This window comes from Type-E symbiont of Plautia stali (assembly GCF_059731115.1).
In genome coordinates this window covers 1,497,782-1,611,675 of sequence record NZ_AP035906.1, presented here as the reverse complement: position 1 = coordinate 1,611,675, position 113,894 = coordinate 1,497,782, and the positions used below count along the sequence as shown (strand labels likewise).

At 53.0% G+C, this 113,894-nt stretch carries 109 protein-coding genes and 5 tRNA genes (2 of these 114 running past the window's edge); 40 read left to right on the top strand and 74 right to left on the bottom strand.

The window, feature by feature from the left end; genetic code table 11:
- The 20 genes from AC6I8L_RS07340 to AC6I8L_RS07245 all read right to left on the bottom strand — a co-directional run.
- Positions 1-251, bottom strand: the 5' end (the start) of a protein-coding gene (locus tag AC6I8L_RS07340; RefSeq protein WP_034820202.1) for a 3-ketoacyl-ACP reductase FabG2. It extends 481 nt beyond the left edge of the window; the window shows 251 of its 732 coding nt (coding positions 1-251); its start codon is at positions 249-251; the stop codon falls past the left edge of the window.
- Positions 248-721 (bottom strand): hotdog family protein, encoded by a 474-nt coding sequence (locus AC6I8L_RS07335; protein ID WP_034820205.1) that lies wholly within the window; start codon positions 719-721, stop codon positions 248-250. Before AC6I8L_RS07335 ends, AC6I8L_RS07340 begins: the two co-directional genes overlap by 4 nt.
- The gene (locus AC6I8L_RS07330) at positions 714-1,871 is read right to left on the bottom strand and encodes a beta-ketoacyl-[acyl-carrier-protein] synthase family protein (protein ID WP_058959613.1); all 1,158 of its coding nucleotides are present in this window, start codon (positions 1,869-1,871) and stop codon (positions 714-716) included. The genes AC6I8L_RS07335 and AC6I8L_RS07330 overlap by 8 nt, the downstream gene beginning before the upstream one ends.
- Positions 1,868-2,443 carry a DUF3261 domain-containing protein gene (locus tag AC6I8L_RS07325; protein WP_034820211.1) on the bottom strand — a complete coding sequence of 192 codons (576 nt, stop codon included), beginning with the start codon at positions 2,441-2,443 and terminating at the stop codon, positions 1,868-1,870. The genes AC6I8L_RS07330 and AC6I8L_RS07325 overlap by 4 nt, the downstream gene beginning before the upstream one ends.
- Positions 2,440-4,761 carry an MMPL family transporter gene (locus AC6I8L_RS07320; protein ID WP_058959614.1) on the bottom strand — a complete coding sequence of 774 codons (2,322 nt, stop codon included), beginning with the start codon at positions 4,759-4,761 and terminating at the stop codon, positions 2,440-2,442. Before AC6I8L_RS07320 ends, AC6I8L_RS07325 begins: the two co-directional genes overlap by 4 nt.
- Entirely contained in the window at positions 4,727-5,317 is a 591-nt protein-coding gene (locus AC6I8L_RS07315; protein ID WP_201785663.1) for an outer membrane lipoprotein carrier protein LolA, read from the bottom strand. The genes AC6I8L_RS07320 and AC6I8L_RS07315 overlap by 35 nt, the downstream gene beginning before the upstream one ends.
- 17 nt (positions 5,318-5,334) lie before the next feature.
- Positions 5,335-5,751 carry an acyl-CoA thioesterase gene (locus tag AC6I8L_RS07310; protein WP_058959616.1) on the bottom strand — a complete coding sequence of 139 codons (417 nt, stop codon included), beginning with the start codon at positions 5,749-5,751 and terminating at the stop codon, positions 5,335-5,337.
- Positions 5,744-7,381, bottom strand: coding sequence for a glycosyltransferase family 2 protein (locus AC6I8L_RS07305; protein ID WP_498014472.1), 1,638 nt, complete (start codon positions 7,379-7,381; stop codon positions 5,744-5,746). The genes AC6I8L_RS07310 and AC6I8L_RS07305 overlap by 8 nt, the downstream gene beginning before the upstream one ends.
- A 50-nt stretch (positions 7,382-7,431) precedes the next feature.
- Positions 7,432-7,779, bottom strand: a complete 348-nt coding sequence (locus tag AC6I8L_RS07300; protein WP_058959618.1) for an ApeI family dehydratase — start codon at positions 7,777-7,779, stop codon at positions 7,432-7,434.
- A complete protein-coding gene (locus AC6I8L_RS07295) occupies positions 7,766-9,094 on the bottom strand; it encodes an AMP-binding protein (protein ID WP_058959619.1) in 1,329 nt (442 codons plus the stop codon). The genes AC6I8L_RS07300 and AC6I8L_RS07295 overlap by 14 nt, the downstream gene beginning before the upstream one ends.
- The gene (locus tag AC6I8L_RS07290; RefSeq protein ID WP_153012269.1) at positions 9,091-9,651 is read right to left on the bottom strand and encodes a COG4648 family protein; all 561 of its coding nucleotides are present in this window, start codon (positions 9,649-9,651) and stop codon (positions 9,091-9,093) included. Before AC6I8L_RS07290 ends, AC6I8L_RS07295 begins: the two co-directional genes overlap by 4 nt.
- A gap of 8 nt (positions 9,652-9,659) precedes the next feature.
- Positions 9,660-9,914, bottom strand: coding sequence for an acyl carrier protein (locus AC6I8L_RS07285; RefSeq protein WP_058959621.1), 255 nt, complete (start codon positions 9,912-9,914; stop codon positions 9,660-9,662).
- Between the two features lie 11 nt (positions 9,915-9,925).
- Positions 9,926-10,183 (bottom strand): phosphopantetheine-binding protein, encoded by a 258-nt coding sequence (locus AC6I8L_RS07280; protein ID WP_034820252.1) that lies wholly within the window; start codon positions 10,181-10,183, stop codon positions 9,926-9,928.
- 3 nt (positions 10,184-10,186) lie between these two features.
- The gene (locus AC6I8L_RS07275; protein ID WP_058959622.1) at positions 10,187-10,987 is read right to left on the bottom strand and encodes a lysophospholipid acyltransferase family protein; all 801 of its coding nucleotides are present in this window, start codon (positions 10,985-10,987) and stop codon (positions 10,187-10,189) included.
- The gene (locus AC6I8L_RS07270) at positions 10,977-11,708 is read right to left on the bottom strand and encodes a beta-ketoacyl synthase chain length factor (protein ID WP_058959623.1); all 732 of its coding nucleotides are present in this window, start codon (positions 11,706-11,708) and stop codon (positions 10,977-10,979) included. The genes AC6I8L_RS07275 and AC6I8L_RS07270 overlap by 11 nt, the downstream gene beginning before the upstream one ends.
- 197 nt (positions 11,709-11,905) lie before the next feature.
- Positions 11,906-12,298: a hypothetical protein gene (locus tag AC6I8L_RS07265; protein WP_097119582.1), complete on the bottom strand. Its 393-nt coding sequence runs from the start codon at positions 12,296-12,298 to the stop codon at positions 11,906-11,908.
- Positions 12,299-12,529: 231 nt separating this feature from the next.
- Positions 12,530-13,900 carry an efflux transporter outer membrane subunit gene (locus AC6I8L_RS07260; protein ID WP_058959624.1) on the bottom strand — a complete coding sequence of 457 codons (1,371 nt, stop codon included), beginning with the start codon at positions 13,898-13,900 and terminating at the stop codon, positions 12,530-12,532.
- A complete protein-coding gene (locus tag AC6I8L_RS07255) occupies positions 13,897-14,985 on the bottom strand; it encodes an HlyD family secretion protein (protein WP_058959625.1) in 1,089 nt (362 codons plus the stop codon). The genes AC6I8L_RS07260 and AC6I8L_RS07255 overlap by 4 nt, the downstream gene beginning before the upstream one ends.
- Positions 14,982-16,661 carry an MFS transporter gene (locus tag AC6I8L_RS07250; protein WP_034820282.1) on the bottom strand — a complete coding sequence of 560 codons (1,680 nt, stop codon included), beginning with the start codon at positions 16,659-16,661 and terminating at the stop codon, positions 14,982-14,984. Before AC6I8L_RS07250 ends, AC6I8L_RS07255 begins: the two co-directional genes overlap by 4 nt.
- Before the next feature lie 2 nt (positions 16,662-16,663).
- Positions 16,664-17,095 carry a MarR family winged helix-turn-helix transcriptional regulator gene (locus tag AC6I8L_RS07245; RefSeq protein ID WP_058959626.1) on the bottom strand — a complete coding sequence of 144 codons (432 nt, stop codon included), beginning with the start codon at positions 17,093-17,095 and terminating at the stop codon, positions 16,664-16,666.
- A gap of 485 nt (positions 17,096-17,580) precedes the next feature.
- Between AC6I8L_RS07245 and AC6I8L_RS07240 the strand changes: the two genes are divergently transcribed.
- The 3 genes from AC6I8L_RS07240 (at position 17,581) to AC6I8L_RS07230 (ending at position 19,816) form a co-directional block, all read left to right on the top strand.
- Positions 17,581-17,838 carry a biofilm/acid-resistance regulator YmgB/AriR gene (locus AC6I8L_RS07240; RefSeq protein WP_058959627.1) on the top strand — a complete coding sequence of 86 codons (258 nt, stop codon included), beginning with the start codon at positions 17,581-17,583 and terminating at the stop codon, positions 17,836-17,838.
- Positions 17,839-17,989: 151 nt separating this feature from the next.
- Positions 17,990-19,486 carry a SulP family inorganic anion transporter gene (locus AC6I8L_RS07235; protein WP_058959628.1) on the top strand — a complete coding sequence of 499 codons (1,497 nt, stop codon included), beginning with the start codon at positions 17,990-17,992 and terminating at the stop codon, positions 19,484-19,486.
- Between the two features lie 159 nt (positions 19,487-19,645).
- Complete coding sequence (locus AC6I8L_RS07230) at positions 19,646-19,816, top strand: hypothetical protein (RefSeq protein WP_167347096.1); 171 nt, start codon at positions 19,646-19,648, stop codon at positions 19,814-19,816.
- Positions 19,817-20,045: 229 nt separating this feature from the next.
- Here the strand turns inward: AC6I8L_RS07230 and AC6I8L_RS07225 are convergent.
- From AC6I8L_RS07225 to uvrY, 6 genes are all read right to left on the bottom strand, one after another.
- Positions 20,046-20,131 (bottom strand) — tRNA-Leu (locus AC6I8L_RS07225).
- A gap of 11 nt (positions 20,132-20,142) precedes the next feature.
- Positions 20,143-20,216 (bottom strand) — tRNA-Cys (locus AC6I8L_RS07220).
- A 42-nt stretch (positions 20,217-20,258) separates the two neighbouring features.
- A tRNA-Gly gene (locus tag AC6I8L_RS07215) sits at positions 20,259-20,334 on the bottom strand.
- Between the two features lie 141 nt (positions 20,335-20,475).
- Positions 20,476-21,024, bottom strand: a complete 549-nt coding sequence (gene pgsA, locus AC6I8L_RS07210) for a CDP-diacylglycerol--glycerol-3-phosphate 3-phosphatidyltransferase (RefSeq protein ID WP_034820295.1) — start codon at positions 21,022-21,024, stop codon at positions 20,476-20,478.
- Between the two features lie 68 nt (positions 21,025-21,092).
- On the bottom strand, positions 21,093-22,925 hold the full coding sequence (gene uvrC, locus AC6I8L_RS07205) for an excinuclease ABC subunit UvrC (protein WP_058959629.1): 1,833 nt from the start codon (positions 22,923-22,925) through the stop codon (positions 21,093-21,095).
- Entirely contained in the window at positions 22,918-23,577 is a 660-nt protein-coding gene (gene uvrY, locus AC6I8L_RS07200) for a UvrY/SirA/GacA family response regulator transcription factor (RefSeq protein ID WP_034820300.1), read from the bottom strand. The genes uvrC and uvrY overlap by 8 nt, the downstream gene beginning before the upstream one ends.
- 429 nt (positions 23,578-24,006) lie before the next feature.
- On the opposite strand from uvrY, the gene AC6I8L_RS07195 reads away from it, so the two are divergent.
- Entirely contained in the window at positions 24,007-24,234 is a 228-nt protein-coding gene (locus AC6I8L_RS07195; protein WP_034820303.1) for a DUF2594 family protein, read from the top strand.
- A gap of 31 nt (positions 24,235-24,265) precedes the next feature.
- Here the strand turns inward: AC6I8L_RS07195 and AC6I8L_RS07190 are convergent, their stop codons facing one another.
- Positions 24,266-24,877 carry an acyl-homoserine-lactone synthase gene (locus AC6I8L_RS07190; protein WP_034820307.1) on the bottom strand — a complete coding sequence of 204 codons (612 nt, stop codon included), beginning with the start codon at positions 24,875-24,877 and terminating at the stop codon, positions 24,266-24,268.
- A 122-nt stretch (positions 24,878-24,999) separates the two neighbouring features.
- Positions 25,000-25,722 carry an autoinducer binding domain-containing protein gene (locus tag AC6I8L_RS07185; protein WP_058959630.1) on the bottom strand — a complete coding sequence of 241 codons (723 nt, stop codon included), beginning with the start codon at positions 25,720-25,722 and terminating at the stop codon, positions 25,000-25,002.
- 551 nt (positions 25,723-26,273) lie between these two features.
- Here AC6I8L_RS07185 and AC6I8L_RS07180 point away from each other — a divergent pair.
- The gene (locus AC6I8L_RS07180) at positions 26,274-26,948 is read left to right on the top strand and encodes a DUF4396 domain-containing protein (protein ID WP_034820313.1); all 675 of its coding nucleotides are present in this window, start codon (positions 26,274-26,276) and stop codon (positions 26,946-26,948) included.
- On the opposite strand, the gene AC6I8L_RS07175 is transcribed toward AC6I8L_RS07180, so the two are convergent.
- Complete coding sequence (locus tag AC6I8L_RS07175; protein WP_058959631.1) at positions 26,949-27,647, bottom strand: extensin-like domain-containing protein; 699 nt, start codon at positions 27,645-27,647, stop codon at positions 26,949-26,951. It abuts the gene before it with no gap.
- Between the two features lie 284 nt (positions 27,648-27,931).
- Between AC6I8L_RS07175 and cycA the strand changes: the two genes are divergently transcribed.
- Positions 27,932-29,323: a D-serine/D-alanine/glycine transporter gene (gene cycA / locus AC6I8L_RS07170; RefSeq protein ID WP_058959632.1), complete on the top strand. Its 1,392-nt coding sequence runs from the start codon at positions 27,932-27,934 to the stop codon at positions 29,321-29,323.
- A gap of 41 nt (positions 29,324-29,364) precedes the next feature.
- Here the strand turns inward: cycA and AC6I8L_RS07165 are convergent, their stop codons facing one another.
- Together AC6I8L_RS07165 and rutR are read right to left on the bottom strand one after the other, a co-directional pair.
- Positions 29,365-30,339, bottom strand: a complete 975-nt coding sequence (locus AC6I8L_RS07165) for a metal-dependent hydrolase (protein ID WP_058959633.1) — start codon at positions 30,337-30,339, stop codon at positions 29,365-29,367.
- 23 nt (positions 30,340-30,362) lie between these two features.
- Entirely contained in the window at positions 30,363-30,998 is a 636-nt protein-coding gene (gene rutR, locus AC6I8L_RS07160) for an HTH-type transcriptional regulator RutR (protein ID WP_034820328.1), read from the bottom strand.
- Positions 30,999-31,306: 308 nt separating this feature from the next.
- Here rutR and rutA point away from each other — a divergent pair, with 308 nt between their 5' ends.
- From rutA to rutG, 6 genes are read left to right on the top strand one after another with little or no spacing between them, the layout of a single operon-like run.
- Complete coding sequence (gene rutA, locus AC6I8L_RS07155) at positions 31,307-32,398, top strand: pyrimidine utilization protein A (protein WP_058959634.1); 1,092 nt, start codon at positions 31,307-31,309, stop codon at positions 32,396-32,398.
- Positions 32,398-33,108 carry a pyrimidine utilization protein B gene (rutB, locus tag AC6I8L_RS07150; RefSeq protein ID WP_058959635.1) on the top strand — a complete coding sequence of 237 codons (711 nt, stop codon included), beginning with the start codon at positions 32,398-32,400 and terminating at the stop codon, positions 33,106-33,108. Before rutA ends, rutB begins: the two co-directional genes overlap by 1 nt.
- 44 nt (positions 33,109-33,152) lie before the next feature.
- The gene (rutC, locus tag AC6I8L_RS07145) at positions 33,153-33,548 is read left to right on the top strand and encodes a pyrimidine utilization protein C (protein WP_058959636.1); all 396 of its coding nucleotides are present in this window, start codon (positions 33,153-33,155) and stop codon (positions 33,546-33,548) included.
- Positions 33,548-34,351, top strand: coding sequence for a pyrimidine utilization protein D (rutD, locus tag AC6I8L_RS07140; protein ID WP_058959637.1), 804 nt, complete (start codon positions 33,548-33,550; stop codon positions 34,349-34,351). Before rutC ends, rutD begins: the two co-directional genes overlap by 1 nt.
- Positions 34,352-34,367: 16 nt before the next feature.
- A complete protein-coding gene (gene rutF, locus AC6I8L_RS07135) occupies positions 34,368-34,889 on the top strand; it encodes an NADH-dependent FMN reductase RutF (RefSeq protein ID WP_058959638.1) in 522 nt (173 codons plus the stop codon).
- Positions 34,890-34,934: 45 nt separating this feature from the next.
- On the top strand, positions 34,935-36,260 hold the full coding sequence (rutG, locus tag AC6I8L_RS07130; RefSeq protein WP_058959639.1) for a pyrimidine utilization transport protein G: 1,326 nt from the start codon (positions 34,935-34,937) through the stop codon (positions 36,258-36,260).
- Here rutG and AC6I8L_RS07125 read toward each other — a convergent pair.
- A complete protein-coding gene (locus AC6I8L_RS07125) occupies positions 36,257-37,171 on the bottom strand; it encodes a DMT family transporter (protein WP_058959675.1) in 915 nt (304 codons plus the stop codon). The genes rutG and AC6I8L_RS07125 overlap by 4 nt on opposite strands.
- 111 nt (positions 37,172-37,282) lie before the next feature.
- Positions 37,283-37,447, bottom strand: coding sequence for a con-10 family general stress protein (locus AC6I8L_RS07120; protein ID WP_071845623.1), 165 nt, complete (start codon positions 37,445-37,447; stop codon positions 37,283-37,285).
- A 629-nt stretch (positions 37,448-38,076) separates the two neighbouring features.
- Here AC6I8L_RS07120 and AC6I8L_RS07115 point away from each other — a divergent pair.
- Positions 38,077-38,316 carry a hypothetical protein gene (locus AC6I8L_RS07115; protein ID WP_058959641.1) on the top strand — a complete coding sequence of 80 codons (240 nt, stop codon included), beginning with the start codon at positions 38,077-38,079 and terminating at the stop codon, positions 38,314-38,316.
- Between the two features lie 131 nt (positions 38,317-38,447).
- On the top strand, positions 38,448-38,954 hold the full coding sequence (locus AC6I8L_RS07110) for a hypothetical protein (RefSeq protein WP_058959642.1): 507 nt from the start codon (positions 38,448-38,450) through the stop codon (positions 38,952-38,954).
- 57 nt (positions 38,955-39,011) lie between these two features.
- On the opposite strand, the gene AC6I8L_RS07105 is transcribed toward AC6I8L_RS07110, so the two are convergent.
- From AC6I8L_RS07105 to AC6I8L_RS07065, 9 genes are all read right to left on the bottom strand, one after another.
- A complete protein-coding gene (locus AC6I8L_RS07105) occupies positions 39,012-39,206 on the bottom strand; it encodes a hypothetical protein (protein ID WP_058959643.1) in 195 nt (64 codons plus the stop codon).
- A 172-nt stretch (positions 39,207-39,378) separates the two neighbouring features.
- A complete protein-coding gene (locus AC6I8L_RS07100) occupies positions 39,379-41,583 on the bottom strand; it encodes a hypothetical protein (RefSeq protein ID WP_058959644.1) in 2,205 nt (734 codons plus the stop codon).
- 65 nt (positions 41,584-41,648) lie between these two features.
- Positions 41,649-42,530 carry a hypothetical protein gene (locus AC6I8L_RS07095; protein WP_153012270.1) on the bottom strand — a complete coding sequence of 294 codons (882 nt, stop codon included), beginning with the start codon at positions 42,528-42,530 and terminating at the stop codon, positions 41,649-41,651.
- A gap of 12 nt (positions 42,531-42,542) precedes the next feature.
- Complete coding sequence (locus AC6I8L_RS07090; protein WP_058959646.1) at positions 42,543-42,827, bottom strand: hypothetical protein; 285 nt, start codon at positions 42,825-42,827, stop codon at positions 42,543-42,545.
- A complete protein-coding gene (locus tag AC6I8L_RS07085) occupies positions 42,827-43,090 on the bottom strand; it encodes a hypothetical protein (RefSeq protein ID WP_058959647.1) in 264 nt (87 codons plus the stop codon). Before AC6I8L_RS07085 ends, AC6I8L_RS07090 begins: the two co-directional genes overlap by 1 nt.
- A 717-nt stretch (positions 43,091-43,807) precedes the next feature.
- On the bottom strand, positions 43,808-44,362 hold the full coding sequence (locus tag AC6I8L_RS07080) for a recombinase family protein (protein WP_058959649.1): 555 nt from the start codon (positions 44,360-44,362) through the stop codon (positions 43,808-43,810).
- 288 nt (positions 44,363-44,650) lie between these two features.
- Complete coding sequence (locus AC6I8L_RS07075) at positions 44,651-45,085, bottom strand: hypothetical protein (RefSeq protein ID WP_058959650.1); 435 nt, start codon at positions 45,083-45,085, stop codon at positions 44,651-44,653.
- Positions 45,086-45,542: 457 nt separating this feature from the next.
- Positions 45,543-46,631, bottom strand: coding sequence for a DUF2116 family Zn-ribbon domain-containing protein (locus AC6I8L_RS07070; protein WP_058959652.1), 1,089 nt, complete (start codon positions 46,629-46,631; stop codon positions 45,543-45,545).
- A gap of 1,074 nt (positions 46,632-47,705) precedes the next feature.
- Positions 47,706-49,538 carry a recombinase family protein gene (locus tag AC6I8L_RS07065; RefSeq protein WP_058959654.1) on the bottom strand — a complete coding sequence of 611 codons (1,833 nt, stop codon included), beginning with the start codon at positions 49,536-49,538 and terminating at the stop codon, positions 47,706-47,708.
- 65 nt (positions 49,539-49,603) lie between these two features.
- On the opposite strand from AC6I8L_RS07065, the gene wrbA reads away from it, so the two are divergent.
- Genes wrbA through AC6I8L_RS07050 form a run of 3 tightly spaced genes read left to right on the top strand, consistent with a single transcriptional unit; the run spans position 49,604 to position 51,887 of the window.
- A complete protein-coding gene (gene wrbA / locus AC6I8L_RS07060) occupies positions 49,604-50,209 on the top strand; it encodes an NAD(P)H:quinone oxidoreductase (protein ID WP_058959676.1) in 606 nt (201 codons plus the stop codon).
- Positions 50,210-50,229: 20 nt separating this feature from the next.
- Complete coding sequence (locus tag AC6I8L_RS07055) at positions 50,230-50,460, top strand: YccJ family protein (RefSeq protein WP_038647733.1); 231 nt, start codon at positions 50,230-50,232, stop codon at positions 50,458-50,460.
- A 53-nt stretch (positions 50,461-50,513) separates the two neighbouring features.
- The gene (locus tag AC6I8L_RS07050) at positions 50,514-51,887 is read left to right on the top strand and encodes an NAD-dependent succinate-semialdehyde dehydrogenase (protein WP_058959655.1); all 1,374 of its coding nucleotides are present in this window, start codon (positions 50,514-50,516) and stop codon (positions 51,885-51,887) included.
- A gap of 48 nt (positions 51,888-51,935) precedes the next feature.
- On the opposite strand, the gene agp is transcribed toward AC6I8L_RS07050, so the two are convergent.
- From agp to AC6I8L_RS07035, 3 genes are all read right to left on the bottom strand, one after another.
- The gene (gene agp, locus AC6I8L_RS07045; RefSeq protein WP_201785662.1) at positions 51,936-53,558 is read right to left on the bottom strand and encodes a bifunctional glucose-1-phosphatase/inositol phosphatase; all 1,623 of its coding nucleotides are present in this window, start codon (positions 53,556-53,558) and stop codon (positions 51,936-51,938) included.
- A 256-nt stretch (positions 53,559-53,814) separates the two neighbouring features.
- A tRNA-Ser gene (locus AC6I8L_RS07040) sits at positions 53,815-53,902 on the bottom strand.
- A gap of 35 nt (positions 53,903-53,937) precedes the next feature.
- Positions 53,938-54,025, bottom strand: a tRNA-Ser gene (locus tag AC6I8L_RS07035).
- 224 nt (positions 54,026-54,249) lie between these two features.
- Here AC6I8L_RS07035 and yccA point away from each other — a divergent pair.
- Positions 54,250-54,906 carry an FtsH protease modulator YccA gene (gene yccA / locus AC6I8L_RS07030; protein WP_034820380.1) on the top strand — a complete coding sequence of 219 codons (657 nt, stop codon included), beginning with the start codon at positions 54,250-54,252 and terminating at the stop codon, positions 54,904-54,906.
- A 100-nt stretch (positions 54,907-55,006) separates the two neighbouring features.
- Positions 55,007-55,333 (top strand): sulfurtransferase TusE, encoded by a 327-nt coding sequence (gene tusE / locus AC6I8L_RS07025; RefSeq protein ID WP_038647738.1) that lies wholly within the window; start codon positions 55,007-55,009, stop codon positions 55,331-55,333.
- On the opposite strand, the gene yccX is transcribed toward tusE, so the two are convergent.
- On the bottom strand, positions 55,334-55,612 hold the full coding sequence (gene yccX / locus AC6I8L_RS07020) for an acylphosphatase (RefSeq protein ID WP_058959657.1): 279 nt from the start codon (positions 55,610-55,612) through the stop codon (positions 55,334-55,336).
- Positions 55,613-55,694: 82 nt separating this feature from the next.
- Here yccX and rlmI point away from each other — a divergent pair, with 82 nt between their 5' ends.
- Positions 55,695-56,885 carry a 23S rRNA (cytosine(1962)-C(5))-methyltransferase RlmI gene (rlmI, locus tag AC6I8L_RS07015; protein WP_058959658.1) on the top strand — a complete coding sequence of 397 codons (1,191 nt, stop codon included), beginning with the start codon at positions 55,695-55,697 and terminating at the stop codon, positions 56,883-56,885.
- A 58-nt stretch (positions 56,886-56,943) separates the two neighbouring features.
- A complete protein-coding gene (gene hspQ, locus AC6I8L_RS07010) occupies positions 56,944-57,261 on the top strand; it encodes a heat shock protein HspQ (RefSeq protein ID WP_034820407.1) in 318 nt (105 codons plus the stop codon).
- Positions 57,262-57,293: 32 nt separating this feature from the next.
- Here the strand turns inward: hspQ and AC6I8L_RS07005 are convergent, their stop codons facing one another.
- Positions 57,294-57,716 carry a CoA-binding protein gene (locus AC6I8L_RS07005; RefSeq protein ID WP_034820410.1) on the bottom strand — a complete coding sequence of 141 codons (423 nt, stop codon included), beginning with the start codon at positions 57,714-57,716 and terminating at the stop codon, positions 57,294-57,296.
- 175 nt (positions 57,717-57,891) lie between these two features.
- On the opposite strand from AC6I8L_RS07005, the gene AC6I8L_RS07000 reads away from it, so the two are divergent.
- Together AC6I8L_RS07000 and AC6I8L_RS06995 are read left to right on the top strand one after the other, a co-directional pair.
- Entirely contained in the window at positions 57,892-58,518 is a 627-nt protein-coding gene (locus tag AC6I8L_RS07000; RefSeq protein WP_058959659.1) for a YccT family protein, read from the top strand.
- A gap of 67 nt (positions 58,519-58,585) precedes the next feature.
- Complete coding sequence (locus AC6I8L_RS06995; protein WP_034820416.1) at positions 58,586-59,047, top strand: methylglyoxal synthase; 462 nt, start codon at positions 58,586-58,588, stop codon at positions 59,045-59,047.
- A gap of 3 nt (positions 59,048-59,050) precedes the next feature.
- Here AC6I8L_RS06995 and helD read toward each other — a convergent pair whose 3' ends face one another.
- A complete protein-coding gene (gene helD / locus AC6I8L_RS06990; RefSeq protein WP_058959660.1) occupies positions 59,051-61,105 on the bottom strand; it encodes a DNA helicase IV in 2,055 nt (684 codons plus the stop codon).
- Positions 61,106-61,228: 123 nt separating this feature from the next.
- Between helD and AC6I8L_RS06985 the strand changes: the two genes are divergently transcribed.
- Complete coding sequence (locus AC6I8L_RS06985; RefSeq protein WP_034820431.1) at positions 61,229-61,672, top strand: YccF domain-containing protein; 444 nt, start codon at positions 61,229-61,231, stop codon at positions 61,670-61,672.
- 12 nt (positions 61,673-61,684) lie between these two features.
- Positions 61,685-63,823: a YccS family putative transporter gene (gene yccS, locus AC6I8L_RS06980; RefSeq protein WP_058959661.1), complete on the top strand. Its 2,139-nt coding sequence runs from the start codon at positions 61,685-61,687 to the stop codon at positions 63,821-63,823.
- 1 nt (position 63,824) lies between these two features.
- On the opposite strand, the gene AC6I8L_RS06975 is transcribed toward yccS, so the two are convergent.
- Positions 63,825-64,448 (bottom strand): TfoX/Sxy family DNA transformation protein, encoded by a 624-nt coding sequence (locus AC6I8L_RS06975; protein WP_038647753.1) that lies wholly within the window; start codon positions 64,446-64,448, stop codon positions 63,825-63,827.
- A gap of 221 nt (positions 64,449-64,669) precedes the next feature.
- Between AC6I8L_RS06975 and sulA the strand changes: the two genes are divergently transcribed.
- Together sulA and ompA are read left to right on the top strand one after the other, a co-directional pair.
- A complete protein-coding gene (gene sulA / locus AC6I8L_RS06970; RefSeq protein WP_034820439.1) occupies positions 64,670-65,161 on the top strand; it encodes an SOS-induced cell division inhibitor SulA in 492 nt (163 codons plus the stop codon).
- Between the two features lie 349 nt (positions 65,162-65,510).
- Positions 65,511-66,584, top strand: a complete 1,074-nt coding sequence (gene ompA, locus AC6I8L_RS06965) for a porin OmpA (RefSeq protein WP_058959662.1) — start codon at positions 65,511-65,513, stop codon at positions 66,582-66,584.
- 91 nt (positions 66,585-66,675) lie between these two features.
- Here ompA and matP read toward each other — a convergent pair whose 3' ends face one another.
- Positions 66,676-67,143, bottom strand: coding sequence for a macrodomain Ter protein MatP (gene matP, locus AC6I8L_RS06960; RefSeq protein WP_141399037.1), 468 nt, complete (start codon positions 67,141-67,143; stop codon positions 66,676-66,678).
- A gap of 53 nt (positions 67,144-67,196) precedes the next feature.
- Here matP and AC6I8L_RS06955 point away from each other — a divergent pair, with 53 nt between their 5' ends.
- Together AC6I8L_RS06955 and fabA are read left to right on the top strand one after the other, a co-directional pair.
- Entirely contained in the window at positions 67,197-69,059 is a 1,863-nt protein-coding gene (locus AC6I8L_RS06955) for an AAA family ATPase (RefSeq protein ID WP_045831668.1), read from the top strand.
- Positions 69,060-69,126: 67 nt separating this feature from the next.
- On the top strand, positions 69,127-69,645 hold the full coding sequence (fabA, locus tag AC6I8L_RS06950) for a bifunctional 3-hydroxydecanoyl-ACP dehydratase/trans-2-decenoyl-ACP isomerase (protein WP_034820448.1): 519 nt from the start codon (positions 69,127-69,129) through the stop codon (positions 69,643-69,645).
- Positions 69,646-69,711: 66 nt separating this feature from the next.
- On the opposite strand, the gene rmf is transcribed toward fabA, so the two are convergent.
- The 6 genes from rmf to rlmKL form a co-directional block, all read right to left on the bottom strand.
- Positions 69,712-69,879: a ribosome modulation factor gene (rmf, locus tag AC6I8L_RS06945; RefSeq protein WP_007887362.1), complete on the bottom strand. Its 168-nt coding sequence runs from the start codon at positions 69,877-69,879 to the stop codon at positions 69,712-69,714.
- A gap of 269 nt (positions 69,880-70,148) precedes the next feature.
- Positions 70,149-70,715 (bottom strand): membrane integrity-associated transporter subunit PqiC, encoded by a 567-nt coding sequence (gene pqiC / locus AC6I8L_RS06940; protein WP_058959663.1) that lies wholly within the window; start codon positions 70,713-70,715, stop codon positions 70,149-70,151.
- On the bottom strand, positions 70,715-72,355 hold the full coding sequence (gene pqiB, locus AC6I8L_RS06935) for an intermembrane transport protein PqiB (RefSeq protein ID WP_058959664.1): 1,641 nt from the start codon (positions 72,353-72,355) through the stop codon (positions 70,715-70,717). The genes pqiC and pqiB overlap by 1 nt, the downstream gene beginning before the upstream one ends.
- Positions 72,327-73,610 carry a membrane integrity-associated transporter subunit PqiA gene (gene pqiA, locus AC6I8L_RS06930; protein WP_058959665.1) on the bottom strand — a complete coding sequence of 428 codons (1,284 nt, stop codon included), beginning with the start codon at positions 73,608-73,610 and terminating at the stop codon, positions 72,327-72,329. The genes pqiB and pqiA overlap by 29 nt, the downstream gene beginning before the upstream one ends.
- Positions 73,611-73,626: 16 nt before the next feature.
- Positions 73,627-75,540, bottom strand: a complete 1,914-nt coding sequence (locus AC6I8L_RS06925) for an ABC transporter ATP-binding protein (RefSeq protein ID WP_034820460.1) — start codon at positions 75,538-75,540, stop codon at positions 73,627-73,629.
- Positions 75,541-75,545: 5 nt separating this feature from the next.
- A complete protein-coding gene (gene rlmKL / locus AC6I8L_RS06920) occupies positions 75,546-77,663 on the bottom strand; it encodes a bifunctional 23S rRNA (guanine(2069)-N(7))-methyltransferase RlmK/23S rRNA (guanine(2445)-N(2))-methyltransferase RlmL (protein ID WP_058959666.1) in 2,118 nt (705 codons plus the stop codon).
- 97 nt (positions 77,664-77,760) lie between these two features.
- Here rlmKL and AC6I8L_RS06915 point away from each other — a divergent pair, with 97 nt between their 5' ends.
- Complete coding sequence (locus tag AC6I8L_RS06915) at positions 77,761-78,870, top strand: YcbX family protein (protein WP_058959667.1); 1,110 nt, start codon at positions 77,761-77,763, stop codon at positions 78,868-78,870.
- 4 nt (positions 78,871-78,874) lie between these two features.
- Here AC6I8L_RS06915 and AC6I8L_RS06910 read toward each other — a convergent pair whose 3' ends face one another.
- From AC6I8L_RS06910 to AC6I8L_RS06890, 5 genes are all read right to left on the bottom strand, one after another.
- On the bottom strand, positions 78,875-79,417 hold the full coding sequence (locus tag AC6I8L_RS06910; RefSeq protein WP_034820471.1) for a cell division protein ZapC: 543 nt from the start codon (positions 79,415-79,417) through the stop codon (positions 78,875-78,877).
- A 149-nt stretch (positions 79,418-79,566) separates the two neighbouring features.
- Entirely contained in the window at positions 79,567-80,577 is a 1,011-nt protein-coding gene (pyrD, locus tag AC6I8L_RS06905) for a quinone-dependent dihydroorotate dehydrogenase (protein WP_479398222.1), read from the bottom strand.
- Between the two features lie 117 nt (positions 80,578-80,694).
- On the bottom strand, positions 80,695-81,696 hold the full coding sequence (locus AC6I8L_RS06900) for a glycosyltransferase family 2 protein (protein WP_236699718.1): 1,002 nt from the start codon (positions 81,694-81,696) through the stop codon (positions 80,695-80,697).
- A gap of 2 nt (positions 81,697-81,698) precedes the next feature.
- Complete coding sequence (locus AC6I8L_RS06895; RefSeq protein WP_034820480.1) at positions 81,699-83,216, bottom strand: lipopolysaccharide biosynthesis protein; 1,518 nt, start codon at positions 83,214-83,216, stop codon at positions 81,699-81,701.
- A gap of 94 nt (positions 83,217-83,310) precedes the next feature.
- A complete protein-coding gene (locus AC6I8L_RS06890; protein WP_058959669.1) occupies positions 83,311-84,117 on the bottom strand; it encodes a hypothetical protein in 807 nt (268 codons plus the stop codon).
- Positions 84,118-84,862: 745 nt separating this feature from the next.
- On the opposite strand from AC6I8L_RS06890, the gene ssuE reads away from it, so the two are divergent.
- Genes ssuE through ssuB form a run of 5 tightly spaced genes read left to right on the top strand, consistent with a single transcriptional unit; the run spans position 84,863 to position 89,128 of the window.
- Positions 84,863-85,414, top strand: coding sequence for an NADPH-dependent FMN reductase (gene ssuE, locus AC6I8L_RS06885; RefSeq protein WP_058959670.1), 552 nt, complete (start codon positions 84,863-84,865; stop codon positions 85,412-85,414).
- A gap of 10 nt (positions 85,415-85,424) precedes the next feature.
- The gene (locus tag AC6I8L_RS06880) at positions 85,425-86,384 is read left to right on the top strand and encodes a sulfonate ABC transporter substrate-binding protein (RefSeq protein WP_072226499.1); all 960 of its coding nucleotides are present in this window, start codon (positions 85,425-85,427) and stop codon (positions 86,382-86,384) included.
- A gap of 11 nt (positions 86,385-86,395) precedes the next feature.
- Entirely contained in the window at positions 86,396-87,541 is a 1,146-nt protein-coding gene (gene ssuD, locus AC6I8L_RS06875) for an FMNH2-dependent alkanesulfonate monooxygenase (protein ID WP_058959671.1), read from the top strand.
- A 10-nt stretch (positions 87,542-87,551) separates the two neighbouring features.
- Positions 87,552-88,340 (top strand): aliphatic sulfonate ABC transporter permease SsuC, encoded by a 789-nt coding sequence (gene ssuC, locus AC6I8L_RS06870; protein WP_034820490.1) that lies wholly within the window; start codon positions 87,552-87,554, stop codon positions 88,338-88,340.
- Complete coding sequence (gene ssuB, locus AC6I8L_RS06865; RefSeq protein WP_058959672.1) at positions 88,337-89,128, top strand: aliphatic sulfonates ABC transporter ATP-binding protein; 792 nt, start codon at positions 88,337-88,339, stop codon at positions 89,126-89,128. The genes ssuC and ssuB overlap by 4 nt, the downstream gene beginning before the upstream one ends.
- A gap of 126 nt (positions 89,129-89,254) precedes the next feature.
- Here the strand turns inward: ssuB and pepN are convergent, their stop codons facing one another.
- Positions 89,255-91,870, bottom strand: coding sequence for an aminopeptidase N (pepN, locus tag AC6I8L_RS06860; protein WP_058959673.1), 2,616 nt, complete (start codon positions 91,868-91,870; stop codon positions 89,255-89,257).
- Between the two features lie 244 nt (positions 91,871-92,114).
- On the opposite strand from pepN, the gene pncB reads away from it, so the two are divergent.
- The 4 genes from pncB to AC6I8L_RS06840 all read left to right on the top strand — a co-directional run bounded on the left by pncB (position 92,115) and on the right by AC6I8L_RS06840 (position 97,653).
- Positions 92,115-93,320 (top strand): nicotinate phosphoribosyltransferase, encoded by a 1,206-nt coding sequence (gene pncB, locus AC6I8L_RS06855; protein WP_058959678.1) that lies wholly within the window; start codon positions 92,115-92,117, stop codon positions 93,318-93,320.
- A gap of 149 nt (positions 93,321-93,469) precedes the next feature.
- Positions 93,470-94,870, top strand: a complete 1,401-nt coding sequence (gene asnS, locus AC6I8L_RS06850) for an asparagine--tRNA ligase (RefSeq protein WP_034820510.1) — start codon at positions 93,470-93,472, stop codon at positions 94,868-94,870.
- Between the two features lie 300 nt (positions 94,871-95,170).
- The gene (ompF, locus tag AC6I8L_RS06845; RefSeq protein ID WP_058959674.1) at positions 95,171-96,262 is read left to right on the top strand and encodes a porin OmpF; all 1,092 of its coding nucleotides are present in this window, start codon (positions 95,171-95,173) and stop codon (positions 96,260-96,262) included.
- Positions 96,263-96,462: 200 nt separating this feature from the next.
- A complete protein-coding gene (locus tag AC6I8L_RS06840) occupies positions 96,463-97,653 on the top strand; it encodes an amino acid aminotransferase (RefSeq protein WP_034820516.1) in 1,191 nt (396 codons plus the stop codon).
- A gap of 49 nt (positions 97,654-97,702) precedes the next feature.
- Here the strand turns inward: AC6I8L_RS06840 and AC6I8L_RS06835 are convergent, their stop codons facing one another.
- From AC6I8L_RS06835 to cmoM, 8 genes are all read right to left on the bottom strand, one after another.
- Positions 97,703-99,031 carry an IS4 family transposase gene (locus AC6I8L_RS06835; protein WP_058962542.1) on the bottom strand — a complete coding sequence of 443 codons (1,329 nt, stop codon included), beginning with the start codon at positions 99,029-99,031 and terminating at the stop codon, positions 97,703-97,705.
- 100 nt (positions 99,032-99,131) lie between these two features.
- Positions 99,132-99,761, bottom strand: a complete 630-nt coding sequence (locus AC6I8L_RS06830) for an MBL fold metallo-hydrolase (RefSeq protein WP_058961771.1) — start codon at positions 99,759-99,761, stop codon at positions 99,132-99,134.
- 36 nt (positions 99,762-99,797) lie between these two features.
- Positions 99,798-100,349, bottom strand: coding sequence for a peptidoglycan L,D-endopeptidase MepK (gene mepK, locus AC6I8L_RS06825; protein WP_039328994.1), 552 nt, complete (start codon positions 100,347-100,349; stop codon positions 99,798-99,800).
- A 188-nt stretch (positions 100,350-100,537) separates the two neighbouring features.
- Entirely contained in the window at positions 100,538-102,328 is a 1,791-nt protein-coding gene (gene ldtD, locus AC6I8L_RS06820) for a L,D-transpeptidase (protein ID WP_370662141.1), read from the bottom strand.
- A 180-nt stretch (positions 102,329-102,508) separates the two neighbouring features.
- Positions 102,509-106,975: a chromosome partition protein MukB gene (mukB, locus tag AC6I8L_RS06815; RefSeq protein WP_058961773.1), complete on the bottom strand. Its 4,467-nt coding sequence runs from the start codon at positions 106,973-106,975 to the stop codon at positions 102,509-102,511.
- Positions 106,972-107,706, bottom strand: coding sequence for a chromosome partition protein MukE (gene mukE / locus AC6I8L_RS06810; protein WP_058961774.1), 735 nt, complete (start codon positions 107,704-107,706; stop codon positions 106,972-106,974). The genes mukB and mukE overlap by 4 nt, the downstream gene beginning before the upstream one ends.
- Positions 107,687-109,009 (bottom strand): chromosome partition protein MukF, encoded by a 1,323-nt coding sequence (gene mukF / locus AC6I8L_RS06805; protein WP_058961775.1) that lies wholly within the window; start codon positions 109,007-109,009, stop codon positions 107,687-107,689. Before mukF ends, mukE begins: the two co-directional genes overlap by 20 nt.
- A gap of 11 nt (positions 109,010-109,020) precedes the next feature.
- Positions 109,021-109,794 (bottom strand): tRNA uridine 5-oxyacetic acid(34) methyltransferase CmoM, encoded by a 774-nt coding sequence (gene cmoM, locus AC6I8L_RS06800; protein WP_038647801.1) that lies wholly within the window; start codon positions 109,792-109,794, stop codon positions 109,021-109,023.
- 124 nt (positions 109,795-109,918) lie between these two features.
- Here cmoM and elyC point away from each other — a divergent pair, with 124 nt between their 5' ends.
- A complete protein-coding gene (gene elyC, locus AC6I8L_RS06795; protein ID WP_058961776.1) occupies positions 109,919-110,704 on the top strand; it encodes an envelope biogenesis factor ElyC in 786 nt (261 codons plus the stop codon).
- Here the strand turns inward: elyC and AC6I8L_RS06790 are convergent.
- From AC6I8L_RS06790 to AC6I8L_RS06775, 4 genes are all read right to left on the bottom strand, one after another.
- On the bottom strand, positions 110,684-111,577 hold the full coding sequence (locus AC6I8L_RS06790) for a YcbJ family phosphotransferase (RefSeq protein ID WP_058961777.1): 894 nt from the start codon (positions 111,575-111,577) through the stop codon (positions 110,684-110,686). The two genes, elyC and AC6I8L_RS06790, sit on opposite strands and share 21 nt — an antisense overlap.
- Before the next feature lie 110 nt (positions 111,578-111,687).
- Positions 111,688-112,437, bottom strand: a complete 750-nt coding sequence (gene kdsB, locus AC6I8L_RS06785) for a 3-deoxy-manno-octulosonate cytidylyltransferase (RefSeq protein WP_034820546.1) — start codon at positions 112,435-112,437, stop codon at positions 111,688-111,690.
- On the bottom strand, positions 112,434-112,616 hold the full coding sequence (locus AC6I8L_RS06780; RefSeq protein ID WP_058961778.1) for a Trm112 family protein: 183 nt from the start codon (positions 112,614-112,616) through the stop codon (positions 112,434-112,436). Before AC6I8L_RS06780 ends, kdsB begins: the two co-directional genes overlap by 4 nt.
- 94 nt (positions 112,617-112,710) lie before the next feature.
- A protein-coding gene (locus AC6I8L_RS06775; RefSeq protein WP_058961779.1) for a winged helix-turn-helix domain-containing protein crosses the window boundary here: on the bottom strand, positions 112,711-113,894 show its 3' portion. It continues 34 nt past the right edge of the window; 1,184 of the gene's 1,218 nt are visible here — the last part of the coding sequence; the start codon falls outside the window, past its right edge — the gene reads right to left on this strand; its stop codon occupies positions 112,711-112,713.

Below are 113,894 nucleotides of genomic sequence, written 5' to 3'. Positions count from 1 at the left end.
ACGCCGTAATAGGCGCCGTGTTCGGCGATATCGTTTTCAATTGCCGTGCGTGTGGCTTCGCGATCGGCCACGTCAAACTGCAGAGTGCGCCCCACTCCGCCCGCATTCGTGATGTCCGCCAGCGTCTGTTGTGCACCCGCTGCATCACGGTGGTAATGCACCACCACGTTGAAACCATCCTGCGCCAGGCGAAGCGCAATGGCGCGGCCAATCCCTTTACTGGCGCCGGTCACTAATACGCTGCGCGTCATGGCTGCATCCCTTGTTGTAATTGATTAAGTTCCTGTTCATCCGGCTGATAGGTATTCAGCCGACCGCTGGCAAGGACCGCGTCCTGACTGCGGATCTCACCTTCAAAGCTACCGAGCTTGTCGTCACGCATCAGCAGATGCATCTCCACCCGCAGCGTGCTGTCTGCGGCAAAGGTGGCAGCAGCGGCACGATAGCCGCGTCCCCCCAGTAACATGCCGGGGCGGATATTCCGATCGCCGCGCTGTCGGGCATGAAAGCCAGACCAGACGCCAACGGTCTGCGCCATGATCTCGACGCCAAACCACGCGGGCAGCTCGCCCTGCGCATTAAGAAACGGCGCGAGTACGCCCTGGTGGTTGATGGTCACTTCACACACCACACGCTCATCGCTGACCTGAATCACGCGATCCAGCAGCAGCATCGGTGCACGGTGCGGCAGATAGTCGCCCACCGGCAGAAAATCAGTCATCAGGCTTTCCTACAATCAGGCAGGTGTTGTTCCCGCCAAAGGCAAAAGAGTTTGAGGCGATGATGGGACGCGCCAGCGGCTGTGGCAAAGTCAGCAGTCCGCAAACCGGCAGCGTGCTATCCAGGGTAGTGGCGCTAAAATCCTGCGCCGGTAACGCCAGATTCTGCTGCACGATGAGTGCCGCCAGCGCCGCCTCGGTCGCACCCGCCGCGCCGAGCGTGTGGCCCGTCAGGTGCTTAGTGGAGCTACAAGGCACGCTATCGCCAAACAAACGATGAATCACGTCCGACTCGACCTGATCGTTGAGCGGTGTCGCGGTGCCGTGCAGATTAATGTAGCCGATATCCTGCGGCTGCAATTGGGCCTGCTTCAGCGCCATCTTCATCGCTTGCTCGGCGCCAATGCCTTCTGGATGCGGAGCCGACATATGCCAGGCGTCTGATGACTCACCCGCACCAAGCAGCGCCAGCGACTGCGGCTCACGCGTCAGCAGCAGCAGCGCCCCCGCTTCACCGATAGAAATACCGTCACGTTCTGCGCTGAACGGTGCGCACTGGCGTTCGGATAACGAATCCAGGCTGGCAAAACCGTTTATTGGCATGCGGCTCAATGAATCCGCACCGCCCACCAGCGCCACATCCACCAGACCGGCCTCAATCAAGCGCTGTCCACTGATCAACGCGCGTGCACTGGAGGAACAGGCAGTAGAAATCGTGTACGCCGGGCCGTCCAGTTCAAGGTAGTGCGCCAGGAAACGCGACGGATCGCCCAACTCCTGCATGCGGTAATCGTAACCCGGTAAGCCTCTGTCAACCTGACGATCACCTTCGTCCACGCCCGAGGTGCTAGTGCCCAGCACCACCGCGACACGTTCACGACCAAAGCGGGCAATCGCCGCATCCACAGCCGGACGGATCTGCGCCAGCGCCGCCAGCAGCAGCTGATTATTGCGCGTGTTATGCGCGGCGAGTGCGGCGGGCACAGCTGGCAGTTCGCCCGGCACCTCGCCCAGCCAGCAGGTTTTACCTTGCTGCAACCAGCCTTCGCGCGGCTGCATGCCGGGTGCGTGGCCTGAGGTTAACTGCGCGGCAATCTGCTCCAGTGAGTTGCCAAGCGCATTCACCATGCCAAACGCCGAAATGTAGATCATGAAGATGCGTCCAGATGCTGAATTTGAATTTGATAACCGAAGGCGCGCTGGTCGATGCTGATCGGTTCACGTACGGTTCCCCGTTGCAGATAGCGAATCAACGTCACCACGTTACCGGCAGGATCGCGCAACTCACGACGATCACCCTCGTCGACCAGTTGCCAGCCTGGCGGCAACTGCGGCTGCCATGCGCTGAGCGGCCAGTGGCTCAGCATCACATCCGCCAGCACCTGGCTGGCTGGCGGCATTTCTGGCAGCGCCATCATCTGCTGCGTATGAATCCCGTTTTTATCATAGGTCACACGGAACAAGCGAATGCCCAGCGAGGACAAACCCGCCAGGCTGATTTGCTGTGAATCGGCGCTTAACAGCACCAGCAGTGACTGGGTTTTACCTTTGGCGTGGCCGGTCAGCAGTTGCTGCTGCTGAAACGCGGGTGAAATGCCCGGCGCAGGCAAAGTCACGCGCACGCCCGGTTTCAGCCACGCGGTGGGCCGATTGGATGCGCTGTCATGCTGCGCACAACCGCTTAACAGCAGGCTCAGCATCAACAACAAAGCACCTGTTTTCATCGTTGCTTCCTTTTCCCTGGTGCCAGCGCCAGCGGCGCTAACAAGAATGCACAAAAGATCCCGCTGCACAGCACGGTGCCAAAACCACTGATCGCCGTTGTGCTGCTGAACACCAGCATGCCCAACGTCAGCAGAGTCGTCATCATCGCCAGCGTAACCGCCAGCATCGAGGTCAGCGGCGTCCCGCGTGGATTACTGAAGAACAGCGTGTAATTGATGCCAATACCGAGTACCAGAATCAGCGCCAGCAAGGCAAATAAGTTCAGGCTGGCGCCAATCCAGCCTAATGTTGCCAGCGCTGCCGCCAGCGACAACCAGGAAGGCAAGGCGCTGCGTAAACCCGCTTGCAGGCCAAGGCGCACGATGTAACTGACGGTGATCAGCAACAACGCCAGCGCCAACAGGCCACTCAGCAGCGTACGCCAAAAGCGGAACAGCTCATCGTAACTGGCTTTGCGATCGACCCAGCTCACCCCCGCCTGCTGCGTAGCTAAATCCAATAACGCCGCACTGTTTTTCACGCCATTGACCGGCACCAGCACGCTGCTGCGTCCATCCGGCAGCGACAACCACAGCAAACGCCAGCCCTCGCTAAGCGGACTTGCCAGCCAGTCATCGGCATTGACTGGCATCGCAGCAAGATCGGCATTGGCTAATGTGATGCCCGCCTGTTTTAACCGCGTCAGGATATTCGGCGCAGCCTGCTGCAACAGCTGCAGATCCTGCTGTTGCTGATCCAGCGAATTAAGCGGCAATACGCGATAACCCGCCATCCAGCCCTGCTGCTGCGCCAGTTGTAGCTTGGGTGTCAGTGCGCTGAGACGTTGCAATGCCTGCTGCTCGTTATCCCCCCACACCACGAACCAGGTTTGGTCGGCCTGTTGTCCCGTCAGCTGTGCCAGTTGCCGATCCTGTGCCAGTAATTTAGCCGGAGCGCTCTGCAGATGAGCAATATCGTCATCGACGCGCAGCTGAATCATGCCGCTCAATGCATAGATCGCCACCAGTAGCGGCAATCCAACTTTTAACAGCGTGTTGCGACGCCATGCCGCTAACCAGCGCGCCAGCCACACCATACCGGGAATCGGTCGCACCGGCAGGCCGCGCACCAGCCATGGATAAAAACAGATCACCGTCAGGCAAGATGCACTTAACCCGCTGGCGGCGAACACCGCCAGTTGGCGCAAACCGGGGAACGGTGCCAGCAGCATCAGCAACCAGGCAATCGCCGTGGTGCCCAGTGCCAGCAGTAACGTGGCGCGCACTTTATGCAGGCTTTGCCACGGCGTGTTTTGTTCGCCGTGTACCATGCGTTCCGTCAGATAGTACAAGGTATAATCGGCAGAGATGCCGACAATGCTGAGGCTCATCACTAAAGTCGTGAGATGCAGCTCACTAAAACAGATCAAGGTCAGCACCGTACCCGCCATCGCGCCTATCGCCACCGAGAGCGCACACAGCGCCAGCGGTCGCAGCGAGCGGAACACCAGCCACACCAGCAGCAGCAAGCCGGCCAGTGTGACGCTGCCGAGCGTCTCGACATCATGCTGCGCGCGCTGGCTGGCATCATCGCTAAACAGCACTGTGCCACGCGTTAACAGCTGCGCATCTGGCCAGCGCGTTCTTAACTGCTGTTCAAGCTGGTTGAGGGCGGTCACCAACTGATGACTTTGCTGAATGCTAAAGGCATTTCTCGCCAGTTCACCGTGCAGGAAATACCAGCGGCGCTGCTGGGCGTCATTCACGGTTAACCAGCCATTATGCAGTACCATTTTGCTGGCATTCTGCTGCAGTGCCAGCTGCGCGCCACGCACCAGCATCAGCGGATCGTTTTGAATTTCTTTACTGCTCACACCGGCAAACGCTGAGAACAGTTGCGCCAGAATCCAGTCGGCTTGTGCTGTACCGCCGTTTTGCAGACGGGCGCGCGTCAACGGATCGATCAGGCCATTGCGATGCTGGAAAGCGTAAGTGCCCCAACGCTGCATCTGGTCATCATCCAGCGCACCGCTCACCTGTTTCAGCATCGGCAGCGCCTGCAGCTGCGCTTGCCACCACTTTGCCGCTTCATCGCCGTGATCGTTATCGGCGCTCACCAGCCACACCAGCTGACGATCCAGCCGCTGCATAAACCCTTGCTGAATCTCTGCCGGCGCTTGCCCCAGATTTTGTTGCGGCAGTAAAGCCAGCACGCTGCTGTTCAGCTGGCTGCGCGGCAACAGGATGGCCAGTGCCACCGCCAATGCCAGGCAAACCGCCAGCCACAGCAGCGCAGCGGTTTTCTCACTGCGCTGGGGCAAAACGCGCTCGCTCTTCATCAGTCAATTGTTTCGGCTCGGTGCGGGTATCACTTAAGGTGATGGCGGTTTTATCGCCCTGCTTATCATCCAGCGTAATGCTGTTAAGGAAGGTTGCTCCTTGCAGATCGATGCGGTTGAAAATTTTGTTCAGCGGTGCCGCCTTAGGCGTCAGGCTGAGCTGCCACTGGTCATTCCCTTTATCATGGAAATCGAGTTCGAAATTCTCACGCAGCACCTTTTCGTCGGCCTGGAACAAGGCGCGCAGCAGATGGTTGAACTGGAACATCTGCGGGTTACTGTCGGCGGTGATCACCTGCGGCGGCTGACCGCTCATGCTCTGCACCATGCGTTTATCATCGAGAATCAAGGTCATCACAAACGGCGTGGCCTGATGCCACCACAAACCTTGTTGCTGGGCGATTAATAACTGGCCACGCGACACCAGCGGCTGCGACATACCAGAAATGGTACGCACCTGCTCGAAGTTGGCGCGGATCACCGGCTGGCTGGCAAAACGCTGCTGCAGCTGATCCAACGTGATGGCCTGTGCGCTGGCACACAGCAACGTCAGCATCAGACAAAGAGTTCTGATCACGGTTTGACTCCCAGGCGTTCAAATAAAATATCGGGTGAAACGAAATTCATTTCCTGACTTGCCGCATCGACCGCCACCTGCAGCGTGTGTGCTTTGGTGGTGATCTGGCCCGCGGCATTGCGGATCACATAATCGATACGCAGGCGGTTTTCGTATTCGGTTATGCGGGCTTCCACGCGGATCACCTCTTCACAGCGTAACGGCTGGCGATATTTGACACGCGTATCTACCACTGGCCAGACAAAACCGCTGGCGGTCATCTCACCGTAGCTGTAGTTGATGCTGCGCAGCAGCGCTTCACGCGCCACTTCAAAAAAGCGGAAATAGTTGCCGTGCCACACCACGCCCATCGGGTCGCAGTCGTGGAACGACACGGTTAATTCAACCTCAGCGCGCCAGATATGTTCACTCATCGCGGCTCTTCTCCTCTGGTAACGTCCAGAAATCGTAAAAGTTAAACCAGTCCAGCGGCGCCATCAGCGCATGCTGCTGCAGTCGTTCGGCATAGCGATCCACCGTGGCCTGCAGCGCCGCCTGTCGTTGGGCTCGCGGCAGCAGGATCGGATCGGCAAAGGGTTCACAATGCACGCGCAGTCTGCCATGTTCCCGTAAGGCAAACATCAACAGCACCGGACAGCGTAAGGCGGCGGCCAGGACAAAAGGCCCCTGCGGAAACGGTGCCGGACGGCCCATAAATGCGCTCCACACCACGCGGCGTTCGCCCCCGCGCTGACGATGCACGGCGGTACGATCGCCGACAATCGCCACCCATTCCCCGGCATCCAGTTTTTGCTGCAGCAGGATGGCGGTATCCGGGCCGATATCGGTGACCGGCATCAGATTCACCCCGGCCTGCGGTGCAATGCTCTCCAGCACCTCGCGAAAGCGCTGGGCGTTATCGGTAAACACCAGCGCATTGATCACCAGCCCACTGACCTGCTTTGCCATCGCGCGGCAGGCTTCGATATCACCCAGATGCGACGCGAGGATCAAATGTCCTTTGCCCTCCGCAGCACGGATGACCGCTTCGGCACCCGGCGCAAAATCAATATCGCGTCCCCACTGCACCTCTCCGCGCCAGCTGGCGACTTTGTCCAGCATGCTGTAACCAAAGCGCAGAAAGTGGCGATAGCTATTGATCGGCGTCGGCAGGGCAATCTGCTGTTTACTGGCTTCTGCCTGCACCCGCGTCAGCCATTGCTGAGAGGCGGCACGCGCCTCACGTCCGCTCAACCAGTAAACCGCCACCACCGGCCATAGCAACAGCACAAACGGCAGCCGCCCGGCGCGACGATACAACCACAGCATAAAACGCAACCCGCTCTGACCCCGACGCTCTGGCGTGGCGGCCCAGTGCTGCGCCGTTTTACCCCGGCTCAGTAACTGTGGGATGCGCGGCACCATGCCAAAGAACAGGCGCGTGTGCATCCATGAGATACGCAGGTTGTCGTGCAAGGCATCAAAATGTGACAGGCCACTTTCCGGATAGGTGACGCGCGTGCTGATAAAGCGGCTCGGCGTGCCCTGCCAGTAGAGTCGCACCATTATTTCGGTGTCGAAATCCATGCGCTGGCCAATCGGGTGGCGATCGCAGAGTGCCAATGAAGGTCGCAGCGGGTAGACGCGGAAACCGCACATGCTGTCTTTTAGCGAGAAGGAGAGCGTTTCAATCCACACCCAAAAATGGGTGATGTAACGGCCATACAAGCGGGATTTCGGAATGGAATCATCGTAAACAGGCTGGCCGGAGATCAGGCAATCGGGATGGCTTTCCGCTTCCGCCAGCATGCGCGGCGTGTCTTCCACCTGATGCTGACCATCCGCGTCGAGTTGTAGCGCGTGGCTGTATCCTGCTGCGGCGGCCCGGCGCATCCCGGCGATCACCGCCGCACCTTTGCCCTGATTAACCGGTAAGGTGAGGATATCCAGCTGTGGAGCCTCAAGGTCAGCGATCTGCTGCTGAGTCTGCGTATCACTGCCGTCATCGACGATAATCACCGGCAGATTAAAGGGAGCCAGCCGCGCCAGCACCGAGGCCAGCATGGCGCCGTGGTTGTAACAGGGAATCAGAACACAGGGTTTGAAAGGCGCATTCAGCACAGGCGAATCTTCCCGCTGCTGGCAATCTCAGTGCTGTCCGCGTAAATCAGGCTGTAGCTGAAGCTCAGCAGTGATTTGTCTTCCTGCCAGCTCAGCTGCAGCTCTAGCTCCGCATCAGGCGGCACCGGCTGCTGAAACTTGATGTTCTCAATTGAACGGAAGTGTTTACCGATGGCCAGGCGTGACAGGCCGTAATGTAAAGCCCAGTCGAGCTGCGCCACGCCGGGTAAAATCGGTAAGGTCGGGAAGTGGCCGCGGAACCAAAACAGATCCGCGGCAGCATGCAGGCGCAGCGTCAGTGTTGCGCCCTGCTGCAGGGCGTTGAGTTCAACCGGCAACATCAAACAGTTCCTCAATTTGGGGCCAGGCGCGTTTGCTTTGCGCCGTAACCGGAATCGCGTTGACCACGCGCCAGTAGCGCGGCATGGCAACCGGCTCCAGCCAGGGTTGCAGCGCGATTTTCCATTGTTTCTTACGTTGGGTCAGCGTTGCGGCATCCAGCGTGTCCGGCAAAGCCAGCACCACGCCAATCGCCTGGCGTCCGTGACGCTGAATCGCCAGAGCGGCCGCGTCTTCTACGCCGGGTAAGGCCAGCAGTCTTCGCTCGATCTCACTGAGTGAAACGCGCTTATCTTCAATCTTCACCACCCGATCCTGACGGCCCGCCAGCTGAAACGTGCCGGAGGGCTGTTGTACAATCCGATCGTCGAGCGGCCAACCCTCAGTGGTTTCCAGCAACGCCGAAAACACCCGCCATTCAGCAGATGCCTGCCGCTCCAGCCTGACCTGAGGAAAACAGTGCCACGGGGCGTTTTCTTCCTGCGCACAGCGCCAGCCGATCACGCCGGTTTCGGTGCTGCCGTAAATCTCATCCACCGCACACTCAAAGGCGCGCTGAGCGTGCTGTGCATCAGCCCAGGGCAAAGCCCCGCCAGCCGAAACAATCAGCGCACATGATGGTGCATCCAGGGCAGGATCCAGGCGACGCAAAAAAGCCGGGCTACTGATAAAGGCATAGCGACGATCGCGACGCTGATCGGCGAGCTGTTCACCGTAAAAAATTTGCTGAGCGGCAAGTGGCAAGCTCAGCGCCATCGGCAACACAATGCGAAACGTCAGGCCATACAGATGTTGATGGCTCACTGACGCAATCACGTGGCATTGCTGCAGACGATCGGCCCATAACGCTGCCAGCCACTGCGCTTCAAGATCGAGTGCACGCAGTGATTTCACCACGCGACGCGGCGTGCCGGTGGAACCGGAGGTGAATAGCACCAGTTCGGCATCTTCGGCGATGGCAGGCAGTTCGCCCAGCGCCAGTGCACCGTCCCAGCGCAACTGTGGCAGGGACACCGCCAGCGGCATATCGCTGATCACGCCATCCAATTGTTCTGCCATCTCTTCCAGCTGCGCGGCCCGACAATGTCCGGGGATCACCGGGGTTTTACCGGCGTGCCATAACGCCAGCAGCGCCGCCGTGAAGTGATAACTGTTATCGAAGCACAACGCCCAGTGCTGACCCGGCTGGCTTTGGAGTTTTTCCATTAACGCCAGCACCTGCTGACGCATCTCCGATAACCAATGCTGTTGCTGCCCTTGCCAGGCCAGGACACGATCCGGCGCTTCGAGCCAGTCGCGGATACTCACCACCTTCATGCCTTGTTCCTCATACGCTGACGCAGCAGCCATTCGCCGCCCATCAGCGCGCCCATCAGCAGATAGCTGATGCACCCATTCCAGAGTGTCCACAGCGAGAGATCATTGAGCAGGCAAGTGGCCAACGCCACGCTGCCGTTAAAAATGAAAAAACCACACCATACCTGTGTCACGCGCCGCGTATAGCGCACGGCCCGCGCGGGCAAATCCGCTTCACGCAGCCGCGCTAAACGCTCGACCAGCGGCATCGGGCTCCACAAAGATGTGCCAAACAGCAGCAGCATCAGCCCATTCACGACTACCGGATACCACAGCAACAAATGCTGACTGCGCAACAGCATGCTGGCGAGGCACAGTAAGGTCCCCACCAGCGCCAGCGACAGCATCACCCGCCCCATCGCGCCCTGCGCATGACGTAACTGCCAGATGCGCCAGCCAAACAGCAGGGCTAACACAGCAATCACGCCGCGCCATTGCGGATGGGTGACGGCAAGCCACACCAGAAACGGCCAGGCCAGCAGGGCCAGACCATTTAACAGGCGCAGAAATGCTGTCATGCCGGGAATCAGGCTTCGTCGCGCATCAGTTGAACGACAGCGTCCACCACATCCTGCACGGTGCGAACGGCACGGAAGGCTTCGGGTTTGATTTTACGGCCGGTACGTTTTTGCAGGTGCACCACCATGTCGACCGCATCAATGCTGTCGAGTTCGAGATCTTCATACAAACGGGCATCCGGGCGGATATCATCGGCATCAATTTCAAACAGCGAGGTGAGCAGCGAGGCCACTTCCTGGTAAATTTCGTCTTTATTCATCATCTTGACTGTTCTCAGGCTTGCTGTTGTTCAACAAACGCGGCCAGCGTGGCCACGGAAAAAAAGTGCGCGCGTAAGGTTTCGCTTTCTGCGGAAAGCTGTACGCCGAAGCGATTTTTCACCGCCAGTCCCAGCTCAAGGGCATCGATTGAATCAAGTCCCAACCCTTCGCCAAACAAGGGTGCGTCGGTTTCTATATCGTCCGGGCTGATATCTTCCAGATTCAGCGTGTCGATAATCATCAGTTTGATGTCGTCAATCAGTGCTTGCATAACTTACTTTGTCTCTTCAGGGACCAGTGCCTGTTGCAAGTGACGCGTCAGGCGACGCGCGGCGAGCGGCTGCGCATCTTCTTCGGCTTCACTGAACGCCTGGCTATCAATACGCGATTTTACGCGTACAGTAAAAACGGGTTTAACCAGCGGAATCTGATACCAGCGACTTTGCTTATCGAGCATACGCTGGGTGCAGCTGATATGTACCACGCGCAGATCGCATCCGGCACGCACCGCGATATTGGCGGCACCGCGTTGCAGCTTTAACGGTTCACCATAACGGGTACGCGTCCCTTCAGGAAAAATCAGGATGGTATCGCCGCGCGCTAAACGCTGCTGGCTATCGGGCAGCAAGGTATCGGCTTCGCTGTTAATCAGGTAATCGGCAGATTTGATGACGCCATTAAAAAAAATGTTGTGCTGCAGTTCGGCTTTGACCAGACAATCCATCTCCGGAAGCACCGAAGCAATCATCACATAATCAATTAACGAAGGATGATTGGCGACGATCAGACAGCCGCGATCCTGGCGCAGTAGCTCGGCACCAATGATCTGATAATCGTAAACACCGACAAAGCGACAAAAGCGCAGGAAACAGCGGAAGCTCCAGGCAATGCTGCTGCGTGCAATCTGACGACGACGCAGGCCATCGCGCTGAATCAGCAACAGCAGGTTAAACCAGGTCACAGACAGCAGCAGACCGCCCACGCTGAACAGCGTAAAACTCACGGCAGTCATCACCAGTCGCCAGTAAAAGTTGCAGCCAGCACGCCAGCGCAGGGCTAACGAATTATCCGCCATGATGACGCTCCCAGTGCCACAGGTGACGTTCACCGGCAATCGTCATTCGTTCGTCACCTTGCAACATCGCCTGCAGGAATTGCAGACTTTGCGGCAAAGTCTCGGCTGCGGGGCGCGCGGGCTCTGCTGTGCAGCGCCACTCATTACCAGATTGCAGCAACAAAGCCACCGCGTAAGGGGCGTTTAAGCGGTCAATTTCGGGTAGCCACGGCTGATAATAGGCAGGTACTACGCCGTCAAAATCCACCAGCAGCACCTGCGCGTAGCCCGCCTGATGCAAAGCCGCGACCTCAAGCAAACCCTGTTGAAAACTGTCCATGCCCGCTGAAATTGACGAAGAAACCAGCGGCTGTCGCGCCGCAATGGTTAAGCTACCCACCGCAGAGTTGTGTACGGACATGGCAAAATCGGTCGGAGAGAGCGCCTGCTGATCTTTTAACGCCGTGAGTATGCGCAGATTACGTTCCAGCTCACCGTGGCGGCTGGTAAACACAATGGCATCCACCGTTTGACGTGCCAGTAGCGCCAGCCCGCTCTCCACAGCCGCACGGCTGCCCGCACTCAGGCGGCGTGCAGTCATCATCGGCAAAAATTGGGGTTTGGCGATCGGTAGGGTGGCGTCCAACGCGGTTTGCTGTCCGGCCCAGTGCTGCCACTCATCGGCAGTGCTGTGACCTGGTGCAATCGCGTGCCAGTCAACCAGGGTGTAAGCGAGTTTCATACCTGTATTCTTTCTTCAGCCTCAGGGATGGTCAGATTTTCGCTGTGCGGCATCCCTTCCCTGCTTGCGTTCGAGTCCGTCATCCGTCTCATGCGAATGTCGCCGATTAACAAGGCGGGCACGTGGCCCGCCTGTTTTCTCTTTCGGCAGCGTTAGCGCTTTCTTTAAAACATTATGTCAGCGATCACGCATGGCGCTTATTTTACGGCCTGAACCGCAAGACGCGTCTGAATACCCTGGTTCAGATTCTGAATCCAGCGGTTGTAGTTACGATGGATCTGGCCACTGCCCGCTTTCAGATTGGTACTGCTCACGTAATCAATGCGGTAGCTGTTTGCAGCATAAGTGATGCGAATGTCGGCCGTATGACCGCGCTCGGACAGCTTACCGTTCATCACGCCCGGGCCTGCCGGGGAAATCACCCAGTGGTTGGCCGCACCGGCTTCAACAATGGCGCGCTGCATTTGACTATCCGTGTAGCTTTGCCCAACGGTCTGGCTCACGTTCTGAATGGGCGCGGTGCGCGGTGCGCAACCCGTCATTAATGCCGCTGTCACGATTAAGGCAAGCGCCGCTTTTTTATTCATCATTTCCTTTGTTTCCCCTGTCGTAGCCAATCACCACAAATGGCGACCGTGTGCGTAATTGAACTTGCACTGATCCGTTCAGACTTTGTAAAGCGCGCGAATAATACCACTATATGTAAAGACAAGTAAAAAAAAGCACGAATGACTTAAGCAGCGCCTCATTTCATGGCAAAAGCAGAAATTGCCGGGTTTACAGCGTAAAATCTGCCGCAAAACCGGCTTGAGGCATGATGTTTAGCCCTGCCAGCCGCCGCCGAGCGATCGGTAAAGATCGATTTGTGCGAGCAACAGAGTGTTTTTCACTGAGACAATATTGAGCTGAGTGTTAAACAAGGTGCGCTGCGCGTCCAGTTCATCCAGATAAGAGGCATAACCGTTCTGATAACGATTACGTGCGATGCGGTATGCTTCTGTCACATAGCCTTCTTGCTTCTGCAATTCCGTCAGCTGTTCCTCACTGCGGCGAATGGCATCCAACGCGTTATCCACATCTGAAAAGGCACCGCGTACCACTTTCTCATAGCCATAAAGCGCTTGGTTACGTGCGGCCATCGCCACATCCACCTGCGCCGTCAGTGCTTCGCGGTTTAATAGTGGTGCGAGAATGCTACCGCCAATGCTCCACAGGCGGAAGGGATTGTCGAGTAACTGATGCAGTTGAAAACTTTGCAGCGTGCCGGTCGCCGTCAGATTAAGTGAAGGCAATAAATCGGCCTGCGCCGAAGCCAGCGAGGCATCCGCGGCAATCAACTGACGCTGTGCCTGCACGATATCCGGGCGGCGGTTGAGCAGCTGAGACGGCAACAACGCCGGCAGCGTCTGCGGTTTGATATGGTCGAAGTTGCGGGTACGGGCAATCTCGCGCGGATTCATGCCCACCAGCACGCTGAGTGCATTCTCTTGTTGTTCGATTTGATGCCGTAACTGCGGCACCTGCGCTTTGGCGGTCTGATATTCCGAAGCCGCCTGCATCCACTCCAGTCGTGAGGTATAGCCGGTTTCAAACTGGCGCTGCGCCAGATTTAACGAGTTTTCACGCGTGGCCAGCGTCGCTTCGGTGACACGCAATTGTTCGTCCAGCGCGCACAGACTGAGGTAACCGGAGGCCACCGAACTGGCAACCGTTAATTCAGCCGCTGAAGCTGCAGCACGCTGGGCATCCAGAGACGCTTGCGAAGCAAGAATGCTGTTGCTGCGACTGCCCCAGAGGTCTACGTCATAGTTTGCCTGCAACAGTCCCTGGAAGACGGCATTCTCATACGGTTGCCCGGTTACTGCCGACAATGCGCGCTGATGTGTGGCGGCAACCCCGGCGGATAGCGTGGGGAAATTATCCCCCTGCGCAGCACGCAATTGCGCGCGGTACTGATCGACCCGTGAACGGGCAATCAGGATATCGCTGTTATGTTGCAATGCCTGATTGACTAAATGATTAAGGTTATCGTCGCCAAAGCGTTGCCACCACTGTGCTTCGGGAGCTGCCGACGGGCCAACCTGCTGGCGCCAACTGTCTGGGATCGGTAAGGATGATGGGGCCTTTTCCACTTCTGTCGCGCAGCCGCTGACCATCAACGTCATCAGCGAGGCGAGGATTAACCGCTTCATGGCACATCCTTGTGCGGCTCTGCTGCAGTATCAATATTGACTTCAACCGACATGCCGGGACGCAATTCTTCAGTATCGCCGAGGATTTGAATACGTACCGGAATACGCTGTGCGATCTTCACAAAGTTACCGGTGGCATTGTCCGGTGAAATTGCACTGAATTCCGAACCGGCAGCGGGGGAAATAAATTCAACCCGGCCGTCAAAACGCTTGCCGTCCAGTGCATCAACCCGAATCGTCACGGGTAATCCTGGACGCACACGTGCCAGCTGTGTTTCTTTCAGATTGGCGATCACCCATTTGTTATCCGGCACCACTGATGTCAGGCGCGTGCCCGCCGTGACATAGGTCCCTTTACGCACCGACAATTGTCCCAGCTGTCCGCTGTCGGGCGCGATAATACGTGTATTGGCCAGATCGATATTGGCCAGTTCCAGCGCGGCTTTGGCACTGGCTACATCGCCTTCCAGGGAACCGCGATTCACGATGACCGTTTGTAAACTCTGCTGCGATACCGCAACCTGCGCATCTGCCTGGCGAAGTTGCGCTTGCGCCTGCGCGTTAGCGGCACGCGCTGCGTCACGTTCACGCACGGAGAGCGACCCATCGGCCGCCAGATTTTCTACACGCTTCAGGTCAAGGCTGCTTTTCAGCGCCTGGGCTTTGGCATTCTCCAGCGCAGCTTTATTGCTGAGAATATTGGCTTCCGCACTGCGGCGTTGCTGTTGGTTATTGTTTTGCGCAGCGATTTTCATATCCAGCTGCGCTTGCGCCTGATGCACGCGCTGGCGATAGATACGATCGTCAATGGTCATCAGTAACTGCCCTTTGGTGACCGGTTGTAAATCCACCACATTCACGTCGGTCAGATAGCCGCTGACCTGTGGGCTGATAAAGGTGACCTGCCCGCGCACATAGGCGTTCTCCGTTGACTGAATCGTGCTGGTAAACGGCCACAGCTGCCAGGCGTATAAAATCACCAATACGCCAACGATCACGATGCCGCTGCCGAAAGCGATGGAAAGAATGCGTCGGCGGTTGGCGCGTTCGCGCTCCGCAGCCTGAATATCGTCCTGTTGGCTCATGAATTCTCCGTCGGGTTTGAAGCTTGCTGACGCTGTTCCGTCAAATTATGGCGTGCCTGACGCCAGTTGATATAACGCAGCCGCGTCAATCGCCACAGCACCCACATCAGGGTGATCAGCGCCATCGCGGCAGTCAATAAATAGGTGTCGTTGTAGGCCAGCACGTTAGCCTGGAGTGTGGCCACAGCTTGTAACTGGCTGCTGCTCTGCGCGCTGAGCAGAACGTTGTCGGGCAACTGGCTGCTAAACAGTGAACTGTATTGGCTGAGGCGCTCGATGACATTGGGATCGAGCTGTGACAGCTGATCGCCCAGCAGGCTGGAGTGATACTTCTCCCGCCACGTCTGGAAGGTGCCGAGTATAGCCGAGCCAATCAGCCCGCCCAGATTTTGGCTCATGCCAAACAGCACCACAAAACTCACCAGATTTTTCGGCTGCGTCACCACACCGCCAATCCCTAACAGCATCGCGGGCGCGAGGAAGAACGCGCTGCTAAAGCCGAGTAAAAACTGACTGACATACAAATTGTTGCCGCGTGTCACTGGGCTGGATTGTGCATCCATGTACGAGGCGATGATCATCACCACCAGCGAGGTGACGATCGGCCAACTGAGATGCGTCGGTTTGATGGTCAATGCACTGGCGATCATGCCAAAAATCACCCCAGCGATAATCGCTAAAGCCAGGCCACGCATCTGGTCATTCAGCAACCCAAGCTGTTGCAGGAAGCCCACCGCGCCGGTGTTTTGCTCGGCCAACACAATACGCATCATGATCATCACAATGCCCAGTCGTACAATCATGCCGTTGCTTAACCATCGGGTGTTAATCAGCGGATTCGCGCGGTTATGTTCCACCACCACTGCCGCAACAATCAGCACCAACGAAAGGGCTAATGAAATACCCAACCACGGCGTGGTAAACCACCACTCGATGCGGCCCAGCGATAGCACGCCGCACAGCAGTGCCATGCCGGGTGCCAGCAGGATAAAGGTGACAAAATCCATCTTTTCAAAGGCCTTGATACGATCGCCCGGCGGCAACTTCACCACCAAAACACAACCGAGCGCTATCATCGCCAGCCCTAACTCAAACAGATAAAGACCGCGCCACTCTTCCAGCTGGAGCAATTCGGTAGAGAACAAACGGGCGAGCGGGATCGCCAACTGCGATGCGGTAATGCCGATCACCAGGGCTTTGAGTCGGTGTTTCGCCGGCCAGGCCTGAATTTGGTAATAGATACCAAGGGAGCTTAGCGCCGCGCCCACCATCCCGTGAGCGGTGCGCACAATAATGGCGGAACTGAGATCGTTGGCCAGGATATGGAAGAACGCCACGATGACGTAAAGCACGAGAAAAGCTTCGGTAAACAGCCGCAGGCCAAACTGCTGACGAAATTTAACCAGCAGCAGGTTGATGGAAATGTTGCCCATCACGTAGACAGCCGGCAGCCAGGCAATCTCATTGCTGTAAGCGCCAAAGGTGCCCTGAAGATTGGTAAGATTGGCCGTCACCAGCGCATTACTGAGCGCGCCGGTGATGGAGATCAGCAGTCCAATAATGCCAAACGCCACGCGCTTTGAGGGCGAGTGGATTGGGGTGGAAGGTGAACCCGGCAGCATCGGTTTTTCATGAGGCAGCCATTCACGTTGTGCATAAGGATTGCGTTTTGCCACGATTAGATACTTCCCAGTCGAGCCAGCAGCTGTTGCAAAACCTTCTCGGTCACTGCCAGCGCTTCAGGATCGATGTCTGCCAGCAACTGTGCGCGCAAGCTGTCTGCCTGGGTTTTCACTTCAGCAAATGCGACGCCGCCCTGCTCGGTCAACACCAGCAGGCGTTTACGGCGATCCTCTTTCGGCTGCACGCGCGCCAGTAACTGCTGTTTTACCAGTCGATCTACCAGTGGCACCACGCTCGCTTCTTCTAATCCCAACAGTTGGGCCAGCGCTTTCTGGGTCGGCGGCTCCGTGGCCGTGGCCACTGTGGCGATGGCCATCCAACTGCTCATACTTAAGCCACTCTCTTTAAGGCGACGATCGACTGCCAGCCGCCATGCATGTGCCGTAAGATGTAATAAACGCGAAAAAGGTTGCGGATAGTCACTCAAAACGTAGTAGCCTAATGATTAGAGACCTAACTAAACAAGTGCGTTATTATAAACAAAGTGTCAGCCTGATGAAAAGTTTGCTTACATTAGCACTGTAGTTCGCGCGCCTCAGCCCTTCCACTCTGTTCTCAAATAGATGCGGCTTGCCACAAAGCCTATCCATGTACAGCTATTTTGTATAAGTTTCGTGTAAATCAAATCATTTAAATCGCTGATAAATAACAATAAGCACAAATTCCTCAAAAATATCATTGTACAAGTTAGGGTTCATTGTATAAGTTTACTTCCCGTGAGCCAGCGACTGGCTCCGTAACGAATGATGCACTTTGCGTCGCCTCTGAAGGTGTTTTTGGATTTCCACCTTCAGAGGTGTCTTTTTTGCGTTGGTTGATGAGTTTGGGTCTTACGCGCCTGTCCGCGCGTAAGTTTTTCATCATGGAACTGAAGGCCAGGTTGCCATCAGACCGATCTGAAGGGCTTCATACATGCAAAACACCGCCACCAGCAGTGACGCTATCGCTGACTACTTTAAACTCGCCGGTAACAGCGACAGCACCGAGATGGAAGTTTTCGGGCAGATCATCGCTGAAATCCTGCAAGCCGGAATGCCGGTCACCAATAAAGCCATCATCGCTTCGCTGATTAATCGCCTTGAGATGGAAAGTGATGTGATCCAACTGGATATTTATCGTCATCTTCTCGAACTGGTGGTTAACAAAACACCTGACGATCTCTCGGTGTAATATCGGATTCCAGGGACGGAATCACTCTCTTCTTCGCTCTCCCGCTAGCTTCATCCCTCAATGCCCGCTAACATCACCCGCGTTTAGTGTCCAACTGGTTGATGCCATGCCGTGACGGTATGCGCAAAATAATTAAAGAGCCTGCACATTTATGAGCCCATCTACAGAACACGCCCCTGCGGCGAACGATATTACCGTGGGCAGCGTTTTACGCTCGCCTGCGCTGCTTACCCGTGAGTGTCTGGCTGGGGTGATTACCGCTCTGGCACTGATCCCCGAAGTGATCTCCTTCTCTGTTATTGCGGGTGTCGATCCCAAAGTGAGTCTGGTTGCCTCGGTGGTGCTGTGTCTGACCTTGTCGATTTTAGGTGGCCGCCCAGCCATGGTCACGGCAGCAGCGGGATCGGTGGCACTGGTGATTGGACCAATGGTCCACGCGCATGGGGTTGAATACATTCTTCCTGCGGTCATTCTCGGCGGTATCATTCAGATTATTTTTGGTCTTGCCGGGCTGTCCCGCATGATGCGCTATATTCCGCGTTCAGTGATGCTGGGCTTTGTGAATGCGTTGGGCATTCTGATTTTCTTCGCGCAGGTTCCCCACGTCTGGGGGCAATCGGGATTGGTATGGGTGCTGTTTGCCGTGACCCTGGCGATTGTGCTGCTGTTACCCAAAATCCTGAAAAGCGTCCCGTCACCGCTGGTCGCCATTGTCGTCGTCACCGGGGTGGCATTGTTGCTGGGTTATCGCGTGCCTAACGTTGGCGATGAAGGGCCAATGAGTTCAGGCTTGCCCGGATTTACCACGCTGCTGGTGCCGTTTAATTTACAGACGTTACAGATTGTCTGGCCTACCGCGCTGAGTATCGCCTTCGTGGGTTTGATGGAATCTCTGCTCACCGCCAAACTGGTGGACGATATTACCGATACGCCTTCAGGTAAGCGCCGCGAGTCCTGGGCACTCGGCGTCGGTAATATTTTGGCCGGTTTTTATGGCGGTATCGCTGGCTGTGCCATGATCGGTCAGACCATTGTTAACGTTGAGCTGGGCAAAGCACGCACGCGCATCTCAACCATTGCGGCGGGTATTGTGCTGTTGCTGCTGGTCACCGGACTGAGCCAGATCATGGCGCAGATTCCTATGGTGGTCCTCGCGGCCATCATGATGGTGGTCGCGGTGAAAACTGTTAACTGGCACAGCCTGCAACCCGCCACGCTAAAACGTATGCCGTGGTCAGAAACCTCGGTGATGGCCCTGACGGTTGTGGTCACCGTTTGGACTGGCAACCTGGCGCTGGGCGTTTTGATTGGCGTGATCCTCGCCATGATGCTGTTTGCACGCCGTATTGCCCATGTTATCCATGCTGAACGCCAGTTAAGCGATAACGGTGAACAGGTCTATTACACGGTGCGCGGCCCGCTGTTCTTTGGCAGCAGCAATGATTTATTCGAACATTTCGATTACGGACACGATCCAAAAGTTGTCACCATTGACCTGACGCATGCACAAATCTGGGATGCATCCAGCGTCGCGGCACTGGATGCCATTGAATACCGCTATCAACGTCACGGTGCGACAGTCACCGTCATCGGGCTGGATAACCGCAGTAGCGATTTCCGCGATCGCCTGAGCGGTAATTTGGGGTGATGATTTCAATGAAGTGAGTTTGAGTCACTTCGTCCAGATTGATTTTTCTCTAAGCTGTCATCTCCAACGAGATGGCAGCTTTTTTATGGGCTTTCGTCAGCGATATATCGACTACGCTTAGGAAGCAACGCTCGGTTGCCCAAATAAAGGACGTGATTAATGAAGAGTTTATTCGGTGGAATGCTGATTATTACTTGTCTGGTCTCGCTGATGGGTTGCCAGCAATCCGACAGGCCAATTGGGCCTGATGGTCGTCCGAATGTGCCCACAGAGCAACCTGTTCCGGGCGGCCCGATGAGTAAAGGCCCCGTAGGGCAACCGCAAGCTTGAGACTTATCGCGCCCAAAGCAGATGAGCAGATGAGCAGATGAGCAGATGAGCAGATGAGCAGATGAGCAGATGAGCAGATGAGCAATTGTAACGGGCAGTTGATATCGAGGATAGATATTAGGAATTGAAATTATGAAGTAAATTGCAGGCACAAAAAAACCGCCCTTGGGCGGTCACGACATTACTGCATATTGCTTTGATTTTATTTGGTTTTAGCGACTACTAAATATGGTACCCGGGGCGGGACTTGAACCCGCACAGCCATAAGCCGAGGGATTTTAAATCCCTTGTGTCTACCGATTTCACCACCCGGGCAGGGTGTAAATTGGAGGCGCGTCCCGGAGTCGAACCGAGGTAGACGGATTTGCAATCCGTTGCATGGCCACTCTGCCAACGCGCCTTTATTCTGATGTGTCATCCGTTAACAACGGAGGACTAAATTTGGAGCGGGAAACGAGACTCGAACTCGCGACCCCGACCTTGGCAAGGTCGTGCTCTACCAACTGAGCTATTCCCGCAATTCACCGAACTCGCTGATTTTATTCAGCTTCTTGCAGACTCGCTGCCGTTCGATGCGATGCATTCTACTTATCTGACGCAATGAGTCAATAGAATTATCCACACAGCGCGTCCGTTTGCTGCTTTTTAAATCGCATCGATCAGCTATCGAGCAAATCACCGCGTGCGGCGCTCAAATACTGGAACATTGACCAGAAGGTCAGCACCGCGGCGATATACAGCGCCACCACGCCCACTCCCACTACGGTTGCGTCTGGACGCCACAGCAAGGCGAACAGTGAGAACATCTGCGCCGTGGTTTTCACTTTGCCAATCCAGGAAACAGCCACGCTGCTGCGCTTACCAATCTCCGCCATCCACTCACGTAAGGCTGAGATAATAATTTCGCGCGCAATCATGGTCGCTGCCGGTAAGGTAATCCACCAGGCGTGGAAATACTCGGCGACCAGTACCAACGCAATGGCCACCATCACTTTGTCTGCCACAGGATCCAGGAAAGCGCCAAAACGCGTAGTTTGCTTCCAGCGCCGGGCAAGAAAACCATCAAACCAGTCAGTCACGGCGGCAACGACAAAGATCAATGCAGTGGCAAAAGGTGCCCATTGAAAAGGCAGATAAAATGCCAGCACAAAGAATGGAATCAGTACAACTCGAAACAGGGTAAGACACGTCGGAATGTTAAATTGCATATGCCAGTAACTGTCTGGTGTGAGTAGAATTTAACGTATGTTCCTACATTGCCCCCCCTGTTTCAATGCTAGTGTTTCAGCGAGTAGTAGATTTTTTCCGCCAGCGCGAAGGAAATCCCCGGCACTTTAGCAATCTCATCCACGCTGGCATTCATCAGGGGTTGCAGGCCCCCCATGTACTTAAGCAGCTGTTGACGCCGTTTTGGCCCTACCCCTTCAATGCTTTCCAGCGCGCTGGTGTTCTTCACTTTGGCGCGTTTTTTCCGATGCCCCGAAATTGCATGATTGTGAGAGTCATCACGAATATGTTGAATCACATGCAGTGCAGGCGAGTCTGGCGGCAAGGAAACGCCCTCACCTTCCGCTTCAAAGAACAGCGTTTCCAGGCCCGCTTTACGGTCAGTGCCTTTTGCCACGCCCAGCAGAATGGGATGATCTTTATCCCAGGGCACATCCAGCTCTGCAAACACCTGTTTCGCCTGTGCCAGCTGGCCTTTACCGCCATCGATGATGATCACATCAGGGATTTTGTCCTCCTCCAGCGCTTTACCATAACGACGGCGTAATACCTGGTTCATCGCGGCGTAATCGTCGCCGGGCGTGATGCCTTCAATGTTATAGCGGCGGTAATCCGAACGCAGCGGTCCATCGCGGTTAAAGACCACACACGAAGCTATCGTCTGCTCACCCATGGTGTGACTGATGTCGAAACACTCCATGCGATTGATGCTGTCGAGTTCGAGAAAGACGGCCAGCGCCGCTAGTCGCTGCTGAATAGTGGAGTGCTGAGACAGTTTAGTGGTCAAAGCGGTGGCCGCATTGGTGCGCGCCAGTTTAAGGTAGCGAGCCCGATCGCCGCGCGGTTTGCTTTGAATATTGACCTTGCGGCCGGCCAATTCACTCAAGGAATCGGCCAGCAACTCACGTTCGGGCAGACTGAAGTCCAGCAGAATATCAGCTGGCAAAGTGCGTGCTTCGCTCCCCTGCAGATAAAACTGGCCGACAAAGGTTTGCACCACTTCGGTGAGATCGGTATCAGCAGGCACTTTCGGGAAATAACTGCGGCTACCCAGCACTTTGCCCTGCCGAATAAACAGCACGTGCAGACAAGCCATACCGGCGTCGAATGCCACCCCTATCACATCAAGGTCATCCCCCTGATTGGAGACAAACTGCTTCTCAGTGACACGTCGTACCGCCTGAATCTGATCGCGCAGACGCGCCGCTTCTTCGAAGCGCAATCCATAGCTGGCCTCTTCCATGCGTTTGACCAGCTGGTTGATGACTTGATCATCTTTGCCGGCGAGAAACAGCCGCACGTAATCGGTTTGCTGCGCATACTCATCTTCGCTGACCAAACCCGCTACACACGGCCCAAGGCAACGGCCAATCTGATATTGCAAACAGGGGCGAGAGCGGTTGCGATAAACACTGTTTTCACACTGTCGAATCGGGAACACTTTCTGCAACAGCGCCAGGGTTTCACGCACCGCATAGCCATTAGGGAAAGGCCCAAAGTATTCCCCTTTCGCGTGTTTGGCACCACGATGCATCGCCAGTCGCGGATGCGCGTCTGCACTCAGAAATATATAGGGATAGGATTTATCATCACGCAGCAGCACGTTATAGCGAGGCTGATAGAGCTTGATGTAATTGTGTTCAAGCAGCAACGCTTCGGTTTCGGTATGCGTCACCGTCACGTCGATGTTTTGGATGTTACTGACCAGGACTTCGGTTTTTCGGCTGCCCACCTGAGTGCGGAAATAACTGGTCAGGCGCTTTTTGAGGTCTTTCGCTTTACCGACATAGATCACCGTGCCTGTCGCGTCATACATGCGGTAGACGCCGGGCTGACTGGTCACGGTGCTCAGAAAGGCTTTGGAATTGAAAACGTCACTCACTACTGATTAACGGCTCCGCATTATAGAGACCATGTCGAATGGCCAGATGCGTTAACTCTACGTCGCCACTGATGTTCAACTTACTGAACATACGATAACGGTAACTGTTAACGGTTTTCGGGCTGAGATTAAGCTGCTCGGAAATTTCCGTCACCTTTTGCCCTCGGGTGATCATCAGCATAATCTGCAATTCCCTTTCCGACAAACAGCTAAAGGGCGATTCGGCTTTTTGCGGCTCGATTTGGCTAAGCGCCATTTGCTGCGCAATATCTGATGCGATATAGCGCTGGCCTGAGTGCACCGAACGAATCGCACTCACCACTTCCTGCGGGGCTGCACCTTTGCTCAGATAACCCGCCGCACCGGCTTGCATTACTTTTGCCGGCAGCGGATTTTCGGTATGGATGGTCAGCATAATAATGCGGATGTCAGGATTGAAGCGCACAATTTTTCGCGTGGCTTCCAGACCGCCGATGCCCGGCATATTCATGTCCATCAGCACCACGTCGACCGGATTGCTGCGGCACCATTTCACCGCGTCTTCACCACAAGCCACTTCCCCGGCAATTACCAATCCCTTCATATCTTCCAGTATGCGGCGAATACCGGCGCGTACCAGTTCATGGTCATCAACAAGAAGCAGACTGATCAACGGGACGTACTCCGCAGGTTAGTGAGGGGAAAAATATATTTCAGGAGGGCCATCTTACCGGGTTTGCCGGGGAAAAAACATCTGGCTACGCAGATAAATCTCAAATGAAATGATACACATCAAATTGAGCTCAATCCCAGATATCTTTTGAGTGAAACGCTTAGCATGCAAGAATTAAAATGTGAAATTGTGACTAATATCATTATGTTATAATTTATGCTCATTTCATTGACCGCTGGGCTTTGCTTAATAAAAATAACTTCAACGCCTGATTTTTCCTGCCTGTTAATAACGCAAACATCCATTTAATGTTGGTTTAATCTCCACCGCTTCGCCTGGGATAAATTCCTCATTCAACCATATGATATACTCTGTTTTTTACACACAGATATTGTGTCTACATTCAGTAACACCACCAAGGAGTCAAAGATGAGTGATGAAGACTTTTCAACATCGCGGGATACCCAGGCATTGGCCGATGAAGTCGCTTGCCTGAAAATGATGGTGACGCTGATTCTGAAAGGGATGGGTCAGGCGGATGCCGGTAAGGTGATCATTAACATGGAGCGCTATGTGCAAAGCGCGTTAGCGGATAAGCCGCAGGCGGAAGTGTTCAGCAACACCATTCGTCAGATTAAAACCGCCTACCGTCAGTAAGCGGTGAAGCCCCGCGCGATGCGCGGGGTGGTCAACTGTGTGACTGCCAGTTCACTGAAACACCCAGTGACGGCAGCACCTCTTCCGGACTAAACCGGCGTGTGCCACGATACTTGTCCGCCAGTGCCGGCTGATGAACCGGAATACGAATGGCAAACAGATTATCCTCAGATTGAATCAACCCGGGTGATAAAGGTTCGTACACGACGTGGTGCTGCTCAAACATTTTTTCCAGCATCGGCGTTGCTGAACTGATCAGGTACTCCATACCGCTGAGTTCCGCCAACTGCACCGCATGCCACAAAATCGTCAGTGGCAGTTCTGCATCCACCTCAAGGCGTGCTGAAAAGCGTGACATTTCCCAGACTTTTTCCTGATCGAACGGCAGCACCATGCCTTCAGGCACTTCTGGTTCATGCCAGGGCAACAAACGTGCACAGCCGCAAATCCCCTGGCGCGCATTCCAGGCGATCATCCAGGTGACATCGGAGCGATCAAAGCGATCATACTCCTGTCCGGGCGTACTTAAGCGCGGCGGGATAGACCAACCTTCACCCCGCGCAAAAACGCTATAGCGATACGTTCCTAATTCTGCCAACAGAGAGGACGGCATATCCTTAAGCTGTGTTTGAATTACTTTCATCATGCGCCCCTGACATCCCCATGTTTGCAATGATTTCTTTGCGCCAGCCTGGCAAAGTTCCGGCGCAGGGTAGACAACTGACTAAAGAGTGGGAACTACTAAAATTAGTAGTTGCCTTTTTGCTATATCAGGCCAATTGCCGCCGCATAACACGCAATCTGCGTTTTATTGGAAACATTAAAACGCTTTTGCATATTCTTTTGGTGAAAATTCACCGTATGTTCTGAAATCGCTAAAATCAGTGAAATTTCCGCAGAAGTTTTTCCTTCCGCCGTCCATTTCAAAATTTCCAGTTCGCGTTGGCTAAAATCATTAGATAAAACCGCCATTGAACTATCATTTAGCCGCTCCAGCACGCGCAAACTCAGTTCCGCCAGAAGGTGCAGTTTCACCTCTAGCTGAACGCGTAAGTGTTGAGTCTGACTGTGAAGCGATGATGCTATAGATAATATACCAATGGCACGATTTGGCGCCATTGCCGAACAAGAAAAGCCGCTGTTGAGCCCTGCCGCATTCGCTTCAGCCCATAAATTACCGGCACCGGTAAATAAATCCCGCGTCCATTCCACGCCTCGTCCCGGCCGCTGACAAAGCAACAGCACCGGATCGACAGCATAATAATTTTCGCTTTCATAGCGCTTAACCCAGCTTTCCGGGTAAGTACTGAACAAAAACACGCGCGGCCGGGTAAAAGGCACGGGATGTTGAACCAGGAAAGCGAATGAATCGAAACCCATCGCTTCAATGTGTTGTTGTAATAGCGTTTTTACTTGAATCACTTCCGTCAGCGCCTGAAATTCATTTTCAGTTTCGCCACGCCAGACGAAATAATTATCGGTCGTCATTATTGCCTCAGCGTTGTTTCACGCTTTAACTTGTTATTCGTTCTGATAAACACAAAAAATAAATTAACTAGAGAAAAAATATTGATTGAAATGAGAGCAGCCCGCGGGGTAACAATCATAACCATCCTGATGTCAATGCGTTACCATTATGGGGAACTGAAAGCAGATACATTTTGCCAACAGCTTCACAACTTTAATCCTCTTTCCTGATTAGAATAGGATTTTTCCGAAGGAGTTTCAATCACCCTATTCATCGAAAATCATCATTAGATTGATAAATTTTTAGCATCGTCATTAACTAAAATCACTCACTTTGAAAGCGGTTACTAAGAGTAATAGCGGTATTTGTGGAACGAAGGCTATTCGGTTCATTCTTAATCCCAGTGATTTCTGTGGTGAGCGGTATAACGTGATTTCCGTCACCCTCTTTTCCAGCTACGCTTAGAGGATGTGCGGGGGATGACGCTGCGGACTTTTCAGGGGAAGACGTTGCGCCCTCAACCATACTGGCGCATTGTCATGCGTATTCGAGCATCATAACGGGGCTGACTATGATGAACCAACTGGCATTACCTTTCCTTGTACTGGGCGGTTGTACAGCGCTGATGATCTTAAAAGATCTTTTCCGTCACCCGCATCCGGTGGCCATCATGAATATCATCTGGCCACTGACCGGCCTCTATATGCCGTTCATCGGATGGTTAGCCTGGTGGTATCTGGGCCGTAAACCTTCACGTCAGGTAAAACTTGCGCTGCTGGTTCCACAAAAAATTCAGAGTAATGCCAGCTGGCAAACAATATTTATTTCCACCTCATTATCTGCCGCGGCCTGTATATTTGGCGACATAATGACCCTACCAATAATCACCTTGCTAAATCAGTTCGCCATTATGCCAACGCTCTGGATGCAGGCAATTATTTGCTTGATAGTTTCTCTGGTGGTGGGTTTATTTTTCCAGTTCCTGGCTATCCGCCAACGTGAAAAACGTTCATTTGGCCGGGCGTTATTATTAGCATTTAAAACCGAAACGTTTCCCCTGCTGATTTATCAATTAGGTATTTTTATCTTTATGGCACTGGCACTAAAATTTGTTCTCAACCAACAAATCAATCCATTGCTGGTGGCTTTCTGGTTTATGTTACAACTGGCCATGATCATCGGTTTTCTATTCTCCTGGCCCGCTAATCATTTCCTGATAAAACGAGGGCTTAATCCCGCCGTCTGACTAACGACAGTATCCGGCGCCGCGCATGCCCAGGTGAAAATGTCCGGCATGCGCGGCGTTGTAATCCGGTCCTAACGCATTACCAAAGGTCGCACAGCCGTTGTGCCATAAAGCGCGAAGCCCTGCTGCCGCATCCTCAGGTTGATGCCAGTTTTTTGCCACCTGCAGCCAGCGTCCATCTGCAAGCTGAAACCCAGTCACATCCCATGCATCTGCTGTTGCATGCTCGCTTAAACGCCCCTGCTGGCGATGATAGATATTTCGACAGGCGTAACTGCCGACGTGGGTGATTCGCCGAATCGGGCTGTTGATACCTGCCTGCTGAAGGGCGTGAGTGCTGTTGAGGACAAACATTGTGCTGCTCACCGCCATCGGGCAACTGGCAAGAAAGCTGCTGCTCAATGTCACTTCACCAAAACCACTCACGCGCAAAGGCTGTTCAATAGGGCAATCACCTTGCAGTGCTGGCACGGCGCGAAATTGTACCCACCCCTGCTGACTGGCTCGATGCATCACCGCCATACAGGCCGCAGGATCGTGACTCAGGCGCTGCAATTTGTAGCGCATCATCCATCCTGGAGGGTCAGTCACCGACAGCGGTGTAAATGGATTCCACTGCGGCGGCAAATGCGTTTTCAGCCACGGCAAACTCCACCAGCCACATAATGCCAACAGAGCAATCGCTAATAATGCGCGCATCACACCTCACGTTTACTCATAAAAAGAAGACGTAAGTGTAGGTGGCAAAATGGAGAGATAACGCAGAAAAGGCTTAATTGCTGAAGATTTACGCAAATTCACCGTGGATTATGCCATGTAAATATTTGCTGACAGAGTAAACCCCGCAAAAGGTCACAATTGTAAAAAAACAATTACCGAGAGTTGCAACCTTTCCACTATCTTATGCCACTTGCCCTATCAAACGGCACGTTATCTAACAGCCTGTAGAGCTGAAACAACATCAAAACAGGAAAGATATATTTATGGTTGATCAATCCAAAGAGGCGCTTATCGAGGCCGAGCAGCCCGATAAGCTCCAGCGTAATCTGCATAACCGCCATATCCAACTGATTGCCATCGGTGGCGCGATCGGCACCGGGTTGTTTATGGGCTCAGGTAAAACTATCAGCCTGGCCGGCCCCTCGATCATTTTCGTTTATATGATCATCGGCTTTATGCTGTTCTTCGTGATGCGCGCAATGGGCGAATTGCTGCTCTCTAATCTCGAATATAAATCCTTCAGCGATTTTGCCGCCGATTTACTCGGCCCGTGGGCGGGGTATTTTACCGGCTGGACTTACTGGTTCTGTTGGGTGGTGACGGGCATTGCCGATGTGGTGGCCATTAGTGCCTATTTCCAACTCTGGTTCCCCGACTTCTCCATCTGGATGAGTGCACTGCTGTGTATATTTGTGTTCCTGGCACTCAATATTGCGACGGTGAAATTGTTTGGTGAGATGGAGTTCTGGTTCGCGATTATTAAAATCGTGGCGATTGTTGCCCTGATCGTGACTGGCATCGTGCTGGTGAGCATGCATTATCCTTCGCCCAGCGGCAGCGCGGCAGCCCTGAGCAATATCTGGGATCACGGTGGTATGTTCCCGAAAGGATTGAGCGGCTTCTTTGCTGGCTTCCAGATTGCGGTGTTTGCCTTCGTCGGCATTGAGTTAGTCGGCACGGCCGCAGCGGAAACCAAAGATCCGCACAAGGTGCTGCCACGTGCGATTAACGCTATTCCGGTGCGTATCATTATGTTTTACGTTCTGGCACTGCTGGTGATTATGGCGGTGACGCCGTGGAATCAGGTCATGCCGGACCGCAGCCCCTTCGTTGAGATGTTTGTGTTGATCGGATTACCCGCCGCCGCCAGCATCGTTAACTTCGTGGTGCTGACTTCTGCTGCATCATCCGCCAACAGTGGCATTTTCTCCACCAGCCGTATGTTGTACGGTTTGGCAGAACAAGGCGTGGCACACAAAGCATTTGGCCGCCTGTCGGCACGCGCGGTTCCCACCACCGGGCTGTTTTTCTCCTGCTTCTGCCTGCTGTGCGGCGTTGCGCTGATTTACCTGATCCCCGATGTGATGACGGTATTTACCATGGTCACCACGGTATCGGCGATTCTGTTTATGTTCGTCTGGACCATCATCCTGTGCAGCTACCTGGCTTACCGCAAACAGCATCCGCAACGTCACGCTGAGTCGAAGTTCAAGATGCCTCTGGGCAAGCTGATGTGCTGGGTGTGCATGGCGTTCTTCGCCTTTGTGATTGTCCTGCTGACCTTGCAGGATGATACTCGTCAGGCGTTAATGGTCACGCCGCTGTGGTTCGTCATTCTCACCATGGGCTGGTTGTTACGTCGTCGTAAAGCCTGATAACCCTGCCAACAAAAAGCCCCGAAAATTCGGGGCTTTTTTTATAACCTTTCGCGTAGTTTATGCCATGCCTGTACCAGTGAAGGCCGCACCGAAGGCTCTCTTTCTGGTGCCGGTTCGGGAACATGTGCCGATCCCAGATTGAAGGTGAAGGTGTAATTGGGCGCTTCTCCCATCCTTAAATCCGAAATCAAGGTCTCTTCACCCTGCTGGCGCATGGCGTAAAAGCCATGGCTGAACCACGCCACTCGCTCGGCATACCAGTCGCCTTTAAACGCATCGAACAATTGCGGGTGGCGCGGATGCCAATGAATTTCCAGTGCTCGATCGGGTGACAACAGTGACCAATAGGCCTCACCGTAACGATCGGGGGTCATAATCACTGTTCGCCACACCAGGGTATTAAATGCCGTTGGCGTCACCAGCACCTGCTGCGGCTTGATGGATTGATCAGTTAAATCACGATCGATATGCTGCGTCGCCACGCCCTGCACCACCATGCTCCAGCCAAGATACAGCGTACTGATCAGCAAACCCGCCTGATTCCAGCGCAGTCCGACTCCATCACGCCGCCATAGCGCCACCCCCAGCGCGATCAGCAACGGCAAGGTATACAACGGGTCGATGATGTACATGCTGCCAATCGCGTAGGGGAAATCGGTAAACGGCAACCCCAGCTGCGTGCCGTACACCGTTGTCAGATCAAGCAACGGATGCGTGATCAGGGCCAGCCAAATTGCCAGACACCAGCCGCGCCAGTGGGAGCGACTGCGTGTTGCACCTGCGATCAGCCAGGCCAGCAGAGGCGCAACTAGCGTGAGCCATATCAGCGCATGACTCTCAGTTCGATGCAGCGTCATATTGCGAATCGCATCGCCATGATCGATAAATACATCCAGATCGGGCAAGGTGCCGGCAATCGCACCCACCAGCGCCGATTGCCATAGCGGCACGCGCTTGCCCATCACCGCGACGGTGACCGCCGCGCCCAACGTCAGTTGTGATAGCGAATCCATGCACTCTCCTGGCTAAAGCGGGATCAACGCACGCGGATCCCTTCAATAATCATGCGCTGTACATTCTCCAGCGTTTGCTCGAAAAATTCCGGGTCACTCAGGGTCTGGCCGGTGATCGCCTCAACCTGTGACGCAAAATCCGCGTAATGTTGCGTGGTGGCCCACAGCAGGAAAAACAGATGCTGCGGCTGTACCCCGGCTAACCGCCCTTCCGCAATCCACTGCTCGATGATCGCCGCCTTCTCATCCACCAGCGCTTTTAAATCCCCGGCCAGTTCACCTTTGAGTAACGGCGCACCCTGGAGCATCTCCAGACAGAACAAGCGCGAGGCTTGCGGGTGATCGCGCGACACCTCCAGCTTAAGACGGATATATTTCCGAATGGCGGTCAGTGGGTCCTGATCGTGGCGCAGTGCGCGCAGTGGAGCCAGCCAGACATCAAGGATCTCCTTCAGAACCGCGATATACAGCACCTCTTTTGAGGGATAGTAGTAAAGCAAATTGGTCTTGGAGACATCGGCACGCTCTGCCACTTTATCGAGACTGGTACCGTGAATTCCGAACTGCGAGAAGAAGCTTAACGCCGCTTCCAGTATCGCAGCCCGTTTTGCGGCAACGGCACGTGAACGTCGGCCCGGTTGTTTTTCATCGCTTTTCACACTGTTACCTCTTCAATCCTGCCTGTTCGCATCATAACAAAGCCCCTCTTTCCTGCCTAATCGCTCTCCCTGCACCTTTTTTGACCACCGCGCGCATGAAAAACGTGCAAAAAGTTTTGACCAAACGGTCTGATTTAGACCAACCACTCCACTTTCATCCTTCCATGGTTTTTAACACATTGTTGTACAAGGTATTTAAAAATGTGGCACAGGCTTTGCAGTTTTGTGACTGAGCGCCGCTCGCAGGATGCGTGCAGGAAGCAGTGCAGCGCGTACAGCAATGCCCGTTCAATGCAGAGAGGTTTCACATGAAAATTGGCGTATTTATCCCGATTGGCAATAATGGCTGGCTCATCTCCACCCATGCGCCGCAGTACAAACCGACTTTTGAACTGAATAAAGAGATTGTGCTGAAGGCCGAGCATTATCACTTCGACTTTGCGCTCTCGATGATCAAACTGCGCGGCTTCGGGGGTAAAACCGAATTCTGGGATCACAATCTCGAATCCTTCACATTGATGGCGGGGCTCGCGGCGGTAACCTCAAGAATTGAAATCTATGCCACGGCAGCCACTCTGACGCTGCCCCCAGCAATTGTGGCGCGCATGGCCGCCACCATCGATTCGATTTCCAATGGTCGTTTCGGTGTCAATCTGGTCACCGGCTGGCAGAAACCCGAATACGAACAGATGGGATTGTGGCCGGGTGATGAATACTTCTCCAGCCGTTACCAATACCTCACCGAGTACGTCACCGTGCTGCGCGATTTATGGGGCACCGGTCAGAGTGACTTCAAGGGTGAATTTTTCACCATGAACGACTGCCGCGTGAGCCCGCAACCGCAGAAACCGATGAAGGTGATCTGCGCCGGTCAGAGCGATGCCGGCATGGCGTTCTCCGCGCAGCATGCCGATTACAACTTCTGTTTCGGTAAAGGGGTCAACACGCCTACCGCCTTCGCCCCGACCGCCAGCCGCATGAAAGTCGCAGCAGATAAAGCCGGACGGGATGTCGGTTCCTACGTGCTGTTTATGATCATTGCTGCCGAAAGCGACGAAGCCGCACGCGCCAAATGGGAGCATTACAAAGCGGGTGCTGATGAAGAAGCGCTTGCCTGGCTCACCACCCAAAGTCAGCAGGATACCAAGTCCGGCAGCGACACCAACGTGCGTCAGATGGCCGATCCCACATCAGCCGTGAACATCAATATGGGCACCTTAGTGGGTTCATACGCCAATGTGGCACGAATGTTGGATGAAGTCGCTGAGGTTGACGGCACACAGGGCGTGCTTCTGACCTTCGATGACTTCTTGCAAGGTATTGAAGATTTCGGTGAGCGTATCCAGCCATTAATGCAGTGTCGTCAAAACGTTATCACTTCGCAGAAGGAGGTTGCCTGATGAGTACCGTGACTTGCGCCCATACGTCGAGTTTGTCCAATATCACCCTGCCCGCCCGACCAGAAGCGATTGCACTGCCGCCGACGCAAAGCGCCTTGATCGTCGTCGATATGCAGAATGCCTATGCCACCGAAGGGGGTTATCTGGATCTTGCTGGCTTTGATGTCTCCGCCACAAAACCAGTGATCGCCAAAATTCATCAGGCGGTAACCGCGGCGCGCGCCGCTGGCATGCAGATTATCTGGTTCCAGAACGGCTGGGATGACCAGTACGTTGAAGCGGGTGATGCCGGCTCGCCTAACTTCCATAAATCGAATGCACTGAAAACCATGCGTAAGCACCCGGAGTTACAGGGCACGCTGCTGTCGAAAGGCGGCTGGGATTATGCGCTGGTGGATGAACTGGTGCCGCAGGCAGGAGACATCGTGCTGCCCAAACCGCGCTACAGTGGCTTCTTCAATACGCCACTCGATAGCATGCTGCGCAGCCGCGGTATCCGCCACTTGGTGTTCACCGGCATTGCCACCAACGTGTGCGTTGAGTCGACACTGCGCGATGGCTTCTTCCTCGAATATTTTGGCGTGGTGCTGGAAGACGCCACTTATCAGGCCGGACCGGCATTTGCCCAACAAGCGGCGATTTTCAACATCGAAACCTTCTTTGGCTGGGTTAGCGACACGGACACTTTTTGTGAAGCTCTGAAAGCTTAGGGTCCATCTCACCTGCAAAACCATAACGATAAGGAACTGCGACGATGCCTAAAAGTGTGATTATTCCTGCCGGCAGCGGCACCCCGATTGCGCCCTTTGTGCCAGGAACCCTGGCCGATGGCGTGGTGTACGTGTCAGGCACGCTACCGTTCGATGCCAGTAACAATGTCGTCCACGTCGGCGATGCCGCGGCACAAACCCGACACGTACTGGAAACCATCAAAAAGGTGATCGAGACCGCCGGTGGCAGCATGAGTGACGTCACTTTCAACTCTATTTTCCTCACCGACTGGAGCCATTACGCCGCGATTAACCAGGTCTACGCCGAGTATTTCCCCGGCGACAAACCCGCGCGCTTTTGCATTCAGTGTGGATTGGTTAAACCAGATGCGCTGATTGAAATTGCCAGCGTCGCGCACATCGGGCCGCAGGAGGCGTAATGCACCTTGAGATTCATGGTTTAACCGCTGCCGACGCGCCAACACTGGTGCTGTCGTCCGGCCTGGGTGGCGTGGCGGGCTTTTGGCAACCCCAGCTGGCGGCGCTCGCTCCCCATTATCGCGTGGTGACTTACGATCAGCGCGGTACCGGTCGCAGTGCCGATACGCTGCCTGAAGGCTACAGCATGGCGATGATGGCCGCCGAACTGGCTGAGCTACTGGCGCAGCATGACATTCACCATTACGACATTATTGGCCACGCACTGGGTGGCCTGATTGGCCTGCAGCTGGCGCTGGATTATCCCGATCGTGTCGGCCGCGTCGTGGTGATTAATGGCTGGCTCTCGTTGGATCCTCACACGCAACGCTGCTTCCAGGTGCGGCAGGATCTCCTGCTCAACGTAGGCGTTGAAGCCTTCGTGCGAGCGCAGCCACTGTTCCTCTATCCGGCTGAATGGCTGGCGCGCCATCAGGCGCGCATCACCGCTGAAGATGCCCATCACGTGACCCATTTTCAGGGCATGGAAAATCTGCTGCGCCGCTTGCATGCATTAATGAACAGTGATTTCCGTACGCATGCGGCGCGGATTCATCAGCCTGTGTTAGCCATTTGTAGCCAGGACGATCTGCTGGTGCCGTGGAGCTGCTCTCCACAACTGGCCCAGGCGCTGCCGAATGGCAGTCTGATTGAGATGCCGTGGGGCGGGCATGCGATGAGCGTGACCGATGCCGATAAGTTTAACGCTCTGCTGCTGGGGTGGCTGGCCGAAACGGCTGCACCTGCACAGCGCGCCGCCAGTTGAACAGAGGAGTGAAACCATGAGTGTGCTTGAACTGCCGCTGGTACCGAATGTAGATCGCGATGCTTTCCGCCATGCCATGGCACGACTGGGGGCGGCGGTCAATATTATCACCACCGACGGTCCGGCTGGTCGCGCCGGATTCACCGCATCTGCTGTCTGCAGCGTGACGGATACGCCGCCCACTTTGCTGGTGTGTCTGAATCGTTCGGCCTCAGTCTGGCCGACCTTTCGGGACAATGGCTATCTGTGCGTCAACACCCTGGCGGCCGGTCATGAAGATCTTTCGACACTGTTTGGCGGGAAGACGCCGATGGAACAGCGTTTTGCTGCGGCTAACTGGCACACGCTGGCCAGCGGTTCACCGCTGCTGGAGGGTGCCACCGTGTCGTTCGATTGCAAAATCACCCAGGTGGTCAGTGTTGGCACACACGACGTTTTGATGTGTGAAGCACTTGCGCTGGTACGTAACGATGATTCCCATGGCCTGGCGTGGTTTGACCGTGGATATCATCACCTTTTACGGCAGGACGCCCGCTAACGCCGCTCTGCGCGGCCCGGTTCCACCGATATCCTGGAGAAAACGATGGCGAATTCCTGGTTCCCCCGCTGGCAGAAAAAGTCAGCCATGACCGAAGATGGGCTGATTGCACCGGATGAAACCCTGCCGTTCGGGCAGACGTTTGTCATGGGCCTGCAGCATGCTGTAGCAATGTTTGGCGCGACGGTGCTAATGCCGTTGTTGATGGGACTCGACCCCAACCTGGCGATTCTGGTTTCCGGTATCGGCACGCTGCTGTTCTTTGTGGTCACTGGCGGACGCGTGCCGAGTTATCTTGGATCCAGCGCCGCCTTTGTCGGGGTGATTATCGCGGTGACCGGATTCAACGGCCAGGGGTTGAACCCCAATCTGGCCCTCGCGCTGGGCGGAGTCATCGCGTGTGGCGCACTCTATACACTGATTGGCTTGATCGTAATGAAAGTCGGCACGGGCTGGATTGAGCGCCTGATGCCACCCGTCGTCACCGGTGCGGTGGTGATGGCGATTGGCCTGAATCTGGCTCCGATCGCCGTGCACGGTGTATCTGCATCGATGTTTGACAGCTGGATGGCGGTGATGACGGTGTTATGCATTGGCGTGGTTGCAGTCTTCACACGCGGTTTGGTTCAGCGCTTGCTGATTCTGGTTGGCCTGATTGTCGCCTGGGCGATCTACGCCTTGCTCACCAATGTGTTTGGCCTCGGTAAGCCAGTCGATTTCAGCGGTGTCGCCAGTGCGCCCTGGTTTGGTTTACCGCACACCACCGCACCGGTGTTTGATATGCAGGCGATAGTGATGATTGCCCCTGTGGCCATCATTCTGGTGGCTGAAAACCTGGGGCATATTAAAGCCGTCGCCGGTATGACGGGACGCAATCTGGATCCCTGGATGGGACGTGCGTTTGTCGGGGATGGCCTCGCCACCATGCTGTCAGGTTCAATGGGAGGCAGCGGCGTGACAACTTACGCAGAGAATATCGGCGTAATGGCGGTGACCAAAGTCTATTCGACACTGGCGTTTGTCGCGGCAGCAGTGATTGCGCTGATACTCGGCTTTTCACCGAAGTTTGGTGCCTTGATCCATACCATTCCCGGCCCGGTGATTGGCGGTGCCTCTATTGTCGTATTCGGCTTGATTGCCGTGGCAGGTGCGCGGATCTGGGTGCAAAACAACGTTGATTTCAGTCAGAACGGCAATTTGATCATGGTGGCCACCACGTTAGTGCTGGGTGCTGGTGATTTTGCTTTAAAGATCGGCAGTTTTACCATTGGTGGGATTGGCACCGCGACTTTCGGTGCCATCATTCTTAACGCCATTCTTAAACGTCGGGGCGCCGCGCTGGCAGGCCAGGCGGCACGACAACATCCTTAAGGCTCCAGCGGTGCCTGCTCAGGCACCGCTTTCTTGCGGCGAAGTCGTAACTCGCTGACGATGACCCCACAGACGATCAGCGCACCACCCAACAGGGCTGCGGCCGGTAAACGTTCACCTGCAATCCGTCCTACTACCCCTGCCCAGACCGGTTCACCCGCGTAAATCACTGTGGCACGTGTCGGTGACACGCTGCGCTGTGCCCAGTTCATTGTCACCTGAATCAGTGCACTGGCCGCACCCAGACCCAGCGCACTCAACAGCAATGGCGTAGAGATCGTTGGGACTGACTCGCCGTTAGGGATCATAAAGACAAAGGCACAGGCCGATGCGACCATCAGCTGAATCAGCGTCACTCGGCGCACATCAACCTGACCCGCAAAACGACTGATAAGAATAATTTCAGCTGCGATCGCCAGCGTGCTGAGTAGTGTCGCTATCTCACCCGCGTTCAACGTCAGGCTACCGTCTTGTGGCCCGGCCACCAGCACTAAACCGGTAAACGCCAGCATAATGCCAAGCCATGCCATTAACCCTGGCGGACGGCGCAGAAACACCCATTGCAGTAACGGTACCACCGGCACATACAGCGCGGTCAGAAACGCCGACTGGCTGCTGGAGATGGTTTGCATCCCCCAGGTTTGTAAGCCGTAGCCACCCGCAATCGACACGCCAATCAGCGCACCGGCTTTCACTTCGAGCCATGTCATATGTTTCAGGTAGCGACGAAAAAAGAAGGCCAGCAATAACGATGCAGTGGCAAAGCGCAGCCCCACAAAGAAAAAGGGACCGGAATGTGCCATCGCCCGGTGCACCACCAAAAAGGTGCCACCCCAAACCATGGTAATGAAGATGAGAACGAGTTCCTGACGCGTAATACGCAGGCTGAGACGGGAGTTAGAAGCAGACATAACGCACCAAAATAATCGATTGGCGATCATTTTTGCCTGGTCAGGAGGGGAAAAGCAATCTTTGTTACCGCCGGGCGAACCCGGCGGAGGGGGGAATCAAACACAATCACATTATTTCTTGCTGCGACTGCGTCCCCCTTTTTCACCTGCTTCGGAAGCGCGTTGCGGGTCATTCCTGAAATTACCGCCGCTATTTTTTCCGCCTTTACGACCGGCTTCCGCGGCTCTCTCGCGGTCTTCCGCGAAATTGCCTGATCCTCCACGATGTTGTGCCATCATTTCCTCCAGGGATTGAGCATCTGTGGTTAGGCCTTTTCATCCAATGTGGTGAAAAGCAAGGCGGCGGAGTATTCGCGCCACCTGATAAAAGGATAGCCAGGCCAGTCTGATATTCGGCTAATATTCATACTTTGAAACATATAATTCACTTATTTTTCCATCATAAACCAGATTAACATCCAGCTTACAAGCGGTTAGCCCGGTAAAAAGCGCAGCGCTAGACGTATCCATTTTTCCTCCCTTCCGGCACCTTACGCAGTCTCTTCTATACTTCTGAATACTCATCACCCTCAGCAGGATAGAAAACCATGGCAAAAGTTTTGGTCAAATAAACTCTATTACAATGCATCTGCATGAAATCGAGTGAGACATCTTGATGAAGTTTTTGACCCTCTGTTTTTAATGAATAATTGGGTGACAAATGAATAAGTACATGTTTTAGGCATAGTGTTGTTGGTGGCTGGCAATGCTAACGCTGCACAGTTGAAGGATAAATACCGGGACAAGAACAACGATCTCATCTGCGTGTATGATAGCCACGGTCACAGTATCGCGGTTAATGTAGGGTTCAATGGGCACTGTAGCTTCAGTGTGTCGGATAATGAACTTTAGAAGGATTTAATCAGATGGTAAAAGACCAACTGCTGGCGTTGGCAGAGACAGTTGCAGATCATAGGGTACATGTGGTTAGAGAGATGTTTATTACTCACATCCCGGAAGGCTCAACCGTGTTCGTATGTGGTGAATGGGTGACTTGGTCGAGTGGTAAAATTGAGCGAACCAAATGCCACGTCACCGTGTATGGTGCTGATGGTGAACTTTGTAGAAAAATCATTGAAGGGGGTAAGCTGCTGGTTAAAATTTAGATTTAGAAACTGGTTGGTTTGTGCTTTCCAGTACAGTAACCAAATGCAAAAGCATATTAACCTGGGTACTCTCCTATTTATGGTGACTGTTGTATTAACGCACCAGATAATTAGATTATGGACTACAAAACATGAAAAACATTTGGGCATGGATTTTAGCTGTTTCACCATTATTATTCTTTTTACCGTTTGACTGGATGATTATTCTTATTGTCTATTGGGCAGTGGTGATTGTTGCTGCATATATGGATAGGAAAGAAGTTGTTAAACAAGGTTGGATGGCACCTTCAATGCTGGGTGTAATCGTCCCCGCTATCTACCTCAGAAGGCGCGCCGTGCTGACTGATAGCCATATGCTACAGGTGGTTGTATGGACTCTTATCATCTTTGCTTCATACTTTTGGGCAGACCACCAGATTAACCAAGGCTACTTGGAAAAAGCAGCGTGTGGGACAGTTACTGAGATAATGGAGAATAACAATAACACTGCAAAATGTGTGAAAGTGACTATTACTGAGAAGGTCACAGATAACTTTTCGAAAGGAAGAGCGATACTTGATAATGGCCGTGAATTGAATATTGCTATCAAGACTCAAGATAATGGAAGTTATTATGTAACCATCCCGCCACAATTTTAATAAAATAAAAAGCCCCGCTGGTTATTTCAACCACGGGGTTTTATCGCTTAAATAGTGTTATTCACCAAGCATCTGTTTACCTTTGATTAAAAAATACTCTCTTAATTCTTCAGTGTCGAACAGATGCATGTGTGATCTTCGTGTTACCTCATCAAGATTCCATATGGTCGGGTCTTTAGACATATCCAATAGCATTGAATCAACCTCATCTTTGCTGCTGTAACTATAGGATTGTGTTTGTTCTGGCTGCATTTTTTTTGCTCCATCTACTGTTTACATTACAACCAATATTGAGGCTTTCACCTTACCATTACAAGTAAAAAGCACTATCATGTTGTGAATATATCTCTTATATATTAGATGCTTATCCGAAAACGGATAAATCGAAACCCCGAACAGCTTTTACCGAACGGGGTTAACATGGTTAGTTGCTTCGGAGAAGAGATGAAGGGTTCCATCCAGCATTCTGTCCAGCACCCTGCCAGCTTCCCTCTAATCCCTGAGCGCTCATCATTTGTACTTCATGTTGCTGCTGTACAACATCGAGCGCAACTCGCTGCATAGAGCCATCAGGCATAGTCACATTGATCTTGCCATTGGACACGACTTCAATTTTCAGAGGTGCGAAAGTAATTGGCTTAGGAGGTAAAGCTGGTGGACTGGCAATCGCACCTGATAAAGAAGGAAAACCGCCAGCATTGGGCATTGGTGACTTCTTAATCATATCAATCATGTTGTCTGCCCATGTCCAGACACGGTCAACAGGACTGTCTTTCAGAGCGTTACCACCATGTGTGGTTTCAGTGCCATCCTTACCACCCCATCCCCATTTATCATGAGCAAACTTTTCGAACTGCGGGATAAACTTATCAAACAACAGGTCTCCAAGTTCTTTGCCCATCACCACAGCAGCCGCGATTCCGAAAGTGCGTCCAGCCGCTCCCATCATTTCACCTGCTGAGCCTAATCCAGCCATCTTGCCAAGTTTGCCTGCTCCAGCAATCGCAAGTTTACCAGCGATAATCACAAGCAACGTATCGAACCATTCGTTAAAAATTCCAGATAACTTGGTCAAATTCAGTTGGGCAGACTTGTCGAGACCAGAATAGAAATCATCCCAATGTTTTGAAGCGAGAACCGCATAGCCTGTAAGATTTGATGCTGCTGAGTTGGCATTCTCTGCCACGTCAGAAAGTCTGTCTGCAAGGAATCCTACTGACACTGCTACAGGTTTAAGCGTTGAGCCGAGGTTATCCGCTGATTCTGTCAGAGTAGCGAACAGACGCACCATAGGACGTTCCATCGAGTCAAAGAAGTCTCGTTTAGCAAACTGGAGTGATCCCGCAAGTCTGCCCTGTGCAGCGATGATATTATTCTGGGCCAGTTGCTTCTGCTGCTCTGTCGGAGTCATCACCTTGAGACTGTCAGAGACAAACGCGCTGCCTGGTACGGTTTTGTAATATTCTTTTAGCTGGCTGCTGTTAGTAAATCCATGAAGTTTCTGAAGCCCCCGAATCAGTGCAGGACTGGCATTTACGACTTGGAGGAAGTCCTGGCCCATGAGGTGAGCACTTGTCGCAATCTGCTGAAAAGCGTAATTCAAGCGACCTACAGCATCTGGAGACATGCCCGTTGTGTGCGCAAATACGGATTCATTCTCAAAAAGCTGAGAAATCTGGTCGTTGCTGAAAGAGTCTGGCATGGTCATGCGCATCTGCGCTTGTTGCTCTCTGGTTTGGAGAGGGTCAAGGCCATATGCGCGTGAGGTTTGGTCAGCTTTAATCGTCATGCGGGTGTTTTCAGCCTCATCACCATAAGCAACTACGCCCATCGTGTGAGCCTGCTGAAATTTTCCGCCAACGGTTATACTTTCCTGCAAAAAGTTCATTGCTTTGTTTAGGGCGAAGAAGCCAGCCAGAAGCCCTGTAGCGGAGTCTGTGAGACGCGATAACCCATTCCCAGCGTTAGATGCTTCGAGTGCTTGTAGGCGCTGCTGAGAGCGTAGAATGCTTGCCTGACGTTGGCCTTGGGCAAACTCATAATTGAGACTTCGTAGACCATTTCTAAAACCACGAATATCACCAGCAGCGGTGGATTCCATTCTCAAGCGTTCAAGGCGAGAACGGTACTGTGCAGCACGATCAGCATCACGTAAGGTCAAATTTCCGTAAAAACCAGAGGTCAACTGGCGCTGGTGGAGGTCTTCAATCACCTGACGAGGGTTTCTCTGCTGGCGAGGTTGTCCTGGGCGCTGTAATGGCGGTAGAGGTGGGATGGCAGAGCCACGGATACGATAAGCATCACGGATTGAGCGCCCCACTTCCCTTGCTGCGGCCTGCCCTTCTCTCTGGAAACGGGTGAACATACCACTGTCAGCATTACGAATATTGAAACCGCTGGATAATGATCTCTGGATATTGCGCCCTGCCAAGGCTGCGCGTTTCTCGATAGCTCGGAAGGTTGGTTCCATCTTCTGTGAACGGTTTGCTGAAAAGACTTTGTCGAGGCGCTTTTCAATTCTGGTGGCTATAGGCATAACCTGCTTTTCGACACGGTTTAGGCCAGCAAGGACTTTCTCTGAGAATCCAAGTTCAATGACGAACTGATCCACGGTTTGATGGTTGGACATTTATGAGCCTTAAAAATAGAAAAAGCCCACGAAATGTCGTGAGCTTCTAAGAGGGGTCTTGATTGTTATTTGCGTAGCGCACGTTTCACCGAGTCACTGATTAGTTCTTCAAACGAAGGGATTGATGCCAGGGCATCGCGTGCTGCTTTCTTAGTATCAGTCAGTTTCACAGCAGCCTGTTTACGCTTGGTAATCAGGCGTTCAAGATCACGCTGATATTCTGTCTGGCTAAGGGCTTTCGCTTCTGATGCGTCTGCATATGACATCAGATTTGGTACATTCTTAGGGATCAGGAAGACACGAGACGCGCCACCTGTAGTTGTACGCTGTGCTGCGAGCTTGTAACCATCAACGTTGAATGCGCCAGACTCAAGCATATGTTTAAAATGCTGTGCGCCTGCTGAGTAAAGGATCTTAACATCGGGATGTTTACCTTCGAATGCCCAATTATTCTCGATAAGGCTCCGGTAGCGTAATTCGTCGGCTTCAAATTCAGTGACACGATCACAGCATTCAACGTGCTCTGAAGATAGCTTGCGAATTAATGGTGTGTAGTAACGTTCAATTGCCAAGCGCTGTTCAGATGGAAACAATGAGTCAAAATCTTGCTTTTTACCGTCTTTTTCATTTTCTCGCTGGTCACGTTGGGATTGATTGAACGCCTCCGCTTCCTGTTGGAAACGGTCTGCGAGATCATCAACTGTTTCCAACTGATTAATTGGAACTTGTTTTAGCCTGCCTGTTATGTCGTCCCACTCTGAGCGATACACGCCAGTAGAGGATACAGGGGTTGGATTAAGCTGTGCGATTAATGCCTTCCCATTAGCTTCTCTCTCACGAGCTTTGAGCTGGTCTGATTTTTGAGGTGTGCCAAGTTCATCAGCAGTGTCAGATGTACGGTATGTTTGTTGCTGTTCTTCGTCAGGAAGGATGTCAAAGGTGTTCATTTGCAGGGACTCTTATTGTAAAGGTGATTGTGAAGCGGGTAGATAATTCACGGGCATGTCACGATATTTGTCGATGATATTGTTAAGGGATGTTCTTGCCTTGGTGTAGGTTTCTCTTGCTGCTTCTTCCGCAAGATGAATGTCTAAACCCATCATCAAAAATGCATCGGTAAAATTTGAGATGTGCTCGTTGGCTCTACTGTAAAACTGTATGAGGTCGTGTGCAGATAGGTTTTCCATATCGAGAATGAAACCTTCAGAAAGATCACTCTCATTACGCCATTGGATAATGTTCATTATCGTGTCCCTCGTTCTGCATTCGCGGCTCTTTCAGCAGCAGTGTTAATTTCCATCTGAAATTCAGGGCTGTTCATTTCTTTCAGCAATGCCTCATGTCGTTCTTGCGCAGTTGGCTTTTTGGTCGGTTGGAAATATTCAGCGGGAATGGTTTCTTTCGAGGGGTTTTTGATTTCTTTGAGTATTAGAGGGTTAACACTTTCAGAGAGGTATTTCCTACGTGCTTTTACCCTTAAACCTTGTTCATCAATTTGATTGTTCATTTGGTCACCTCTTGCTGGTGGAGTGATTCAATATGCCATATAGCAAGAACGCCAAAGGTTAAGACGAGTGTGGATAGCATTTGCAGGGATTCCATGTTTAGTTGAAAAAGTGCCTGCCCTAATCACAGTAGGAACAGGCTATTTATATCAATGAGATATGAATTCAGGATTGACACGAGATAGTACGCATCGCAAAGACCACCAACACACACCTGTGAATCCCTGCAAGGAAACAGGGGGAGTGGTTTTGCACCTGAGTCTGGAGACGCTGGAGAGGGGCGCTGAGACTTTCAGGATTTGAGGCCGACCGAACAAGAAGGCTTTGCGGATACGAACTGGAGAATAGGCGGTGGCACAGAACACCGCGCTATGGCTCTCTTGATAGAGTTTGGAGGAGATTTGTGATCTACAAGTACATGTTACAGGAATGTTAACAAAAGGTCAAGTTTTATTTGTTGACAGTTGGATTTATTTGTGATTTTTAATTTTTTTCTTAACGCGAGTGGTCTCAATTGCTGGTGGTCATCGGGGTTGGTGGGAAATATCTTTGAAGTGGCTATACAGGTGCTAAGGGCTGTGGAGAATGAGAACGCTTTTCTGGCAAAATTTCAAAATATGATGGACTTTCCTGTCCAGATAGGGAAATAAGGCCGGTGGTCAGACTCTGTTTATAGTGCAATCAAACTCCAACCACAGATAGCCACCTTATAAGAACATTCATACGAGTTCTTTCTTGATGCGGAAAAATGTCGCCCTGCTAACACCTGCAAGTTTACAGATTTCCTGACTTGTGTAGCTGCCTTTGGCAAGGTATCCAGCAACCGTCTTGCGAAGTTCTTCATCTTTAGGACGACCTTTAAAGACACCGCCCTTCTCTTTGGCGATTTCAATACCTTCCTGTTGACGCTGTCTGATGAATGAACGTTCCAACTCACCTACTGCACCGAGCATGGTCACATAGAACTTGCTGGTGGGTGTGTCATCAAAAGTCATATTGTTGTCAATGAATATAACTTTGATGCCCTGTGAAGTAAGGTGATCGAGGATTTCGAGTAAATCACGTGTATTACGAGCTAACCTGTCCACGCTTTTTATCTTGACCGTGTCACCAGAGCGCACCTTCTGGAACAATGCCTGTAACTGTGGACGATCAGCATTTTTACCACTGCATTTGTCGATAAGAATTTCATCCACCAGACCTTTCAGAGCCTCAATCTGGCGTGACTCATTCTGATCCTTACTGCTTACCCTTACATATCCGAACGTTTTCATGTTTAGTCTCACGGAGTCTCAATTAAGTGACTTTGATAATACAGTATCATATAAGTTAAAACAATTCATTTATGAGACTAAAAAGGAGGATATTTCAGAGGTCTCGATGCTGTCTACTCAAATGAGACTCAAGTGTGAACAGTGTTCAGCAGACTTTGACCAGTACAGATTTACGGAAAAGTGACCCACTTTGAGTTACTGGATAGAGGTTATCTATATGTATGAAAGGAGGTTTTTTAGGTAACTGATCAGATACTGCTGAACCTACTTATAGTGCTTTTTCATATATCAAGCTGCTGATTGTGCTTCTTTCACTGTTGTAAAGAACACGGCTTGAACAGGCTTCGGGGCATGGGTCATAAACGTTGGTTTAGCTGGGGTCACAGTTTCTGATGAGGTTGAGGCTTGTTCTTTCAATTGCTTGTTCACCTTGGACTGATCGTGTCTGCGTTGTGCGTTTCGATCAGCGTTGAATTTGCCCATCACCGCGAGTTGGTCTTTTAACTGAACATCATCAGGTGTAAGTGAGAACAACTTGAGTAATAAGGGGTCACGATAGAACACAGCAGCCTGGAACAAGTCGATGTCTGCTGGATTGATGCAGGTGCGGAGTAAAGCGGGTGCAGTGGCTGAATTATCAGCGGGTTGAATATTGGATTTTTCGGACATTATGCATTTTTCCAAATGAGGTGGATAGCTGGGTAATCCTACGGTGATGACCATTAACGTCTCCGCAGAAAAACAACCAGATTTATTATAATTAAATCAATGAGTTACCTTATATCCAGCAGTTTTAGGCACAGGACGGTAAACATTGCTGTTGGCGCAATATCAAATAAGAAGTGTTGGACAAAATGTGGTGACATTAGATTAAACCCTGTTTACGGCTGAGGCACAGAATCCGGTTAACATTACTTTGTGAGGTGTGGAGGGCTGAGGCGATCTGCTTATGTTTCAGACCCTGAGAACGGAGTGCGATTACCTTTTCAGGAATGTCTTTCTGAGGACTTGTCACTGGTAAGCCAGCCATTTTACGTACAAGGATTGATTCGTGGATGTTCAGTCCAGACTGTTTGGCTGCTGCTGATGCTGTCTGTCCAGACTGGATAAGAGCCAGAAAACTGATCACCTCTGGCGTCGGTGAAAGTGAAAGATTGTACATTTCTGAGAATGCCTTGTTTTAGAAGAATGAATATGTAGATGATGTGCGGATCACTTTTCGTAGTTTGATATCGTATGTGCAGCCTGGTTTAGCATTCCAGAACTTAGCGATCTGGCGCTGTTGTTCGGAGTCTGGTGCATCAAGGAATTTGTAGATTTCGGCTACCTCTGCATGTGTTGGATTAATTACAGGGTGAAATTTCCCTTCTGTATCACGCCATGCTTTTGGGCTTTGGTTTTGTGAGAGTTTCTCGGTATTTCTGAGCATTGTTAGTGCCTCGTTGTGTTTATGGACGATTGCGAGTGATAGTGCTTCTTCTGCAATTTCGTCATAGTGTTCAATGGATTTAGCAAGCACTGATGTGTGCTGTGCTCTAAGGTGCGGGTATAGAGAGATCTGGCGTTTCAGTTCTCTGATCAGTAGCTGGCGCTTGGTCACACGTTCATTTTCAGGGACTTCGACTGGAAGTTTTGGTTTCAGCCCATGCTTGATAAGTAATGTGGAGAAGTCCTGTTCAGAGAGTTTGGCAATGTGGCTGAATGAATATTTGCAGCCTCGACGCTGTAAAGAGAGAAACTGATCAAGGCGTTTCGGTTTACGTAAACCAGAGATTTTCAGTAATTCTCTGCCGTGATATTTGATCAGCTTCTTCCATGCTTCGTCAGGTGTGTTTACGAAGAATGATGAGTTATGCCAATCGCGGTCTGAAACACGATGCCCAATATTCAGCAGGGAGACTGAGCCTTGTTGCTGGTTGAGCTGGGCAGGCCATAGACCGAGATTAGCTGGTGAGATGCTTCCACGGTCTTTTGCTGAGACATAATGTGAAATGTGAACAGCCGATGAGTATTGCCAGCAGAGGTGTTTGGAAGAGTTGACCAGTTCTGAAAGAGCCTGAAGATCGACACCCTGAAGAATTGCGATTGTACCTGAGCGAATAGCGTTTCTGAGGATGAACTGGACAAGGGGTGTGTGTCGTAGGTACTGATGAGTGTCTGTCTGTTGCTTCTGGCGCTTTGCTTTCATCTTGCATGATTCAGAGCAATGTATAGCGCGACCTGTAAAGAGAGTACCGCAGACAGGACACTTTTTATGATGAAGTGTCATTCATGTCATTTTCCTGAATTTCAAAAGTATTTTTATTGGTCTTACTTTAAGTATGCCAGAGTTTACAAAATTGTCAATATAATTGTTGACAACAATATTTATTGATGATATAGGCGAGTGGTTTCAGCAGAGTGATTGACAGAATCTCGGCAGCAGAAATTATGATGTTTTTACGCGAAAAGTGACCCACTTTAAAGGGTGAGAATCCTTCGCAGACCTTGGTGCATAAGGGTTTGTCGCGTAGTGGTCAGGTTCTTTGCTGAACCTACTATATGGTGCTTTTTAAGAGTTTGGGAGAGATGCGAATGGTTAGCTTAGTTCGGAAAGGTAACTCATCGACGGGTGTGCACATGCTTCAGAAGTACGGTGAAGGTTACAGGATAAGATGCTCACCTGACACGTTGAAACGAGCAACATCGGTTGAGGTTAAACCAGAGTATCGTCACCTATTCGCTGGGGAGAATGAGATCTATCACTCGGTGCTTTTCAATGACATAGAAACGGGCAAGCGAGAACTGTTGAAATTTGTCTTTGAGGTATGTGGTGTACGTTGTACGGTTTGACCAGTTTTGGGAAGGGTAATGTTTACTCTGCAACTTGCTTCGCTGTATAAGTTGCTGGGTCGCAATCCAGATTGCTCCGTCTGTACAGAAATCTGTAAAGAATACTGTTAAGAGGGGAACTCTTAAGGTGAAACCCCATTGAATGATCTTCACATGGTGTCAAGAAAACGTCAATTTTTATCAGTATTTTTCATTATTACTCAAAATAAATCAGCAACTCTAATATTGAAAGGTGGGAACTAATGGGACATCTGAGCAGTTACAGCAAAGCAGAACTACGTTTACAGAATGGTTGTGGAAAAGTGATCGGGGGTATTACCACGGCAAGGTGTGGCGACTATCAACCAGATAGGGAAATGTGGATGTGTGATGGTTGTCATAAGCGCTGGGTAGAAGCTGTCAAAGAGATGCACGAGAAAGAGCAGCAGAAATGATTATTGCGGGGGTATGCTCCCCGCTTTCAACTCACCACCATTCTTACAGGGTAACTTTGTATGCGCCTTAAAGCGTTTTAATCATCCTTGTTTGGATAGTCTGATTCTACTTCAGGCCATTCAGACATATCAGGGAAACTGTCAACTTCTTGTGGTTTGGCGGCATTCACTGTTATCCCACCAGACACACCAGCAAGCATATTCCACTCAGCGATACGTTCATCATCGGTGGCAATCTGGAACTGCCATGTTGCGTCATACTCTTTCAGATATTCGAAATGGCAGATTACGCTGCCGTTATATAGATGAATGTCACAGGTTTGGCGGGATCCATAGATGGTTATTTTCCTGACAAGCTTCAAAATTACTGACTGCGCTTGCGCACGGTCAGCTTTCGAATTCAGGAGATCCAGATTACCGAGGTTGTTAGAATTCAGCACATCGGCTTTCAGATATTCGGATTTGATGTCCTTTTCAATCTGATTGAGTTCCTTCTTCACTTTCCCCATCTGTTTCAACACATCTGGCGGTACACCAACAGCAGCCAGCGATACGATGGTTTGAGTCAGGTTGGTAATCACCTTCTCTTTCTCTGCCTTCAACGTTTCGAGCCTGCTCAGCGTGACATGATCCGTTGTGTTGCCAGAAATTGTTTTAAGATAGGCGAACAAACCTCTGCACAGATTGATATCAAACGCCTTTCGGGAAGCTGTGCGACATTCTGTACCCTGAATTGCGTCTGAGCGTCTACCTGCGCCACGGGAACGAACAGGTGAAGGACTTGCATTAGGGTCTCTCTGTCTACGCTCAACAAAGCTATTACAGCGGTAAACGCCATAGTAAAGAGGTGCACGCATCGCTGATGGTGTCATTGTCAGACCACAGTCACCACACGTCAGTAGAGTGCGGAAGATGTTAAGGTAAATTGGGCTGTCAGTTGTTGAACATTTACCCCGAGGTTTACCTTGTGACATGTCCTGGACAGTGCGAAAGGTCAGCATATCAATTATTGCAGGATAATAATCTTTGATTGCTGGTCTGGATGGAGTCTCTGGCTTAGTTCCAATCACCGTCTCCGATTGAAGCAGGTATTTCACGCTCTCTCTTGACCAATCTCCAGCATACGCATCTTTGCCTTCAGCCTGTAATTGGAGAATCTTCTTCCTACGGTCAGAACGGATCATCCTGTGGTTGATGGTTGGTGTCCGTGCTTCATTCAGTCGGATGGCGATGCGGTAGAAACTATCACCCTGCATTCGGTAGTTAAAAATCATCCTGACGATTTCAGCTTTCGCTTCATCAACGATAAACACGCCGTCAGCCAATCTGAGCCAGCCAGGTGTCACGAACTTCATCGGTTTGCCGTCCAATTGGTGGAGTTGATACTTCCCTTCCGCCACAGCAAGACCACGCTCCGATTTCTTTAATGATTCTTCGAAAGCCACGAAGGATTTCATCAGCACCATCATCAGGTGTGACATGTTGCGGCTGAGTGATGTTGAATCGTACTCTGCGCCATCCTGTAATGTAACGATGGTGATCCCTGCATCAACTATCTCGCCAATATCGGCAAAAGCTCTGAAAGGTTCTGCCCGACTCAATCGGTCAAACGCCTCAACACAAAGTTTGCTGCCACGAGGAATTTTACCATTACGAATATCATCGAATAATCGTTTGAGTTCGCCTGTGGAACGGTTTAAGGATTGCTCTATCCATTCACCATCAGCCACCTGGACAGGCTTCTTTTTAAAACCTGACATACCTTTGTCGATATAGATAAATTGTGGCTGTGCGTGGTCGTCAGGATGACTGGCGAGGTATTGTGCCACCATATCACGCTGCCTACGTAGACTGTCACCACTGGACTGTTCAGTGCTCGACCACCTCATGTATTGCACGATCATTGCCATAAAATTCGCTACCTCTCTGCGTCTACTATACTCGTGAAACGGTCAAAACTGAAAGAGACAGAATGATGCGAAATGTACGTATACTTGTGCTTTATTACTCAATGTATGGACATATCGAAACCATGGCGCAAGCCGTGGCTGAAGGCGCAAAGAGTGTGAGCGGTGCGGAAGTCACCATTCTTCGTGTACCGGAAAGCATGGATGCGGAGAGATTTGCGCAGGTGGGCGGCAAGGTGAATCAGCCAGCGGCTGAAGCAAAACCTGAAGATTTAACCCAATACGACGCCATCATCGTGGGTACGCCAACCCGCTTTGGCAATATGGCCGGTCAGATGCGTAATTTCTGGGATCGCACCGGCGGATTATGGGCCTCAGGCGCGCTGTACGGCAAACTCGCCAGTGTATTCGCCTCTACCGGCACCGGTGGCGGTCAGGAACAAACCATCACCTCCGTTTGGACCACCCTCGCCCATCACGGCATGGTTATCGTGCCTATCGGTTATGGCACCAAAGAACTTTTCGATATTTCTCAGGTTCGGGGCGGTACGCCTTATGGCGCCACCACGATTGCTGGCGGTGATGGCTCACGCCAACCGTCAGCAGAAGAACTGGGAATTGCCCGCTATCAGGGCCAATACGTCGCCGGACTGGCGGTAAAACTGCAAGGATAAATCCACAACAGGAGACCTTTATGGCCACAGAACAGTCGAAAGCTCACCACGTGGGCGAATGGGCCACGCTGCGCCACACCTCACCTGAAATTGCTGAAGCCATTTTTGAGGTGGCGAATTATGACGAACGACTCGCGGAAGAAATCTGGCGTCAGCAAGGTAGCGACGATGTGCTGCTCCGCGCTTTTGATAAGACCGATCAGGACGTTCTGACGTGGGACGACAAAACAGTCGAGCGTAAAAACGTTTAACACGCAGGCGGGCATGTCCCGCCTTTGTCATTTTTTCTGCCAAGGAGCCCTTTATGTCAGCCTACCAAAGCATCAACCCGGCCAATAATCAGTTGCTGAAATCCTGGCCTAATCACGATGACACCTATATGCAGCAGGCACTCAGCGCGGCTGACGAACTCTACCACTCTACGTGGTGTAAAGGCGATATGCAGCCACGTCTGCAGGTGCTGCACCGACTGGCCGATTTAATTGATCAGCGCGTTGACGAATTAGCTGAGATTGCCAGTCGTGAGATGGGCAAGTTAATCGGGCAGAGCCGGGGGGAAGTAAAAATCTGCGCGCAGATCGCTCGGTACTATGCCGAACATGCGGCTCACTTATTGCAGGCACAACCTTATCCCAGCACGGTGGGCGATGCCTGGCTTGAGTATCACCCGATTGGCGTAGTGGTCGCCGTCGAGCCCTGGAACTTCCCATATTACCAGCTGATGCGCGTGCTGGCGCCGAATCTGGCACTGGGAAATCCGGTGCTAGCGAAACATGCCAACATTGTGCCGCACTGTGCGGATGTCTTCGAAAAACTGGTTGAAGAAGCGGGTGCGCCAAAGGGGGCGTGGACCAATCTGTTTGTCTCGAATCAACAGGTCGCCGATCTGATTGCCGATCCGCGCGTGCAAGGTGTCGCGCTGACGGGCTCTGAACGTGCCGGTAGCGCCGTGGCGGAACAAGCAGGTAAACATCTAAAAAAATCCACGCTGGAGCTAGGCGGCAATGATGTATTCGTGGTGCTGGACGATGCCGATATCGACGAAGCCGTGCGCCAGGGCGCGCAGGCGCGATTAAGTAACTGTGGTCAGGTATGTACCGCAGCGAAGCGCTTTATCCTGCACGAAAAAATCGCGACGGAGTTTATGGCAAAGTTTAGCGCGGCCCTGCAATCAGCTAAACCGGGGGATCCACTGGATGAAAGCACCACGCTGGGTCCGCTTTCATCGAAAGAGGCTCGCGACCGTTTAGTGAAACAGGTTGAGGATGCGGTTAAGCAGGGTGCGCATGTTGAAGTGGGCGGAAAAGTGATAGAAGGCGTGGGTTGTTATTATCAGCCGACGATACTGACTGGCCTCACACCGCAAAATCCCGCCTATTACCAGGAGTTCTTTGGACCGGTGGCACAGGTTTATGTGGTGGCTGACGATCGCACCGCCATTGCACTGGCCAATGATTCGCACTACGGTCTGGGCGGTTCAGTGTGGACGCGCGATATTTTGCGTGGGCGCAACATGGCATCGCAGATCGAGACCGGTATGGTGTTTATCAACTCTCAGAGCGATACCGCCGCGGAGTTGCCGTTTGGTGGCGTGAAACGCTCAGGCTATGGACGGGAGTTGTCCGATCTTGGCCTGAAGGAGTTTGCGAATCAAAAACTGGTGGTCGTCGCCGGTTAACGGAAATAAAAAACCCCGTCGCGACGGGGTTTTTTCATTACAGCGACGTTAGTTGCTGGCAGGAGCGGCTTTTGCTGCCTCACCTTCCGGCTTGGCTGGCGTCGCATCTGACTGCGCTTTCTGCGCTGCGGCGGCATCGGCTTTCGCTTTGTCATCCGCCGCTTTCTGTGCGGTGGTTTTCTCAGCTTTCGCTTTATCCTCTGCGGCTTTTTGGGCAGCCGCTTTGTCAGCCTTCACTTTCTCTTCAGCGGCTTTAGCATCAGCCGCTTTCTGCGCAGCTGCTTTGTCCGCTGCGGCTTTGTCGGCGGCCGCTTTATCTGCAGCGGCTTGATCCGCTTTCGTTTTAGCGTCGTCATTGGCGGCAGGAGGCGCTGGTTGTGCCGCTGGCTGTGCTGCTGGAGCCGGAGCAGCCGGCTGCAGCGGGGTACCCTGCAGTGCAGTATTCAACGCGGTAGCAAACTGATCCCAGCTGCAGTAGCCGTTGGCATCGGCATCACAGCCTGCCAGTTGCAGCGTGACACGCTTCGGCGGGTTTTTCAGGCTCAGCACATCAGCATTGCGCAGTTGCTCTGCGGTCTGATAAACGTATTCCACTTTCAGCAGATCTTTGTTGTTTTTAGCATCGTGCCAGCGCTCAAACACCACCTGGCCACCGATGGGCGTTTTCTCATCGTTACCCGGCAGCTCGTATGGCTTAACCTGCAATGCGCTCAGCAGCGAGGCAATATTCGAATCATGCCCCACCATCACTGTGACTTTCGGTGCGTTCGCTTTGTCCTGGTCCACTAGCTGGCTGCGGATGTAATCCACCAGCGGTGCGGCCACTTCACGCGCGACATCGGGAGAAGTGAACAGCGCATCCTGATAACCATTTTTGATTGCCGCGAGGGATTTCCACTGCTCAGGGGTTTTAATCTGGCCCCAGGCCACCTGATCGGCCGGGAAACCTTCGTAATATTGCAGCGTGAAGGCATCAACCAGCGAATTGCCGATTTTCAACGGTCCATTCACGTTAGGCTCTTTGCCATTTTCTGCGCTGAAGGTGTTGTCACCGCCGCTCAGATCACACTGTTTTTTGCCGTTACAGGCCGGTGCCGATTTGTAATCAACAATTTTTTCTAACTGCTGGAAAGCCGGTTTCAGCGCCAGCTTCTCATTCGCAGCCGTCATCGCCGCCAGCGCTTTCTTATTGAATTCGTCGCTGCCGTCCGTGATCACCGGATTAAAGATAGGATCCATGGTGCCCATCGCATCCTGATGCGTCACGGAAATATCACAACCCGGGAAAGCGCCAGTAATGAAGTATTGCGCGGTGGCGACCGTACGTTGCAGGCTGTTGGCATAGACAAAGATGTTGCTGCTGTCCGGGCAGGTGCCGCTTTCCACCAGACCCTGTTGTGCCAGCCACTGACGGGTATAGTTACCCATGTAGACTTCCAGCACGCCGCCTTTGGTGGTTAACTCGCCGCCGGGCACATCCCACTGCGGCCAATTCTTCTTGGTGGATTGTTCCAGCACGCTGCCGTTGTTGGCTAACGGTGCACGCAGATTGTGACGGCTCAGCATCAGCACTTGCTGTAACTGCATATCTCCATCTGCCGCGTAAGCAGACATACCGATCGGGAGCGCAGCGATAACTGACAACGCGCAAAGACTCAGTTTCTTGATCATTGTGCCTATTCCATAATTCATCAGTGAAACACTCTGGCATTCAAACGATTAGCTCGCCATTGAGCGAATTACCGCACAGTGTAACCCAGCTTGCCTCGGAAAATCGCCAGATGTTTACAAAAACCGTGAATGGAATATAGCAGTAAACGCGCGTGCCGTCGGTTAACGGCAGCAGATTGAAAAGCAACGGGATGTTTTTCGGAATTCCGGAACGCAGAAAAGCAAAAAGCCCGCATTTCTGCGGGCTTCTTTAATATGGCGGAGGAACAGAGATTCGAACTCTGGGATGGTTTCCCATCGACGGTTTTCAAGACCGTTGCCTTAAGCCACTCGGCCATCCCTCCGGAAATCTTTTTGTCACTTCACTCTGCAAGAGTGATGGCGGAGGAGGAGAGATTCGAACTCTCGGATGGTTTCCCATCGACGGTTTTCAAGACCGTTGCCTTAAGCCACTCGGCCACCCCTCCGCAATGAGGCGCACTATAAACATCCCCCCGAACGATGTAAAGCGCGGATTGAATCGTTCGCCTGAAAAACAGCCAAAATCCATTTTTTCGCTGTCAAAATCACCATTCTGCTCAGTGAAACAGCAATTTATCGCGTAAAGATGGGTAAAACGACTTTGCTGTCTGGTAGCCGTTGCGTATCCTCAGGCCATATTTGGTGTTCTCTCTCTATAATGGAGCGCATGATGGATAGAATAATTAGCTCGTCACAGCAGCAATCGCTGATCAGCACCCACAAAGTGCTGCGCAATACCTACTTCTTACTTGGCCTGACGCTGGCGTTCTCCGCGGTCACTGCCACGCTCAGCACCGTTTTTGCTCTGCCCTCTCCCGGATTAATTTTGATGCTGGTCGGTTTTTACGGTCTGATGTTCCTGACCTACCGTCTGGCGAATAGCCCGGCTGGTATTCTGGCGGCCTTCGCCTTTACTGGTTTCCTCGGTTATTGCCTTGGCCCAATCCTAAGTTCCTTCCTTGCTGCAGGCATGGGTGATGTGATTGCCATGGCGCTGGGCGGTACGGCGCTGGTGTTCTTCTGCTGTTCGGCCTACGTCCTGACCACGCGTCGTGACATGTCCTTCCTTGGCGGCATGATGATGGCTGGCTTCGTGGTGCTGCTGGTTGCGGTCGTGGCGAATATTTTCCTGCAATTGCCAGCGCTGCATCTGGCGATCAGTGCGCTGTTTATCCTGTTCTCAGCGGGTGCGATTCTGTGGGAAACCAGTAACATCATTCATGGCGGCGAAACCAACTATATCCGCGCCACCGTGAGCTTGTATGTGTCGCTGTATAACATCTTTGTCAGCCTGCTGAGCCTGTTAGGCTTCGCCAGCAAAGATTAAGCTACAGACGTAAATGTCCAAAACCCCGCTTCGGCGGGGTTTTTGCTTTTTAGCCGTTGGCGAACTTACAATACGCCGATTGATGCTGTGAGGAATGACTGTGATTTTTGCCGGTAAAGAGATCGCCACCGATGCGGAAGGCTACTTAAAAAATAGTGCGGACTGGAGCGAAGCACTCGCTGCGGTGATTGCTGAGAATGAAGCCATTGTGATGAGTGAGGCTCACTGGGAAGTGGTGCACTTTGTGCGCGCCTTCTATCAGGAGTTCAATACTTCCCCTGCGGTGCGCATGCTGGTGAAAGCCATGGCGCAGAAGTATGGCGAGGAAAAAGGCAATAGCCGTTACCTGTTCCGACTGTTCCCTGAAGGTCCGGCAAAACAAGCCACTAAAATTGCCGGTCTGCCAAAACCTGCCAAGTGTCTGTAATCAGCCAGTGGTAAATCGCGTGGGCATCGGCGTGGGTTGATGAGGTTCCACCAGCACCTTATCGACCCGTGCACTGGTTGGCCCGCCTGCTTTTAGCCAGGCGATTAACGCCTCCACTTTTTGTTCATCGCCAGCGGCCAGCACTTCAACACTGCCGTCGCGCAGGTTGTGCGCATAACCGGTAACGCCCAGTTTATTGGCCTGTGACTGGGTGTAATAACGAAAGCCTACCCCTTGCACTATACCGTGCACCCAGATTTTGTAGCACGTGTTCGCCATGGCTATCTCCCCATTGTGCGTTGCAATTTGCCGCCATCCACCGGAAAATGGCGCCTCATTTTTTCAGGTAAGCATAGCAAACATGACCGTTCGATTGATTCTCGCAAAGGGACGTGAAAAATCCCTGCTCCGCCGCCATCCGTGGGTGTTCTCAGGTGCCGTTGCCCGTATGGAAGGTAAAGCCCAGTCTGGTGAAACTATTGATGTCTGCGACAGCAATGGTAAATGGCTGGCCCGTGCCGCTTATTCTCCACAGTCACAAATTCGCGCGCGCGTCTGGAGCTGGCAGCAGGATGAGTCAATCGACATCGCCTTCTTTGTCCGCGCTTTTGAAAAAGCGCAGCAGTGGCGCAAATGGTTGGCGCAACGTGATGGCCTTGATAGCTATCGCCTGATTGCCGGTGAGTCGGATGGCATGCCTGGCGTGACCATTGACCGTTTCGGCAACTTTATGGTGCTGCAGCTACTGTCCGCCGGTGCTGAATATCAACGCCCGGCGATTCTCTCTGCCTTACAGCAGTGCTTCCCAACTTGCGCGATTTACGATCGTTCTGATGTTACCGTGCGCAAAAAAGAAGGACTGGAACTGACACAAGGCCCAGTCACTGGTGAACTGCCGCCGCCGTTACTGCCGATTACCGAACATGGCATGAAATTGCTGGTCGATATTCAGGGTGGCCATAAAACCGGTTACTACCTTGATCAACGTGACAGCCGTTTTGCCACGCGCCGCTACGCTGAAAACGCTCGCGTGCTGAACTGCTTCTCTTACACCGGCGGATTTGCCGTGTCGGCTCTGATGGGTGGCTGCCGCGAAGTGATTAGCGTGGATACGTCACAGGATGCGCTGGATGTGGCGAAACAGAACGTTGAGCTCAATGGCCTTGATCTGTCTCGTGCACAGTTCGTGCGTGATGATGTGTTCAAACTGCTGCGTCGCTACCGTGACAGCGGCGAAAAGTTTGACGTGATCGTGATGGATCCGCCGAAATTTGTTGAGAACAAGAATCAGCTGATGGGCGCCTGCCGCGGATATAAGGATATTAATATGCTGGCGATGCAGTTGCTCAACCCTAACGGTATTCTGCTGACGTTCTCTTGCTCAGGACTGATGGCCACCGATCTTTTCCAGAAAATTATCGCCGATGCCGCAGTGGATGCGGGTCGTGATGTACAATTTGTAGAGCAGTTCCGTCAGGCAGCCGATCACCCAGTGATCGCCAGCTATCCTGAAGGTCTTTATCTGAAAGGTTTTGCCTGCCGCGTGCTGTGACTTGAAAATCTGTACCCTGCCTCCATATTAGAGACAGGGCACAGTTTTGGGAGGCACCATGATTACCAGTAAATTTGGCATTGGACAGCAGGTCCGTCACCGTCTCTCCGGGGTGCTCGGCGTTATTGTGGATGTCGATCCGGAGTTTTCGCTCGATGAACCCGAGCAAGATGATGTAGCCGCCAGTGAAACGCTGCGCGCCGCACCCTGGTATCACGTAGTGATGGAAGATGAAGAAGGCGAACAGGTGCACACCTATGTTGCTGAAATTCAGCTCGCCGGTGAAACGTCGTATGAGCATCCTGAGCAACCTTCGATGGATGAACTTGCTGCTTCCATCCGGCAGCAGTTGCAGGCACCTAGCCTGCGCCATTAATGACAACGGCGACCTCGGTCGCCGTTTCAGCTTTACGACGCGATGGGCGGAATACCCAGACGCGGAATTTCAATCTTAGGACAACGATCCATCACCACCGTCATGCCCGCATCGCGCGCTAGCACTGCCGCCTGCTCATTGATCACGCCCAATTGCAGCCACAGTGTATCGGCACCAATGGCAATCGCTTCCTGCGCCACACCCCACGCGGCCTCAGCATTGCGAAACACATCTACCATATCCACTTTACCCGGAATTTCTGCCAGCGTGGCGTAAGCGGTCTGCCCCAGCAACTGCTGCCCCGCCAGTTTTGGACTCACCGGAATAACCTCATAACCCTGATCAAGCAAAAACTTCATCACACCATAGCTTGGGCGATCGGCGCGATCGCTCGCCCCTACCAATGCAATGCGTTTGGTGCGGCTCAATACATCACGAATCGTTTGATCATTCATTTTTTTCTCCTTGTTCGTTCGCCTGAGTGTAGTTGCCATTGCGTGACACAGTGCAAGCCCCTCAGATAAAAACTTTGCGCCTCAGCACGAATAAATATGTGAAAATGTAAATTTAATGCCATAATGTAATAATTTGCTACACATCACCCTTAATCCCCATCCTCCGGGAGTTGAAATGAAGCTGTCTTTGGCTGTTACGAGTTTACTCGTGTTACTCGTATCGGCATCCTGCCATGCCATCACCCTCAAACTCGATCCTGAAATCGACTTGCTGGTGCTCGATGGTCGCAAAATCTCAGGCTCGTTGCTGAAAGGCGCGGATAGCCTGGAGCTGGAGCGTGGGCAGCATCAATTCCTGTTTCGCGTTGAAAAACCTTGTGCGGATGCCACGCATTTTCAGTCGGTGCCGATGATCGTCACGTTCAATGCCAGCGCCACCTCAGTCGCGATTCGTTTACCCGTTCTGGCCAACCGACGAGAACGCAGCACGTTCGATAAGGCGCTAAATTTCCAGCTCGTTGATGAACGAGGGAATGAAATCACCAGCCTGCGCGATCGCTTACCACAGGGTAGCGATAGCGATCTGGAAAAGGCCATGCTGAATTATAACCGTACTGCCCAGGCGGCATCGGTTCCTCGCTTTGCACTGCAATCGGTGAGTGCGCCGGATGCCCAGATGAGTCTCGATTTTGCCTGGCAGGATGCGGGAGAGTTACCTTATCTGCAACAGTGGTTTCAGCGCTTTGATGCTGCTACACGCCTGAAATTTATCAGTTGGATGAAAACCTTACGCGCAAGTTGATAGTGTTGAAATGTCAGGGGTACACTCATGCCTTAAAATTAATGCATGAGAAGAAACAGGAAGCCCTATGGAGCAGACCGTTCGTACCCTTAACGTTCAGAAACACATTGCCCTCGTTGCCCACGATCACTGTAAAGCGACGCTACTGGAGTGGGTTAAAGCCAACCAGAGCGCGCTGCAACCGCATGTGCTCTATGCCACCGGCACCACAGGTAATCTGATTAATCGCCACACCGGTTTAGACGTCAACGCCATGCTAAGCGGCCCGATGGGTGGCGATCAGCAAGTGGGTGCTTTGATCTCCGAAGGGAAAATCGATGTGCTGTTCTTCTTTTGGGATCCGTTAAATGCGGTGCCGCACGATCCCGATGTCAAAGCCCTGTTACGTCTGGCCACCGTGTGGAATATCCCGGTGGCGACCAATCGCGCCACCGCGGATTTCATTATTCAGGCACCGATGTTTGCCCAGCAGTTTGAGATCCAAATCCCCGATTATCAGCGCTATCTTGCCGACCGCCTGAAAGCGTAATGTTCAGGCCTTTCGACTTTGCGGCACGCCCAATTCGCGGAAGTGTTCGACAAAAACGGAAGGCCGATCTTTATCAAACAGCATCCACACTTGCTGACGTGCGCGGGTAATCGCCACATAGGCCAACCGTCGCTCTTCAGCGTCAGGGAAATCTTCCGGCTGGGGTAATAACCCCTCTTCCATAATCGATTCACGCGCCTCAGCGGGGAAGCCATCACGCCCCTCATGCAGGCCCAGCATAATGACAAAATCTGCCTGCTGCCCTTTGCTGGCATGAATGGTCATAAAATCGATCTGCAATTTCGGCCAGCGCGTTTTGGCTTTATCGAGGATGGCAGGACGCAAATGGTGATAGCGCGCCAGCAACAGCACACGCTCTTCCGGTTTCGCATAGCCACTTAATTTATCCAGCAACGGTTCCAGTTGCTCCTGCGGCAGCAGCGTGACTGACTTCTTATTCCCCTTGCTCAGACTGTTGAGCGGCTTGCGCAGCTGATGTGGATTCTGCTGCACAAAGCGGTTGGCAATCTCACCGATGCGATCGTTGAAACGATAGGTGGTGTCCAGCACACAGCGATCGCCGTCACCAAAGTAGTGGTGGAAAGCCGTGGTCAGACTCATCTCGGCGCCGCTGAAACGGTATATTGCCTGCCAGTCATCGCCCACTGCGAACAAACTGGTGCGCTTATTCTGCTGACGTAACGCAGTCAATAAAGCGGCACGCTGTGGCGAGATATCCTGAAACTCATCCACGAGAATATGCTTCCACGGACTGATAAAGCGCCCTTTTTCGAGAATGGCAATCGCCTGATGGATCAGTCCGGAGAAATCGACTGCCCCCTCCTCTTTCAACGCACTTTTCCAGGCTTTTAATAGCGGCGCCATCAGTTTGACGCGTTTACTGAAATTATCGCGGAAATCTTCTGGTACATCGGCAATCATCGCCGCCTGCGCACCGCCGTGCATGCGCATCAGTCCCAGCCAGCGCTCCATGCGTGAGGCCAGCCGTTGCGCCAACTTGTCATCCTGCCAGAATGGGCCTTCAGCGACCTCCCACTCCAGTTCCTCCTGCAACCATTGACGCCAACCGCTCGCCTGCGCTTTTTTACTGTTGCACTGTTCGCGCCAGGTGTCGATCAGCAGTTGCCGCCGCGCCTTGCTGTCACTTTCAAGCTTGCTGATCACCGGCTGCTTATTGCTGCCTTCGCGGATGATGTGCAATGCCAGCGCGTGAAACGTTCGCGCCTGAATCGCACTCTCACCTAAGCGTTGCTGAATACGATCGTTCATCTCTTCGGCCGCCTGGCGACCAAATGCCAGCAGCAGAATCTGCTCCGGCTGTGACAGCTTGCGTTTCAGCAACCAACCGGCACGTGCCACCAGCACCGAGGTTTTACCACTTCCCGCACCGGCCAGCACCAGTAAGGCGTCTTCACCGTTGACCACCGCTTCGCACTGGGAAGCATTAAGCGGTGTAGTTTCGACAGTGGAGAAAAATTCGTGGTAGTCCTTGATGACCTTCGTCGTCCATTCACGGTTGCGCTGGCGAATGGCGGTTTCACCTTGTTCTAACCACTGCTGGCAAAACTGCCAGCGCGCACGGCAATTATCAAACTCATTCAGGCGCGAAAGTGGCAGCGGTAAGGCGGAAAATTGGCGTTGAATGCTCTCCTTTACCGTAGCCAGTTCGCTACGCTTTAACCAGCGATCCTGTTGCGTGAAGGCGATAATCTCCTGTTCCAAAGCCATCAGGACTTGTGCACTGACTTCGCTCATTTCCTGGCTCCACTGCTGCCAGGCATGCTGCAAGTAATGGAAAAAACGCTGCGTCTCCTGCCATTCCGTGCCGTGCAGGCGTACAACCTTATCTTCTGGCAAGTGAAATTCCAGCTCTCCCCAAACCATGCCGCGTTTACAGGCAATGCTGATTAATTGATTGAACGGGATAAGATATTCGTGACGATCGCCACTGACTTCCACGCCAGCGGCCAGCAGACGCACCCGATTATAGGGATGCTGAGCCAGACGTTTGCCCATTGATGTTGCTTTCAGTTCCATGTCCGCACCGTCTTGTGGAATTCGATTATCGCGCAGTTTACCTGTCAGACTCTTGGCGCTCCAGCCTTAAAACAGGCTAAACTGGGCGACACATATTGCGGATTGCAAAAGGAAAATCGTGTTATGCGCACCGTATTGAATATTCTTAACTTCGTTTTGGGTGGCGTGTTCACCACGCTAAGCTGGCTGTTTGCCACGCTTGTCAGCATTGTGCTTATCTTTACCCTGCCTTTAACGCGATCTTGCTGGGAAATCACTAAACTTTCACTTCTGCCCTTTGGTAATGAAGCGGTGCATGTCGATGTGCTGCGACCTGACAGTAAAAGCCATGTACTGAATGCTGGCGGAACCTTCCTCAACATTTTCTGGCTGGTGTTTTTCGGCTGGTGGCTGTGTCTGATGCATATTTCTGCTGGCATCATCCAATGCCTGACCATCATCGGTATCCCCGTCGGTATCGCTAACTTTAAAATTGCCGCTATCGCACTTTGGCCCGTAGGCCGCCGTGTGGTCTCGGTGGAAGAGGCTCAGGCCGCGCGTGAAGCGAATGCGCGTCGTCGATACTAAGGCGGACAATTGATGCTTCTGAACGCGATGCCGGGATGGCGACGTTATCTGTTCAATAGCAGCCTGCGTTATTTATTGCGCATTTTCTTCGCGCTGGCAGGGTGTGCCGCCGTTCCGTGGTGGCTGCAGCAAATAGAGTGGACCATTCCTTTGACGCTCGGCGTGGTGGCGGCCGCGCTGGCCGATCTGGATGACCGATGGACTGGTCGCCTGCGCAATCTGATGATTACGCTGGTCTGCTTCTGCATCGCTTCGGTATCGGTTGAGTTGCTGTTTCCCTATCCGTGGGCCTTTGCCATCGGTTTGGCGCTCTCGAGTTGGGGCTTCATTTTGCTTGGCGCTTTGGGGCAGCGCTATGCCACTATCGCTTTTGGTGCGCTGCTCATTGCGGTTTATACCATGTTGGGAATTGGCTTATTCCCTCAATGGTGGATGCAGCCCGCCCTGCTATTGATTGGTGCGCTGTGGTACAACCTGCTGACATTTATCGGACATTTGATTTTCCCGGTACGGCCGGTACAGGAGCAACTGGCGGCCAGCTTTTCTCAGTTGGCGAGTTATCTGGAAGCCAAGGCAAATCTGTTCGATCCAGATGCAGGTGAACAGGATGATGCCAGTACCATTGCCACGGCGATGGTGAACAGCCAGTTGGTGGCGCAACTTAATCAGACGAAAACCACCATTCAGAGTCGCTTGCGCGGCGACCGTGGATCGCGCAGCACACGTCGCAGTTTGCACTACTATTTCGTTGCGCAGGATATTCATGAACGCGCCAGCTCATCCCATCTGCAATATCACCTGCTGCGCGATAACTGGCGCTATAACGAAGTGCTGTTTCGCTTCCAGCGCCTGTTGAATATGCAAGCTCAAGCCTGTCGCAAGCTGGCTGAGAGCATCCTGCTACGCCAGGCATGGCACCATGACAGCAGTTTTGAGCGCACCTTCTCCCGGCTGGAAACGGCTTTGGAACGATTACAACAGAATGACCCGCAGGATTCGCACATCCGCGCGCTATTTTGGCTGCTGCGAAATTTGCGTGCGATTGATGCGCAACTGGCCTCGATTGAGTCTGAACAAGCGCTGGCAGAACCGCCTTCCTCAGCCGATAACCATCTTTCGCGTGAAGGGCTGAGTGGATGGGCGGATATCCGGTTACGGCTAAGCCGTCATCTGACTCCAGGTTCGGCATTATTCCGCCATGCTGTTCGCATGTCCCTCGTGCTTTGCGTTGGCTACGCTTTTATTCAGATTACCGGTCTTCATCGCGGCTACTGGATTTTGCTCACCAGCCTGTTTGTCTGCCAGCCTAACTACAATGCCACGCGCCGCCGGCTTGCCTTACGTATTGGTGGAACACTAGCGGGCATCGCTATTGGCTTACCGGTACTATGGTTAGTGCCCTCTATTGAAGGGCAACTGATTCTCATCGTGCTCAGTGGCGTACTGTTTTTTGCCTTTCGTCAGATTCAGTATGCGCAAGCCACACTATTCATCACCTTGCTGGTACTGCTCTGCTTTAACCTGCTGGGCGAAGGATTTGAGGTGGCGTTGCCGCGCATTGTTGACACCCTGTTGGGTTGCGGTCTGGCCTGGCTGGCAGTGGCATTTGTCTGGCCCGATTGGCGTTTTCGCAAAATTAGCGCCGTGGCGGAGCGTACGCTGAATGCCAATTGTCGTTATCTCGATGCCATCCTTGAGCAATATCATCAGGGTAAAGATAACCGTCTGGCTTATCGTGTGGCGCGTCGTGATGCTCACAATGCCGATGCGGAATTAGCATCGGTGGTCTCGAACATGAGTAGCGAACTTAAGCTTCAGCAACCGCTGCGTGAAAACGCGTTCCGGTTACTGTGTCTGAATCACTCTTTCCTGAGCTACATCTCAGCGCTGGGCGCACATCGCGAACGGCTTTCTGATCCCGCATTGCTCAAAGTTTTAGACGATGCAGTGTGTTTTGTTGAAGATGTGCTGCAGATTGAACGCGTTAACGACAAGCAGGCAGTAGCCATGCAGCAGCAGGTGATGCAGCAGTTAAGTGATATCAAAAACAGTTCGGACGTGCAGGCGCCGCTGGTGATGCAGCAGTTGGGTTTACTGATTGCCCTGCTGCCAGAAATTGCCCGCCTGCGCCGCACATTATCCAGTCATTAATTTAACGTTGCTCCACCGCATTTTTGGGGTGGAGCGTTTTGACATACCACGCGTAGAGCTCATCTCTAATCGCTGCAGGCAATGCGGCCTGGTGATGTCCGGAAATCGCCCCTTCCAATGCCATTAACGTTTTCAGCCCGATATGTTTGTTAACGGCACGCAGTTTGAGCCAGCTCTGGCGCGATCCCATTTCATGCAGCACTTTCACTGAACTGATGCCAACTTTATGCAGCATCATCTCCATGCGCAGGCTAAGGTTAGGCAGATCCTTTAGCCGTAAGGTCACTGTCCGGTTTGCTAACTCATGCTGTGCTGCGTGCAGCGCACTGGCCGACAACCGCAAGAGTTGCTCAGGATCCTGCCAAAGCTTCGCATCCACCTTGAAGTAATTCAGTTGCACTGGTATGCCGCGTTTGCGATAGACCAGCGGTTCAAGAGCACGTTGGGTGTGGTAAGTCTGCAATGCCTCACTGGCACGCAGGTAAAGCGCGTCTTCATTGATATACGCAAAAATGACCTTTTCTACTGTCAGAGCATAGCCACCAAATTGCGTTCGGGATTCGATCTTTCCCAGCGGCGCCAGCTGTGTTTTGGATTGTTTAACGAGTGGATTGTTGGTTTTCATTACAGCTCCTTTCCGTGAATTCTCATTCGAGAAAATTCCTTAAAATCCTGGGTTTTCATCTGGTTAGAAGATAGAAAAAACCCATTAGCTGTTCAATGAATAAAAGCATTTGCTGTGTGCGATGTGCACAATTTGCGAGGTGTTTTCAGAAATTGAGGTTGATCTTTATCCAGGAAGACATTACTGTACATCCATACAGTTCATTACTGAGTGATTAAAACATGCGTACTCAATTCTCTGGCCTTGCTGATCGTTCTCAACGTTTTGCTTCTTCAAGCCTGACGCAGCCTTCTCTGGGTGGAATTACTGAACTACGTTACAGCGAACAACCTGGCATGATGCAGTTACTGCTGTTGCCGGTGTTAAAGCAACTCAGCGAACAGTCCCGCTGGCAGCTGTGGTTAACACCTGCGCATAAGCTGAATCGTAACTGGATGCAGCAGTCAGGATTACCGCTTGAGAAAAGTATGCATATCACCGAATCTGAACGACTCACGACAGTGGAAAGTATGGTGAAGGCTCTGCGCACGGGAAATTATAGTGTGGTTTTGGCCTGGATTCCGTACGAATTGAATGATGAAGAGCGGTTTGAACTCGAAATGGCAGCGGCAGAAGGTGAAGCACTGGGTTTAATTATGCGTCCGCAAGGTCACGATCGCGTCTTGTCCAGACAACCAAATACGCCAAAAATTCCGTCGGATTTGTTTCATTAAGTAAAACCAGGAATTTTCTCACGCTTTTTTTTCTTAAGGATGCTGCTAAGCCACTGATTCTTTTCCCGCCAGCTTTGACAATGGTTTAGCCGCATTTTCTCAATTCGCTGGCGAAGATTTTGCCATGTGATTTGTTAAAATGTGTGTATAAATCCCTGTTTTTTTGCTGGCTGGCCTCACATCATACTTGTAACTTTCCAATCTCGTTGTAGACTTTATCTCGCCAGGGTGCTCAATAACCTCCGTTTTTTCGGTAGAGTCAAAAGCGAGCGTTTAGACCCGGCGAAGGATTAACACAAAGAGCAACCTTTTTGCTCATTGCCTATTTGGATGATAACGAGGCGCAAAAATGAAAAAGACAGCTATCGCAATTGCAGTGGCACTGGCTGGCTTCGCTACCGTAGCGCAGGCCGCTCCTAAAGATAACACCTGGTATACCGGTGCTAAACTGGGCTGGTCTCAGTATCACGATACTGGTTACTACGGTAACGGTTACGCGAACAACGACGGTCCAACTCACGAATCTCAGCTTGGTGCTGGTGCATTCCTGGGCTACCAGGCTAACCCATACCTGGGCTTCGAGCTGGGCTACGACTGGTTAGGCCGCATGCCTAACAAAGGCGACCAAGTTAACGGCGCATTCAAAGCACAAGGCGTTCAGCTGGCAGCTAAACTGAGCTACCCAATCACTGAAGACTTTGATGTGTACACCCGTCTGGGCGGCATGGTATGGCGTGCAGACTCTAAGCAAGCCAACCTGAACACTGGCGACCGTATCAGCAACCACGACACCGGCGTTTCTCCGCTGGCTGCTGTTGGTGTTGAATACGCACTGACCAAAAACTGGGCAACTCGCCTGGACTACCAGTGGGTTAACAACATCGGTGACGCAGGTACCGTTGGTGCGCGTCCAGACAACAGCATGCTGAGCGTCGGCGTTTCTTACCGTTTCGGTCAGGATGAAGCAGCAGCACCAGTTGTTGCTCCAGCACCTGCTCCAGCGCCAGTTGTTGAAACCAAGCGTTTCACTCTGAAGTCTGACGTACTGTTCAACTTCAACAAAGCGACTCTGAAACCAGAAGGCCAGCAGGCTCTGGATCAGCTGTACAGCCAGCTGAGCTCAATGGATCCTAAAGACGGTTCTGTTGTAGTACTGGGCTTCACTGACCGTATCGGTTCAGAGCAGTACAACCAGAAACTGTCTGAAAAACGCGCTCAGTCTGTAGTTGATTACCTGGTCTCTAAAGGTATCCCTTCTAACAAGATCTCTGCACGCGGTATGGGCAAATCTAACCCAGTGACTGGCAACACCTGTGACAGCGTGAAAGGCCGTAATGCCCTGATCGACTGCCTGGCGCCAGACCGTCGCGTTGAAATCGACGTGAAAGGTATCAAAGACGTTGTAACTCAGCCACAGGCTTAAGTTATCACGCAATAAAAAACCCCGCTCTTGCGGGGTTTTTTTTATCTCTTTTCAACTGGCTAACAACACCATCATAGTGCACACATCAGCGCTATTCGTTCTCTGATCCGCCTTTACCCAGAATCGCCTGAAGATCCTGCTTAAGCGTTGACATCTGGCTGGCATACTTCTCTTTGCGCTCGGCATCTTCAATTAACTGCACAATGGTTTCTGATAGCGTATTACTGCGACGCTGCGCCAATCCTGCCAGACGCTGCCACACCAGATATTCCAGATCGATCGACTTCTTACGCGTATGCTGATGTTCCGCATTAAAGTGCCGCTTACGGCGCGCACGAATAGTCTGCTTCAGACGGTTCTCGAGATCGGGGTGAATGTGCTGAGCTATCCATTCCGCTACCTCTACTGGACTATTTTCCATCGCCAGTAAGGCATCCACTGCAGCCTGCGCGGCGCTAAGCTCAAGATGACGGGTGATCAATTCACCCTCCCGATGCTTTTTCACCAGGTATTTCCACTTCCATCCACTTTCAAGATTTTCGAGTTGCTGGTATTTCATCGGAATCTCATCGTGATCACGTAACAAACTAAGAATAACAGCTTTTTTCCCGGATGCAGCAAGGAAAAACATGTAGCGGTCATCACATTTCGGGCTGGAACTCCGCAGTGCTTAACAAGGTTGATTCCTGTATAATCGCGCTTTTCCTAAATCTGACTAATGCGAATATTTTGACCAGCACTCAAATTACGTGGCAAGCCCTGCAGCCGGATAGCATCCGCTACCAATCCATTTTCTCAAACGTCTCACTGGAAGATAGCGATAGTCTTGCCGCGGTTCAGCCGCGTCTGCTGAATGCGCTGGCGCATTTGCATCATCAAACCTTAGGTTTTCCTCTGTTGCTATTACGCAGTCAGGAAAACAGCGATTACCTCGCGTGCATCGCCGAAGCCGCACAGCGCTTCCAGCCCGAAGAGATCGCGCTGTATGGCGGTGACTATCATGTCATGGGTGACACGGTCAGCCTGATGCCGCCCAGCGATGCTAACCGGCCATTCACCAGTCAGGGCGGTGTTCACTTTGCCGACTGGATTGAAGCAGAACAACTGTTTGGTTGTGTGCGTCAGTACAAAGATCGTATTCAGCCCGAGCCGGGGTTGATTCATCAAGCCAATGGCGGCACTTTAATCCTTTCCGTGAATACGCTACTGGCTCAGCCACTGCTATGGCTGCGTCTGCGTAAGTGCATCGAGCAAGGCCGCTTTGACTGGTATTCGCAGGACGAACGCCAACCGTTGCCCGTGGCCATCCCTTCCCTGCCGCTGCAACTGCGCCTGGTACTTTGTGGCGATCGTGATGCGTTAGCCAGCTTCCAGGAATTGGATGCAGAAGTGCATGAAATGGCACTGTACAGCGAGTTCGAAGAGAACCTGCAGATCACCGATGAAGAGGACATGACTTTCTGGTGCCAGTGGACGCTCACGCAAGCTGAACAAGCCGGTCTGGATCAGCCTGCAGCCGATTTCTGGCCGCTCTTGATCAATGAGGCGGTTCGTTTTACGGGTGATCAAGAAACCCTGCCGCTCTGCCCGCGCTGGTTACGCCGTCAGCTGCAGGAAACCGCGCTGCACGGTGACGTCATCAATGCTGAAGCATTAAAAGAAGCACTGGAAGCGCGCGAATGGCGTGAAAGCTACCTGGCTGACCGCATGCGTGACGAAATTCTGCTCAATCAGATTATGATTGAAACTGAAGGTGAAGTGGTGGGACAGATTAACGGTCTCTCGGTGGTGGAGTTTCCAGGTCATCCGCGTCCGTGGGGCGAGCCGTCACGTATCACCTGTGTTGTTCATCCAGGTGATGGTGAATTCACTGACGTTGAGCGTAAAGCCGAGCTGGGCGGTAATATTCATGCGAAAGGCATGATGATTATGCAAGCTTATCTGATCGCTGAACTTGAACTCGAGCAACAGCTGCCCTTCTCAGCCTCGTTAGTGTTTGAACAGTCCTATTCCGAAGTGGATGGCGATAGCGCTTCACTGGCCGAACTCTGCGCGCTGATTAGCGCACTGGCCAATCAGCCACTAAGCCAGCATATTGCGGTGACGGGTTCCGTGGACCAATTTGGTAATGTGCAGCCTGTTGGCGGCCTGAATGAAAAAATCGAGGGCTTCTTCAACATTTGCCAGTCACGCGAGCTGACAGGTAAACAAGGCGTTATTTTGCCAGCCAGCAATGTGCGCCATTTGAGCCTAAGCGAAGCTGTGGTCGATGCGGTGAAGCAAGAGCAATTCCACATCTGGGCAATCGAAAGCGTGGATGAAGCGCTACCCTTATTAACCGGTATCGCATGGCAAAGTGAGAGCGGCGAGTCACTGCTCAATACCATTCAGGAACGTATTGCACAGTTGAACCAGCAGGAAATTCGTCATCGTCCGTGGCCATTCCGCTGGCTCAACTGGTTCAACCACAGCTGATTGATTTGCCCAGCGTACAACTGTTCGCTAATATTCGGGCTTCACTAAAAGAAGGCATATTGAGAACATGGTAGATAAACGCGAATCCTATAGCAAAGAAGACCTGGTTGCCTCAGGTCGCGGCGAACTGTTTGGCGAAAATGGACCGCCGCTTCCCTCTGATAACATGTTGATGATGGACCGCGTGGTCATGATGACCGAAGACGGCGGTAAATTTGACAAAGGTTTTGTGGAAGCCGAACTGGATATCCGCCCTGACCTGTGGTTCTTCGATTGCCACTTTAAAGGCGATCCGGTCATGCCTGGCTGCCTCGGCCTTGACGCCATGTGGCAGTTGGTTGGTTTCTACCTCGGCTGGTTAGGCGCTGAAGGTAAAGGCCGCGCACTGGGTGTGGGCGAAGTGAAATTCACCGGTCAGGTACTGCCAACCGCGAAGAAAGTCACTTATAAAATTCACTTCAAGCGCGTGATCAACCGCAAGCTGGTGATGGGCGTGGCTGATGGTGAAGTCTTCGTTGACGGTAATCTGATTTATACCGCGACAGATTTAAAAGTAGGCCTGTTTAAGGACACTTCTGCCTTCTAATTCCCCAAACGAAAACCTCCGCATTCAGCGGAGGTTTCTTCCTTCATTTATGGACATCCGACAGTGCTAGGCCACCGCCGACCTGTCCTCCATGGCTTGACGCCAACCTCCCAACCAGTAAGACCGCGCATCGATCATTTGATAGGGGCATATCTCTTTTGAGCGGCCAGTAATACCCGCTTGATAGCCTCGTGAATGTGCACGTTCCAGGCGGTCTCTTTTCTGTCTCTTCATGCCTCGATTCCCTCATTTCAGGTCTGGTGGATTCTGGGTGGAAAGAAAGAGTGGCGATATAATGTTCAACCACAGTAATGTTCTAACCCCAAGCAGAAGAAAGATCAATGCGCAAAATTCACGCCAATGTCATCATTTTGACGTTAAAACGACATCTATAATTGTCAATTACGTGTATATCTGGCTGATAAGACGATAAAAAAAGCCCCTGATTTGATGTCCGTCACACAACGGCAAATCAGAGACTTAGCATAAGCATCGAACAAATCTTAATTTAGCGAAATGACACTTTTTGCGATTTGTTGTGCCGTTTGCTGCCAGCCGATAGCCAGAGTACGCACCAGCGCATCATAGCCATCTTCGTTTTGCGGCAGAGTCAGATTAAAGCCATGTTTGATTAAGCGCCCTTGATGTTGCAGGAGCCATTCTCCGCTCACCACAACCTGGCCATCATAGCGCCCCTGGAAACCGGTCACATTCACCGTCAAAGTATCGTGGCTCTCACCCAACGGAGCACTGGCAACAATTCGGCCCGGCAGCGCTTTGCTGAGGTTGCTGATCAATGTCTGTTGTAGTTGTTGATCCAGCGGACTGGCCCACAAGTTATTGGCAGCAATCACATACTTTACATCGCTGGTCTGATACACCAAACCGTTCCCTGCCATAAAGTCCGGCACCGACACTTGCTCGACCCAAATCATTGGCAGGTTGCCGCTGGATGCGCTGTCTACACGCGCGACGTTGCTGCCCGCAGGCAGCTGATAATAGGTGTTTTCGATGGTGCTGCTACAACCTGCCAGGAGCAGCATCGCACCAATAATCAGCCCTTTTTTCACTATTTCGCCCTCTTTGGCTGGGGATCCTGGCCCGGTTTGGCTTCAAACACCAATGCATTGCTCTTGGTATTGAGCGTTTTCAGCACCGGTTGCAATTCGCGCAGCACCTGGTCAAGTCGCTGCATGTCTCCTACCAGTTTGTTATAAGCCGGTGAACCCGGCTGCAAGCCTTTCATGCTACGATTCAACTCGCGCAGCGTCTGCTGCATATCTTCTGGCAGCGTTTTCATCGCCGGACTGGCAGTGATGTGATTGAGGTTATCCAGAGTTTTCTGCAGCTGCTGCATCGTACGCTGGCTCTCTTTCAGGGTGCCTGTCGCTTCGGTAATCATCGGATTTAATGGCAGACCGTTGATCTTATCCAGCGCTGCCGTCAGCTTCTGCTGGATCTGACTCAATCCACCACTGACCGTTGGAATCACCTCCAGTCCCGCAATCTCATTTGGACCTTTATACGCCGGTGCGTTGTCATAGAAGTCCAGATCGATGTACAGCGCACCCGACAACAGGTTACCGGTTTTCAGCGTGGCGCGCAGACCTCGCTTCTTGCCATCCTGCAGATGCTGCTCAAGGTTGAAATCTCCGCCCAGACGGCTGATAAAGCGATCCGGTTCGATGCGAATCAATATCGGAACACGATAATCGTTATTCAACGCCTGATTAACACCTGGAATGGTGTAAGGCACTTGCGAGACAGTCCCCAGACGAATGCCGCGGAACTCAACCGGCGCGCCTACCTGCAAGCCACGAATCGAATCGGTAAAGAACAGCAGGAAATCGGTGTGGGTGGTATACAACGAATCCTGGATGCTGCGCTGATCGTCAAACAGATGGTATTCCGCTTTATTCTCGGCGATCTGCCCCAGCTCCGCGCCATCTGGCACATCAAAACTTACGCCACCGCTAAACAACGTAGTCAGTGAACCCATTTCCACCCGCATGCCGGAGGCAGACATGTCGACGGCGATGCCGCTGTCTTTCCAGAAACGGACATTGGTCGTGATCAGACGATCGTAAGGGGCGGCGATGAACAGTTGATAGGTCATCATGCGTTTATCGGTATCAAAGGTGCTGGATTCAACCGTACCCACGCGATAGCCACGGAACAGCACCGGATCGCCCGCATTTAGCTGTCCGGCCTTTTTACTGTCGAGTGTGATGCGAATGCCTTTGGCATCCGGCGGTGCCAGAGGTGGTGCATCCAGCAGTTGATAGTGCTCAGGTTGATCGCCCTTCGCACCTGGCTGCAATTCAATATAGGCACCCGAGAGTAATGTGCCAAGACCGGTAATCCCTTCTCGCCCGATCTGCGGTTTCACCACCCAGAATACGCTGTCGCCATGCAACAGTTTTTCCATACCAGAATTGAGGCGTGCTTTGATCTCCACATGGTGCAGGTCGTCAGTCAATACCGCACTTTCCACCACGCCAACATTGACACTGCGGCTCTTAATGGTGGTTTTTCCGGCCTCAATACCTTCAGCGCTTTCGGTGATCAATGTCACCTCCGGGCCCTGATGGCTGAAATGATAAAATAAGATCCAGCCACCAATGAATAGCGTGACGATGGGTACAATCCAGACCGGTGACCAGCGTTTAATCTGGTCGACCTTAGCAGTCCCGTGATGGTTGTCCGTCAAGACACGGCTCCTTTCGTTCAGTTTCCCGTAATCGATCCCAAATCAGGCGCGGATCAAACGTCATCGCTGCAAACATGGTAAGAATCACCACCATGGCAAACAGTAGCGCGCCTGGCGCAGGGTAAACACTCATCAGCTGCCCCATCCGCACCAGCGCGGATAACACAGCGATGACAAACACATCAATCATTGACCAACGGCCAACAAATTCCACCACCTCATACACCACGTGCATCTTCTCATCATCACGCCGGCCACGACCACTGGCGTGCCAGCAAAGCCAGGCAATCGCCAGCATCTTGAGTGAAGGCACCATGATGCTGGCGATAAAGATCACCAGCGCCACTGGCCAGGATCCATCGCTCCACAGCAGAATCACCCCGGCCATAATGTTCGAGGGATACTGCGAGCCAAGCGTCTCGGTGACCATAATCGGCATGATGTTTGAGGGAATGTAGAGCATCACCGAGGTGATCAAGAGTGCCAGCGTCCACTGCAAGCTGTGCTTACGTCGCGGTGCAGCGACCACGCCACAGCGAGGACACTCAGCCTGCCCGACAGATAAGATAGCGGTACAGCAAGGACAACTGCGCAATCCCTGCTTCAACCCACTGATTCCGGCTTGCGGCACCATCGGCAATGCCGGGAGTGGACCCATGCTCTGCCACACCCATCGCCGATCTACACACTGAAATGCGCGCAGCTGTAATACACAGAATAGACACCACGGCCAGAAACTGCTGCCAAGGCCAATTTCGCCGTAGGCCATCAGCTTCACAAAGCTCACCAGCACGCCTGCCATAAAGATCTCGGCCATGCCCCAACTGCGCAGCTGGAATAAAATACGCGCCAGCCCAAGGCGCAGAATGTGCGGCATACGCACGCGATTCACCAACAGCAGAATGGTGATCATGCAGAACGCGGGAATCCCCTGTACAAACAGCAGAAACAGTGTCGCCAGGCTGCGGTAATCTTCACGATCCATCACCGCGGGAATTTCGAGCAGCGAGATTTGGCTGCTCAGCCCGGCCACATGCATATTGATAAAGGGAAATAGATTCGCCAGCACCAGCATAAACAGTGCCGCGAAAGCGTACCCGGTAGGACGTTTTCGCGGCTCATGCCAGTTAGCGGTCAGCGTGGTATGACAACGTGGGCAGCGCGCGCGACTGCCCACCGGCACGGCAGGCAATTTTACGGTTAAATCACACTGTGGACAGAGCATCCACTGGTGCGCCTGATCCGTTGCACACATACTGACTTCCTCTGTGTTACGCGCCGTTTTTCAGCGCTTCCAACTCTTCCCAGCGCTCAAACGCCACTTCCAGCTCTTTTTCCGTCTGCGCTAACGCATCCAGAACCGGTTGAGTTTTGTCGTGCGGCTGGCTGAAAAAGTCCGGATGGCTCATTTTCGCCTGCAGTTCGCCGATACGTGTTTCCAGTTGCTCCAGTTTTTGCGGCAGCTGTTCCAGTTCACGCGTCAGGTTATAGCTGAGTTTGTTCGCGCTACGTTTTGGCTCCTGATTTTTCTCTGCCGCTTTGGGCGCAGCGGATGCGGTTTTCACCGTAGCGGACTTGGTTTGCTTATAGGCGCTACGCTGTAACTGCGCATCGTGATAGCCGCCGACAAAGGCACCAATCTCACCGTTGCCTTCAAAGATCCAGCATTCGGTCACGGTGTTATCGACGAATTGACGATCGTGGCTCACCAGCATCACGGTGCCCTGATAACCATCCACCAGCTCTTCCAGCAGCTCCAGCGTTTCCACGTCAAGGTCGTTGGTCGGTTCATCGAGAATCAACAGGTTGCTAGGTTTCAGGAACAAACGCGCTAACAGCAGGCGGTTACGCTCACCACCGGATAACGCACGCACTGGAGTCATCGCACGCTTCGGATGGAACAGGAAGTCCTGCAGATAGCCCAGCACATGGCGCGGCTTACCGTTGACCATCACTTCCTGTTTACCTTCCGCGAGGTTATCCATCACGGTACGATCCGGATCCAGTTCAGCACGGTGCTGGTCGAAGTACGCGATCTCCAGCTTAGTCCCGCAGTGTACGCGACCACTGTCCGCTTTTAACTCATCCAGCATCAGACGCAGTAAGGTGGTTTTACCACAGCCGTTCGGGCCAATCAGGGCGATCTTATCGCCGCGCTGCACCTGAGTGGAGAAATCGCGCACCAGCGTTTTGCCATCCACGCTGTAATTGACGTTTTCCATCTCAAATACAATCTTACCTGAGCGAGCGGCTTCGCCGACCTGCATGTTGGCTTTGCCCATCACATCACGGCGTTCTGAACGTTCACGACGCAGCGCTTTTAATGCGCGCACGCGGCCTTCATTACGGGTACGGCGCGCTTTGATGCCCTGGCGAATCCAGACTTCTTCCTGCGCCAGCTTGCGGTCAAACTCCGCGTTCTGCATCTCTTCGACGCGCAGTGCTTCTTCTTTACCCAGCAGGAATTGATCGTAATCGCCCGGCCAGGAAACCAGTTTACCGCGGTCGAGATCGACAATACGCGTCGCCATATTGCGGATAAACGAACGGTCGTGCGAGATAAACACGATGCTGCCGGTAAAGGTCTTAAGGAAGGTTTCCAGCCAGTTGATAGTTTCAATATCGAGGTGGTTAGTCGGTTCATCGAGCATCAGCACACGTGGATTGCTCACCAGCGCACGGCCCAGCGCGGCTTTACGCAGCCAGCCACCGGAGAGTGAGGAAAGCTCAGTGTCAGCTTCCAGACCAATCTGCTGCAATACGTCATTGATACGGCTATCGAGCTGCCACAAATTCTGATGATCCAGAATGGTTTGCAGACGCCCCATCTCGTTGAGGTTTTTCTCGCTTGGATCTTCCATCACCAGATGGGAAATCGCATGGTAGGCTTTCAGATGCTCAGCCTGCTCTGCAACGCCTTCCGCCACGAAATCGTAGACTGAACCGGTAATGTTGCGCGGTGGATCCTGCTGCAGACGTGCCACAACCAAATCTTGTTCGTAAATAATGCGGCCATCATCCAGCGGTTGTTCGCCGTTGATGATTTTCATTAATGTGGATTTACCGGCACCGTTACGGCCCACCAGACAGACGCGTTCGCCCTCTTCGATGTGCAGTTCGGTGTTATCCAACAGCGGCGCATCGCTGAATGAGAGGTAAGCGCCATGGATACTGATCAGTGACATAAAACTTATTCCTTACCGGCGTGGCTAACCAGCCAGCAGTTGTGAATTTGACGGTTGCGTGAGAAATCTTGCGACAACGTTTTTTGGGTAATTTCCTGCGCCTGTAAGCCCAGAGCGGCTAAACCGTCCAGGTCCATTTTGAAACCGCGCTTGTTATTCGAGAACATAATGGTGCCACCGCGACGCAGCAGACGTTTCAGATTCTGCATCAGCATCATGTGGTCACGCTGCACGTCAAAATCGTCTTCCATTCGTTTGGAATTCGAGAAAGTCGGCGGATCGATGAAGATCAAATCAAATTGTTCGTCACTGTCACGCAGCCAGCTAAGGCAATCGGCGTGCATCAGTCGATGCTGACGTCCGGTCAGACCATTAAGACGCAGGTTGCGCTCGGCCCACTCCAGATAAGTGCGAGACATATCCACGGTGGTGGTGGTTTTCGCACCGCCTAGCCCGGCGTGCACGCTGGCGGTGCCGGTGTAGGCAAACAGGTTAAGAAAGTCTTTACCCGCGCTCATTTTGCCCAGCATTTGGCGGGCCAGACGGTGATCCAGGAACAAACCGGTGTCAAGATAATCGGTCAGATTCACCAGCAGACGCGCGTCAAACTCCTGTACTTCGAAGAAGTCGCCCTTTTCTCCCAGCTTCTGATACTGATTTTTACCCTTCTGACGCTCACGGGTTTTCATCACCAGTCGATTGGCCGGAATCTCCAGCACGCTCAGCGTCGCGCTGATCACATCAAACAGACGCTGACGTGCTTTATTGGCATCCACGGTTTTGGGTGGAGCATATTCCTGAATTACCACCCAGTCGCCGTAGCGGTCTACCGCGACGTTGTATTCCGGCAAGTCGGCATCATACAAGCGATAGCATTCAATGTTGGACTGCTTCGCCCACTTTTCCAGCTTCTTGATGTTCTTACGCAGACGGTTGGCAAAGTCTTCGGCAATCTGCGCACTGCCTTCACCGCTGGTCGCGGCCAGCTGATAGTTTTTCTGCACACATTCCAGTGGGCCATTTTTGGCTTTGAACTGACGGTCGGCGCGCAGTTGCAGGCAGCTTAGCAATTCCGGCGACGCACTAAACAGAGACAGATTCCAGCCGCCGAACTGCTGTTTCATAATGCGTCCCAGCAGGCTGTGCAACGCAATCAACGCCGGTTCGCTTTCCAGACGTTCGCCGTAAGGCGGGTTGCTCAGCACGGTGCCGGTGATCTCCTGGCCCGCCAGCGGGTTCTTCAGCTTAATCACATCCTGCTGGGCAAAAGTGAACAGTTCGAACACGCCAGCACGACGCGCATTGGCTCGCGCAGATTCCAGCACGCGGCTGTCATTGTCGTAACCGAAGAAGCGCGCGGTTGTGGCCGCCGTCCCCACACGGGCACGCTCTTTCGCCTCAGCCAGTACTTCCTGCCACACCGCCTGATTATGGTTTTTCCAGCGATTGAAACCCCAATGAGTACGCAGCAAGCCCGGCGCGCGATCGGTAGCGATCAGCGCCGCTTCCAGCAGTAAAGTACCAGAACCGCACATCGGATCGATCAATGGCGTGGTGCTCTGCCAACCAGAACGCATCACTATCGCGGCCGCCAGCGTCTCTTTCAGCGGTGCCTGACCGGTTTGCTGACGATAGCCACGCTGATGCAGCGCATCGCCGCTCAGATCCAGTGCGATGCTCACGCGATCTTTATTCAGCCACGCATTAATACGGATGCCTGGCTGTTCACGATCCACGCTTGGACGCTCCAGATTCTGACGCGTAAAGCTGTCAACAATCGCATCTTTGATACGTAATGCACCGAACTGGCTGTTGCGGATCACCTCATTGGTACCGCTAAAGTGAATTGCAAAGCTGGTGCTGCTGTCGAACATCTCGGTCCAGGGAATGCTCTGCGCGCCCACATACAGGTCGAGATCGCTCCAGACGCCAAATTCTCCCAGCGGCAGCAAAATACGCGAAGCCAGTCGGCTCCACAGCAGGCTTTGGTACATCACACGGTCATCGGCACGGAAGTGGACGCCGCCCTGCACCACCTGCAAATCCTGCGCACCCAGCGCGTCCAGCTCAGTTTTTAACAGCTCTTCGAGCCCACGCGCCGTACTGGCAAACAGAGAATTCATATCGTCACTTTTTACTCTTGCTAAAATTGTTGCGCATTATAGCGAATCAGCGTCCTATGTCATAAAGTTAGCTTCTTTTTGTCCTGTTGGAGTTTCGATGATTACGCTTTCTCGCCTCTATATTCATCCGGTCAAATCGATGCGCGGTTTGCAACTGTCTCATGCACAGGTGCTGGAGAGTGGTCTGGCGTTTGATCGCATCTTCATGGTGACCGAACTGGACGGCACTTTTATTACTGCGCGACAGTATCCGGACATGGTGCGCTTTACTCCTGCGCTGTTACCCGATGGCTTATTTTTAAATGCCCCGGATGGCAGCCAGGCCTTAATTCGCTTCAGCGATTTCACGGCACAATTGTCACCCACTGAAGTGTGGGGGAATCATTTCACCTCGCATATTGCGCCCGCCGAAATCAATGATTGGCTGAGTGAATTCTTTCCGCGTCCGGTGCAATTGCGCTGGACCGGTGTGGCTCCCACGCGACGGGTGAAAAAATTTGATGAGGTATCGCTGAGTTTCGCGGATGGTTTTCCCTTCCTGCTGGTGAATATGTCGTCACTGCAGGATCTGCAGCAGCGTTGCCCGGCCAGCGTTCGCGTTGAGCAATTCCGCCCTAACCTGGTGGTCAGCGGCGCAGCCGCATGGGATGAAGACAGCTGGAAGCAAGTTAAAATCGGCGAGATTGTTTTTGATATGCCCAAGCCCTGCAGCCGCTGTGTATTCACCACCGTGGGTACCGAAAGCGGGCGCAAACATCCCGAAGGTGAACCCCTGGCCACGTTACAACGTTTCCGCAGCGGTCAGGACGGCAGCGGAGATATCGATTTCGGTCTGAATCTGATCGCCCGCAACAGCGGCGTGATCCGCGTCGGCGATGAGCTGACGGTTTTGGCTCGTCAGACACCGCGAGCTTACGGAGCGGGCGCGGTGGTGGAAACCCTCAAACCGGCTGCCAGCCAACAGGCAGAAGTGATCATTGGCTATCAGGGCAGTGAATTTACCGGCGACAACCAGCAAGTGCTACTCGAACAACTGGAGATGCAGGGCTTTCGCATTCCCTACTCGTGTCGTGCCGGGATATGTGGTAGCTGCAAGGTGACGCTGGTATCGGGCGAAGTGAAAGCGCTGAAACAGAGCGCAGTGCGCGCAGACGGAACGATTCTCAGTTGTAGCTGTATTCCCGCAGGCGATATTGTTTTGGCTTAAACGCTTAAACCGCCCGCGCAAAGTGGGCGTTTTGTTCCTGCTGATGCGGCCGCAAACGATCGTTCATGATCTTTATCGCGTCGCCTAACTGCATACCTTTACCGGCTACCGATAATGTATTTTGCGCCAGCAGACACAACGCCGCATTTTCGCCACTCTCGACCACCAGCAATTGCGCCTGTTCGCCGCTATCGGCCAGCGTCACGGCTACCATATCGCCTGATGCGGGTTGCCAGCTCTGGGTATGGCTGGTGAAATGCCAGCTTTTTGGCATGAGCGGTTTTAAAAAACGACTCGCCACTAATGCGTTTAAGACTAATTCCGCGCGCTGATCGCCTTTTAATCCACTCTGTCGGCAACGCTCTTCAAACGTAAAATACAGGGCAGCGTCATCGACACAAAAACCACTGACATTAAAGGCATCTGGTGTCAGCATTTTACGCGAGAAGCGCGAACGAAATAGCATGCCATCGGCCAAATCCAGCATCATACGATCGTGCTCTGCGTCAAAATACCAACGCCAGTTATCATCAGGTTTGATTTTCATGATGTGCCCTGTGGTTAATCGCTGCGCTAAATGGCGCTCAATGAAAAAATAAAACTCTAAGGAAAAGCTGAAAAAAACATCAGCAGGACAAAATATAAACGAGCCGAAGGGATAAATAAACCCCCCGGCGCGGGAAAGTGGGAAATGTCTTAGAGATGGGTCACGATATCTTTAATTAAACCTGGGCCTTTATAAATAAAGCCAGAGTATATCTGCACCAATGTGGCCCCTGCGGCCATTTTTTCACGAGCGGAAACCAGTGAATCAATACCACCGACGCCAATAATAGGTAAACGACCTTGCAGCTCTTGCGACAAGCGGCGAATCACTTCAGTGCTGCGTGACTGTACCGGACGGCCACTTAATCCACCCATCTCATCGGCATATTTAAGTCCAGCAACTAAAGCACGATCGAGCGTGGTATTCGTGGCAACGACACCGTCAATTTCATGGCGCACCAAACTGTCGGCAACCTGGATCAATTCTTCTTCAGAAAGATCCGGCGCGATCTTCACCGCGACCGGCACATATTTAAGGTGCCGTTCCTGCAGCTCTTTTTGTTTTAATTTGATCGCCGAAAGCAGATCGTCCAGCGCTTCGCCATATTGCAGCGTGCGTAATCCAGGTGTGTTTGGCGATGAAATATTGATGGCGATATAACCGGCATGGGCATACACCTTTTCCATGCAGATCAGATAATCGTCTTTGCCTTGCTCCACTGGCGTATCTTTATTTTTGCCAATATTGATACCGAGCACACCTTTGAAACGCGCTTTTTTAACGTTCTCGACTAAGTGATCGACGCCGTGATTATTAAAGCCCATGCGATTAATAATCCCTTCCGCTTCCACCAGACGGAACATGCGCGGCTTATCATTGCCAGGCTGTGGACGTGGCGTCACCGTCCCGACTTCCACGAAGCCGAAACCCATCGCACCAAAGGCATCAATGCACTCTGCGTTTTTATCGAGGCCTGCAGCAAGCCCCAGCGCGTTAGGGAAAGTCAATCCCATGCAGGTCACCGGGCGTGACGGCAGCGACTGGCGAATCAGTCCTTCCAGCGGCGTTCCGCTGATAAAACGTAATTGTTGAAAGGTGAGTTCGTGCGCACGCTCTGGATCGAGCTTAAACAGCGCCGGCCGGACGATAGGATATAACATGCACTCTCCTGAATGGCGGAAGCGAAGAAGTCGGGTGCACGGAAATTTGTGCGCCAGAATGGTAAAGGCCTCTGGCGCAAAAGTAAATTTAATCAGCAGCGGGAGAATTGATCACGGTCAGCGACGTGCAGAATAGCGCCCGACTTGTTCACGAACATTTTGCAACCCGAGGTAAATCGACGGGCAATACCACAGCAGCTTCAGGCGCGAATCCTGTTGCAGCATCTTACTTACCACTTGATTCACCGGAGCCTGCCATTCATTGGGCACGGTCATGTGATTTTTACGGATTTGCGCGAGACAGCCCTTCATCACCGTCTGGTAGTAATCATCCAACAACAACTCATCAACGGGTTGCTGCTGGTCGCGTAAAAACTGCTCGCTGCTTTGTCGCGCAATGAAGTAATTTTTTACCCACGAAAAGTCACGCGTGCTCTGTGACAATGAACTGAGCATGAAGCGCTTGTAATAGTAGCTTTGGCTGGTGCAGTAGATTTGACGCGCGGCCATATAGAGCGCAAACATCCAGGGCGCATCTTCGTGGTTCTGAATGGGAAGGAACTGCAACGCCAGCTGATCGATTAAACGTCGCGACATGATCGAACTCCACACCACGCGATGTGCCGACTGGTGTTGCAGCAAAATGTGCAGACTTGCCCTGCCCCCGGGCAATAAACCACTGACATGACGTTGATGAATACGTTGATACTGGCGCTGCGCCACAGGCAGATCAAGAAACATCTTCGCGCCAAAACAGAACAGATCAATCTCCTGATGCCTGGCCTGTACCCGTCGAAAATCAGCAAACAGTTCAGTCGAAACGAAATCATCCGCATCCATGAAATAGACAAAATCACCGGTGGCTGCGGCGAGTCCTTTCATACGCGCCGCGCTGACGCCGCCGCGTTCACCGCTCAGCAGTGTGACCTGCGGATGCGCAGCAGCGAAAGCGGTGAGCCAGGCAACACTGCTATCACTGGAACCGTCATCAATGATAATGATCTCATCGGGCGGTGATGATTGACGTAACAATGAACCCATCGCTTCTGGCAGCCACGTGGCACAGTTCCAGTTTGGCACGATGACAGAAACGGTCGGCACGCGGCGAGATGTCAACATTCTCATCCTCTCTCCTCAACATTGAATAACGGCAAGCGCAGACGCTTTAGCACCAGGCTATGCAGCAAACAGCACACACCAAGATTGATTGCGCCAATCAGGCCTAACCACAGCAGGTTGATCCAACGGTTTTGATTCCAGTCGATAGGCAAGAAGGTGCTTAACCAGGCCATCAGCGCGGATGCCGCCCAAATCAACATCACATCACGCGTGAGCCAGGTGAAATGCAGACCGGGCGCGAAACGGCGATGTACCAGCCATGCCCAACCCACTAAATAGAAGATGTTTTGCCCCAGCCACAACCATCCGGTACCCAGCGCGCCAAAATGCATCGCGCACCAGATGTTGAGCGGTACCAAAATCAATGCGAACACGCTGAAGCCTTGCATATGCAATTTGAGATTGCCGTTGATGTATTGCAGGTGATACAGCAGGCCACAGATGGCCTGAATGCCGCTGCCCAGCGCGTAAAGACTGAGCACAAATGACATCTCATCAACAATCTGGGTTTTCTGGGTCCAGGCCCAAAGCAGCGGTCCGGCGTAGCAGGCAATGGTGATACTGAGCGGCGCCATAAATATCGCGACGGCCTGAGTGGTATAGCGATAGAGTTTTAGCGCTTCCGCATCGCCTTCATTACGGGTTTTCATGCCGGTCATGCGCGGCACAATCGCCTGCATGATCGGGCTGCTGAGCAGCAGAATGCCGGTAGCCGCGGTCGCCACCACGGTAAACGAACCGTATTGGCTCAGCGGCAGGGTTTTGGACAGGACCAGTCGGTCAATCTGTGAAATAAAGGTCCAGACCGCACTGGAGTAGGCCGCGCTGAGCGCAAAACGAATAAAGGGCCGCAATACTCCTTTCAGGTCATCACGCTTCTCTTTGCGCGCGGAACGTGGGACCAGTTGGCAGGATTTGTAAATACAGCATGCCGCTTCGGCAATCGATACCAGCAATTGCCAGATAAAGAAGGTCAGCACAGGGTTAGGGAAAAACTGAATCACCACCACGGCACCAAAAGTACGCAAAGTGGTGATGATCAGGTTAACGCCATTTAGCCAGACCTGATGTTCAAATCCGACAATCACGCTACGATACGGGCTGGTACGCCAGCGTATGGCCGCGGTAATGACCATAATGCCAACCGCAATCACCACATCCCTGGCTGGCAGATGTTGCGCATTGAGCCAATGAGCGGCAATCCACGGCGTGGCAATCCAACCCAGCACCACAAGGATAAGCGTTGAAATCAGAAAGAATCGCGTCAAGGTGGCAAACAGCGCCGGGAACCAGACAAATTCGGCTTGATTGGCACGATAGCGCGCAGCTTCACGCATTAAGGTAGTAGAAACCCCGGCATCCAGCAGTTGTAACCACGTCAATAAAATAGAAAAGAAGCCGACCAGACCGTAAGCTTCCATTCCTAAATGTTGAATATAAAGTGGTACCACCAAAATACCTGACAGCGTCAGATAGATTTGGCCAACATAGTTGGCAATCGCGTTACGTTTAATCGACATAAGTGTTTTGGTGTCAGGTTTTCTCAAGGAGAATTAGCGTGGCATAAAAACAGCTCGGCGCACACGGGACTAATTCTTAAAACCAACGTTGGTCTCATACAACAGAGGTTTTTCTGACTTTCATCAGATTGAAATAGATGTCCGGTTGTTTCAACATGAGTTTTTCCATGACACCCTGTGCAGGAAACTGCTCTGAAAAATAGTGAATGGCGTGCCGCACATTATCAGAGAGCTTGTCTGTGTGATTTAAATCCTGCTGAATCAGGTTCAATAACCCGCCCCTTAAATAACTTTGCCGATAAGCATTCCTTTCAGGCAGATAATGCGTCATTCGGGTCAATTTTTCATACTCTTGCATAAACTGTTGATAGCTTAACGTGGCACACTCTTTTTCGTCACTGGCGCTATTTAAGGTATCCAGTACCCAGACGGACTCCGTATTAATCAACCCAGCGAGCATCACATCCCGCATGCGATTCAAGGGTGTTGCGGCGTAAACAAGCGCAACACGCAGGATGAGGAGGTAATGTTGACACCAATGCTGCCCGGTCTGTAACTGCTGAAAGAGTTGTAATGAAGACTGCAATCCCGTTTTAAAAGTGTGCTGAGGGAACAGAGGTTGGATTAAACAGTTCAGCTCGGGACGCTGATCGCTGCATTTAGCGACCTCCAGCAACAGTGCGTCTGCAGGCGTAAAGCCAGCGGGTGCAAACAGTAAGAAGTCATCCTCATTCAAACCTGCAATCCTGTCAGGGTCTGTATTGACCAAATTAAAGCGTTGAGAGGTGATAACCGATTGGAGCTCATAGCAGCGAAGGGTTGAATCTGATAGCAGTCGATCTTCTTGCCCTGCGTTCATCGCTGGGCCAGACACATCGTGATCCGGAGAAAAGCGTTCCATATTTTATATCCCCAATAAAAGATGAAAACCTGAACCTTTCCCAATGAAATGCTCAAGTAAAAAAATAACAGACAAGCTGATGAAGATTTTTAGCGCAATTAATCTCAACAGATTATAAACAGGCTAAGGGCAGAGAATTCATTTTTTATCGGCCTTCCAGACGTCACCCTAATCTTAATTGTTAAAACTTTCTGAACCAGGGCTAAAGCATCGAGAATAAAGATAACAATTTTTAGCCAGAACAGAAGTAAGGCATGCCTTGTTTTTAATGTTTGCACGCTTTTGGAAACACTTAATCACGGATTAATCCATTATTTACCAGAGTTACACCCCCATCCAGAAATGACTAGCCGCTCTAAAAAGGGACTTCGATTTGATCCTCCCTCCTCTACCCTTTCATTCGTAAAAGAAAAAATATTCTTTTATCTTTTGAAAGGTTCGTTCATCCTTCATTTTTTCTTTCAAACACTCTATTAATAAGAAACTTCATCCAAATTAACCATTCCCCTGAGTGATACTCACGCCCGTGCTTAAGTGAGAAGCATTCATCTCACTCGGTTTTCAGAATATCCTTAGCCCAGAACACGACATGCCTTTCTCAAAAACATCCCCCTCACGCCAATCCCATATTTCGGCTTAAGTTTGCCAGATAAATCATTTATACCCGCGCACGCGCTCTGCCAGTATTGAACACATCAGTTCTCAATACCAGATAATCAATAACTTTCAGTTATAAGGAGTGACCATGCGAGTTATTACGCTGGCGGGCAGCCCTCGCTTCCCATCGCGCTCTACTGCAATGCTCAGCCTGTGCCAGCACGCGTTGGAAGCACGCGGTGTTGAAGTCATTCCCTGGAATATTCACAACTTCCAGGCGGACGATCTGCTCTATGCGCGCTTTGACTCCCCAGCCCTTAATGCGTTGAAAGACGACCTGGCGCTGGCAGACGGACTGATTGTTGCCACTCCTATTTATAAAGCTTCATTTTCGGGTGCGCTGAAAACCCTGCTTGATTTACTGCCAGAACGCGCCCTGGAACACAAAGTGGTGTTGCCATTGGCTAGCGGAGGTAGTGCATCTCATTTACTGGCCGTGGATTACGCGCTCAAGCCGGTATTGAATGCGCTGAAAGCCCAGGAAGTGCTGCATGGGGTGTTTGCCACCGATACGCAAATAGTGAATTACGACCGCCAGCCAGAGCTGGATCAACAACTGGCCAATCGCATTGATGATGCGCTCGACACTTTCTGGCACGCGCTACACCGACGCCATCAACCCTACGCACAAGCGGTATAAAGGAAAAATCATGAAAAGGATGTTTACGGGTTTACTGCTGCCAGCCTTTGCTGCGCTATTTGCCCTGAGTGCCAACGCCGTTGCCGCTGATGCCCCGGCGCAATTGCGTGTGGGTTATCAAAAAGGATCGGTGAGCATGGTGTTAGCAAAATCTCACCAGATGCTGGAACAACGTTTCCCCCATACCCAGATCAAATGGATTGAATTTCCCGCGGGCCCGCAGATGCTGGAGGCGCTGAATGTCGATAGCATTGATTTAGGCAGCACCGGTGATATTCCACCGCTGTTTGCACAGGCAGCAGGCGCGGATCTGCTGTATGTCGGTTCCGAACCACCGAAACCTCAGGCTGAAGTGATTCTGGTACCCAAAGATAGCCCGATTCACAGTGTGGCCGATTTGAAAGGCCATAAAGTCGCCTTCCAGAAAGGTTCCAGTTCACACAACTTGCTGCTGCGCGCGCTCGAACAGGCAGGCCTGAGCTTTAAAGATATCCAGCCCACCTATCTGACCCCCGCCGATGCGCGAGCCGCTTTCCAGCAGGGCGATGTCGATGCCTGGGCTATTTGGGATCCCTACTACTCTGCCGCCTTACTGCAAGGCAACGTGCGCGTACTGGCTGATGGCAGCAAGCTCAACCAGACCGGTTCCTTCTATTTAGCCACACGCAAATATGCCGAAGCCAACGGTTCATTTATCCAGCAAGTGCTGCACACCTTCAGCGATGCTGACGCGCTCACCCGCAGCCAACGCGAGCAAAGTATTGATCTGCTGGCACAAGCGATGGGCTTACCCAAGCCGGTGATTGCCAGCTATCTCGACCATCGTCCCCCCACCGCGATTACGCCGGTCAGCGCACACACTGCGCAGGCCCAACAGCAAACGGCCGACCTGTTTTATGCCAATCATTTGATGCCGGTAAAAGTGAACATCACTGACCGCATCTGGCATCCACAGTCCGCCCAGCCATAAGGAATTGAATCATGAGCATATCCGTATTTTGGTTTCTCCCCACCCACGGTGATGGGCACTATCTTGGCACCGCCGAAGGTTCGCGTCCTGTCGATCACGGTTATCTGCAGCAGATTGCTCAGGCCGCCGATCGCCTTGGCTTTGGCGGCGTGCTGATCCCCACCGGCCGCTCCTGCGAAGATGCCTGGCTGGTGGCCGCGTCACTGATTCCGGTGACGCAACGTTTGCGCTTTCTGGTGGCGCTGCGTCCGGGCGTGATTTCACCGACGCAGGCAGCGCGCCAGGCCGCGACGCTGGATCGTCTGTCCAACGGGCGCGCGCTGTTTAACCTGGTCACAGGCGGCGACCCTGAAGAGCTGGCGGGGGACGGCGTGTTCCTCGATCATCGGGAGCGTTATGAAGAATCAGCGGAGTTCACCCGCGTATGGCGTCGCGTTTCAGAAGGTGAAACCGTGGATTACGAGGGTAAACACGTCAAAGTGCGCGGTGCACGCCTGATGTTTAAACCGGTACAACAGCCACGTCCACCGCTGTGGTTTGGCGGTTCATCCGATGCCGCGCAGGATCTCGCCGCTGAGCAGGTCGATGTTTATCTCACCTGGGGCGAGCCTCCGGCATTAGTCAAAGAGAAAATTGATCAAGTGCGTGCCAAAGCGGCGGCACAGGGCCGTAAAGTGCGCTTTGGCATTCGTCTGCACGTCATCGTGCGTGAAACCAATGAAGAAGCCTGGCAGGCAGCGGATCGCCTGATTGCTCATCTTGACGATGCCACTATTGCCAAAGCGCAGGCGGCCTTTGCCCGTACCGATTCTGTCGGACAACAGCGCATGGCTGCGCTGCATGGTGGCCGCCGTGACAAGCTGGAGATCAGCCCAAACCTGTGGGCAGGCGTGGGTTTGGTGCGTGGCGGTGCCGGTACTGCGCTGGTGGGCGATGGCCCAACCGTGGCTGCACGTATGCAGGAGTACAGCGACCTCGGCATCGAGACCTTTATTCTCTCAGGCTATCCGCATCTTGAAGAAGCCTATCGTGTCGGTGAGCTACTGTTCCCACACCTTGATTTGGCCATCCCAGAAGTGCCGAAACCTCGCTTGGTGCAAGCACACGGTGAAGCGGTAGCCAATGATTTCACCCCGCAGAAAGTGTCTCAGAGCTAAGGAGTTCAGGATGGCAAAGTTTCAAAAACAGCTGAGTAATGCCCTACTGCCCTGGGCTTTACCGGTGCTGCTGGTTGCGGTGTGGCAGCTCGCTTCTCAGGTGGGCTGGCTCTCAACACGTATTCTGCCATCACCGGAAAACATCATTATTACGTTCTGGAAGCTGACGGTGAGTGGTGAACTGTGGCAAAACCTCGCCATCAGTGGCTGGCGTGCGGCGATCGGCTTTGCCATTGGCGGCTCGATCGGTTTGGTGCTTGGCTTGATCACCGGCACCTCACGCGTGGGCGAACGTTTGCTGGATACCTCAGTGCAGATGCTGCGCAATGTGCCGCACCTGGCACTGATCCCGCTGGTGATTCTGTGGTTTGGCATCGATGAGTCAGCCAAGATTTTCCTGGTGGCACTCGGCACCTTATTCCCGATTTACCTCAACACTTATCACGGTATCCGTAATATCGATCGTGGTCTGGTGGAGATGGCGCGCAGTTATGGTCTTTCTGGCTGGAGTCTGTTTATTCAGGTGATTCTGCCAGGTGCGCTGCCTTCGATCATGGTGGGCGTACGCTTTGCCCTCGGCCTGATGTGGCTGACGCTGATTGTGGCTGAAACAATCTCGGCCAACTCTGGCATTGGTTATCTGGCGATGAACGCACGCGAATTCCTGCAAACCGATGTGGTGGTGGTCGCCATCATTCTCTATGCGCTGCTCGGCAAACTGGCCGATGTCGCCGCTCAACTGCTGGAGCGCGTATGGCTGCGCTGGCATCCGGCTTATCAATTGAAGGAGAACGCATGAGCAACGCAACTTTAAGCCCGTCGCGTCTGAACAGCGGCACCCCGGTGGGCGTTAACGGCGTCAGCAAGCAATATGGTGATCGCACCATCCTGAACAACATCAATCTGCATATCCCGGCAGGGCAGTTTGTTGCAGTAGTGGGCCGCAGCGGATGCGGTAAAAGCACCCTGCTGCGCCTGCTGGCGGGACTGGAATCCACTTCGCGCGGTGAGCTGCTGGCAGGCACTGCGCCGTTAGCGCAAGCACGCGAAGACACGCGTCTTATGTTCCAGGATGCACGTCTGCTGCCGTGGAAGAAAGTTATCGATAATGTGGGTCTGGGTTTAAAGGGGCGTGAATGGCGGGCTGCCGCACTGGAAGCTCTGGAGGCGGTGGGTTTAGCCGATCGCGCTAACGAGTGGCCAGCGGCACTATCGGGTGGGCAAAAACAGCGCGTGGCGCTGGCTCGCGCGTTGATTCATCGACCCGGTTTATTGCTGCTGGATGAACCCCTCGGAGCGCTGGATGCACTGACGCGTATTGAGATGCAGGGGTTGATTGAATCGCTATGGCAACAACATAACTTCACGGTGTTGCTGGTCACCCATGATGTCAGTGAAGCCGTGGCGATGGCCGATCGCGTATTGCTGATCGAAGAGGGGCAGATTGGGCTGGATTTAACCGTGGACCTCGCGCGACCACGTCGACGTGGATCGGCGCGACTGGCGGAACTGGAAGCAGAAGTGCTGGATCGTGTGATGAAGCGCAGTCCGGCAGATCAGCCGCTGAAATTCGCCCAGCAGCGTTAGTCGAAGTCGAAGTCGAAGTCGAAGTCGAAGTCGAACAGTAGACTGCCACTGCCAATCCGGGCAGCGAAGGGAAGTGGCCGCGAGTTCAATAAAAAGCCGCATCATCGTGATGCGGCTTTTACCTTATCAGGCGTTCAACGCTTTGGTGATCTTCTCGTACAGATCGCCCGACAGCTTATCCAGCCCTTTCAGGGTTTCCAGCGCCTTGCGCATTAACGCCTGGCGATCGGCATCGTACCGTTTCAGACGAATCAGAGGTTCGATCATGCGCGCCGCCACCTGCGGATTACGCGTATTGAGATCGGTCAACATCTCCACCAGGAACTGATAACCACTGCCGTCTTTGGCGTGGAACGCCGCAGGATTGCCGGCAGCAAAAGCCCCAATCAGCGAGCGGATGCGGTTCGGGTTACCCATGGTAAAGGAACGGTGGTTCAGCAGTTCACGCACCTTGCTCAACACGTTGTCCGCCGGGCTGGTGGCCTGCAGCACAAACCATTTGTCCATCACCAGACCATCCTGATGCCAGCGCTCGTCGTAGGCGGCCAGCAAGGCTTCACGGCACGGCAACTGCGCTGACACCGCTGCCGAGAGCGCGGCCAGCGCATCCGTCATGTTGTTGGCTTGATAATACTGCGCCTGTACCAGTTTATCTGCTTGCTCCACATCGGCGAACGCCAAATAGCTCAGGCAGACATTTTTCAGTGCACGCTTGCCAATCTCTGCATGCTCCACCTTGTATTCCTGGCTCTGGTTAGCCAGATACACGGCATACAATTCATCGCTCAGTTCGGTTGCCAGCGCGTGCACCAGCGCCGCACGCACCGCAGAAATCGCCAGCGGATCGATCACGTCAAACAGCTCGGCGATTTCATTCTCGCCAGGCAGTGACAAAATCAACGCGGTTAACGCCGGATCGCCCTGCTCTTCCAGCAACACCGCGCGGAAGGCATCCGCCACGTGCAACGGCAGCGACAGCGGTTGTCCCTGCTGATGGCGCGCGACATTCAGACGAATATAAGTCGCCAGCAAACTTTGCGCCGCATCCCAGCGCGAGAAATCATTGCGGGCGTAGCGCATCAGGAACGTCAGTTGCGCATCGCTCCATTTATAATCGAGCTTCACGGGCGCCGAGAATTCACGCAGCAGCGAAGGCACTGGCTGGAAGTGCACGTTATCGAAAATAAAGGTCTGGAACTCCTCGGTGACATTCAGCACATGATGCACCGGATGGCCGTTATGCTGCAGCGGAATCACCTTGCCTTCGTTATCGTACAATTCGATATCCAGCGGGATATGCAGCGGCAGCTTCTCTTTCTGTTCGGCCGTCGGTGGCGTGTGCTGCGTGACATGAAGCGTGTACTGTTCCAGCTCAGGATTGTAGTCGTCACGTACCGTCAACACTGGCGTACCCGCCTGGCTGTACCAGCGGCGGAACTGTGACAGATCAACGTTAGAGGCATCTTCCATCGCCTGCACAAAATCGTCGCAGGTGGCTGCGCTGCCATCGTGACGTTCAAAGTAGAGCTGCATGCCTTTCTGGAAATTGGCTTCGCCGAGCAGGGTATGCATCATGCGAATCACTTCAGAGCCTTTTTCGTACACCGTCAGGGTATAGAAGTTGTTCATCTCGATCACCTGATCCGGGCGGATCGGGTGCGCCATTGGGCTGGCATCTTCGGCAAACTGTGCACCGCGCATCACGCGTACGTTGTCGATGCGGTTAACCGCACGCGAGCCCAGGTCAGAGCTAAACTCCTGGTCACGGAATACGGTTAGGCCCTCTTTCAGGCTGAGCTGGAACCAGTCACGGCAGGTGACGCGGTTACCGGTCCAGTTATGAAAGTATTCGTGACCAATCACCGCCTCAATACCGAGATAATCTTTATCAGTGGCGGTCTCGGCTTTCGCCAGCACATATTTGGAGTTGAAGACGTTGAGGCCTTTGTTCTCCATCGCGCCCATGTTGAAGAAATCCACCGCAACGATCATAAAGATGTCGAGATCGTATTCGAGGTTAAAGCGCTCTTCATCCCACTTCATACTGGCTTTCAAAGAGGTCATTGCCCAGTCGGCACGATCGAGATTGCCACGATCGACGAAGATCTCCAGGGCCACATCACGGCCGGAACGCGTGGTAAAGCTGTCGCGCAGCACGTCGAAATCGCCCGCCACCAGCGCAAACAGATAGCACGGTTTCGGGAACGGATCCTGCCACTTCACCCAATGACGACCATCTTCATGGCAACCGCTCTCTAACTTATTGCCGTTGGAGAGCAGGAAGGGAAATTTTGCCGCATCGGCAATAATCGTGGTGGTAAAGCGCGCCAACACGTCCGGGCGATCCAGATACCAGGTGATATGGCGGAAGCCTTCAGCTTCACACTGCGTACAGAGCGCATCTCCCGATTTGTACAACCCTTCCAGCGCGGTGTTGGTATCCGGATGGATGTCATTAATTATGGTCAGGGTAAAGTTGTCGGGCAGCTGGCTGATGACCAGCGCACCCTCTTCTTCACGATAATGTGACCAGGGATGACCATCCACCGCCAGCGACACCAGCGTGAGGTCTTCGCCATCCAGACGCAGTTCGGCATCCGCAGCACCGAGACGCTTCACCTGGCTCACTGCCGTCACGCGCGTGCTGGCGGCATCGAGGTCAAAAGTCAGGTCGATATCGGTGATGGTGTAATCCGGCGCACGGTAGTCGTGGCGATATTTGATTTGCGGCTGTTGCGTCATAAGTCCTTCTCGCATCGTTAATATGTTGACCCGTCAAAGTCTAAGCGGGTTGTGCCTTCGTTGCCACGCACAATGCGTGCCTTCGTGCAAAAGGCTACAATTCATTAACAATGGCACAAATGACCCTCGACCTGCCACCCGCAATTATGGTGTGATCGCGGTCATTACTGTTTTATACTCCTGCGTCTTTATGACTTTGTTGACACCGGGCTCTGCTCCGCGGAAGAGGATGCTGAAACGCACCATGACTGGACATGCTTCCCCGATTTTGACCACGCTGCTTGATACCGATGCGTATAAGCTTCATATGCAGCAGGCCGTTTATCATCGTTACTACGATGTCCCGGTAACGGCAGAATTTCGTTGTCGCGGCGATGAATTGCTCGGCCAGTATGCCGATGAGATTCGCGCGCAACTCGATACGCTGCCCTCCCTTGCCCTGAGCGACAACGAATATCACTATCTCAGTGGCTTACCTTTCTTTGAATCCGATTACCTCAACTGGCTGCGCCAATTCCGCTTTGATCCCTCTCAGGTCAGGGTGCGCAATGAGAATGGCCGTCTGTCTATTCAGATCAGCGGGCCATGGCGCGAAGTTATTCTTTGGGAAGTACCGCTGCTGGCGCTGATCAGTGAAGTGGTGCATCGCCATCGCACACCGGAGATCGGTGTGAAACAAGCGGTCACTCAGTTACAGCAGAAGCTGGTCGATTTCCGTCAGCAGGTGGGCGATCTCGATATGTCTCGCTTCCAGCTGATGGATTTTGGTACCCGTCGCCGCTACTCCAAAGCGGTTCAGGAAGCGATCGTCAGTACGTTAAAAGCGGAGTTCCCGTGGTTAGTGGGCACCAGCAATTACGATCTCGCCCGGCGCTTACAGCTCAATCCGGTGGGCACTCAGGCCCATGAGTGGTTCCAGGCACATCAACAGATCAGCCCGGTGCTGGCGAATAGCCAACGCGCGGCGCTGCAATCCTGGCTGGATGAGTATGATGACCAACTCGGTATCGCGTTGACAGACTGCATCACCATGGATGCCTTCCTGCGTGATTTCGGCCCTGGCTTTGCCCATCGCTATCAGGGTTTGCGCCATGACTCGGGAGATCCCGTGGAGTGGGGTGAAAAAGCCATTGCACACTATCAGCGTCTGGATATCGATCCGAAGAGTAAAACGCTGGTGTTCTCAGATAACCTCAATCTGGATAAAGCGCTGGCGTTATATCGTCACTTTGGTCAACGCGCCAACGTGGTATTTGGCATTGGTACGCGCCTGACCTGCGATATTACTGGCGTCACACCACTGAACATCGTGATTAAACTGGTGAGCTGTAATGGCAAACCGGTGGCGAAACTCTCTGACAGCCCGGGCAAAACTATCTGCCAGGACAAAGCCTTCGTGCGCGCCCTGCGTAAAGCATTCGACCTCCCGCTGGTGAAAAGAGCCAGCTAATCATGGATGCAGGGTGCCCGCACCCTGCTCTTTCACAACAAATCTCCCTTTTTCCCCTGCAAAATTGCTTGTTTCCTGATGGCTCGCAAGTAACATAGCAAAACCCCGAAATGGGGCTTTTATCCACTTCTATATATAGAGAGATATTTATGAGCGTAGTGCCTGTAGCGGATGTACTGCACGGCCGTGTCGCGGTTGACAGTGAAGTCACCGTACGTGGTTGGGTGCGTACCCGAAGAGATTCCAAAGCCGGTCTTTCCTTTATCGCCGTTTATGACGGTTCCTGCTTTAATCCCGTTCAGGCCGTCGTCAATAATTCTCTGAATAATTATCAGGATGAAGTGCTGCGTCTGACCACGGGCTGTTCAGTGATTGTCACTGGTAAAGTGGTGGAATCACCGGGTGAAGGCCAGGCCTTTGAACTGCAGGCGACCAACGTAGAAGTCACCGGCTGGGTAGACGATCCGGATACCTATCCAATGGCGGCAAAGCGCCACAGTATCGAATACCTGCGTGAAGTCGCACACTTGCGTCCGCGCACCAATCTGGTCGGTGCCGTGGCGCGTACACGTCATACTCTGGCGCAGGCGCTGCATCGCTTCTTCCACGAAAATGGTTATTTCTGGGTTTCTACCCCGCTGATCACCGCATCGGATACGGAAGGTGCGGGCGAGATGTTCCGCGTCTCTACGCTGGACATGGAAAACCTGCCGCGCGATCCGCAGGGCAAAGTTGACTACGACAAAGATTTCTTTGGTAAAGAAGCCTTCCTGACCGTTTCTGGCCAGCTGAATGCCGAGACTTATGCCTGTGCATTGTCAAAAGTCTATACCTTTGGCCCGACCTTCCGCGCAGAAAACTCCAACACCAGCCGTCACTTAGCGGAATTCTGGATGCTGGAACCGGAAGTCGCTTTCGCTAACCTTGACGACGCTGCTGCACTGGCTGAGGCGATGCTGAAGTATGTGTTCAAGGCGGTGCTTGAAGAGCGTGCTGACGATATGGCGTTCTTCGCTGAACGCGTAGACAAAGATGCGATTGCTCGCTTAGAACGTTTTGTCACAACCGATTTCGCCCAGGTAGACTACACCGATGCGGTCGACATTCTGCTGAAAAGCGGCCAGACATTCGAAAACCCAGTGTCCTGGGGCGTGGATCTCTCCTCCGAACATGAACGTTACCTGGCCGAGAAGCACTTCAAAGCACCGGTAGTGGTGAAGAACTATCCAAAAGATATCAAAGCGTTCTATATGCGTATGAACGAAGATGGTAAGACCGTGGCGGCAATGGATGTTCTGGCGCCGGGCATTGGTGAAATTATCGGTGGTTCACAGCGTGAAGAGCGTCTGGATGTATTGGATGCACGTCTGGCAGAAATGGGTCTGAACAAAGAAGATTACTGGTGGTATCGTGACCTGCGCCGCTACGGCACCGTGCCACATGCTGGCTTCGGATTAGGTTTCGAACGATTAATCGCCTATGTCACCGGCGTACAAAATGTAAGGGATGTTATCCCCTTCCCTCGTACTCCACGTAACGCTAATTTCTAAAATTCGCGATTAAATATAAGTAATTCATATATATAACGAGGTCGGTACTGCCGGCCTTTTTTTATTTTTGTAAATTTAGAGTTCTCTCACAAAGTTCCCGATATTTTACAAATTGTAATACATAATTGCTTTTTGATACGTAATTGCGAGATTTGAATCATTTTCGGGCTAGAAATAGCAACCCTGTGATGGAAAGATGCGTGCAGACACAGGAGACATCAAACTTCTTTCAAGGTTCCCGTAAAGGTTTCTTGACGGCAGTGGCAGATGTCCAAATAACTCCAATGAGGGTAATAAAAAATGATGAAGCGCAACATTCTTGCAGTGGTTATCCCTGCTCTGTTAGCTGCAGGCGCAGCAAACGCAGCAGAAATCTATAACAAAGACGGCAACAAACTGGATCTGTACGGTAAAGCTGTTGGTCTGCACTACTTCTCTGATGATGCTGGTAGCGATGGCGACCAGACTTATGTTCGCTTCGGCTTCAAGGGTGAAACCCAGATTAACGACCAGCTGACCGGTTACGGCCAGTGGGAATACAACGTTCAGGCGAACAACTCTGAAGGTTCTGACGCGCAAGACGGTAACAAAACCCGTCTGGGCTTCGCGGGTCTGAAATTCGGTGATGCCGGTTCATTCGACTACGGTCGTAACTACGGCGTAGTGTATGACGCAATCGGCTGGACCGACGTCCTGCCAGAGTTCGGTGGCGATACCGGTTACTCTGATAACTTCTTGGTTGGCCGTTCTACTGGTCTGGCTACCTACCGTAACACCAACTTCTTCGGTCTGGTTGATGGCCTGAACTTTGCTCTGCAGTATCAGGGCAAAAACGACCGTGACGACATTCGTCGTGCAAACGGCGACGGCTGGGGTACCTCTGTTTCTTACACCTCACCAATCGGTGTAGGCATCGTTGGTGCTTATGGTTCAAGCGACCGTACCAATGCTCAGAACAGCGCCTTCTATGGTAAAGGTGACAAAGCTCAGCAGTGGGCAACTGGTCTGAAATATGATGCGAACAACGTGTACTTGGCTGCCATGTACAACGAAACCCGCAACTCTACCTACATCTCTAACAGCAACGTCAACAGCGTTGACAATGGTCAGGTTGGTTTTGCTAACAAAACCCAAGGTTTTGAAGTTGTAGCTCAGTACCAGTTCGACTTCGGTCTGCGTCCATCCCTGGCATACGTTCAGTCTAAAGCCAAAGACGTCGACGGTATCGGCGATGTTGATCTGGTTAAATACTTCGATGTGGGCGCAACCTACTACTTCAACAAAAACATGGCGACCTACGTCGACTACCGTATCAACCAGCTGAAAGACGACAACGCGCTGGGTCTGAACACCGACGATATCGTAGCTGTTGGTCTGGTTTACCAGTTCTAATCATCTGATTAGTGACTCGTAACACCCTATAAACGGAGCCTTCGGGCTCCGTTTTGCGTTTCAGTGATCGCCCTCTCAATTAGCGCCACTACTTTATACATGTGGCTTATTTCTTTTTTATGTCAGCGGTTGGCAAGCGTATCATCTGACGCTACCCTGATAGCTCATTTTGCTAAAGTTCACCCAAACGGAACTGACTCATGTTTGAATCGATCTCTGCCGCACCCGCCGATCCTATTCTGGGACTGGCTGACCTGTTTCGCGCCGACGACCGCCCGAATAAAATCAACCTTGGCATTGGTGTCTACAAAGATGAAACCGGTAAAACACCGGTACTCACCAGTGTTAAAAAAGCTGAGCAGTATCTGCTGGAAAATGAAACCACCAAAAATTATCTGAGCATTGATGGTCTGGCCGACTTTGCTCGCTGCACTCAGGAATTGCTGTTCGGCAAAGAGAGCGCGCTGATTTCAGCGGGCCGCGCGTGCACAGCACAAACCCCAGGCGGCACCGGTGCATTGCGCGTCGCTGCGGATTTCCTCGCGACGCAGACTAATGTGAAGCGCGTGTGGGTGAGCAACCCTAGCTGGCCGAACCACAAAAACGTATTCAACGCGGCGGGTCTGGAAGTTTGTGATTACCAGTATTACGACGCGGCCAACCATAGCCTCGATTTCGCAGGCATGGTCGCTTCGTTGCAGGAAGCCAAAGCCGGCGACGTGGTTCTTTTCCACGGCTGCTGCCACAACCCGACTGGCGTCGATCCTTCCGCGGACCAATGGCAACAGCTGGCGAAGCTATCGCAGGAAAAAGGCTGGCTGCCACTGTTCGACTTCGCTTACCAGGGCTTTGCACGTGGCCTGGATGAGGATGCAGAAGGTCTGCGTATTTTCGCCGCGTCTCATCAGGAGCTGATTGTTGCCAGCTCTTACTCCAAGAACTTTGGCCTGTACAACGAGCGTGTCGGTGCACTGACGCTGGTTGCCGCCAACAGCGATGTCGCGAAAACCGCCTTTAGCCAGGTGAAATACAGCATCCGTGCTAACTACTCTAACCCACCGTCACACGGTGCCGCTGTGGTCGCCACCATCCTCGGTAACGACGCGTTGCGTACCATCTGGGTGCAGGAGCTGACAGACATGCGTCAGCGCATCCAGCGCATGCGTCAGCTGTTCGTGAATACCCTGGCAGAGAAAGGCGCGAAACAGGACTTCAGCTTTATCATTAAGCAGAATGGCATGTTTTCGTTTAGCGGCCTGACCAAAGATCAGGTTGTGCGCCTGCGTGACGAGTTCGGCGTGTATGCCGTTAACTCTGGTCGTGTGAACGTGGCTGGGATGACGCCAGACAATATGTCTGCGCTCTGTGAAGCGATTGTCGCTGTACTTTAAATAAGTCAGCAGAACGATAAATGGGCCTTAATGGCCTAATGCCAGTCAGTTAAGCCTGACTGGCATTTTTTCTTCTGGCTGTCGGATATTTATAGGGTCTCTCTTTCACCACCCTTGGGAACGAGCGCTCCCGTCGTCCCGGTAGTCTGACCATCTCTGCTATCGAACTTACGTCCTTTACCAGTTCCGGGATACGCCCAGGCGATGCGCCTTCAAGTGTCCAGAGCAGTTTCATCACCCACGCTGTCGATTCCCTGAAGCTGAGCTGGTTAGGCCAGTATCCCTTCAGCGTTGAGGCCATTCTTATCATCTGATATCTCACCAGATTGTAGGCCAGCAGCACGCCCCACAGCTCCTGTCTTATCATCTCCGGCTTCCTGCTGCGAAGCGTGAGCCTGCTGTCCTGGAGACCCTGCTTTATTTCACGATATCCCAGCTCTATCTCCCAGCGATGACTGTAGAGATCCGCTATTTCTTTACCCGGGTAACGCATCGCATCCGTCATCGACGTCAGGAACCGCCACGTCCGGCCTTTTATTTCCCGGCTTATCATCCTCATCTCTGTGTGCGCCGCCAGATGTGGCCATTTCTTCCGTGAATGAGCGGAGGTTTTTACCCGGATAAGTATGTCTCCCTTCCCCAGACGACGTACCTCTTCGTACTGCAGGTCTTTACGTGCCGCTATCATCCAGTGACGATTTTCGCCGGCCTCATGCCAGGCGCTAAGCAGACCGAATGACGTGTAGCCCTTATCGAAGAGGGTCAGGCTGTTGTCGCACGCGCGTTCAATGAGACCTTCTGCCAGCACCATCTCATTCTCGTTCTGGCAGCCCATCGCGGCGCCGCTGATAAGATGGCTGGTGAGTTCCATCAGGCAGACCATGCGAACCTGCGGATAAGGAGAGGCGCCTGCCACCGTGCCTGAACGGACGAAAGCCTTCTCATTATCAGGTGTTTCTGGCGTGCGCCAGACAACGCCGTCAACAGCGTACAGCGTCAGACCACACCAGTCAGGGTGGGAAGTCTGTGCATTCCAGAGCTCGCTGCTCTGTTCGAAAACCCGCCGTACAGCGTCGTCCCCCAGCCGCTGCCTTGCCTGCACTACGGCACTGGGCGCAACGAAAGGACGGTTTCCCGGTAAAAGAATATCAAGGCGATTAACGATGGCGTGAAGGGGTTCTTTGCGCTCAAGGGCCATGCCGATGAGACACCAGACCATCATATCTGTAGTGAGTCTGCGCTTACGGAGCGTGACCGTGCCAGCTTCCTCAAGGCAGCGGCTGATGAGCGCAGGGTCAAGAACATCCGCGAGCGTATTCAGAGGATTACGAAGAGAATCGTAACGAGAGACGATATCAAGGGCCTGACTGAGCTGCATAAAAAAATCCGGAAACGAAGCGTTTCCGGATTCTTACACAGCCACTGGATCGTTCAACTGATCCTTAACTGATCGGCATTAGGCCTTAATGGCCCATTTTTTATTGCAGGAACGGATTACTGATACGCTCCCGACCCAAGGTGGAAATCGGACCGTGGCCCGGCACAAAGGTCACATCATCACCCAGCGGTAACAGCTTAGTGTTAATCGCATTGATTAAATCGCTGTGGCTGCCCTGCGGGAAATCGGTACGTCCGACACCGCCATTGAAAATCACATCACCCGATATCAATAAGCGCCCAGCCCGGTCGAAGAACACAATGTGTCCCGGCGTATGACCCGGGCAAAGCAGCACTTCCAGCGTGACATTCCCAACCTGCACCGTTTCGCCCTCTTCCAGCCAGCGATCCGGCGCCAGTGGCGCACATTCCGGCAGGCCAAACATGCGGCTTTGCGTCGGCAAATTATCCAGCCAGAACGCATCCAGCTTGTGAGGGCCAACAATAGGAATTTGATAGTGTGCGGCGAGTTCAGCGGCGGCCCCCACATGATCAAGATGACCATGCGTCAGCAGAATTTGCGCGGGGGTTAATCCTCGCTCAGCCAATACGGCAATAACCGTCTCGGCATCACCGCCGGGATCCACCAGCGCCGCCTGCTGGGTTTCGTCATCCCAGATGACCGAGCAGTTTTGAGAAAAGGCCGTAACCGGAATAATGTGGTAATTCATAGCGCTCCATGACCGACACACGCAGCGCTGCCGGTATCAGGACCAGTGCCTTGCAGGCCCGGTATCTATGTGTACGAAGTTGCTGCGCGGGTAATATCCTACACCACCCGCGCGCATAGATAACGCCGCTTTGCGAACATTGCTTAATGAAATTCCCTCGATATGGAAATCCATTGCCTGCCCTTTGGTGTGATAGCTGTGTTTGGCCACGCCAGGACCCGATTCGCGCAGCATGTTGTTAGTGGCCAGCGTACGGTAGCCTGAGATCAGCTGCACCGGTTTGCGGGTGTTGAGCACCATCTGTAAGCGATAGAGCTGATCAAACAGATGCGGATCGATGTGTTTCACTTGATTGGCGCGGTAATCACGGAAGAAGTGATTTAAGCGGGCTAACTCATCCTTGTCATAACTCTTGCCGTTAAAAAACTCCGTTTTAAGGGTTTCACCGGTGTGAAGGTTATTAAGCGTCAATACTCGGGGACGGGCCGTGGAAAGCGAAGCCAGTGCTGAACCAGGAAGCAGAGACAAACCTGCCGCTGCGCCTCCAATCAGGAGTAATCGACGACGTTGGGAATCAAAATTAGCCATGTAGCGGGGTTACCTAATCTAAAGCGACAAAAAAATGTGTAAAAAGCACACAAGGCCGAACAGTAACCGCAGCCTGGAGGTCAGTCAACCCGCAATGTGTCACAGAATGACCAAAACCCGCGCAAAACCGAAATTTTGCGACGGGCCCTGATCTTTTCGAAGAGAGATGAAATCTGGAAAATCAATGACTAGAGGAGAAGCTTTCCTGCTTTTGACAGAACCTGGCTACCGGAGCGCGCAGGGTTATCATAATTGTAAATATCTGTACGATATTGCGGCTGTCCATCCGCCGCGACCCATGCGGTTAAATAATAGAGATTAACCGGGATGCGGTGGCGAATCGGCACGTAGCGCGTGTCGCCCTGTTTCAGCGTGTCGGTGATGCGGCTGTCATTCCAACCCACATCCTGCAGCAGCAGGTCGGCCAGTTCAGAGGCCTTATTCACGCGCACACAACCAGAGCTCAGTGCGCGAATATCGCGCTGGAACAAGCCATGGTTAGGCGTGTCGTGCAAATAAATGGCATCGGAACTCGGCATATTAAACTTATATCGACCCAGAGAGTTCATCGCGCCCGGCGCCTGACGAATGCGATACGGGAAACTGGCTGCAGAAACCATATGCCAGTCAATCATCGACGGATCGATCACTTCGGCATCCGCACTCCAGCCCGACAGTAAGGTATAGCCGTGCTTGTAGAGGTATCCGGGATCTTGTTTGACCTTCGGCACGATATCCTGACGCACCAGCGTGGTAGGCACATTCCACGGTGGATTGAGCACCACATTGTTCAACGCACTGCGCATCAGTGGCGTTTTACGATCGGGACGACCGACAATCACCCGCGATGACAAAATCGTGGCTCCGTTGTTGTAATAGGTGAGTGAATAGTTGGGAATGTTCACCATAATGCCGTTATGCATATCATCCGGCAGCAGACGCAGGCGCTGGATATTCAGTGCCAGTAACGATGCGCGCATCTGCGGTGACACATTCAGCCACTCACGCGTGCGAGGGCCTATCGCCCCATCATCCGCCAGACCTTGCCAGTGCTGGAAGCGTTTTACCCCTTCCACCAGCGCGGCGTCATACACATTGTCACCAGCAGGCGTGGTATTCGCCACCACGTTGCCGGTTGCAGCAGGTGCCTGTGCAGACAAATCATTGACGCTGGCCGCCGATGGACTCACCGCGATCGGCTGATTGCTCTGGCTGACCGGCACAGGTGCTGTCGGCACGGCATCATCAGCTGGCGTCGGTGTGCTGCTGTGCGTTGCGGCAGTCAGCATGCCGGTCCGCTGCAAAATCTCTCTGAGCGCTGGCACATCGTTGCTGATTTGGCCGGGGCGGAGCGTCCCGCTGTCACGCAGTTGTGGCCATGGACGGTTATCGGTCAGCAGCGCTTTGAGCGCACTGTGCATCGGCGCATATTGAGGATGTTGCGGTGCCAGCGAGATGATAAACGCGCGACTGCCACCACCGTTTACCGCATTTTGCCACTGGTTAATGGCAGCAACGCCCGGCATCGTCAATTTGTAGGGAACATTACTGTACAGCCAGGTTTCACCCTGCGTCGGCACATTGGCGACAAACTGCAAATAGCCTAACATGGCATCGCTCAGCACGATGTCGCGCGCCATGCCAGTAATCGTGGGATTAGTCAGTAATTCAACCCAACGAGTAAACTGTGGCTGGACGCCGGATAGCGCCACCTCCGCCAACTGTTGCTGGAAAGCCTGCACCGCTTGCTGATCCTGCCAGAGTGGCGCCATATTACGCGCGGCGTAGATACCGGCTAATCCCGGCAGATAGAAAGGCTGCTGACTGGGGCTAAAAGCCTGCTGAATTTGATGCTGACTTGCCGCCACTGACATGGCGCTATGTGAAGTTCCGGGTAAAGCGGCAATGATCGCGGCATGGCTGGTGGCCAGCGGCGACAATACCAGTGAAACACTGAGTGCGAGTACCGCACGATTCATTCTGCTTCTTCTATTCAGCCACATCCCTGCCCCCTTCTCACCTAAGACACAGCGCCCTGTTTTCGCTATGTACAGCCTTACTCTTATTGTTGAGTATACAAATAAAAAACGGCATCTGCCTCAGTGTGCAGATGCCGCTTACAGATTAAACGGTGCGCTGTTTTTTAACCAGATTCAGCGTCAGGTATTTTCTGTTTCTAAATCGATATCACTGGTGTCGCGTTTTGCTGGCACAGGATCTGCCGAGAATCCACGCAGCCCCACCACATGCACGTGTTCAGTGTTGTTAAACACTTTACGCACCAGCTTGTAGGTGGTGCCTTTCTCCGGGCTGATGTTCTCTGGCGCAGCAATCACCAGCTGCATCTCCAGACGCTCACACAGTTCGAACAGGGTGGCGATGGAGCGGGCATCGAGACGCGCCGCTTCATCAAGGAACAGCAGTCGGCATGGCGAAATATCTTTACCGCGCAGACGACGTGATTCCTCTTCCCAGCTTTGCACCACCATCACCAGAATTGACATACCGGTACCGATCGCTTCACCGGTTGACAACGCACCACTCTCCGCGCGCAGCCAGCCATCGGAGCCGCGGTTTACTTCCACTTCCATCTCAAGATAGTTGCGATAGTCGAGCAGCTCTTCACCGATGGTTTGTGGTGTGCGCTGCCCCATATCAATTTGTGGATTCAGACGTTGATAGAGTTTCGCCAGCGCTTCGGAGAAGGTCAGACGATTGCTGGTAAACAGATCCTGATGCGCTTCATGTTCTTCAGACAAGGTATCGAGCAGCGTAGAGTGCGCTTCACGCACGTTAACATTCAGACGTACACTGCGCACCTGACCAAAGCTCACGGCCTGCAAGCCCTGGTTCAGCTGACGAATACGATTCTGCTCACGCTGAATGGTTTTACGAATGATATTCGCCGCGCTGCGTGAACTGATGGCCAGCGTCTGCTCGCGTGCCGTCAGCTCTTCCGTCAGACGATTCAGCTCAATTTCCATCTGCTCGATGGCTTCAACCGGATCGTCAGTACGAATGATGTCCTGACGAATACGTTCGCGCAGATGCTGATACACTGCGATAAAGAACTGTACTTTGCGTTCTGGACGTTTTGGATCTTCCGACATGCGCAGTACATCACGCAGATGTTCGTTATCCGCCACCGCCAGACGCAGTGCACCCAATGCCTTATCCGACATTGAACGCAGTTCCTCTCCGCCCAGATAGGCCATCTCACGACGATGCAGGCGACGCTCCATGCCGTTCTCTTTGACCAGACGCAGCACCGTACACCAGCCTGCTTTAGCGCTGACGACCTGCTCACGAATCTGGTGATAATCGCGCTCCAGCTTGCGCAGTTTCTTCTGCAGGCCGTCCATTTCGGCTTCGCAGAACGTGAGCTGTTTCTCCAGCTGATTACGACGAGCACGGTTATGGCTTAATGCGGTATAAAGTTCGTCGCGTCGGGCGCGGGCGCGCTCTTCGGCGCTGGCATCGGCATGCACGCCAATATCCTGCATCTCCTGCTGCAACTCTTTTAGCATGTCACGCTTGGCGTCATAGGAACTTTTCAGTGATGCCAGCACTTGTGAATATTGTGTCAGCTGCGCCTGATGTTCGCGCAGACGTTCACGCGCACGACTGCGCTCACCCTCCGCCTGATCCAGACGCTGGCGCAGTTTTTCATTGAGATCGCTGTTGCCGGTCAGCATGCCGGCAGAATCTTCATAGCTAAAGTGGGCGCGACGCTGCACCACCTCCGTCAGGGCAAAGGCCTGCTGACGCGCATCACGCTGCTGCTGCTGTGCTTGCTGGTAATCGCGCTCCAGCTGATCATGCTGCTGCGGATCGCTTTGCAACACCGACACCAGCGGCTCCAGCTTGCTGATTTTAGCGCCATGCTGATGCAGGAAGCGCGCCGCTTCCTGAGCTTCTTCGACGCGTTCACGGATCTCTTCGCAGCGATCGCCAAGTGAATCATCCAACAGCAGATTCACGCGTGGCAGCAGGCGGTTGAGCTGGCTGACGCCCTCTTTAGCCTGTTCAAACTGGGCACGCTGCTGCTGGTTATCATTCTCATGCTGTGCCAGACCCCGTTCCAGCTCGCCACGACGGCTGTTTAGCTGGCGGATCAGCGCTTCAGGATCCTCATCAAAGGCCACCGCCAAATGGCTACCGATAAAGCGGCTGAAGGATTGATGCAAACGCTGGGTTTTCTGCACTTCAAACGATAAGGTGGCAAAACGCTCTGCCAGCTGGTCACGCTCATTGTTCAGCAGTTCCAGCTGGTTTTCACGCGCAGCGCGGCCAAACAACGGCACTTTCGGGAAGCGGGAGTAGCGCCACTGACGCTCAGCCACTTTCACTACCACGGCGTTTTCCAACTCATCAACACTGAAGACGCTGTCATCAAACGCCTGCGGATCCCCCTCAATCAGATAGAGATCTTCCGGGCACTCCTCCAGGCCATCCAACAGTTCACGCACCAGAGATAAATCGGGTACCACAATCGCATGACGCGATGGGCCATACAGCGCCGAGAAGTACGGTGCGTCATCCAGTGTGACGTCATCGTAAATTTCCGACAGCAGTACGCCGCCAAATCGTTCCGCCAGTTGCGTCAGGCGAGCATCTTCCGCACCACCAGGTTGACTTAAACGCTCGATCTGCTGCTCGACCTCACGTTTGCGTGCCGCCACATTGTCACGTTCAACGGTGGTTTCACGCTCACGCTCCAGCAACTGCTGCATGAACTCGGTGATCTGCTGGCTGTTAGTCAGCGCCTGGCCTGTTTGCTCGCTAAGCTGCGTCAGGATTTCCTGCGCGGCCAGCCAATGTGGCGCACGCGCCGTCAGTGCAGTGATGCGTTCACGCAGCTGTTCCAGTTCCTGGCGCATCAGCATGCGGCGTTCACCGGCATCGGACACGCTTTCGTTCAGCTGTTCAATCTGTGCTTCCAGCTCGCGCTGCAGCCCTTCCAGCGCGTCGGCATCGTACTGTTGCCCCTGACGCTTGCAGAAATCGGCTAACAGGCGCTCGGCATCATGCTGCTCGCGCAGGCGCGTTTCCAGCTCATTGAGACGCAGGCGCAGCGAAGAGAGCTGATCGGCATGATGACGCTGGTTAGCCGCATCACGCAGTAAGTCGCGTCCCACTTGCCATGCATCCTGGCGGCTGACTTCTCCGGCAATGCTGGTCACCAGCGCTAAGGCCTGCTCAAACTGGCTGTGCGCCGCTTCGGCCACGCTGAGTTTCTGTTCCAGACGCAAAAGCTGCTCAGTGGCTTCTTCTTCGCGTGCCTGGAAGGTTTCCTGCCACTCCGTTGCATTATCGATGGTCAGATCGGGCAACTGACACTGCGCGCGCGCTTTATCCAGCGCCTGCAACGCTTGCTGATACTGAATGGCCCGCGTTTGTTGCACATCGAGTGCCTGCTGGAAATCGGCTAACTGGCTTTTCAGCTCATCCACTTCAATTTCAGCCGCTTCGGCACGCGCTTCATTCTCTTCCTGCACTTCACGGGCTTCCGCCACCACTTCATTCTGTTCTTCGAGGCGGTAAGTCAGCTCTTCGAGATCGGCATCATAGCGCTCGATCTTCTCCTGCTGACGCATGGCTGTCTGGACCAGATTCAGGTGATCGCTGGCGCCTTGATAGTCGGTTTCCAGATCGCTTTCTGCACCGTTGTGCTCAGAGAGTTCACGAGCCATTTCGATGTGGCGATACTGCTCCGAAGCCAACTGGTTACGGCTGGTGAACAGTTCATTACGCAACTGCAGCGCGCCGTCGAGATGAATACGGCGCTCGTTGGCGTGACGCATATAATCAGCCGATACATAGCTGGTGGCTTCTGAGATCAAATGCTTGAACAGATCGCGATCGGACTGCGTAACGCGAATCGCTTCCAGCGTCATGCGGTTTTCACGCAGCGCGGCTTCCATATCCTGGAAGGCTTTGCGCACGCCACCATTTTCTGGCAACAGATAATCACGCAGTGAACGGGTGATAGCGCTGGAGATACCGCCGTACAGCGAGGCTTCAATCAGACGATAGAACTTACTGCGGTCGCTAGCGGTGCGCAGACGACGCGGCACCACGCCCAGCTCGAACAGGACGGCGTGGTAATCCGTAACCGAGTTGTACTGACGGAACTGCACGGCTTCCTGCGCTTCAACGCGTTCTTTCACTTCCGCCAGCGGTAATACGCGCGCCTGGCGGCTGTTAAGGATTTCGGTCAGCATATCGGTCGGCTGCGAATCGGTCGGCAGGCCATGAATACTGAAGGGTTTGATATCGACTTTTTTATCGCGTCCAGCAACCTGTTGCAGACGCACGCCGACCACCACGCGCTGATGGCGCGAATTGACCACATCCAGCACCGCATAACAGACACCCGCGCGCAGTTTACCGTGCAGACCTTTATCGCGAGAGCCAGAGGTGGCCCCCGCTTCGGTGGTGTTACGGAAATGCAGCAAGGTGAGGTCGGGGATCAGCGCCGTGACAAAAGCCGCCATGGTGGTGGATTTACCCGCACCGTTACCGCCGGAGAGCGTGGTCACCAGCTCATCGAGATCAAAGGTACGGGCAAAGAAGCCGTTCCAGTTGATCAGCGTTAGCGAACGAAACTTACCGCGTTCAATCATTCCTGTTCATCCTCCGCGTTATCATTCGCATCGCTTTCAACGTCATTGTCGTTATCTGCATCATCACTCTCGTTGGCCGCGGCTTTGTTCTCCAGCGTCATGGCTTCGCCGTCGCGGATCAGACGCAGCTGTGCTTCACGCGCATCGTCACCGCTGCGCACATCCGCACCGAAGCGGAACACCGACTCCATGATGCGGAACTTGCTGCTGTCGTTGCCCATGTACCACACCATACCTAAGCGGCGCAGGCGGCTGATCGAAGCACGCATTTTTTCCTGCAGCTTGGCACGATCCAGGTCAGAACCTGTCGAACGCTGGTTTACCAGCTTGAGCAGTTTGCTCTCATCCGCCAGTGACAGCAGTTCGTCATACAGCTCCTGCTGGGTGAAAATCCCCTCATTGGCCAGACGCTCCGGGCTGAGGTAGAGGTAACACAGGATCTTACCGACCATCATATCCAGCTCGGACAGCACCGAGCGTGGAATCAGCGTGGTGGAACGTGGACGAAGATAGAAGAAACCTTCCGGCGCGCGCATCAGCTCAACGTTGTAGCGCCCATAAAACTCTTCCAGGTACTCCTGGTAATCCATCAGAAAAGCGTGATTATCCAGCTCTTCAATACCAATGTGGCGTCCCGCGCGTAACTGGCTATCGAGCGCCGGGAAAATCGGGTTTGCCAGTGCCAACGCCAGTTTAACTGGCATCACTTGTTCAATATTTGTCGATGACATGTGCCTGCACCTTGGCTCCGTAATCATTAATAGTCTGCCATTCTGCCGGCAGACCGGCTAAATCAGCTTCGGCAACACCGAGGCTTACTGCCTGATCGATGACGATACGCGCCAAATCAAAGTGGCGCGCACGCGGGTATTGCGCCAGGTAATCGCGCATCACCGTAGCGAGATGGAGCGGCTTTTGCTCCAGCTTATAAATCAGCAATGCTTCTTCGATCATCGCGGCAAGCTGCTCACGAATCTCGTTAAACTCTTCGTACTCCATCTCTGGCGGCAGTTCGCCCATCACCTCATCATTACGCAGCGTCATCTCTTCATCGCGCATATCGTAAAGACGGTCGGCATTCGCGTAGGTTAATGCCCAAGGCTGGTCGAAGTAGTTCTGCACCGACAGGCGTAAACGTTGCGCGAAGACGCGGTTCTTATCCATGTCGATAGCGGTACGGATAAATTTATGCACGTGGCGGTCGTAGCCAATCCACAAATCGATGGCCTGCTGACCCCAACTGATAATGCGGTCCAGCTTATTTTGCAGGTCAAACACCAGCTTATCGACAAAGCCCAAATCCGGGCTGCTCAGCGTAGCATCCTGAATGCGCAACAGATTGGCCTGCAATTTGTCACCCGCCGCTTCCAGCGTATCCTGCAGTTCACGCAGTGTGCCGGAGGTTTCGGACAGCAGCAGTTCACAGCTTGAAATCGCGGCACGCCAGTCTTTGTTGAGCAGGTCCGCAATATCGGTTTTCACCGCTTGTTGCTGCTCATCCATCAGACGTTGCGTCATGTCGATGCTGTCAAAAATCTCGGCCACGGAATATTTCAGCGGGGCAAAGACATTGCGATGCCAGTGAAATTCATCACCGTCTTCTTCAGCGGCATCGGCGGCGCGTTTCAGTTCCTGTGCCACAATCGACAGCTGCATTGACAGGCGCAGCGTGGAAAACTCGCGCTGGCGAATGTAGTAATCGGTAATGCCGATGGCCAACGGCGTCAGACGATAAATCGCGTGGCCTTCAGTGAGCTCGCTGGTAAAGCGATTGAGCAGGCGCTGACGCACCATGTCATTGATGGCGTTGTTGGCGCGCACCTGCACGGTTTCATGGGTTTGCTCAAAGGCTTTACTGACGTGACGAAACGCATCGATCAGTTCACCTTCACTCATTTCACCGTCCATGCGCTCACCGTTTAAGGTGGCGATAGCCAGCAAAAAGGCCAGACGTTCTACCGGCAACGCAAGTGAAAAGTCATTCTTGCGCGCCCATGCCACCAATTCGGGGACCGTCTGGGAAAATTCGCTCATAGTTGATCCTTCTACCTGGGTTTGCGCGCAGTCACGTGGATATAGCGCCCTAAACTTAAAAAGGGCTCCTGACGACAGTAGCGCCGTTCCATCTCAATAATCTCTTCAACGCTTTTGACGACGCCGGGCGGTGGCGGTTTCATGTAATCACAAAACACGCGAATGCCTGCACGCTGTTCAATCTCAAAGCCCGCATCACTCAACCAGCGATTAACGTCCTGAGGATCGCGCGGGAAATCCGGTGACAGCGTACGCTTTTTGCGTTTAGTCATATTGGCACGCAGATAGCCGAAATTGCCGAGTTGCAGGGTGCGGAACGTCAGGGCATGGGCATTGTAAAACATCAACGACAGCACACCACCGGGCTTCAGCGTGTGCCACAAGGCACGCAGCACCGCTTCCGGTTCTGCCACCCACTCCAGCACAGCGTGAAACAATACCAGATCAACCGGCCGATCCAAATGTTCGCCCACCTGCTGCGCGCTAATTTGTTTGAATTGCATGTTGTGGCTCACACCCTCGGTGTGCGCATGCGCTTCAGCCAGCTTTAACATCTCAGCGGAGAGATCGCACAACAGCACCTGATGGCCGCGTGCCGCTAATCCACAGGAGATTTGCCCTACGCCACCGCCGGCATCCAGCACTGACAGTGCGCCTTCAGGCAATGTCGGTAACAGCGCATCCAGTTCGTCCCACAGGATCGCCTGCCGTACCTGCCCTTTGCGGGTGCCATAAATGTTCTGCGAAAATTTGTCCGCCAGATCGTCAAAGTTACGATCCTGCATGATGATGGCTCCACTGTGCTGCATTCAACTTGTGCTATTTTGTCACAGGCTCAACAAGAATGAACCTTTCACGCCACAGTAACTGTCTGGCTGCTGTTTTTTCGGACAAAAGGAGCAAATTTCGATGTTTTTTGCCTTAAAGAAATGGATTGGCGCGATGTTATTACCTTTACCACTGCTGTTGTTGCTCATGGCGGTAGGACTTTTACTTCTCTGGTTTAGCCGTTGGCAAAAAGGCGGCAAAATTCTGATCTCTATTAGCTGGTTGCTGCTTTTATTGCTCAGCTTGCAACCCGTTGCCGATCGTCTGTTGCGCCCCATCGAACAGCATTATCCCACCTGGAACGGTAGCGAACCGGTGGATTATATCGTCGTGCTGGGCGGTGGCTACACCTTCAATCCGAATTGGGCACCGAGTTCTAATTTGCTCAACAACAGCCTGCCGCGCGTAACAGAAGGTGTGCGCCAATGGCGTCGGAATCCACAAGCAAAAATGATTTTCACTGGCGCTGCTGCTGGATACAACCCCCGCAGCAACGCCAGCGTGGCGGCAGAGGTAGCCGAAAGTCTGGGAGTGCCACGTTCGGCGATTATCACGCTGGACCAACCACATGATACGGGCGAAGAAGCGCTGGCCGTTAAACAAACTATCGGCAATCACCCTTTCCTGCTGGTCTCATCGGCGAACCACTTGCCACGTGCAATGCATTTTTTCCTGAGCGCTGGTCTGAACCCCATCGCCGCACCGGCCAATCAGCTCGCGATTACCTCGCCAATCAGCGCCTGGGACCGCATGTTGCCATCGCCAATGTGGCTGGGTCACAGTGAACGTGCGATTTATGAAACCCTGGGCCAGATTTGGCAACGGCTGCGTGGCGATGATTTGCTGTCATCCGAGCCAGGGAAGTAACTGCTCGCGGGCATGATCAAAGCGCGGACGGTCAAACTGTCCGCTGCTTACCAACGTATCGACACAATCCCATAGCTGATACAGCCAGCGCCGCCAGATAAAGCCTTCAGAAACCGGCGCGCGTTGCAGGTAATGCTGCAGCAGTGAGGCTTCAGCCCCGCTATCTGCCAGCCGGATTAACTCATACTCACGCGGAGCCCAGAGAATATTGCCTGGCTGCATCATCGCTATCAGTTGGTCACTGCGTGCATCTTTCAGCATGCTGGATAAACGCAGGTTGCCGTGCATCAGCACGCAGGGATCGTCGAAGTCTTTGAAGAGATGAGTTAACTGCTGTCGGCTACGGTACAGGATCTGCCTATCTTCCAATGTGAAAAATGGCGGTGACAGATAGCCCAACGTGGCCCACAGCACCTCGATGCGCTGGCGATACCAGGCTGGCCAGTTGTTTTCCTGGACACTATCAACCCTTCCCACTAATCCGTGGCTGTCGATACGGTGCCAGCCGAGTACACCCTCGACAATTTGCTCACACAGTTGCTCCCAGCGACCGGCGGTGCGCGCTGGCGCTTCGGCGGAGACGCCATTGAAGCGCGCCATCAGTAGCATTTCATGTACCGGCGGCTGCTGACTCAGCACCAGGCCAAAAACCGCAGGTACTGTGACCAGTCCATCATGGCCCAACATGGTGAGTTTTTTGGCTTCCAGCGCCGCACGGCCTTGATGACGAAAATACTTCGCCACCAGCGGCATCGGTTTACCGTCGTTGTCATAGAGTGCGAACAGCCGCGACTGCGCCTGTTCGCTAATGGTTTCGAGGCGGCTGATACCTTCACCCAGTATCAACGCCAGTTCTGAACGGAGCTGTTCCATGCGTTATCCTCCGCAGTCAATTGAATTCACTATCCTGGAGGTCATGGGGGCGCGAAACTTAGCGCCAGATCAAACTTTATGGCCAGCGCGAGCGGCTGGCCGGTCGGGCTTTACCCCTGCATGGCCGCACGAACACGAACCAGATCCTCTGGTGTGTCCACGCCAACACTTGGCACGGTTTGCGCTACGGCAACGTGAATCTTCTCGCCGTACCACAGCACGCGCAACTGCTCCAGCAATTCAATGTGCTCTAACGGGCAAGGTTCCCACGCAATGTAACGACGGATAAAGCCAGCGCGATAGGCGTAAATGCCAATGTGACGCAGCAAAGTGTCACCAATCTGTTCGCGCGATTTCGCATAGCGCTCGCGATCCCACGGAATGGTGGCGCGTGAGAAATAAAGCGCATAGCCTTTCGCGTCCATCACCACTTTAACCGCATTGGGGTTAAACGCTTCTTCAGCGTCGGTAATCGGCACGGCTAATGTCGCCATCCCTGCATCAGCCTGCGCCAGATTATCGGCGACCTGACGTACGATTTCTGCCGGAATCATCGGCTCGTCGCCCTGCACGTTGACGATAATGGTGTCATCGGCAAACTGGTATTTCTCAATCACTTCCGCCAGACGCTCGGTGCCCGACTGGTGATCTGCGCGCGTCATGCACACTTCGCCACCGGCAGCGGTTACCGCTGCAGCAACCTCGGGGTGATCGGTCGCCACAATTACGCGATCGGCGCCCGACTCGCGTGCGCGCTCCATCACGTGTATCACCATCGGTTTACCGTGAATATCCACCAGCGGTTTGCCGGGCAGGCGCGTTGATGCATAACGCGCCGGAATGATAGCGACGAAACTCATGGTTGGATCTCTTCAACAGACAGCGTACGCGCTTCCACTTCGAGCAATACCGGAATGCCATCGCGCACCGGGTAAGCCAGGCCGTCTGGTTTACAAATCAGCTCCTGCTGCTCTTTGTTGAAATACAGTTTTCCGTTGCAAACCGGACAGGCAACAATCTCAAGTAAACGGTGATCCATAATTTTCTCCTTTCAGCACCGATTTGTCAGGCGCCTAGCATACCATAGCGCACCCGAAGCACAGTGCGCCGGGCGCGGCATTATTACGATGAACTCAATCGCTGATAACCCAACGATGCGTCCAGGCAGCAAGCAGTTCGGCAGGGACATTTTCAACGATGACCTCATCGGCACCTTGCCACTGTGCAAAGCGACTGATGGCTTTTTGCACATCATTCAGAAAGGCCTGGGTAACACGCACGCCGGGCTCAAGCCAAAATGCACGAATAATCAGCTGCTGTGCCTGGCGGTCCATCTTTGCATCAATACGCGCTTTGAGTGCACCTCGGTGTAACACCGGCAGAACAAAGTAACCATAGACGCGCTTCTCAGCAGGGGTATAGCACTCAATGCGGTAATCGAAATTAAACAACTCCAGAGCGCGCCGGCGATCCCATACCACCGGATCGAACGGTGACAACAAGGCCGTGTGGGTGGCGCTGGGTATTTTATCCAGCAGAGGTAACAAGCTCTTATGCAGCCACATCTCACCGAGCTGTTCCACCTCAACGTACACGATTTCGCCTTGTGCTTCGGCATCCTTAATCCAGGATTGCAGGGGTGCACGCTTCAGCCGATAGTAATCGGCCAACCAACTGGCACGAAAAATACCGAGACTGCGGGCACTGTGTCGTAGCATCGCCAGTACCGCATCAGATTCACTCACTGCATGCTGTTCGTCATCCCAATCAGGCATCACGCGGGTGCGCAGATCGTACACCCGCTGGAAGTTACGGCGTTCGACCACCATCAACTCACCCGCGCTGAACAGGTTTTCCAGATGCCGCTTGTGGGGTTTCCAGGCCCACCAGCCGGGTTTGGTGTGCTTATCACTGGCAAAATCGGCCGCGCGTACCGGGCCATTTTCAGCGATATGATTCAGCAAGGCGGCGATTTCCTGCTGATGTTCTTCAACCCACTGCTCGTTGTATTTCCACCCCAGCCGCTGCGGCTCCAGCATGCGATGGCGTAGCAACGGGTAATCTTCGAAGGGGATGAAACAGGCTTCGTGCGCCCAATACTCAAAAAGCGCACCGGAGGCCAATGTTTCTTCCAGCCACTGTGTGGGATAAGCGCCAAGGCGGCTGAACAGCACCAGATAAGGGCTACGGGCGACGACATTGATGGTGTCGATTTGCAGTAATGACATCTGGCGCACGCAGGCATGGATATCGGCAAAGCGTGCCCGGCGGCTCGGTGGGCGTAACAGCCCCTGAGCAGCCAGATGTAAGTGACGAG

What these genes read in the sequence shown, in the direction of transcription:
- AC6I8L_RS07335 (WP_034820205.1), bottom strand. Translation starts at nt 721, where the DNA reads ATGACTGATTTTCTGCCGGTGGGCGACTATCTGCCGCACCGTGCACCG.
- AC6I8L_RS07330 (WP_058959613.1), bottom strand. Translation starts at nt 1,871, where the DNA reads ATGATCTACATTTCGGCGTTTGGCATGGTGAATGCGCTTGGCAACTCA.
- AC6I8L_RS07325 (WP_034820211.1), bottom strand. Translation starts at nt 2,443, where the DNA reads ATGAAAACAGGTGCTTTGTTGTTGATGCTGAGCCTGCTGTTAAGCGGT.
- AC6I8L_RS07320 (WP_058959614.1), bottom strand. Translation starts at nt 4,761, where the DNA reads ATGAAGAGCGAGCGCGTTTTGCCCCAGCGCAGTGAGAAAACCGCTGCG.
- AC6I8L_RS07315 (WP_201785663.1), bottom strand. Translation starts at nt 5,317, where the DNA reads ATGCTGACGTTGCTGTGTGCCAGCGCACAGGCCATCACGTTGGATCAG.
- AC6I8L_RS07310 (WP_058959616.1), bottom strand. Translation starts at nt 5,751, where the DNA reads ATGAGTGAACATATCTGGCGCGCTGAGGTTGAATTAACCGTGTCGTTC.
- AC6I8L_RS07305 (WP_498014472.1), bottom strand. Translation starts at nt 7,381, where the DNA reads ATGCTGGCCTCGGTGCTGGCGCGGCTGGCTCCCTTTAATCTGCCGGTG.
- AC6I8L_RS07300 (WP_058959618.1), bottom strand. Translation starts at nt 7,779, where the DNA reads ATGTTGCCGGTTGAACTCAACGCCCTGCAGCAGGGCGCAACACTGACG.
- AC6I8L_RS07295 (WP_058959619.1), bottom strand. Translation starts at nt 9,094, where the DNA reads ATGAAGGTGGTGAGTATCCGCGACTGGCTCGAAGCGCCGGATCGTGTC.
- AC6I8L_RS07290 (WP_153012269.1), bottom strand. Translation starts at nt 9,651, where the DNA reads ATGACAGCATTTCTGCGCCTGTTAAATGGTCTGGCCCTGCTGGCCTGG.
- AC6I8L_RS07285 (WP_058959621.1), bottom strand. Translation starts at nt 9,914, where the DNA reads ATGATGAATAAAGACGAAATTTACCAGGAAGTGGCCTCGCTGCTCACC.
- AC6I8L_RS07280 (WP_034820252.1), bottom strand. Translation starts at nt 10,183, where the DNA reads ATGCAAGCACTGATTGACGACATCAAACTGATGATTATCGACACGCTG.
- AC6I8L_RS07275 (WP_058959622.1), bottom strand. Translation starts at nt 10,987, where the DNA reads ATGGCGGATAATTCGTTAGCCCTGCGCTGGCGTGCTGGCTGCAACTTT.
- AC6I8L_RS07270 (WP_058959623.1), bottom strand. Translation starts at nt 11,708, where the DNA reads ATGAAACTCGCTTACACCCTGGTTGACTGGCACGCGATTGCACCAGGT.
- AC6I8L_RS07265 (WP_097119582.1), bottom strand. Translation starts at nt 12,298, where the DNA reads ATGATGAATAAAAAAGCGGCGCTTGCCTTAATCGTGACAGCGGCATTA.
- AC6I8L_RS07260 (WP_058959624.1), bottom strand. Translation starts at nt 13,900, where the DNA reads ATGAAGCGGTTAATCCTCGCCTCGCTGATGACGTTGATGGTCAGCGGC.
- AC6I8L_RS07255 (WP_058959625.1), bottom strand. Translation starts at nt 14,985, where the DNA reads ATGAGCCAACAGGACGATATTCAGGCTGCGGAGCGCGAACGCGCCAAC.
- AC6I8L_RS07240 (WP_058959627.1), top strand. Translation starts at nt 17,581, where the DNA reads ATGCAAAACACCGCCACCAGCAGTGACGCTATCGCTGACTACTTTAAA.
- AC6I8L_RS07235 (WP_058959628.1), top strand. Translation starts at nt 17,990, where the DNA reads ATGAGCCCATCTACAGAACACGCCCCTGCGGCGAACGATATTACCGTG.
- AC6I8L_RS07230 (WP_167347096.1), top strand. Translation starts at nt 19,646, where the DNA reads ATGAAGAGTTTATTCGGTGGAATGCTGATTATTACTTGTCTGGTCTCG.
- pgsA (WP_034820295.1), bottom strand. Translation starts at nt 21,024, where the DNA reads ATGCAATTTAACATTCCGACGTGTCTTACCCTGTTTCGAGTTGTACTG.
- AC6I8L_RS07195 (WP_034820303.1), top strand. Translation starts at nt 24,007, where the DNA reads ATGAGTGATGAAGACTTTTCAACATCGCGGGATACCCAGGCATTGGCC.
- AC6I8L_RS07190 (WP_034820307.1), bottom strand. Translation starts at nt 24,877, where the DNA reads ATGAAAGTAATTCAAACACAGCTTAAGGATATGCCGTCCTCTCTGTTG.
- AC6I8L_RS07185 (WP_058959630.1), bottom strand. Translation starts at nt 25,722, where the DNA reads ATGACGACCGATAATTATTTCGTCTGGCGTGGCGAAACTGAAAATGAA.
- AC6I8L_RS07180 (WP_034820313.1), top strand. Translation starts at nt 26,274, where the DNA reads ATGATGAACCAACTGGCATTACCTTTCCTTGTACTGGGCGGTTGTACA.
- AC6I8L_RS07175 (WP_058959631.1), bottom strand. Translation starts at nt 27,647, where the DNA reads ATGCGCGCATTATTAGCGATTGCTCTGTTGGCATTATGTGGCTGGTGG.
- cycA (WP_058959632.1), top strand. Translation starts at nt 27,932, where the DNA reads ATGGTTGATCAATCCAAAGAGGCGCTTATCGAGGCCGAGCAGCCCGAT.
- AC6I8L_RS07165 (WP_058959633.1), bottom strand. Translation starts at nt 30,339, where the DNA reads ATGGATTCGCTATCACAACTGACGTTGGGCGCGGCGGTCACCGTCGCG.
- rutA (WP_058959634.1), top strand. Translation starts at nt 31,307, where the DNA reads ATGAAAATTGGCGTATTTATCCCGATTGGCAATAATGGCTGGCTCATC.
- rutB (WP_058959635.1), top strand. Translation starts at nt 32,398, where the DNA reads ATGAGTACCGTGACTTGCGCCCATACGTCGAGTTTGTCCAATATCACC.
- rutC (WP_058959636.1), top strand. Translation starts at nt 33,153, where the DNA reads ATGCCTAAAAGTGTGATTATTCCTGCCGGCAGCGGCACCCCGATTGCG.
- rutD (WP_058959637.1), top strand. Translation starts at nt 33,548, where the DNA reads ATGCACCTTGAGATTCATGGTTTAACCGCTGCCGACGCGCCAACACTG.
- rutF (WP_058959638.1), top strand. Translation starts at nt 34,368, where the DNA reads ATGAGTGTGCTTGAACTGCCGCTGGTACCGAATGTAGATCGCGATGCT.
- rutG (WP_058959639.1), top strand. Translation starts at nt 34,935, where the DNA reads ATGGCGAATTCCTGGTTCCCCCGCTGGCAGAAAAAGTCAGCCATGACC.
- AC6I8L_RS07125 (WP_058959675.1), bottom strand. Translation starts at nt 37,171, where the DNA reads ATGTCTGCTTCTAACTCCCGTCTCAGCCTGCGTATTACGCGTCAGGAA.
- AC6I8L_RS07120 (WP_071845623.1), bottom strand. Translation starts at nt 37,447, where the DNA reads ATGGCACAACATCGTGGAGGATCAGGCAATTTCGCGGAAGACCGCGAG.
- AC6I8L_RS07115 (WP_058959641.1), top strand. Translation starts at nt 38,077, where the DNA reads ATGGTAAAAGACCAACTGCTGGCGTTGGCAGAGACAGTTGCAGATCAT.
- AC6I8L_RS07110 (WP_058959642.1), top strand. Translation starts at nt 38,448, where the DNA reads ATGAAAAACATTTGGGCATGGATTTTAGCTGTTTCACCATTATTATTC.
- AC6I8L_RS07105 (WP_058959643.1), bottom strand. Translation starts at nt 39,206, where the DNA reads ATGCAGCCAGAACAAACACAATCCTATAGTTACAGCAGCAAAGATGAG.
- AC6I8L_RS07100 (WP_058959644.1), bottom strand. Translation starts at nt 41,583, where the DNA reads ATGTCCAACCATCAAACCGTGGATCAGTTCGTCATTGAACTTGGATTC.
- AC6I8L_RS07095 (WP_153012270.1), bottom strand. Translation starts at nt 42,530, where the DNA reads ATGAACACCTTTGACATCCTTCCTGACGAAGAACAGCAACAAACATAC.
- AC6I8L_RS07090 (WP_058959646.1), bottom strand. Translation starts at nt 42,827, where the DNA reads ATGAACATTATCCAATGGCGTAATGAGAGTGATCTTTCTGAAGGTTTC.
- AC6I8L_RS07085 (WP_058959647.1), bottom strand. Translation starts at nt 43,090, where the DNA reads ATGAACAATCAAATTGATGAACAAGGTTTAAGGGTAAAAGCACGTAGG.
- AC6I8L_RS07080 (WP_058959649.1), bottom strand. Translation starts at nt 44,362, where the DNA reads ATGAAAACGTTCGGATATGTAAGGGTAAGCAGTAAGGATCAGAATGAG.
- AC6I8L_RS07075 (WP_058959650.1), bottom strand. Translation starts at nt 45,085, where the DNA reads ATGGTCATCACCGTAGGATTACCCAGCTATCCACCTCATTTGGAAAAA.
- AC6I8L_RS07070 (WP_058959652.1), bottom strand. Translation starts at nt 46,631, where the DNA reads ATGACACTTCATCATAAAAAGTGTCCTGTCTGCGGTACTCTCTTTACA.
- AC6I8L_RS07065 (WP_058959654.1), bottom strand. Translation starts at nt 49,538, where the DNA reads ATGGCAATGATCGTGCAATACATGAGGTGGTCGAGCACTGAACAGTCC.
- wrbA (WP_058959676.1), top strand. Translation starts at nt 49,604, where the DNA reads ATGCGAAATGTACGTATACTTGTGCTTTATTACTCAATGTATGGACAT.
- AC6I8L_RS07055 (WP_038647733.1), top strand. Translation starts at nt 50,230, where the DNA reads ATGGCCACAGAACAGTCGAAAGCTCACCACGTGGGCGAATGGGCCACG.
- AC6I8L_RS07050 (WP_058959655.1), top strand. Translation starts at nt 50,514, where the DNA reads ATGTCAGCCTACCAAAGCATCAACCCGGCCAATAATCAGTTGCTGAAA.
- agp (WP_201785662.1), bottom strand. Translation starts at nt 53,558, where the DNA reads ATGATCAAGAAACTGAGTCTTTGCGCGTTGTCAGTTATCGCTGCGCTC.
- yccA (WP_034820380.1), top strand. Translation starts at nt 54,250, where the DNA reads ATGGATAGAATAATTAGCTCGTCACAGCAGCAATCGCTGATCAGCACC.
- yccX (WP_058959657.1), bottom strand. Translation starts at nt 55,612, where the DNA reads ATGGCGAACACGTGCTACAAAATCTGGGTGCACGGTATAGTGCAAGGG.
- rlmI (WP_058959658.1), top strand. Translation starts at nt 55,695, where the DNA reads ATGACCGTTCGATTGATTCTCGCAAAGGGACGTGAAAAATCCCTGCTC.
- hspQ (WP_034820407.1), top strand. Translation starts at nt 56,944, where the DNA reads ATGATTACCAGTAAATTTGGCATTGGACAGCAGGTCCGTCACCGTCTC.
- AC6I8L_RS07005 (WP_034820410.1), bottom strand. Translation starts at nt 57,716, where the DNA reads ATGAATGATCAAACGATTCGTGATGTATTGAGCCGCACCAAACGCATT.
- AC6I8L_RS07000 (WP_058959659.1), top strand. Translation starts at nt 57,892, where the DNA reads ATGAAGCTGTCTTTGGCTGTTACGAGTTTACTCGTGTTACTCGTATCG.
- AC6I8L_RS06995 (WP_034820416.1), top strand. Translation starts at nt 58,586, where the DNA reads ATGGAGCAGACCGTTCGTACCCTTAACGTTCAGAAACACATTGCCCTC.
- helD (WP_058959660.1), bottom strand. Translation starts at nt 61,105, where the DNA reads ATGGAACTGAAAGCAACATCAATGGGCAAACGTCTGGCTCAGCATCCC.
- AC6I8L_RS06985 (WP_034820431.1), top strand. Translation starts at nt 61,229, where the DNA reads ATGCGCACCGTATTGAATATTCTTAACTTCGTTTTGGGTGGCGTGTTC.
- yccS (WP_058959661.1), top strand. Translation starts at nt 61,685, where the DNA reads ATGCTTCTGAACGCGATGCCGGGATGGCGACGTTATCTGTTCAATAGC.
- AC6I8L_RS06975 (WP_038647753.1), bottom strand. Translation starts at nt 64,448, where the DNA reads ATGAAAACCAACAATCCACTCGTTAAACAATCCAAAACACAGCTGGCG.
- sulA (WP_034820439.1), top strand. Translation starts at nt 64,670, where the DNA reads ATGCGTACTCAATTCTCTGGCCTTGCTGATCGTTCTCAACGTTTTGCT.
- ompA (WP_058959662.1), top strand. Translation starts at nt 65,511, where the DNA reads ATGAAAAAGACAGCTATCGCAATTGCAGTGGCACTGGCTGGCTTCGCT.
- matP (WP_141399037.1), bottom strand. Translation starts at nt 67,143, where the DNA reads ATGAAATACCAGCAACTCGAAAATCTTGAAAGTGGATGGAAGTGGAAA.
- AC6I8L_RS06955 (WP_045831668.1), top strand. Translation starts at nt 67,197, where the DNA reads ATGCAGCAAGGAAAAACATGTAGCGGTCATCACATTTCGGGCTGGAAC.
- fabA (WP_034820448.1), top strand. Translation starts at nt 69,127, where the DNA reads ATGGTAGATAAACGCGAATCCTATAGCAAAGAAGACCTGGTTGCCTCA.
- rmf (WP_007887362.1), bottom strand. Translation starts at nt 69,879, where the DNA reads ATGAAGAGACAGAAAAGAGACCGCCTGGAACGTGCACATTCACGAGGC.
- pqiA (WP_058959665.1), bottom strand. Translation starts at nt 73,610, where the DNA reads ATGTGTGCAACGGATCAGGCGCACCAGTGGATGCTCTGTCCACAGTGT.
- AC6I8L_RS06925 (WP_034820460.1), bottom strand. Translation starts at nt 75,540, where the DNA reads ATGTCACTGATCAGTATCCATGGCGCTTACCTCTCATTCAGCGATGCG.
- rlmKL (WP_058959666.1), bottom strand. Translation starts at nt 77,663, where the DNA reads ATGAATTCTCTGTTTGCCAGTACGGCGCGTGGGCTCGAAGAGCTGTTA.
- AC6I8L_RS06915 (WP_058959667.1), top strand. Translation starts at nt 77,761, where the DNA reads ATGATTACGCTTTCTCGCCTCTATATTCATCCGGTCAAATCGATGCGC.
- AC6I8L_RS06910 (WP_034820471.1), bottom strand. Translation starts at nt 79,417, where the DNA reads ATGAAAATCAAACCTGATGATAACTGGCGTTGGTATTTTGACGCAGAG.
- pyrD (WP_479398222.1), bottom strand. Translation starts at nt 80,577, where the DNA reads ATGTTATATCCTATCGTCCGGCCGGCGCTGTTTAAGCTCGATCCAGAG.
- AC6I8L_RS06900 (WP_236699718.1), bottom strand. Translation starts at nt 81,696, where the DNA reads ATGTTGACATCTCGCCGCGTGCCGACCGTTTCTGTCATCGTGCCAAAC.
- AC6I8L_RS06895 (WP_034820480.1), bottom strand. Translation starts at nt 83,216, where the DNA reads ATGTCGATTAAACGTAACGCGATTGCCAACTATGTTGGCCAAATCTAT.
- AC6I8L_RS06890 (WP_058959669.1), bottom strand. Translation starts at nt 84,117, where the DNA reads ATGGAACGCTTTTCTCCGGATCACGATGTGTCTGGCCCAGCGATGAAC.
- ssuE (WP_058959670.1), top strand. Translation starts at nt 84,863, where the DNA reads ATGCGAGTTATTACGCTGGCGGGCAGCCCTCGCTTCCCATCGCGCTCT.
- AC6I8L_RS06880 (WP_072226499.1), top strand. Translation starts at nt 85,425, where the DNA reads ATGAAAAGGATGTTTACGGGTTTACTGCTGCCAGCCTTTGCTGCGCTA.
- ssuD (WP_058959671.1), top strand. Translation starts at nt 86,396, where the DNA reads ATGAGCATATCCGTATTTTGGTTTCTCCCCACCCACGGTGATGGGCAC.
- ssuC (WP_034820490.1), top strand. Translation starts at nt 87,552, where the DNA reads ATGGCAAAGTTTCAAAAACAGCTGAGTAATGCCCTACTGCCCTGGGCT.
- ssuB (WP_058959672.1), top strand. Translation starts at nt 88,337, where the DNA reads ATGAGCAACGCAACTTTAAGCCCGTCGCGTCTGAACAGCGGCACCCCG.
- pepN (WP_058959673.1), bottom strand. Translation starts at nt 91,870, where the DNA reads ATGACGCAACAGCCGCAAATCAAATATCGCCACGACTACCGTGCGCCG.
- pncB (WP_058959678.1), top strand. Translation starts at nt 92,115, where the DNA reads ATGACTGGACATGCTTCCCCGATTTTGACCACGCTGCTTGATACCGAT.
- asnS (WP_034820510.1), top strand. Translation starts at nt 93,470, where the DNA reads ATGAGCGTAGTGCCTGTAGCGGATGTACTGCACGGCCGTGTCGCGGTT.
- ompF (WP_058959674.1), top strand. Translation starts at nt 95,171, where the DNA reads ATGATGAAGCGCAACATTCTTGCAGTGGTTATCCCTGCTCTGTTAGCT.
- AC6I8L_RS06840 (WP_034820516.1), top strand. Translation starts at nt 96,463, where the DNA reads ATGTTTGAATCGATCTCTGCCGCACCCGCCGATCCTATTCTGGGACTG.
- AC6I8L_RS06835 (WP_058962542.1), bottom strand. Translation starts at nt 99,031, where the DNA reads ATGCAGCTCAGTCAGGCCCTTGATATCGTCTCTCGTTACGATTCTCTT.
- AC6I8L_RS06830 (WP_058961771.1), bottom strand. Translation starts at nt 99,761, where the DNA reads ATGAATTACCACATTATTCCGGTTACGGCCTTTTCTCAAAACTGCTCG.
- mepK (WP_039328994.1), bottom strand. Translation starts at nt 100,349, where the DNA reads ATGGCTAATTTTGATTCCCAACGTCGTCGATTACTCCTGATTGGAGGC.
- ldtD (WP_370662141.1), bottom strand. Translation starts at nt 102,328, where the DNA reads ATGAATCGTGCGGTACTCGCACTCAGTGTTTCACTGGTATTGTCGCCG.
- mukB (WP_058961773.1), bottom strand. Translation starts at nt 106,975, where the DNA reads ATGATTGAACGCGGTAAGTTTCGTTCGCTAACGCTGATCAACTGGAAC.
- mukE (WP_058961774.1), bottom strand. Translation starts at nt 107,706, where the DNA reads ATGTCATCGACAAATATTGAACAAGTGATGCCAGTTAAACTGGCGTTG.
- mukF (WP_058961775.1), bottom strand. Translation starts at nt 109,009, where the DNA reads ATGAGCGAATTTTCCCAGACGGTCCCCGAATTGGTGGCATGGGCGCGC.
- cmoM (WP_038647801.1), bottom strand. Translation starts at nt 109,794, where the DNA reads ATGCAGGATCGTAACTTTGACGATCTGGCGGACAAATTTTCGCAGAAC.
- elyC (WP_058961776.1), top strand. Translation starts at nt 109,919, where the DNA reads ATGTTTTTTGCCTTAAAGAAATGGATTGGCGCGATGTTATTACCTTTA.
- AC6I8L_RS06790 (WP_058961777.1), bottom strand. Translation starts at nt 111,577, where the DNA reads ATGGAACAGCTCCGTTCAGAACTGGCGTTGATACTGGGTGAAGGTATC.
- kdsB (WP_034820546.1), bottom strand. Translation starts at nt 112,437, where the DNA reads ATGAGTTTCGTCGCTATCATTCCGGCGCGTTATGCATCAACGCGCCTG.
- AC6I8L_RS06780 (WP_058961778.1), bottom strand. Translation starts at nt 112,616, where the DNA reads ATGGATCACCGTTTACTTGAGATTGTTGCCTGTCCGGTTTGCAACGGA.